107 protein-coding genes and 2 pseudogenes (1 of these 109 only partly in view) are annotated in these 114,048 nt (G+C 71.1%); 55 read left to right on the top strand and 54 right to left on the bottom strand.

Annotated features, from left to right (window positions below; all coding sequences use genetic code 11):
* The 3 genes from nirB to AP234_RS24420 form a co-directional block, all read right to left on the bottom strand.
* Positions 1–2,465, bottom strand: a 2,465-nt coding sequence (gene nirB, locus AP234_RS24410; RefSeq protein ID WP_055482070.1) for a nitrite reductase large subunit NirB, incomplete at its 3' end; no start/stop codon positions are given.
* On the bottom strand, positions 2,462–3,871 hold the full coding sequence (locus AP234_RS24415; protein WP_055482071.1) for an FAD-dependent oxidoreductase: 1,410 nt from the start codon (positions 3,869–3,871) through the stop codon (positions 2,462–2,464). The genes AP234_RS24415 and nirB, both read right to left, overlap by 4 nt.
* Positions 3,868–5,955 carry a molybdopterin oxidoreductase family protein gene (locus tag AP234_RS24420; protein ID WP_055482072.1) on the bottom strand — a complete coding sequence of 696 codons (2,088 nt, stop codon included), beginning with the start codon at positions 5,953–5,955 and terminating at the stop codon, positions 3,868–3,870. The genes AP234_RS24415 and AP234_RS24420 overlap by 4 nt, the downstream gene beginning before the upstream one ends.
* A gap of 192 nt (positions 5,956–6,147) precedes the next feature.
* Here AP234_RS24420 and AP234_RS24425 point away from each other — a divergent pair, with 192 nt between their 5' ends.
* Together AP234_RS24425 and AP234_RS24430 are read left to right on the top strand one after the other, a co-directional pair.
* Positions 6,148–6,627, top strand: coding sequence for a peptide deformylase (locus tag AP234_RS24425; RefSeq protein WP_055482073.1), 480 nt, complete (start codon positions 6,148–6,150; stop codon positions 6,625–6,627).
* A 238-nt stretch (positions 6,628–6,865) separates the two neighbouring features.
* Positions 6,866–7,684 carry a peptidoglycan recognition protein family protein gene (locus tag AP234_RS24430; RefSeq protein WP_235558350.1) on the top strand — a complete coding sequence of 273 codons (819 nt, stop codon included), beginning with the start codon at positions 6,866–6,868 and terminating at the stop codon, positions 7,682–7,684.
* A 63-nt stretch (positions 7,685–7,747) separates the two neighbouring features.
* Here AP234_RS24430 and AP234_RS36575 read toward each other — a convergent pair whose 3' ends face one another.
* Positions 7,748–7,996, bottom strand: a complete 249-nt coding sequence (locus AP234_RS36575) for a hypothetical protein (RefSeq protein ID WP_152990598.1) — start codon at positions 7,994–7,996, stop codon at positions 7,748–7,750.
* A gap of 123 nt (positions 7,997–8,119) precedes the next feature.
* Between AP234_RS36575 and AP234_RS24435 the strand changes: the two genes are divergently transcribed.
* Both AP234_RS24435 and AP234_RS24440 read left to right on the top strand, forming a co-directional pair.
* On the top strand, positions 8,120–8,845 hold the full coding sequence (locus tag AP234_RS24435) for a glycosyltransferase family 2 protein (RefSeq protein WP_235558351.1): 726 nt from the start codon (positions 8,120–8,122) through the stop codon (positions 8,843–8,845).
* 115 nt (positions 8,846–8,960) lie between these two features.
* Positions 8,961–12,461 carry a lipopolysaccharide biosynthesis protein gene (locus tag AP234_RS24440; RefSeq protein WP_055482076.1) on the top strand — a complete coding sequence of 1,167 codons (3,501 nt, stop codon included), beginning with the start codon at positions 8,961–8,963 and terminating at the stop codon, positions 12,459–12,461.
* 33 nt (positions 12,462–12,494) lie between these two features.
* Here AP234_RS24440 and AP234_RS24445 read toward each other — a convergent pair whose 3' ends face one another.
* Positions 12,495–13,928: a xylan 1,4-beta-xylosidase gene (locus AP234_RS24445; protein ID WP_063843079.1), complete on the bottom strand. Its 1,434-nt coding sequence runs from the start codon at positions 13,926–13,928 to the stop codon at positions 12,495–12,497.
* A gap of 68 nt (positions 13,929–13,996) precedes the next feature.
* On the opposite strand from AP234_RS24445, the gene AP234_RS24450 reads away from it, so the two are divergent.
* On the top strand, positions 13,997–15,073 hold the full coding sequence (locus AP234_RS24450) for a GNAT family N-acetyltransferase (RefSeq protein WP_055482198.1): 1,077 nt from the start codon (positions 13,997–13,999) through the stop codon (positions 15,071–15,073).
* On the opposite strand, the gene AP234_RS24455 is transcribed toward AP234_RS24450, so the two are convergent.
* Positions 15,063–16,304: a cytochrome P450 gene (locus tag AP234_RS24455; RefSeq protein WP_055482077.1), complete on the bottom strand. Its 1,242-nt coding sequence runs from the start codon at positions 16,302–16,304 to the stop codon at positions 15,063–15,065. The two genes, AP234_RS24450 and AP234_RS24455, sit on opposite strands and share 11 nt — an antisense overlap.
* A 55-nt stretch (positions 16,305–16,359) precedes the next feature.
* On the opposite strand from AP234_RS24455, the gene AP234_RS24460 reads away from it, so the two are divergent.
* Both AP234_RS24460 and AP234_RS24465 read left to right on the top strand, forming a co-directional pair.
* Positions 16,360–17,463 carry a GNAT family N-acetyltransferase gene (locus AP234_RS24460; RefSeq protein WP_055482078.1) on the top strand — a complete coding sequence of 368 codons (1,104 nt, stop codon included), beginning with the start codon at positions 16,360–16,362 and terminating at the stop codon, positions 17,461–17,463.
* Positions 17,464–17,591: 128 nt separating this feature from the next.
* Positions 17,592–18,386: a polysaccharide deacetylase family protein gene (locus AP234_RS24465; protein WP_063843080.1), complete on the top strand. Its 795-nt coding sequence runs from the start codon at positions 17,592–17,594 to the stop codon at positions 18,384–18,386.
* 20 nt (positions 18,387–18,406) lie between these two features.
* On the opposite strand, the gene AP234_RS24470 is transcribed toward AP234_RS24465, so the two are convergent.
* The 8 genes from AP234_RS24470 to AP234_RS24505 form a co-directional block, all read right to left on the bottom strand.
* The gene (locus AP234_RS24470; protein ID WP_055482079.1) at positions 18,407–19,351 is read right to left on the bottom strand and encodes a glycosyltransferase family 2 protein; all 945 of its coding nucleotides are present in this window, start codon (positions 19,349–19,351) and stop codon (positions 18,407–18,409) included.
* Between the two features lie 27 nt (positions 19,352–19,378).
* A complete protein-coding gene (locus AP234_RS24475; RefSeq protein ID WP_200926689.1) occupies positions 19,379–20,749 on the bottom strand; it encodes a GH39 family glycosyl hydrolase in 1,371 nt (456 codons plus the stop codon).
* Between the two features lie 188 nt (positions 20,750–20,937).
* The gene (gene mshC, locus AP234_RS24480) at positions 20,938–22,149 is read right to left on the bottom strand and encodes a cysteine--1-D-myo-inosityl 2-amino-2-deoxy-alpha-D-glucopyranoside ligase (RefSeq protein ID WP_083502395.1); all 1,212 of its coding nucleotides are present in this window, start codon (positions 22,147–22,149) and stop codon (positions 20,938–20,940) included.
* A gap of 35 nt (positions 22,150–22,184) precedes the next feature.
* Complete coding sequence (locus AP234_RS24485) at positions 22,185–22,910, bottom strand: NRDE family protein (RefSeq protein WP_431999096.1); 726 nt, start codon at positions 22,908–22,910, stop codon at positions 22,185–22,187.
* Between the two features lie 131 nt (positions 22,911–23,041).
* Entirely contained in the window at positions 23,042–23,803 is a 762-nt protein-coding gene (locus tag AP234_RS24490; protein ID WP_055482081.1) for an SCO1664 family protein, read from the bottom strand.
* Positions 23,800–24,393: a DUF3090 domain-containing protein gene (locus AP234_RS24495; protein ID WP_055482082.1), complete on the bottom strand. Its 594-nt coding sequence runs from the start codon at positions 24,391–24,393 to the stop codon at positions 23,800–23,802. The genes AP234_RS24490 and AP234_RS24495 overlap by 4 nt, the downstream gene beginning before the upstream one ends.
* A 9-nt stretch (positions 24,394–24,402) precedes the next feature.
* The gene (locus AP234_RS24500) at positions 24,403–25,104 is read right to left on the bottom strand and encodes a histidine phosphatase family protein (protein ID WP_055482083.1); all 702 of its coding nucleotides are present in this window, start codon (positions 25,102–25,104) and stop codon (positions 24,403–24,405) included.
* Entirely contained in the window at positions 25,101–25,919 is an 819-nt protein-coding gene (locus AP234_RS24505) for an undecaprenyl-diphosphate phosphatase (protein WP_055482084.1), read from the bottom strand. Before AP234_RS24505 ends, AP234_RS24500 begins: the two co-directional genes overlap by 4 nt.
* Before the next feature lie 35 nt (positions 25,920–25,954).
* Here AP234_RS24505 and AP234_RS24510 point away from each other — a divergent pair, with 35 nt between their 5' ends.
* Together AP234_RS24510 and AP234_RS24515 are read left to right on the top strand one after the other, a co-directional pair.
* On the top strand, positions 25,955–26,893 hold the full coding sequence (locus AP234_RS24510; RefSeq protein WP_055482085.1) for an aldo/keto reductase: 939 nt from the start codon (positions 25,955–25,957) through the stop codon (positions 26,891–26,893).
* A 195-nt stretch (positions 26,894–27,088) separates the two neighbouring features.
* Complete coding sequence (locus AP234_RS24515; RefSeq protein ID WP_055482086.1) at positions 27,089–28,105, top strand: hypothetical protein; 1,017 nt, start codon at positions 27,089–27,091, stop codon at positions 28,103–28,105.
* Positions 28,106–28,123: 18 nt separating this feature from the next.
* Here the strand turns inward: AP234_RS24515 and fabI are convergent, their stop codons facing one another.
* The gene (gene fabI / locus AP234_RS24520) at positions 28,124–28,891 is read right to left on the bottom strand and encodes an enoyl-ACP reductase FabI (protein WP_055482087.1); all 768 of its coding nucleotides are present in this window, start codon (positions 28,889–28,891) and stop codon (positions 28,124–28,126) included.
* A gap of 34 nt (positions 28,892–28,925) precedes the next feature.
* On the bottom strand, positions 28,926–29,630 hold the full coding sequence (gene fabG, locus AP234_RS24525) for a 3-oxoacyl-ACP reductase FabG (protein WP_055482088.1): 705 nt from the start codon (positions 29,628–29,630) through the stop codon (positions 28,926–28,928).
* A 77-nt stretch (positions 29,631–29,707) separates the two neighbouring features.
* On the opposite strand from fabG, the gene AP234_RS24530 reads away from it, so the two are divergent.
* Together AP234_RS24530 and AP234_RS24535 are read left to right on the top strand one after the other, a co-directional pair.
* Positions 29,708–31,201 (top strand): TldD/PmbA family protein, encoded by a 1,494-nt coding sequence (locus AP234_RS24530; RefSeq protein ID WP_055482089.1) that lies wholly within the window; start codon positions 29,708–29,710, stop codon positions 31,199–31,201.
* Positions 31,202–31,248: 47 nt separating this feature from the next.
* Positions 31,249–32,580, top strand: coding sequence for a metallopeptidase TldD-related protein (locus AP234_RS24535; RefSeq protein ID WP_055482201.1), 1,332 nt, complete (start codon positions 31,249–31,251; stop codon positions 32,578–32,580).
* 29 nt (positions 32,581–32,609) lie between these two features.
* Here AP234_RS24535 and AP234_RS24540 read toward each other — a convergent pair whose 3' ends face one another.
* On the bottom strand, positions 32,610–32,825 hold the full coding sequence (locus tag AP234_RS24540; protein ID WP_055482090.1) for a dodecin: 216 nt from the start codon (positions 32,823–32,825) through the stop codon (positions 32,610–32,612).
* 85 nt (positions 32,826–32,910) lie between these two features.
* Here AP234_RS24540 and AP234_RS35255 point away from each other — a divergent pair, with 85 nt between their 5' ends.
* On the top strand, positions 32,911–33,234 hold the full coding sequence (locus AP234_RS35255) for a DUF3099 domain-containing protein (RefSeq protein ID WP_162842218.1): 324 nt from the start codon (positions 32,911–32,913) through the stop codon (positions 33,232–33,234).
* 231 nt (positions 33,235–33,465) lie between these two features.
* On the opposite strand, the gene AP234_RS38825 is transcribed toward AP234_RS35255, so the two are convergent.
* The 3 genes from AP234_RS38825 to moaA are packed head-to-tail and all read right to left on the bottom strand — an operon-like array spanning position 33,466 to position 35,392.
* Positions 33,466–33,723, bottom strand: a complete 258-nt coding sequence (locus tag AP234_RS38825; protein WP_055482091.1) for a DUF6457 domain-containing protein — start codon at positions 33,721–33,723, stop codon at positions 33,466–33,468.
* Positions 33,720–34,388, bottom strand: a complete 669-nt coding sequence (gene mobA, locus AP234_RS24550) for a molybdenum cofactor guanylyltransferase (RefSeq protein WP_055482092.1) — start codon at positions 34,386–34,388, stop codon at positions 33,720–33,722. The genes AP234_RS38825 and mobA overlap by 4 nt, the downstream gene beginning before the upstream one ends.
* A 14-nt stretch (positions 34,389–34,402) precedes the next feature.
* Positions 34,403–35,392, bottom strand: coding sequence for a GTP 3',8-cyclase MoaA (gene moaA, locus AP234_RS24555; RefSeq protein ID WP_055482093.1), 990 nt, complete (start codon positions 35,390–35,392; stop codon positions 34,403–34,405).
* A gap of 210 nt (positions 35,393–35,602) precedes the next feature.
* Between moaA and AP234_RS24560 the strand changes: the two genes are divergently transcribed.
* On the top strand, positions 35,603–36,757 hold the full coding sequence (locus tag AP234_RS24560) for an RtcB family protein (RefSeq protein WP_055482094.1): 1,155 nt from the start codon (positions 35,603–35,605) through the stop codon (positions 36,755–36,757).
* 326 nt (positions 36,758–37,083) lie between these two features.
* Here AP234_RS24560 and AP234_RS24565 read toward each other — a convergent pair whose 3' ends face one another.
* From AP234_RS24565 to AP234_RS24575, 3 genes are all read right to left on the bottom strand, one after another.
* The gene (locus AP234_RS24565) at positions 37,084–37,557 is read right to left on the bottom strand and encodes a TIGR00725 family protein (protein ID WP_055482095.1); all 474 of its coding nucleotides are present in this window, start codon (positions 37,555–37,557) and stop codon (positions 37,084–37,086) included.
* 1,444 nt (positions 37,558–39,001) lie between these two features.
* Positions 39,002–39,475, bottom strand: coding sequence for a hypothetical protein (locus AP234_RS24570; RefSeq protein ID WP_055482096.1), 474 nt, complete (start codon positions 39,473–39,475; stop codon positions 39,002–39,004).
* Between the two features lie 141 nt (positions 39,476–39,616).
* On the bottom strand, positions 39,617–40,234 hold the full coding sequence (locus tag AP234_RS24575) for an SAM-dependent methyltransferase (RefSeq protein ID WP_200926690.1): 618 nt from the start codon (positions 40,232–40,234) through the stop codon (positions 39,617–39,619).
* Between the two features lie 237 nt (positions 40,235–40,471).
* Here AP234_RS24575 and AP234_RS37385 point away from each other — a divergent pair, with 237 nt between their 5' ends.
* Positions 40,472–41,641: an SCO family protein gene (locus AP234_RS37385; RefSeq protein WP_063843081.1), complete on the top strand. Its 1,170-nt coding sequence runs from the start codon at positions 40,472–40,474 to the stop codon at positions 41,639–41,641.
* A 5-nt stretch (positions 41,642–41,646) separates the two neighbouring features.
* Positions 41,647–42,891 carry a Dyp-type peroxidase gene (locus AP234_RS24585; RefSeq protein WP_200926691.1) on the top strand — a complete coding sequence of 415 codons (1,245 nt, stop codon included), beginning with the start codon at positions 41,647–41,649 and terminating at the stop codon, positions 42,889–42,891.
* Between the two features lie 25 nt (positions 42,892–42,916).
* Here AP234_RS24585 and AP234_RS24590 read toward each other — a convergent pair whose 3' ends face one another.
* Positions 42,917–44,347, bottom strand: a complete 1,431-nt coding sequence (locus tag AP234_RS24590; RefSeq protein ID WP_235558352.1) for an aldehyde dehydrogenase family protein — start codon at positions 44,345–44,347, stop codon at positions 42,917–42,919.
* Positions 44,348–44,778: 431 nt separating this feature from the next.
* Between AP234_RS24590 and AP234_RS24595 the strand changes: the two genes are divergently transcribed.
* From AP234_RS24595 to murQ, 6 genes are read left to right on the top strand one after another with little or no spacing between them, the layout of a single operon-like run.
* Positions 44,779–46,605: an ABC transporter substrate-binding protein gene (locus AP234_RS24595; protein WP_055482097.1), complete on the top strand. Its 1,827-nt coding sequence runs from the start codon at positions 44,779–44,781 to the stop codon at positions 46,603–46,605.
* Between the two features lie 3 nt (positions 46,606–46,608).
* Positions 46,609–47,637 carry an ABC transporter permease gene (locus AP234_RS24600; protein ID WP_055482098.1) on the top strand — a complete coding sequence of 343 codons (1,029 nt, stop codon included), beginning with the start codon at positions 46,609–46,611 and terminating at the stop codon, positions 47,635–47,637.
* Positions 47,634–48,536, top strand: coding sequence for an ABC transporter permease (locus AP234_RS24605; RefSeq protein WP_055482099.1), 903 nt, complete (start codon positions 47,634–47,636; stop codon positions 48,534–48,536). The genes AP234_RS24600 and AP234_RS24605 overlap by 4 nt, the downstream gene beginning before the upstream one ends.
* 2 nt (positions 48,537–48,538) lie before the next feature.
* Complete coding sequence (locus AP234_RS24610) at positions 48,539–49,648, top strand: ABC transporter ATP-binding protein (RefSeq protein WP_055482205.1); 1,110 nt, start codon at positions 48,539–48,541, stop codon at positions 49,646–49,648.
* On the top strand, positions 49,645–50,670 hold the full coding sequence (locus AP234_RS24615) for an ABC transporter ATP-binding protein (protein WP_055482100.1): 1,026 nt from the start codon (positions 49,645–49,647) through the stop codon (positions 50,668–50,670). The genes AP234_RS24610 and AP234_RS24615 overlap by 4 nt, the downstream gene beginning before the upstream one ends.
* Positions 50,667–51,617, top strand: a complete 951-nt coding sequence (gene murQ, locus AP234_RS24620) for an N-acetylmuramic acid 6-phosphate etherase (protein ID WP_235558353.1) — start codon at positions 50,667–50,669, stop codon at positions 51,615–51,617. Before AP234_RS24615 ends, murQ begins: the two co-directional genes overlap by 4 nt.
* Before the next feature lie 196 nt (positions 51,618–51,813).
* On the opposite strand, the gene AP234_RS24625 is transcribed toward murQ, so the two are convergent.
* Positions 51,814–52,767 carry a MurR/RpiR family transcriptional regulator gene (locus AP234_RS24625; RefSeq protein ID WP_083502399.1) on the bottom strand — a complete coding sequence of 318 codons (954 nt, stop codon included), beginning with the start codon at positions 52,765–52,767 and terminating at the stop codon, positions 51,814–51,816.
* A 336-nt stretch (positions 52,768–53,103) separates the two neighbouring features.
* Here AP234_RS24625 and AP234_RS35265 point away from each other — a divergent pair, with 336 nt between their 5' ends.
* On the top strand, positions 53,104–53,658 hold the full coding sequence (locus AP234_RS35265) for a family 10 glycosylhydrolase (RefSeq protein ID WP_431999105.1): 555 nt from the start codon (positions 53,104–53,106) through the stop codon (positions 53,656–53,658).
* Here AP234_RS35265 and AP234_RS24635 read toward each other — a convergent pair.
* Positions 53,655–54,887, bottom strand: a complete 1,233-nt coding sequence (locus tag AP234_RS24635; RefSeq protein ID WP_055482102.1) for an RNA-guided endonuclease InsQ/TnpB family protein — start codon at positions 54,885–54,887, stop codon at positions 53,655–53,657. The two genes, AP234_RS35265 and AP234_RS24635, sit on opposite strands and share 4 nt — an antisense overlap.
* A 77-nt stretch (positions 54,888–54,964) precedes the next feature.
* On the opposite strand from AP234_RS24635, the pseudogene AP234_RS24640 reads away from it, so the two are divergent.
* Positions 54,965–55,231 (top strand): annotated as a pseudogene (locus tag AP234_RS24640) (family 10 glycosylhydrolase); the annotation flags it as partial.
* Between the two features lie 135 nt (positions 55,232–55,366).
* Here AP234_RS24640 and AP234_RS24645 read toward each other — a convergent pair.
* Complete coding sequence (locus AP234_RS24645; protein WP_083502400.1) at positions 55,367–56,521, bottom strand: cellulose binding domain-containing protein; 1,155 nt, start codon at positions 56,519–56,521, stop codon at positions 55,367–55,369.
* Positions 56,522–57,024: 503 nt separating this feature from the next.
* Here AP234_RS24645 and AP234_RS24650 point away from each other — a divergent pair.
* From AP234_RS24650 to AP234_RS24725, 18 genes are all read left to right on the top strand, one after another.
* Entirely contained in the window at positions 57,025–57,258 is a 234-nt protein-coding gene (locus AP234_RS24650) for a hypothetical protein (RefSeq protein ID WP_055482105.1), read from the top strand.
* 34 nt (positions 57,259–57,292) lie between these two features.
* A complete protein-coding gene (locus tag AP234_RS24655; protein WP_055482106.1) occupies positions 57,293–57,535 on the top strand; it encodes a hypothetical protein in 243 nt (80 codons plus the stop codon).
* A gap of 87 nt (positions 57,536–57,622) precedes the next feature.
* Entirely contained in the window at positions 57,623–59,593 is a 1,971-nt protein-coding gene (locus AP234_RS24660; RefSeq protein ID WP_055482107.1) for an alpha/beta fold hydrolase, read from the top strand.
* Positions 59,590–60,174, top strand: a complete 585-nt coding sequence (locus AP234_RS24665; protein WP_055482108.1) for a hypothetical protein — start codon at positions 59,590–59,592, stop codon at positions 60,172–60,174. The genes AP234_RS24660 and AP234_RS24665 overlap by 4 nt, the downstream gene beginning before the upstream one ends.
* A complete protein-coding gene (locus AP234_RS24670; protein ID WP_055482109.1) occupies positions 60,167–60,934 on the top strand; it encodes a class I SAM-dependent DNA methyltransferase in 768 nt (255 codons plus the stop codon). Before AP234_RS24665 ends, AP234_RS24670 begins: the two co-directional genes overlap by 8 nt.
* Positions 60,931–62,823 (top strand): ABC transporter ATP-binding protein, encoded by a 1,893-nt coding sequence (locus tag AP234_RS24675; RefSeq protein WP_152990600.1) that lies wholly within the window; start codon positions 60,931–60,933, stop codon positions 62,821–62,823. Before AP234_RS24670 ends, AP234_RS24675 begins: the two co-directional genes overlap by 4 nt.
* A gap of 31 nt (positions 62,824–62,854) precedes the next feature.
* Positions 62,855–64,381: a phytoene desaturase family protein gene (locus tag AP234_RS24680; RefSeq protein WP_235558354.1), complete on the top strand. Its 1,527-nt coding sequence runs from the start codon at positions 62,855–62,857 to the stop codon at positions 64,379–64,381.
* 83 nt (positions 64,382–64,464) lie between these two features.
* Positions 64,465–64,905 (top strand): helix-turn-helix domain-containing protein, encoded by a 441-nt coding sequence (locus AP234_RS24685; protein ID WP_055482110.1) that lies wholly within the window; start codon positions 64,465–64,467, stop codon positions 64,903–64,905.
* A complete protein-coding gene (locus AP234_RS24690; protein ID WP_152990601.1) occupies positions 64,898–65,398 on the top strand; it encodes a hypothetical protein in 501 nt (166 codons plus the stop codon). The genes AP234_RS24685 and AP234_RS24690 overlap by 8 nt, the downstream gene beginning before the upstream one ends.
* Positions 65,399–65,401: 3 nt before the next feature.
* Positions 65,402–66,565: an MAB_1171c family putative transporter gene (locus tag AP234_RS24695; RefSeq protein ID WP_055482111.1), complete on the top strand. Its 1,164-nt coding sequence runs from the start codon at positions 65,402–65,404 to the stop codon at positions 66,563–66,565.
* Between the two features lie 110 nt (positions 66,566–66,675).
* Positions 66,676–67,014: a PadR family transcriptional regulator gene (locus tag AP234_RS24700; RefSeq protein ID WP_235558355.1), complete on the top strand. Its 339-nt coding sequence runs from the start codon at positions 66,676–66,678 to the stop codon at positions 67,012–67,014.
* A complete protein-coding gene (locus AP234_RS24705) occupies positions 67,011–68,090 on the top strand; it encodes a hypothetical protein (RefSeq protein WP_055482113.1) in 1,080 nt (359 codons plus the stop codon). Before AP234_RS24700 ends, AP234_RS24705 begins: the two co-directional genes overlap by 4 nt.
* A gap of 223 nt (positions 68,091–68,313) precedes the next feature.
* Entirely contained in the window at positions 68,314–69,123 is an 810-nt protein-coding gene (locus tag AP234_RS24710) for a histidine kinase (RefSeq protein ID WP_152990602.1), read from the top strand.
* Positions 69,124–69,540: 417 nt separating this feature from the next.
* On the top strand, positions 69,541–72,240 hold the full coding sequence (lanKC, locus tag AP234_RS24715; RefSeq protein WP_200926692.1) for a class III lanthionine synthetase LanKC: 2,700 nt from the start codon (positions 69,541–69,543) through the stop codon (positions 72,238–72,240).
* Positions 72,240–72,371, top strand: a complete 132-nt coding sequence (locus AP234_RS36580) for a SapB/AmfS family lanthipeptide (protein ID WP_152990610.1) — start codon at positions 72,240–72,242, stop codon at positions 72,369–72,371. The genes lanKC and AP234_RS36580 overlap by 1 nt, the downstream gene beginning before the upstream one ends.
* A 77-nt stretch (positions 72,372–72,448) precedes the next feature.
* The gene (locus tag AP234_RS36585; RefSeq protein WP_152990603.1) at positions 72,449–72,583 is read left to right on the top strand and encodes a SapB/AmfS family lanthipeptide; all 135 of its coding nucleotides are present in this window, start codon (positions 72,449–72,451) and stop codon (positions 72,581–72,583) included.
* Between the two features lie 152 nt (positions 72,584–72,735).
* Positions 72,736–74,610 carry an ATP-binding cassette domain-containing protein gene (locus AP234_RS24720; protein ID WP_055482115.1) on the top strand — a complete coding sequence of 625 codons (1,875 nt, stop codon included), beginning with the start codon at positions 72,736–72,738 and terminating at the stop codon, positions 74,608–74,610.
* Positions 74,611–74,639: 29 nt separating this feature from the next.
* Entirely contained in the window at positions 74,640–76,457 is a 1,818-nt protein-coding gene (locus tag AP234_RS24725) for an ATP-binding cassette domain-containing protein (protein ID WP_055482116.1), read from the top strand.
* On the opposite strand, the gene AP234_RS24730 is transcribed toward AP234_RS24725, so the two are convergent.
* The 3 genes from AP234_RS24730 to AP234_RS38130 all read right to left on the bottom strand — a co-directional run bounded on the left by AP234_RS24730 (position 76,365) and on the right by AP234_RS38130 (position 79,285).
* The gene (locus AP234_RS24730; protein WP_055482117.1) at positions 76,365–77,015 is read right to left on the bottom strand and encodes a response regulator transcription factor; all 651 of its coding nucleotides are present in this window, start codon (positions 77,013–77,015) and stop codon (positions 76,365–76,367) included. The genes AP234_RS24725 and AP234_RS24730 overlap by 93 nt on opposite strands.
* 211 nt (positions 77,016–77,226) lie before the next feature.
* Positions 77,227–78,192, bottom strand: a complete 966-nt coding sequence (locus AP234_RS24735; RefSeq protein WP_055482118.1) for a hypothetical protein — start codon at positions 78,190–78,192, stop codon at positions 77,227–77,229.
* Positions 78,193–78,349: 157 nt separating this feature from the next.
* Positions 78,350–79,285 carry a hypothetical protein gene (locus tag AP234_RS38130; protein ID WP_200926693.1) on the bottom strand — a complete coding sequence of 312 codons (936 nt, stop codon included), beginning with the start codon at positions 79,283–79,285 and terminating at the stop codon, positions 78,350–78,352.
* 155 nt (positions 79,286–79,440) lie between these two features.
* Between AP234_RS38130 and AP234_RS24745 the strand changes: the two genes are divergently transcribed.
* Positions 79,441–80,907 (top strand): peptide MFS transporter, encoded by a 1,467-nt coding sequence (locus tag AP234_RS24745; RefSeq protein ID WP_055482120.1) that lies wholly within the window; start codon positions 79,441–79,443, stop codon positions 80,905–80,907.
* Positions 80,908–80,967: 60 nt separating this feature from the next.
* Here the strand turns inward: AP234_RS24745 and AP234_RS24750 are convergent, their stop codons facing one another.
* A complete protein-coding gene (locus AP234_RS24750) occupies positions 80,968–82,395 on the bottom strand; it encodes a PLP-dependent aminotransferase family protein (RefSeq protein WP_055482121.1) in 1,428 nt (475 codons plus the stop codon).
* 63 nt (positions 82,396–82,458) lie between these two features.
* Here AP234_RS24750 and AP234_RS24755 point away from each other — a divergent pair, with 63 nt between their 5' ends.
* The 3 genes from AP234_RS24755 to AP234_RS24765 all read left to right on the top strand — a co-directional run bounded on the left by AP234_RS24755 (position 82,459) and on the right by AP234_RS24765 (position 85,413).
* Positions 82,459–83,064 (top strand): YczE/YyaS/YitT family protein, encoded by a 606-nt coding sequence (locus AP234_RS24755; RefSeq protein WP_055482122.1) that lies wholly within the window; start codon positions 82,459–82,461, stop codon positions 83,062–83,064.
* Between the two features lie 12 nt (positions 83,065–83,076).
* Entirely contained in the window at positions 83,077–84,831 is a 1,755-nt protein-coding gene (locus AP234_RS24760; protein WP_055482123.1) for a glycoside hydrolase family 15 protein, read from the top strand.
* 147 nt (positions 84,832–84,978) lie between these two features.
* Complete coding sequence (locus AP234_RS24765; protein WP_055482124.1) at positions 84,979–85,413, top strand: methyltransferase domain-containing protein; 435 nt, start codon at positions 84,979–84,981, stop codon at positions 85,411–85,413.
* 235 nt (positions 85,414–85,648) lie between these two features.
* Here AP234_RS24765 and AP234_RS24770 read toward each other — a convergent pair whose 3' ends face one another.
* Genes AP234_RS24770 through AP234_RS24780 form a run of 3 tightly spaced genes read right to left on the bottom strand, consistent with a single transcriptional unit; the run spans position 85,649 to position 87,105 of the window.
* On the bottom strand, positions 85,649–85,972 hold the full coding sequence (locus AP234_RS24770) for a hypothetical protein (RefSeq protein WP_152990604.1): 324 nt from the start codon (positions 85,970–85,972) through the stop codon (positions 85,649–85,651).
* Positions 85,973–86,008: 36 nt separating this feature from the next.
* Positions 86,009–86,695 carry a cation transporter gene (locus AP234_RS24775; protein ID WP_055482126.1) on the bottom strand — a complete coding sequence of 229 codons (687 nt, stop codon included), beginning with the start codon at positions 86,693–86,695 and terminating at the stop codon, positions 86,009–86,011.
* Entirely contained in the window at positions 86,692–87,105 is a 414-nt protein-coding gene (locus tag AP234_RS24780; protein ID WP_083502401.1) for an ArsR/SmtB family transcription factor, read from the bottom strand. The genes AP234_RS24775 and AP234_RS24780 overlap by 4 nt, the downstream gene beginning before the upstream one ends.
* 123 nt (positions 87,106–87,228) lie before the next feature.
* Between AP234_RS24780 and AP234_RS24785 the strand changes: the two are divergent.
* The 5 genes and pseudogenes from AP234_RS24785 to AP234_RS24805 form a co-directional block, all read left to right on the top strand.
* Positions 87,229–87,999: pseudogene (locus AP234_RS24785) on the top strand (MerR family transcriptional regulator); the annotation flags it as partial.
* Positions 88,000–88,051: 52 nt separating this feature from the next.
* Positions 88,052–88,384: a YnfA family protein gene (locus tag AP234_RS24790; RefSeq protein WP_055482128.1), complete on the top strand. Its 333-nt coding sequence runs from the start codon at positions 88,052–88,054 to the stop codon at positions 88,382–88,384.
* A gap of 206 nt (positions 88,385–88,590) precedes the next feature.
* The gene (locus AP234_RS24795) at positions 88,591–89,586 is read left to right on the top strand and encodes a hypothetical protein (protein ID WP_152990605.1); all 996 of its coding nucleotides are present in this window, start codon (positions 88,591–88,593) and stop codon (positions 89,584–89,586) included.
* Entirely contained in the window at positions 89,583–90,731 is a 1,149-nt protein-coding gene (locus tag AP234_RS24800) for a histidine kinase (RefSeq protein ID WP_152990606.1), read from the top strand. Before AP234_RS24795 ends, AP234_RS24800 begins: the two co-directional genes overlap by 4 nt.
* Complete coding sequence (locus AP234_RS24805) at positions 90,728–91,411, top strand: response regulator (RefSeq protein ID WP_055482131.1); 684 nt, start codon at positions 90,728–90,730, stop codon at positions 91,409–91,411. Before AP234_RS24800 ends, AP234_RS24805 begins: the two co-directional genes overlap by 4 nt.
* A 52-nt stretch (positions 91,412–91,463) precedes the next feature.
* On the opposite strand, the gene AP234_RS24810 is transcribed toward AP234_RS24805, so the two are convergent.
* Together AP234_RS24810 and AP234_RS24815 are read right to left on the bottom strand one after the other, a co-directional pair.
* A complete protein-coding gene (locus AP234_RS24810) occupies positions 91,464–92,375 on the bottom strand; it encodes a hypothetical protein (protein ID WP_235558358.1) in 912 nt (303 codons plus the stop codon).
* Positions 92,376–92,418: 43 nt separating this feature from the next.
* Positions 92,419–93,372 (bottom strand): S66 peptidase family protein, encoded by a 954-nt coding sequence (locus AP234_RS24815; protein WP_235558359.1) that lies wholly within the window; start codon positions 93,370–93,372, stop codon positions 92,419–92,421.
* A gap of 18 nt (positions 93,373–93,390) precedes the next feature.
* Between AP234_RS24815 and AP234_RS24820 the strand changes: the two genes are divergently transcribed.
* Entirely contained in the window at positions 93,391–94,272 is an 882-nt protein-coding gene (locus AP234_RS24820) for a sulfotransferase family protein (RefSeq protein ID WP_431999109.1), read from the top strand.
* On the opposite strand, the gene AP234_RS24825 is transcribed toward AP234_RS24820, so the two are convergent.
* The 7 genes from AP234_RS24825 to AP234_RS24855 form a co-directional block, all read right to left on the bottom strand.
* A complete protein-coding gene (locus tag AP234_RS24825) occupies positions 94,250–96,172 on the bottom strand; it encodes an ABC transporter ATP-binding protein (RefSeq protein ID WP_055482133.1) in 1,923 nt (640 codons plus the stop codon). The genes AP234_RS24820 and AP234_RS24825 overlap by 23 nt on opposite strands.
* Before the next feature lie 55 nt (positions 96,173–96,227).
* Entirely contained in the window at positions 96,228–97,061 is an 834-nt protein-coding gene (locus AP234_RS24830; protein WP_055482134.1) for an enoyl-CoA hydratase/isomerase family protein, read from the bottom strand.
* A gap of 233 nt (positions 97,062–97,294) precedes the next feature.
* Positions 97,295–97,510, bottom strand: a complete 216-nt coding sequence (locus AP234_RS24835; protein WP_055482135.1) for a helix-turn-helix domain-containing protein — start codon at positions 97,508–97,510, stop codon at positions 97,295–97,297.
* Positions 97,511–97,624: 114 nt separating this feature from the next.
* Complete coding sequence (locus AP234_RS24840; RefSeq protein WP_055482136.1) at positions 97,625–99,223, bottom strand: ABC-F family ATP-binding cassette domain-containing protein; 1,599 nt, start codon at positions 99,221–99,223, stop codon at positions 97,625–97,627.
* Between the two features lie 328 nt (positions 99,224–99,551).
* Complete coding sequence (locus AP234_RS24845; RefSeq protein WP_055482137.1) at positions 99,552–100,199, bottom strand: acVLRF1 family peptidyl-tRNA hydrolase; 648 nt, start codon at positions 100,197–100,199, stop codon at positions 99,552–99,554.
* 180 nt (positions 100,200–100,379) lie between these two features.
* Positions 100,380–101,060 (bottom strand): response regulator, encoded by a 681-nt coding sequence (locus AP234_RS24850; RefSeq protein ID WP_055482138.1) that lies wholly within the window; start codon positions 101,058–101,060, stop codon positions 100,380–100,382.
* Positions 101,057–102,076: a HAMP domain-containing sensor histidine kinase gene (locus tag AP234_RS24855; protein WP_055482139.1), complete on the bottom strand. Its 1,020-nt coding sequence runs from the start codon at positions 102,074–102,076 to the stop codon at positions 101,057–101,059. Before AP234_RS24855 ends, AP234_RS24850 begins: the two co-directional genes overlap by 4 nt.
* 278 nt (positions 102,077–102,354) lie before the next feature.
* On the opposite strand from AP234_RS24855, the gene AP234_RS24860 reads away from it, so the two are divergent.
* From AP234_RS24860 to AP234_RS24870, 3 genes are all read left to right on the top strand, one after another.
* Positions 102,355–102,642, top strand: coding sequence for a hypothetical protein (locus AP234_RS24860; protein WP_055482140.1), 288 nt, complete (start codon positions 102,355–102,357; stop codon positions 102,640–102,642).
* The gene (locus AP234_RS24865) at positions 102,639–103,187 is read left to right on the top strand and encodes a CBS domain-containing protein (RefSeq protein WP_235558360.1); all 549 of its coding nucleotides are present in this window, start codon (positions 102,639–102,641) and stop codon (positions 103,185–103,187) included. The genes AP234_RS24860 and AP234_RS24865 overlap by 4 nt, the downstream gene beginning before the upstream one ends.
* 173 nt (positions 103,188–103,360) lie before the next feature.
* Positions 103,361–104,647 carry an SLC13 family permease gene (locus AP234_RS24870; RefSeq protein ID WP_055482141.1) on the top strand — a complete coding sequence of 429 codons (1,287 nt, stop codon included), beginning with the start codon at positions 103,361–103,363 and terminating at the stop codon, positions 104,645–104,647.
* Positions 104,648–104,705: 58 nt separating this feature from the next.
* Here AP234_RS24870 and AP234_RS24875 read toward each other — a convergent pair whose 3' ends face one another.
* The 4 genes from AP234_RS24875 to AP234_RS24890 form a co-directional block, all read right to left on the bottom strand.
* Positions 104,706–106,112 (bottom strand): DEAD/DEAH box helicase, encoded by a 1,407-nt coding sequence (locus AP234_RS24875; protein ID WP_083502413.1) that lies wholly within the window; start codon positions 106,110–106,112, stop codon positions 104,706–104,708.
* 344 nt (positions 106,113–106,456) lie between these two features.
* Complete coding sequence (gene hisG / locus AP234_RS24880) at positions 106,457–107,302, bottom strand: ATP phosphoribosyltransferase (RefSeq protein ID WP_055482142.1); 846 nt, start codon at positions 107,300–107,302, stop codon at positions 106,457–106,459.
* A 79-nt stretch (positions 107,303–107,381) separates the two neighbouring features.
* Entirely contained in the window at positions 107,382–107,645 is a 264-nt protein-coding gene (locus AP234_RS24885; protein ID WP_055482215.1) for a phosphoribosyl-ATP diphosphatase, read from the bottom strand.
* A 48-nt stretch (positions 107,646–107,693) separates the two neighbouring features.
* Entirely contained in the window at positions 107,694–108,665 is a 972-nt protein-coding gene (locus AP234_RS24890; protein ID WP_055482143.1) for an acetylxylan esterase, read from the bottom strand.
* A gap of 118 nt (positions 108,666–108,783) precedes the next feature.
* Here AP234_RS24890 and AP234_RS24895 point away from each other — a divergent pair, with 118 nt between their 5' ends.
* Positions 108,784–109,077: a carbohydrate ABC transporter permease gene (locus AP234_RS24895; RefSeq protein ID WP_152990607.1), complete on the top strand. Its 294-nt coding sequence runs from the start codon at positions 108,784–108,786 to the stop codon at positions 109,075–109,077.
* A 32-nt stretch (positions 109,078–109,109) separates the two neighbouring features.
* On the opposite strand, the gene AP234_RS24900 is transcribed toward AP234_RS24895, so the two are convergent.
* The 7 genes in view from AP234_RS24900 to sufB are tightly spaced (at most 3 nt apart) and all read right to left on the bottom strand, a layout consistent with a single transcriptional unit that may run on beyond the window.
* Positions 109,110–109,493, bottom strand: a complete 384-nt coding sequence (locus tag AP234_RS24900) for a metal-sulfur cluster assembly factor (protein ID WP_083502402.1) — start codon at positions 109,491–109,493, stop codon at positions 109,110–109,112.
* Complete coding sequence (sufU, locus tag AP234_RS24905) at positions 109,490–109,933, bottom strand: Fe-S cluster assembly sulfur transfer protein SufU (RefSeq protein ID WP_055482145.1); 444 nt, start codon at positions 109,931–109,933, stop codon at positions 109,490–109,492. The genes AP234_RS24900 and sufU overlap by 4 nt, the downstream gene beginning before the upstream one ends.
* A 3-nt stretch (positions 109,934–109,936) precedes the next feature.
* A complete protein-coding gene (locus AP234_RS24910; RefSeq protein WP_055482146.1) occupies positions 109,937–111,226 on the bottom strand; it encodes a cysteine desulfurase in 1,290 nt (429 codons plus the stop codon).
* The gene (sufC, locus tag AP234_RS24915) at positions 111,226–111,969 is read right to left on the bottom strand and encodes a Fe-S cluster assembly ATPase SufC (RefSeq protein ID WP_055482147.1); all 744 of its coding nucleotides are present in this window, start codon (positions 111,967–111,969) and stop codon (positions 111,226–111,228) included. The genes AP234_RS24910 and sufC overlap by 1 nt, the downstream gene beginning before the upstream one ends.
* Before the next feature lie 3 nt (positions 111,970–111,972).
* Complete coding sequence (locus tag AP234_RS24920) at positions 111,973–112,293, bottom strand: non-heme iron oxygenase ferredoxin subunit (RefSeq protein WP_055482148.1); 321 nt, start codon at positions 112,291–112,293, stop codon at positions 111,973–111,975.
* Complete coding sequence (sufD, locus tag AP234_RS24925; protein WP_055482149.1) at positions 112,290–113,420, bottom strand: Fe-S cluster assembly protein SufD; 1,131 nt, start codon at positions 113,418–113,420, stop codon at positions 112,290–112,292. The genes AP234_RS24920 and sufD overlap by 4 nt, the downstream gene beginning before the upstream one ends.
* Positions 113,420–114,048, bottom strand: the 3' end of a protein-coding gene (gene sufB / locus AP234_RS24930; RefSeq protein WP_055482150.1) for a Fe-S cluster assembly protein SufB. Its footprint extends 784 nt past the window's final position; only the last 629 of its 1,413 coding nucleotides appear in the window; the start codon falls outside the window, past its right edge — the gene reads right to left on this strand; its stop codon occupies positions 113,420–113,422. The genes sufD and sufB overlap by 1 nt, the downstream gene beginning before the upstream one ends.

A 114,048-nucleotide genomic window follows, 5' to 3' on the forward strand; every position in this document is an offset into this window, starting at 1 on the left:
GGGGTCACCTCCACAGTGACGGGTATCGGTTTGATCTGACCGCGCTCCGTCCGGAACTCGATCGAGGGGTCCGGGGTGCCCGGAGCGTTCACGAAGCTGACGAAGCGCCGGAGCTTGTCCGGATCCTCCAGGGTGGCCCGCCACTCGTCCACGTAGCCGGCCACGTGCCGCTCCATCTGCGCGTCCAGGTCGGCGCAGATCCCCAGGGAGTCTTCCGTGATCACCGCCCTCAGCTGGTCGAGCCCGCCGTCCATCGCCTCCAGCCAGGCCGAGGTCCGCTGGAGCCGGTCGGCGGTGCGGATGTAGAACATCAGGAACCTGTCGACGGTGCGGACCAGCTCGTCGGTGGCCAGGTCGGCGGCGAGCAGGTCCGCGTGCCGCGGCCGGAATCCGCCGTTGCCGCCCACGTAGAGGTTCCAGCCCTGCTCGGTCGCGATGATGCCGAAGTCCTTCGACCTGGCCTCGGCGCACTCGCGGGCGCAACCGGAGACCGCCGCTTTGATCTTGTGTGGCGCGCGCAGCCCCCGGTAGCGCAGCTCCAGGGCGATCGCCAGCCCGACCGAGTCCTGCACGCCGTACCGGCACCAGGTGGCGCCGACGCAGGACTTCACCGTGCGCAGGGCCTTGCCGTACGCGTGGCCGGACTCGAATCCGGCGTCCACCAGCCGCTTCCAGATCAGCGGGAGCTGCTCGACCCGGGCGCCCAGCAGGTCGATGCGCTGGCCTCCGGTGATCTTCGTGTACAACCCGAACTCGCGGGCCACCTCACCGATCACGATCAGCTTCTCGGGGGTGATCTCCCCGCCCGGGATGCGGGGCACCACCGAGTAGGTGCCGTTCTTCTGGATGTTGGCCAGGAACTTGTCGTTGGTGTCCTGCAGCGCGGCCTGCTCCCCGTCGAGGATGTGCCCGTTGCCGAGCGAGGCGAGGATGGAGGCCACCACGGGCTTGCAGACGTCGCAGCCGCGCCCGGTCCCGTGCTCGGCGATGAGCCGGGAGAACGTGGTGATGCCGCGGACCGCGACGATGTCGAACAGCTCGGCCCGGCTGTGGGCGAAGTGCTCGCACAGCGCGGTGCCGACGTCCACGCCGGACTCGACGAGGATCCGCTTCAGCATCGGCACGCAGCTTCCGCAGGTGGTGCCCGCTCGGGTGCAGTCCTTGATCCCCTGCACGTCGGTCAGGCCTTCCGCGACGATGGCCGCGACGATCCGGTCCTTGGTGACGTTGTTGCAGGAGCAGACCTGAGCGTCGCCGGGCAGCTCGGTCTGGGCTCCCGCTCCGGCGAACAGCAGGTCGCTCGGAGACGCCGGCAGCGTCTTGCCCACGAAGGGCCGCAGCGTGCCGTACGGCCCGGCGTCGCCGACGCAGACCCCGCCGAGCAGCGTCTTGGCGTCGTCGCTCACGAACAGCCGCTTGTAGACGCCGGCGACCGGGTCCATGTAGACGACGTCGAGCGCGCCGGCGGCGTCCTCGAATCGGGTCTCGCCGAACTGGGCGACCTCGACTCCGAGCAGTTTGAGCTTGGTGGACAGGTCGGCGCCGCGGAAGGCGGCGGAGCCGCCGAGGATGCGGTCGGCGGCCACCTCCGCCTGGGTGAAGCACGGCCCGACCAGGCCGTGGACCATCCCCGCCGCGAGCGCGCACTCACCGATGGCGTACACCCGCTCGTCGGCGGTGCGCATGCCCTCGTCGACCACGATGCCGCCGCGTTCGCCGACCGGAAGCCCGCAGTCGCGGGCGAGCTCGTCGCGTGGTCTGATCCCCGCGGAGAACACCACGATCTGCGCCTCGATCGCCTCGCCGTCCGGCTTCACCAGCCGGGCGACCCGGCCGTCCTCGCCCGCCTCCACCGCCGCCACCCCCGCGCCGACGTGCACGGTCAGCCCGAGCGACTCGACGTGACGGCGCAGCACCGCCCCGCCGCCCTCGTCGACCTGGCGCGGCATCAGCCGGTCGCCCATCTCGACGACGTGGGTGCGCAGCCCGAGCCGGCGCAGTGCGTCGGCCGCCTCCAGCCCGAGCAGGCCCCCGCCGACCACCACGCCGGCGACCGCGTCCCCGGCCGCCGCCCTGATCGCGTCGAGGTCCTCGATGGTCCGGTAGACGAAGCAGCCGGGCAGGTCGCGGCCGGGCACCGGCGGCACGAACGGCGCCGATCCGGTCGCCAGCACCAGCACGTCGTACGGCTCACGCGTGCCGTCCGCCGCGACGACGACGCGGCGGTCGCGGTCCACCGCCACGACCCCGCACCCCAGCCGGAGCGTGACGCCGCCGGGAACGGGGAAGGTCAGCTCGGCCACGCTCCGCCCGCTCAGATAGGAGGTGAGGGCCACCCGGTCGTACGCGGGGCGCGGCTCCTCCCCGAAGACGACGAGGTCTCCCCGCAGGCCCCGGGCGATGAGGGTCTCGACCAGCCGGTGCGCCGCCGGCCCGAACCCCGCCACCACGATTCGCGAACTCATACGCTCACACCCTCCTGCTCGCACAGCCAGCCGACGATTCCGTCCACCGCTTCGCGGCACCCGCCGCACCCGGTCGTGGCCGCCGTCGCGGCGACGACGGCGGGCAGGTCCCGCGCGCCGGCCTCCCAGCAGGCCCTGATCCGGCCCTTGGTCACGTTGTTGCACCGGCAGACCCGCGCCGAGTCCGGCATCAGCGCCGGGCTCGCCGCCCCGGCGGCGGCCGGATCCGGAGACAGCAGGCCCATCCGGTCGCCGGGCAGCGGACCGCCCCGGTCGAACAGCTGGGTGAGCGAGCCCACGGTGGGCGTCTCCCCCAGCAAGATCGCCCCCACCAGCCGTTCGCCGCGGATGACGAGCTTGCGATAGGTGCCGCTGCGCCGATGGGTGAAGCGGACGATCTCCGCCTGGTCGTCGGTGAGGTGCGTCTCGCCCATCGCCGCCAGTTCGACGCCGGTGGCCTTGAGCCTGGTCACCACGCGGGAGCCGCGGTAGCGCGCGCCGCGGTCGGCTCCGGTGACGATGTCGGCGACCACCGCCGCCTGCTCCCACGCCGGTGCGACGAGTCCGTACACCGTGCCGGCGTGCTGGGCGCACTCCCCGATCGCGAAGATCGATCGATCGTCGGTTCGCAGCCCGTCGTCGACCACCACGCCCCGGTCGACCCGCAGACCGGCCTCACGGGCGAGCCGCACGACGGGCCGCACCCCGCACGCGAACACCACCAGGTCGGCGTCCGTCGCGGCGCCGTCGGTCAGGCGCACGCGTCCGGGGTCGACCGCGCTCACGGTCACCCCGGTGCGCACCGTCACGCCGACCATCGCGAGGGTCTGGCGGAGCACCAGCCCGGCCTCCGTGTCGAGCTGGCGCTCCATCAGGTGACCGGCACGGTGCAGCAGCGTCACCGGCAGGCCCAGGCCGGCCAGGCCCCGGGCCGCTTCGACGCCGAGCAGGCCGCCGCCGACCACCACCGCGTGCCGGGCGGACCCGGCGGCCGCGCGGATCCGGTCGCAGTCGTCCAGCGTCCGGAAGGCCATCGCGCGCTCCGCGCCCGGGATGGGCGGCACCACCGGCTCGCTCCCGGTCGCCAGCACCAGCACGTCGTACGGCTCGCGCGTGCCGTCCTCGGCGACGACCACGCGGGCGGCCCGGTCGATCCCCAGCACCCGGACCCCCAGGTGCGTGCGCACGCCGTTCTCGGCGTACCATCCCGGGTCCAGCAGCCGGACCTGCTCGGGCCCGGCGGTCCCGGCGAGCACGTTCGAGAGCAGAACCCGGTTGTACGGCTGACACGGCTCGGCCTCGAACACGGAGACCTCGACATCGATCCCGGTGTCCCGGCCGCGGCGCCGCACCTCGGTGACGAGCCGGGCCCCGGCCATCCCGTTGCCCACGACGACGAGCCTCATGTGACACGCTCCACGCCGACCGCGCAGACCTTGAACTCCGGCATCCGCGAGATGGGGTCGAGGGCCGCGTTGGTGAGCCGGTTGACCCCCTCCCAGTGGAACGGCATGAAGACCGTGTCGGGCCGGATCGCGGTGCTCACCCTGGCCTCGCCTTCGGCCGTACCACGTCGGCTGCGCACCCGCACCCGGTCGCCCGGCGCCACGTTCAGCCGCCGTGCCAGGTCGGGATGGAGCTCCACGAAGACCCCCGGCTCCGCCTCGTCGAGCGCGGGGATCCGGCGCGTCTGGGCTCCCGACTGGTAGTGCGCGAGCACCCGGCCGGTGGTCAGGTACAGGGGGAACTCGGCGTCGACGTCCTCCGCGGGCGGCCGGTGCTCCACCGGGACAAGGCGGGCGCGTCCGTCCGGAGTGGCGAACCGGCCGGCGAAGGGTCTGGGCGTTCCCGGGTGGTCCTCGGCCGGACAGGGCCAGAAGAGGCCGGTCCCGGCGGCGAGCCGGGCGTGGGTGATGCCGGAGTAGTCGGCGATCCCGCCCCGGGAGGCCTCCCGCAGTTCGTCGAACACCTCGCCGGGATCGGCCGGGAAGGCGTCGCCGCGGCCGAGCCGGTCGGCGAGGCCGCGCAGGATCTCCAGGTCGCTCCACACGCCCGGGGGCGGATCGACGGCCCGGCGGCGCAGCAGGACGCGGCCCTCCAGGTTCGTGATCGTGCCGTGCTCCTCGGCCCACTGGGTGGTGGGGAGCACGACGTCGGCCATGGCGGCGGTCTCGGACAGCACGATGTCGGAGACGACCAGCAGGTCCAGCCCGGCCAGCCGCCGGGCGACGCGGCCGGCGTCCGGCGCGGAGACCACCGGGTTGGACCCGAACAGCAGCAGCGCCCGGGGACCGGGCGGCGTGCCGAGCGCGTCGAGCAGCTCGAACGCGGATCGGCCCGGCCCGGGCAGATCGCCGGGGTCGACTCCCCACACGGCCGCCACGTGCGCCCGCGCCGCCGGGTCGTCGATCCGGCGATAACCGGGCAACTGGTCGGCCTTCTGCCCGTGCTCCCTGCCGCCCTGGCCGTTGCCCTGGCCGGTGACGCATCCGTAGCCGGAGCCCTCCCGTCCGGGCAGGCCGAGGGCGAGGGCCAGGTTGATGAACGCGGTCACGGTCTCGGTGCCCTTGGCGTGCTGCTCGGCGCCCCTGCCGGTCAGGATCATCGCCCGGTCGGCCGCGCCGAGGATCCGTACGGCCTCGCGCATGAGGGCGACCGGCACGCCGGTCACCCGCTCGACCCGCTCGGGCCACCAGGTCGAGACCGACGTGCGGACCTCGTCGAACCCGACCGTGCGCTCGACCAGGTAACCGAGATCCGCCTGGTCACGCGCGATCACGAGATGCAGCAGGCCGAGGGCGAGGGCGAGATCGGTGCCCGGGGTCACCCGCAGGTGCAGGTCGGCGAGCCGGGCCGTGGGCGTGGTCCTGGGGTCGATGACGATCAGCCGGCCGCCGTCCCGCATCCGCGTCAGGTGCCGGACGAACGGCGGCATCGTCTCGGCGACGTTGCATCCGGCGAGCAGGACAGCCCCGGCCCGGGCGATGTCGGTGATGGGGAACGGCAGGCCGCGGTCCATGCCGAAGGCCCTGGTGACGGCGGCGGCCGCCGACGACATGCAGAACCGGCCGTTGTAGTCGATCTGGCCGGTGCGCAGCGCGACCCGGGCGAACTTGCCGAGCTGATAGGCCTTCTCGTTGGTCAGTCCGCCGCCGCCGAACACGGCCACGGCGTCGGGGCCGTGCTCGGCCTGGACGGCCGCGAGGCGTCCCGCGACGAAGTCGAGCGCCTCGTCCCAGCCCACCGGGCGGCCGTGCAGCAGCGGCGTGGTCAGCCGTTCGGGTGAGACCAACAACTCGGCGGCGGTCCAGCCCTTCTGGCACAGACCCCCCTGGTTGGCCGGGACGTCCTCGCGGGCCGTCACGTGGATCCCCCCTCCGACGGAGCGGGCGTCCGTCACGCGCATGCCGCACTGCAGCGCGCAGTAGGGACAATGCGTCGCCGTGCCTGCCGGGGCCGGGGACCGTGCGGATGAAGGTGGGATCGGCATGGGTCCGATGGTGGTCGCCGCCGGTTTCGCCGCTGAGTCCCCCTTGTTACCGATGCGCTAAAAGCCGCCAGGCGTGACCGCGGCTTCCCCTGCTCGCGCCGGCGGCCGGTGCGGTATGGATCTCCGATAGATTGATCTACCTTCGGATTGGGCATCGTCTTGTCGGTGTCGTCGTCGCCGCGGGGAGCGTGCATGGCCGTACGGCAGATCCTGATGTTCGACGATCCCGCTCTGCGGGCCGCGGCGGAACCGGTCACCGCGTTCGACCGCTCGCTGCGTGAGCTCGTCAAGTCGCTCACCGCGACCCTGCGGGCCGGCCAGGGCCGGGCCGGGCTCGCCGCGCCCCAGATCGGGGTCCCGCTCCGGGTGATCGCCTACGCCGTCGACGGCAGGTCGGGCCACCTCGTGAACCCGCGCCTGGAGCTCGCCGCGCGGACCGTGGTGGCCGACGAGGCGTGCCTGTCCGCCCCCGGCGTCTGGTGGCCCAGGGAGCGGTCGTTCTCCGCCGTGGCCCGGGGCAGGGACATGTACGGCAAACCGGTGACGCTGCGGGCGATCGGCATGCTGGCCCGGGTCCTCCAGCACGAGGTCGACCACCTGGACGGCGTGCTCTTCATCGATCACCTGCCCGACGAGGAGCAGCGGCGTTTCCACTCCGCCATTCCCAGGTGATTTTCCCGATATATACGTTTTTTCTCGTACGCGGCTTTTCGCCGTTCCAGAGCCGCTCCAGAGCCGTTACGAAATCGTTCTGGAACGGATCCAGCATCGGACTAGCGCAACCCGGACATTTCGCTAGACATTTCGGTTGACATGTGACCGCTTCACGTCCCGTGGGAATAGCCGGGGCGGGCGTGGGAAATATCGATGCAACCTCCCGACGGACGACGTCTCGTGGGAGGGCGCGCGTTTGCCAGCGATCACACGCCGGGTGTTCTTGTCGGCCGGGAGCGGAATCGCCTGGGCGGTCCTGAGCGGCCCGTGGGCCGAGGCCGACACAGTGGACAAGGACGGCAAGGGGAGCAAGGAGAAAAAGGGAAACAAGGCGAGCAAGGAAAGCAGGGAGAAGAAGGGCGGCAAGGCGGAGAAGACGGACGGCCCGCCGAGTCGTCCCCGCATCCACACCAGGGACGAGTGGGACGCCGCCGCGCCGAAGAGCAAGGCCGTCGTGCTCGACACCCCGCCCGACCGGCTCGTCATCCATCACACCGCGACGGCCAACACGCGCGACGTGAGCCTGGAGGCGGCGTTCCGGCTCTCCCGCGCGATCCAGCGTTACCACATGCGGCGCAACGGCTGGGCGGACATCGGCGAGCAGTTCACGGTCAGCCGGGGCGGTCACATCATGGAGGGCCGCAACCGGACGCTGCCGGCGATCGCCCAGGGCGGGAACGTGGTGGGCGCGCAGGCGGCCGGCCACAACCGGCACACGCTGGGGATCGAGACCGAGGGCACCTACACGACGGAACTCCCTCCATCCGCCCAGCTCGACTCGCTGACGGCGCTGCTGGCCTGGCTGTGCTCGACCTACCGGCTCGACCCCGAAGTGGCGATCATCGGCCACCGCGACCTCAACGCGACCGCCTGCCCCGGCGACCGCCTGTACGAATACCTCCCCGAACTGCGGGCGGGGGTGGCCCGCCGGCTGGGCGACCGCCGGCCTGACGGAGAACGGCCGGACGAGCCGGAGGAACGGGATGATCAGGACAAGTCGCAGGCCGATCGGTGAAGGGCCCAAAACGCGATCGGCACGCCATCGGGCGCCCGCGTTGACAGTTCGGCCTTCGATTGGTCAGATAAGCATAACGATCAGCGGGTGATCCTGATTTCGCCGATCGCCGGCGAGGGGTGGGGACACGGTGGCGATTTCTTCTTTGACGGCCGGTTCGCAGGGCACCGTACACGCGGTGAGGTCGGAACGATAGTCTCGGGTCTCCGCGAGATTCCGGACGGTCTCCCGCCCGATTTCGCGTGCTTTCAACCCCCGACCGCGGCACCCGCCCCCGATGAACCGCGCGACGACGCCGACCAGCACCGCCACGGAGGATCCATACCCATGAACCGCGAGAGCAGCAGCTCCATCCCACACTTAGGGCCGCTCTCCCAGCAAGCCTCCATGGACAGGTTTGTCCGAATTTCCCCCTTAATGGCGATCGCCCCTCGAGTGAGCGTCGTGGTACCGGCGCTCAACGAGGCGGAGAATCTGCCCCACGTTTTCGCGACCCTGCCCCGGTGGATCCACGAGGTGGTGCTCGTCGACGGCAACTCCACCGACGACACGGTCGCGGTGGCCAAACGGCTGCGGCCCGGCCTGCGGGTGGTGCGCCAGCGTGGCAGCGGCAAGGGCGACGCGCTCGCCGAGGGGTTCGCCGCGTGCACGGGCGAGATCATCGTCATGATCGACGCGGACGGCTCGACCGACGGGCGGGAGATCGTCCGCTTCGTCGGCGCGCTCGTCGCGGGCGCCGACTACGCCAAGGGGTCGCGCTTCCTCAACGGCGGCGGCAGCGACGACATCACGGCCGGACGTAGGCTCGGCAACTTCGTGCTGAGCTCACTGGTCAACCTGCTGTTCCGTACGCGCTACACCGACCTGTGCTACGGCTACAACGCTTTCTGGGCCGGCCACCTGGACACGCTGGCACCCGACTGCGCCGGGTTCGAGGTCGAGACGCTGATGAACATCCGCGCCGCCAAGGCCGGGCTGCGCGTCCACGAGATCCCCAGCCACGAGCGCCGCCGCCTGCACGGAACGAGCAACCTGCGAACGTTCCGCGACGGCTGGCGGGTCCTCAGGACCATCGTCCGTGAACGGCTCGGCCGGGCCCTCCCGGTCTCCGGATCGCCGGCCGCCGACCGATCGCCGATCGCCGACCGGGGGGCCGCATGACGGCGGCCGGCGTCAGGACCGGCATCGGCGTCGGCGTCGGGACCGGCGCCGGGACAGAAACCGCGGCCGGCACCGGAGCCGGCGCCGGGGCGAAAGCCAGGGCGGAAACCGCTCCGTGACCGAGACCCTTCCCCGCACGCCGGCGGCGGCCGAGCCCGGGGAGGGCCCCCGGCGGTCGCGCAGGAGGTTCATCCCCGGACTGGACGACCCCCTGTTCAAGAACGCCTACGCGCTCATGTTCAGCGCGGGCGCCTCCGGGGTGCTCGGCCTGATCTACTGGGTGCTGGCCGCCCGCCTGTACGACACGGACGACGGCGGGCGGGCGATGGCCGTCATCGGGGCGATGCGGCTGCTGGCCGCGCTCACCTCGATGGGCTTCGTCGGCACGCTCACCAGGTTCATCGCCGACACGGGCCGCGCCACCGGCAGGTTCGTCCGCGGCGTCTATCTGGCGTCGACCGGCGCGGCGGCCGTCGTCACCGTCGTCTTCCTCCTGACGCTCCGCTATTGGGGCGACAACTACAGCAGCCTCAGCGGGTTCGGCCCCGGCCTGATGTTCGTCGGCGCCGTGCTGTCATGGGTGATCTTCACGCTGCAGGACGTGGCGCTCACCGGCCTGCGCAAGGCGATCTGGGTGCCGGTCGAGAACATCGCGTACGGCGTGGTCAAGATCGTCCTGCTGGTGGTGCTGGCCGGGACGCTCCCCGAGCACGGCATCACGGTGTCATGGGTGGTGCCGGTGGTCATCATGGTGCTGCCGGTCGATCTGCTCATGTTCCGGCGGCTCATCCCCGCGCACGAGAGGGAGACCGCGCACCGCAGCCCGCCGCCGATCAGGACGGTCGGCAGGTTCCTCGCCGGCGACTACCTGGGCTCCATGTTCGTCCTCGCGATCACCTACCTGCTGCCGGTGATCGTGGGCGCCTTCGTCGACGCCACCACGTTCAACTACTTCTACAGCACGGGCATGCTCGGGGCGATCATCGAGATCCTCGCGGTCAACATGGCCGCCTCGCTGACCGTCGAGGGGGCCTTCGACACCGCCAGGCTCGCCGAGAACGGCCGCCGCGCGCTCACCCGCACGCTCCTCATCCTCGGCCCGACGGTCCTCGGCACGGTCGTGCTCGCGCCGTACCTGATGGCGGTGTTCAGCCCGGGACACGCCGAGCACGCCACCACGCTGCTGCGGCTCATCGCGCTCGCCACGCTGCCGCGCGCGCTCATCGAGATCCACCTCGGCGTGCTGCGGGCCAAGAGCCGGTCGAGGACGCTCGCCGTCGTGCAGGGCGGGATGTGCGCCGTCGCGTTCGCCGCCACGTTCTTGCTGCTCCCCCGGTTCGGGATCGACGGGGTGGGGATCGGCCTGCTGGTCGCGCAGCTCGTCACCGCGGTCGCGATCATGCCGGCGCTGCTGCGCTCCCTGGTCGTGCCCGGCTCGGCCCCGGCCGGTGCCGCCGCCCGCGCGCTGCCGTACCGCATGATGGTCCTCGTGACGACGATCAGTGCCCGAGCGGCCGCGGCCTGGCGGCCCGAGCGGGCCGCGAACTGGCTGCTCCCGCTGCTCGCCGCGGAGGGGTTCACGATCTACCTGGTCGCGCTGCTGGCCCCGCGCACCTCGCTGACCGGGGTCGATCCCGACCGGATGAACGGCCTCGGCCTGATCTCGGTGCTGCCCCCGCTGTCGCTGGCCGGACTCGCACTGCTGGTCCTCGCGTTCTTCGTCACGCTCGCCCAGCGCCGCTACCGCCCGGTGCTGCTGCTCGTGCAGTTGCTCGCCATCACGTTCTGCCTGCACGGCGCGTCCGCGCTCGTCTCGGCGGAGCCCCGCTTCCCCACCGCGTGGCTGCACGTCGGGTTCACCGAGTACATCGCGCGGACCGGCGGCACGCTGCCCGGCCTGGACGCCCGGTTCAGCTGGCCGGGGTTCTTCGCGGCGTTCGCCTTCGTCTCCGGCGCGCTGGGCATGGAGGACTTCCGGGAGTTCGTCAACTGGGTGCCGGTCGTCTCGAACATCCTCTACCTGGTCCCCCTGCTGCTGATCCTGCGCCGGATGCGGGCCGACCGCCGGGCCAAGTGGCTGGCGGCCGTGCTGTTCGTCACCCTCCAGTGGATCGGCCAGGACTACTTCTCGCCCCAGGGCACCACGTATCTGTTCTATCTGCTGTTCCTGGCGATCGTGGTGACGTGGTTCGGCCGCCGGGACACCGGACCGGGGTCGGGGAAACGGCCGGAGCCCGGCGAGTTCGTCTCCCGGCCCGCCGACCGCCTCACCCGCCTGGTGCTGTACGTCGTGCTGCTCCTGCTCGGTGCGGCGGCGACCGCGACACACCAGATCACTCCGTTCATGATGGTGGCCGCCGCGCTGGGCCTGGTCCTCGTCCGGCGCTGCGGCCTGGTCACCCTGCCCTGGCTCGTCGGCGGCTTCGCCGTGGCCTGGGTCAGCTATCTGGCCACGCCCTACTGGGGCGGCCACCTGGGCGACATGCTCGGCGGAATCGGTTCTCTGCTGAGCAACCTGTCAGCGAACACCACGGGACGGCTCGCGGCCGCCACCGGCGACCCCCTCCACCCCTACGTGCTCAAGCTGCGCCTCGGTTTCGCGGCCGTGCTCGCCCTGCTGGCCGCCGTCGGGGTGGTGCGCAGGTTCCGCCGCGGGGTCGTCGACCGGGTCGCGCTGGTGCTGACGATCACCCCGGTGTCCGCCATGGCGATGCAGAGCTACGGCGGCGAGATGGGGCTGCGGGTGTACTTCTTCCTGCTGCCGGGGGCGTGCCTCCTCGCGGCCTACGCGTTCTTCCCCGAGCTGCCCGGCAGCCTGCGGGGCATGCGGCAGGTCGTCGGCAGGCCGTCCGTGCTCGAACTGGTCCGTGCCCGGCTGCCGATGACGGCCGCGTTCGTGACCGTGCTGGCGCTGGCCGGCGGCTTCTTCGTCGCGCGGTACGGCAACGAGCAGTTCGAACGCGTCACCACGGGTGAGGCCCGCGCGCTCGAGTACGTCTACGCCCACGACCGGCCGAGCGCCCGCGTCCTGCTGCTCACCCCGACCGAGGCGGCGCCGGGCACGGTGAGCCCGGACATCACCTACAGCGTCGTGCCGTGGCGGGAGCGGGACGTCGAACGGGTCGAGTGGATGGGCACCACGCCGCCCGCGGACCCCACCGATGTCGCGCCCCTCGTCTCCGCGCTGCGCGAGCTCGGTCCCGGCTCGTTCCTGGTGACCCTGCGCAGCCAGGAGACGATGCTGGAGGTGACCGACCCGCTCGCCCAGGGCATCCCGGTCGGCTGGGGAAAGCGGCTGCGCGCCGCCCTCACCGACTCCCCCGACCTGGTCACCCTGTTCACCGACGACGACGCGGCGGTCTACGCGCTGCGCAAGCAGCCGCCGGGATCGGTGCCGCCCGCCGCCGACTACACGCTCGCCCCGCCCGCCGACACGCCGTGGACGCCGCTCGGGCTGATCGCCTTCGCGCTGTACTCCGGCGTGCTCGTCGCCGCCGAGACACTCGGCCTGAGCGGCTCCCGCCGCCGGCGCCGCGGCCTGTTCCTGACCGCCGCCGCGGCCGGCGTGATCGCCGTAGCCGTGGTCGTCGAACGGTTCATCACACTGGGCCTGTGAGCCGAGCCTGTGAGCCGAGCCTACGAACCGGGTCTACGAGGCAGCGCGGTCCATCCAGCGGACCTCGTACGGCTCCAGCGCGACGTCGCCGCCGTCGACCCGTACGTCCTGGCGGTCGCCCGTGGTGTTGACGAGCACGAGACGGTGCTCCTGGGCGAGGGCGCGCACCCGCGGGCTCGACACCGCCACCGGATCGAGCCGGGCGCCGGCCGGGAACCAGCGGGCGAACTCCCCCAGGAGGTCGAGCGTCGGCGACGCGGCGCCATCGGTGTTCGAGACCAGGCACAGCGCGCAGTCGTCCCGCCGGTCGCGTGGCGCGTACGTGTCCCAGTAGAGCACCGTGTCGGCGCCGCTCTCCGCGAACTCGATCAGCGCGGCCGCGGTCACCGCCAGCCGCCGCGACTCGGTCCACTCCAGCGCCGGGCACGAGCCGCCCGGCTCGATCGACGCGCAGGGCAGCGGGTAGAACTCCGCCCACCAGACGGGCAGGCCCGACCGCTCGCGCAGCCACCGCGTCATCGCGCCGAACTTGCCGAGCGCGCCGAACTCGTCGGGCCGCTGGACGCCGTCACGCGGCACGGACCCGCCGTCGACGACGACGAAGTCCGCGCCACGCTTGTGGCGCAGCCAGTAGTCGACGGCCTTCAGCACCCGGCCGTCCACCGACCCCCACGGCCCGCGCACATCCGACGGGCTCGGCGAGTCCCCCGCGTAGCTGTCCACCGGAATGTACGGCCCGCCGACCTGGATGCCGGGATCCACGGCCTTCAGCGCGTCGTAGACGCGGTTGTAGAGGTCGGTGTAGGCGATCGCGTTCCACTCGCCGCGTCCGTTGTCCCACAGTCCCTTGAACTCGTTCCACACGATGAACCGGCGGACGTGGGGGTAGCGGCGGGCGACGGCGGCGGCGAGGGCGGCGAAGTCGTCGAAGTGCCGCTGCCGCGGCGCCACCTCGATCAGACTCCAGTCCGTCTTCCCCGGCCGGCCGCCCTTCATCCAGTCGGGGGCGCAGCACAGCGTGATGACCGGCGCGCCGCCCGTCTCCGCCATCAGCTTCACCCGCGCGTCCAGCGAGGCGAAGTCGAAGGCCCCCGGCCGGGGCTCCGGATTGTCGGCGCCGAAGCCCATGATGTGCTGGTTCTGCACGAGGCTCTGGGCGCCGAGTGCCCGTTCGGCCGGTCCGGCGATCTCCGGAGCGTCCTCCACCGGGGTGTACTGCGTGTGCGTCAGCCCCCAGCGCGGCCAGCGGGCGGGCTCGCCCGTCCGGGTGAGGCCGAGCGGCGCGACCGTGGCGGCCGCGTCGCGGCCGGGCACGGGCGTCTGTCCGGCGCCGCGCCGGAGCGCGACCAGCCACAGCAGCGCCGCCACGGTGCCGACGGCGAGCAGCGCGGACAGCAGGGCGATCGGCCAGCGGGGGCGGGGACGGCCGCCGGGCGGCCTGACATGGCGTCCTCGGCTTGGTGCCACCGGGAAAGCGTAGCCGCTTCCCCGGCAAGCGGCCCCCTCACGGGAGCAGACAGGAGAAGATGGGGCACGTGCAGATATCGGTGATCCGTCCCGGCGAACTCGGCCCATCAGAGCTGGCCCGGTGGCGCGAGTTCCAGGACGCCGACCCCGAGCAGGACAACCCGTTCCTGTCGGCGGAGTTCGTCACAACGGTGGCGGAGCTGCGCCCACAGGTGCGGGTGGCGGTGGTCGAGGACGGGTCCGGCGTCGCCGGCTTCTTCCCGTACGAACGGCACCGGCTCGGCATCGGCAGACCGGTCGCGGCCGGGCTCACCGACCTGCAGGGCATGGTGTACGCCACGGGCCTGGACCTCGACGCGGCGCGGCTGCTGCGCGCGACCGGGCTCGCGGCCTGGGAGTTCGACCATCTGCATGTCGGCCAGCCGATGTTCGCCCGGCATCACTCCGGCCGCCACCCCTCCCCGGTCATCGACCTCGACGAGGGATACGACGCCTACCTGGCCGGGCTGCGCCGCCGCTCGCCGACCACGCACCGGATGACCCGCTACAAGCGCAACCGGCTCGGCCGGGAGATCGGCGAGGTGCGCCACGAGGCCGAGTCGTCCGACACGGCGGCCCTGCGCGAGCTGCTGCGGTGGAAGTCGCTGCAGTATCGGCGCACCGGCCGTACCGACCGGTTCGCCAGCCCGTGGATCGTCGAGCTGGTGGAGCGGCTGCACGCCATCCGCACCGACCGCTTCGCCGGCTGCCTGTCCCTGCTGCGCGCGGGCGACGAGGTGGTCGCCGGCCACTTCGGGGTGCGTACGGCGAGCCAGCTGTGCACCTGGTTCCCCGCCTACGACACACGTTTCGGCAAGTACTCCCCCGGGCTCCTGCAGCATCTCGGGATGGCCGAGGACTTCGCGGCGATGGGCCTGCGGCACATCGACATGGGCCGCGGCGAGAAGGACTACAAGGAGAGCCTGAAGACCCGCGACCTGCAGGTGGCCGAGGGGCGGGTCGCGCGGGCGACCCCGGCGGCCGGGGCGCACTGGGTGTTGCGCGTGCCCGTGCGCGGCCTGCGCAACGCCGTGCTGGCCAGGCCGTACCTCAGAGACCCCGCCGACCGGATGCTCAAGGCGTACGGCAGGCTCGTCAGAAGGTGACCGGCAGCCGCCTGACCGCGTTGTTGAAGGTGGACACCATCGGCTCGGGCGGGCCGGCGAGGCGGAGGCCGGGCAGGCGGGTGTAGAGCTCGCCGAGCAGCACGGTGAGCTCCCGCTTGGCCAGGTGGGCGCCCAGGCAGTAGTGCGCGCCCGGCCCGCCGAAGGCGACGTGGGGGTTGGGCGTGCGGGTGATGTCGAAGACGTCGGGATCGGTGAACACCCGCTCGTCGCGGTTGGCCGAGTTGTAGAAGAGCACGACCTTGTCACCGGGAACGAGCCGCAGGCCGCGCAGCTCGTGCTCGGCCACGACCGTCCGCTGCAGCTGGGTGATCGGTGAGGCGTACCGCACGATCTCGTCGACGGCGCCGCCGATGCGGCCGTCGAAGTCCGACAGCAGCAGCTCGCGCTGCTCCGGGTGCTCGGCGAGCAGGGTGACCGCGTGGGACAGCGCGTGCCCCGGCGTGTCGATGCCGGCGACGACCAGGAGCAGGAAGAACGCGCCGAGCTCCATGCCGGTCAGCCGCTCGCCGTCGACGTCGGCGCCGGCGAGGGCCGAGATGACGTCGTCGCCGGGCCGTCTGCGCCGCTCCCGGCCGAGCCGGACCACGAGGTTGCGCAGGCCGAGCGTCGCCCGGGTGTTCTTGACCGCGTGCCGGAGCATGCCCTTCGGGTCGCTGCGCACGGCCTGGTACTCCACCGTGTCCCTGACCCAGCCCAGCACCCGGGGCCGGTACCGCTCCGGAATGCCGAGCAGGTCGCAGACCACGTGGGTGGTGAACCGCTGCGCGACCAGCTCGACGAAGTCCCCTCCCCCGGCGCGGGCGAGCTCGGACACGGCGTCGGCGGCCCGTCGGCGGATGTCGTCTTCCAGCCTCGCCATCATGCGCGGCGCGAACGCGCGGGACACGATGCGGCGCAGCCGGGTGTGCTCGGGCGCGTCCATGTTCTCCAGCGAGTTGCCGTAGACGTGCTTCACCCAGCCCGGCGGCTCGGGGTTGCTCACGGCCGGGCTGTTGGCGAACACGGCGGCGTTCCTGCTCGCCTCGACGACGTCGGCGTGCCGTACGAGCGCGTAGAAGCCCTTGCCGGACCGGGCCAGGGGCACCTTCGGCTGGGCGAAGAAGACCGGCTGCTCCCGCTCGCGCAGCCGCGCGAACGCGCCGGCGCGTTCGGCCGCCGGCCGCGCCCAGAAATCGATGGCGGCGATGTCGAGATCGGCGATGACGGTCACCTGACCAGAGTGGCACAACCTACGATGGAGGATCTCCGTCTCTGAGAAGGAATACATGCAGATCTCGGTCATACGCCCCGGCGAGCTGGGTCCCGGCGAGATCGCCGAGTGGCGGGCGATGCAGCGGTCCCTGCCGGAGCTGGCCAGCCCGTTCCTCGCCCCCGAGTTCGCGATCGCGGCCGGGGAGGTTCGGCCCGACGCGTTCGTCGCGGTGATCTCCGAGGGCGGCCGCAACGTCGGGTTCTTCCCCTTCGAGCGGCATGCGATGGGCGTGGGCAGGCCGATCGCCGGGTGGGTGTCGTTCGCCCAGGGCGTGGTGCACGCGCCGGGCGCCGAGTTCGACACGGCCGCGCTGCTGAAGGGCGCCGGCCTGGCCGTCTGGGAGTTCGAGTTCCTGGTGGGCGGCCAGCCGTGGTTCGCCCCGCACGCGGCGCTCACCGCCGAGTCCGTGCTCATCGACGTGGCCGACGGCTACGACGCCTACCTGGAGCGGATCAAGGCGCGGTCGCCCCGCACGATCAAGACGGCGATGTCCCGGCTGCGCAAGCTCGGCCGCGAGATCGGGGAGCCGCGGGTGGAGCTGCACTCCCCCAGCGTCGCGGAGCTGCGCCTGCTCATGAAGTGGAAGTCCGCCCAATATCGGCGCATCGGCCGGCCCGACCGCTTCGGGCAGCCGTGGGTCGTCGAGCTGGTCGAGCGGCTGCACGCCGGCCAGGCTCCCGGCTGCTCGGGCGCGCTCACCATGCTGTACGCGGGCGAGGAGCCGATCGCCGGCCACATCGGGCTGCGCTCGCCGTCCCTGCTGGCCGGGTGGTTCCCCGCCTACGACGCCGACTACGGGAAGTACTCCCCCGGCCTGCTCCAGCACCTGCTCATGGCCAGGGCGGCCGCCGAGGCGGGGATCCGGCAGATGGACTGGAGCACCAGCAAGGGCGACGACTACAAGCAGACGCTGCGCACGGGGGGTCACCCGGTGGCCGAGGGCTGCGCCCGCCGCCGCTCCGCCGGGGCCGCGCTGCACTGGGTGCGCAACACACCGGTCCGCCGGGCCCGGCAGTACGTCCTCGACACCCCCCGGCTGCACGGCCTCGCCGACCGGATGCTCCGCGGCTACGGCAGGCTACGCGGCGATTCGGAGAAAACTCCCATCGACCGATAAACCCGCTTTCCGGATGCGAATCGATTGCACGAGTTATCGGCGCACGAGAATGCGTGCGACCCTACGATCGGGTCACGATGGCGTAACGGGCAATCGTGGTGCGGCCCGGCATTTTGTAGAGTCGCGGTGTGCCTGCGATCTGGATGTATCACTCGATCGACCATTACACGTACGATCCTTATACGCTGACGGTGAATCCGAAGAAATTCGAGGCCCAGATCAGGTGGCTTTACAAGCAGGGCAAGCGGGGCGTTTCCACCCGGGAGCTGCTGGCCGCCGACGACCCTCGTGACCTGGTCGCGCTCACGTTCGACGACGGATACGCCGACTTCCTGCCGCACGCGCTGCCCGTGCTGCGACGGTACGGTTTCACGGCCAGCCTTTACATCGTCTCCGGGCTGCTCGGCCAATACAACAGCTGGGATGAGCCGGGACCGCGCAAGCCGCTGCTCACCGCCGACCAGCTCCGGGAGATCGGCGATGAGGGCATGGAGATCGCCTCTCACGGGCTCACCCACACCGCGCTGACCACATTGGACGACGAGGCTCTCGAACACGAGCTGGTCACCAGCCGGGCCGTCCTCCAAGAGATCACCGGCCAGCCCGCCGACGGCATCTGCTATCCGTACGGCTTCGCCGACGAGCGGGTGCTCGGGGCGGTGCGGGCCGCCGGGTACGCCTACGGATGCGTCACCGTCGACCCGTATCCGGAGCCCGCCCCCTACGCCTACACCCGATCCTGTGTCGGGGATCGGTACGGGCCGCTGCGGCTGCGGGTGGCGCCGGCCGAGAAGTGGCTGCGCACCCGGCTCCGCCGGATCAGGCCGGTCCGCGCGGCCGGCCACATCACCGCCGGGCACATGGTGGCCGTGCCGCCCCTCCTGGAGGGCATCGCCCGCCTCGCGGACCACGCCCCCCTCTGAGGCCCCGCACCAGGAAAGCTCTAGCTGGTCGCACCCGCGGCATCGAGGCGGCGCTGGACCCACGGCCTGGGCACCAGACCGAGCGCCAGCGCGGCGACCACGTATGACCTGATCTCCAACGGGCTGGCGAGGAACGACCGGCGGGCCCAGCGCAGCGCGTTCCGCCGCATCCCGAACATGCCCCACGCGATGCCGATCTGCCCGGCGATCCGGGCGAATCCGCGGCGCTCGGTGGAGAACTCCGGGTAGCCGGCGAGCAGCCACTCGCAGGCGGTGGCGATCGTCGCCCAGTGTCCGGTGAAGTGCGAGGTCCGGCCGTGGACCCGCACCCTGACCCCGACCACGGGCACGTACACGATGGGCGAGTGGCGTGCGGCCCGCAGCAGCATCTCGTAGTCCTCGCCGAACCCGCCCGGGATGTCCTCGGCGAACAGGCCCACCGGCCCGAAGAAGGCCTCCCTGCGCACGAGGAACGAGTCCGCGCACGCCTCCTTGATCCGCGAGTGCAGCAGATCCACATGGGCGATCTGCGGTTTGCGCCACAGGCAGGTGACGGTCCGGTCCGTGTAGACGGTCTCCGCTCCGCAGGAGGCGAACAGCGCGCGCGGGCGCTCCCGCAGCGCGGCGACCTGGTGGGTCAGCTTGTCCGGCAGCCACAGGTCGTCGTCGTCGCAGAAGCCCACCAGCTCGGACTCGGTGGCGAGGATCCCGGCGTTGCGGCCGGCCGGCAGCCCGGGAGCACGATCGTTGCGCATGACGCGGACCCGGCGCGCCGGTCCCTCACGTCCGGCCGCCGGCTCGGTCAGGCTCTCGTCGGGCTCGGCCCGGTCGAACACGACCATCACTTCGACAGGACCGGGATAGTCCTGCTCGACGATCGAGGCGATGGCCTCCCGGAGAAACTCCGGGCGGTCACCTCGGGTGCAGATCACGGCCGCGACGGAAGGCGGGACTCGCTCGTTCATGCAAGCAGATCGTAGCGAGACCGCCGGTCAGGTGCGGGAGATCCAGCGCACCTCGTACGGGGTCAGATCGAGTCTCCTGCCGTCCACCTCGGCCCGGACCCGCTCTCCCGAGGTGTTGACGACCAGCATCCGCGCCCGCTGCGCGAGCACCCGCACCGACGACGGCGAGGCGTGGACGTGGACCGTCTTGGCGCCCTTGGGGAACCAGCGGGCGAAATCCTGCAGGAGCGCGAGCATCCGCGTCGGCCGGCCCCCTCCCTTGACGCGGGGGTCGGTCCACAGGCAGCCGACCGGGCACTCCCGGCCCGGCTCCTGACGGTTCCAGTACAGGACGGTCTCGGCTTCGCTCTTGGTGAGCTCCATCAGCGACACCGCGCTCACCGCGAGGCGTTTGGCGTCGGACCAGCCCGAGCGGATCGGCTCCGGATACCACTCGGCCCACCAGATCGGCAGCTTGATGTTGTGGTGCAGCCAGCGCCCGATCGCCGCGAACTTGCGCTGCGCGCCGAAGTCGTCGGGCAGCATGCCCTCCTCGCTCTCGGCCGTCCCGTCCACGACGACGAAGTCGGCCCCGAGCTTGTGCCTGTTCCAGTAGCGCAGCGCGTCGAGCACCCGCTGGTCGACGTTCCCCCAGGACCCGTGCAGCTCGGACGGGGCATCGAAGTCGGCCATCACCGGGTAGGGCCCGCCTACCTTGATCTTCGGATTGACCGCCTTGAGCGCCTTGTACACCTTGTTGTACATGGCGGTGTATCCCTCGTAGTTCCACCGGTGCTTGGACTCGTCGAAGAAGCCCTTCAACTCGTTCCAGACGATGTAGTGGGTCACGTCGGGGTACCGCTGCGCCACCTTGGCGGCGAGGTCGGCGAAGTCCTGGTAGTGCTCGGGCTCCGGCGCCCGTTCGATGTGCCGCCAGTCGGTCTCGCCGGGCTTGCCGCCCTTCATCCAGTCGGGGGCGCAGCACAGCGTGATGATCGGAATGCCGCCGGTCTCCCGGATCAGGTCGATCCTCTCGTCGAGCGAGGCGAATTCGTATCTGCCGGGGCTCGGCTCCGGGTTGAGCGCGCCGAAGCCCATGATGTGCTGGTTCTGCAGCAGCCGTCGCTGCGCCAGCGCCCGGTGCACCGAGGCGATCGCGTCTCGGTCACCGTAGTCCGCCGTGTACTGCGTATGCGTGAAACCGACGACCGGCCAGCCGGAGGAGGAGCCCTTTCCGGCCTCCGCCTCCGGCACCGCCGCCGCTGTCGCCGAACCCGGGCTCGCCGCGGCGGCGGTGCTCGCGGCGGCGTTACCCGGAGCGTCACTCGACGCCCCGCTCACCGTCCCCGAGCAGGCCAGCACGACCAGCCCGGCGATCAGTGCCCCGGCGGCCCTGACGGCCCGTCGGCGAAACCCCACCCGCACCGCTCCCCCTTGCCCGAACAAGCCCGCGCCCGACGTCCGGCCCACACCGGTCCGGCGTCCGGCACGACCGTGCTCGACGCTATAGCAGGCTCAATGCAACCAGCCCATCTTGAGCCGGGGCTGTGGAAAACTTGGTGATCGGCTGAACCTGCGGATGATCGAGGGATCGGTGCGCGACCCGGTCAGAGGGCCAGGCCGAGCAGCGCGTCGGCCAGATCGCGGACCAGGCCGGGGGCCGCGGCGTCGTCCCCCTCGGCCGCCGCCCACGCGTCGATGATCGCGAGCGCCCCCGGTGCGTCCAGGTCACCGGCGATCCGCTCGCGCACCCCGGCGAGCACCGCGGCGCCGTCCGGGCCGGCCGGGCGGGCCACCGCTGCGCGCCACCGGGCCAGCCTGGCCTCGGCCTCGGCGAGCTGCTCCGGCGTCCACTCCCAGTCGTCTCGGTAGTGGCGGGCCAGCAGCGCGAGCCGGATGGCCATGGGGTCGGCCGTCTCCCGCAGGCGGGACACGAACACGAGGTTGCCGCGGGACTTCGACATCTTCTCGCCGTCGAGGCCGACCATCCCGGCGTGCACGTACGCCCGGGCGAACGGCCACTCGCCGGTGGCGACGTGCCCCTCGCAGGCGCCCATCTCGTGGTGGGGGAAGACCAGGTCGGAGCCGCCGCCCGCGACGTCGAAGCCGCTGCCGAGGTTGCCCAGCGCGATGGCGGTGCACTCGATGTGCCAGCCGGGGCGGCCGGGGCCGAACGAGGAGGGCCAGGAGGGCTCGCCGGGACGTTCGCGCCGCCACAGCAGCCAGTCGAGCGGGTGACGCTTGCCCGCACGCCCGGGATCCCCGCCACGCTCGGCGAACAGCTCCAGCATGGTCTCCTCCGGCAGGCCGGAGACGGCTCCGAACTTGGGGGCGGCGGAGACCGGGAAGTAGACGTCACCGTCGAGCTCGTAGGTGGCGTCCCGCTCGGCGAGCCGGCCGATCAGGTCGGCGATCTGGCCGATGACCTCGGTGACGCCCACGTACTCGCGGGGCGGCAGGATGCGCAGCGCCTCCATGTCCGACCGGAACAGCTCGATCTCGCCCTCGGCGAGCTCCCGCCAGTCCCGGCCCGTCGCCTCGGCACGTTCCAGCAGGGGATCGTCCACGTCGGTGGCGTTCTGGGTGTAGTGGACGCCGTGTCCCGCGTCCCGCCAGGCACGATTGATCAGGTCGAAGGCGAGATAGGTGTTCGCGTGCCCGAGATGGGTCGCGTCGTACGGCGTGATGCCGCAGACGTACATCCGGGCCTCCCCGGATGGAGCGGTCTCGCGGATCTCACGGACGGCGGTGTCGTACAGCCGGAGCGGAAGACCTGAACCGGGCAACCTGGGGACATTCGGGACAGACCACGATCGCATGGTCTGAAGCCTATCCGCGCCCCCGCCGATTCCGTTCAGCCGGTGTCCACCTGATGCCAGGAGGACAGGTCGTCGGGCAGCGGGCAGAAATCATAGCGCAGGCCACGCTCGGCGAGGGCGACCAGCGTGACCGACAGGCTCGCGAAGACCCGGCCGTCGGGCAGCGTGCGCCGGACCAGCAGGGCCCGGGGATCGTCGCCGGGCAGGTCGGCCGTCGAGCTCAGGCGCAGCCACTCGCCCCAGAAACGCGCCGGTGAGCAGCCCTCCCGCCACCGCGGCCGCGGCGCGGCGGCCAACCTCGGCAGGAACCACGCGGCCCTGGGGTCGCCGTCGCCGCGTTCCCATCCGGAGTTGACCACCATGTGCAGCCCCGGGGGCAGCTTGTCCTCGGTGAGCCGGTCGCCGTCCCAGCTCCACAGTCGCACTCCGTCGATCCCGCCGATCAGCAGATGGAACGGATCGTAGCGGCGCAGTTCCACGGGCGGGAGCTCACCGGCTTCGGCGGCCAGCAGCGGGAGCTCGCCGCGAGACCTGCGGGCGGCCGGCGGCGCCGCGGCGCCCCGCCCGTTGAGCAGCGCGGCGACCCGCGGCACGGCCGGGTCGGCGGCCAGCCAGGTGCCGCCGGCCTCCAGGTCCCGGCCACCGATCAGTCCGGGATGGGCGGGCCAGTGGCGTGCGGGGGACATCCAGGGGCGGGTGACGAACTCGTCACGCACACCGGCGAGGAGCACCGGCGCCGAGGCCTCCGGTGTGACGCTCACGATGACCGTACACAATGCGCGTTCCCTCCATAACGGTAGAGACTTCTGCAGAGTGCACAATCCCTACGATTTATGCAAGAGTCGCTCGGAATCAGCCGTGTTTCCCCGAGTCGTCCGCCTGGACGTACGTCCTAGACGGGAGGCCAGGGGATGGCCGGCCAGTCCTCCGAGGGGTGGGGGTGGACGCCGCTCTCGATGAGGCGTCTGACCCGGTCCCGGGTGGCCGTGACCTCGGCCGGGATGAGCAGTTCCCGTAGTCTACGGCCAAGCCGGCCTTTGTCGATCTCACGCTCCAGCCGGTTCAGCACGGAGACCGCCTCACGCGAGAGCGGCTTGCCCCGCCACTGCCACAGCACCGTGCGCAGCTTGTCCTGCACGGCGAAGCAGACCCCGTGATCGACCCCGTACACGTGCCCGTCGGGCAGCGGCAGCAGATGACCGCCCTTGCGGTCGGCGTTGTTGACCACCGCGTCGAACACGGCCATGCGGCGCAGCGCCGGATTGCTGCTGCGCATCAGGGCCACCAGATCGGCCTCGGGATCGGTGTCGATCCACAGTTGCACCATGCCGGGCCCGAAAGGGCCGTCACGGTAGACCGTCGGGGGCACGATCCGCCAGCCGGTGACCGCCGCGACCTCGTAGGCGGCGACCTCCCGGGCTGCGAGGGTGCCGTCGGGGAAGTCCCACAGCGGACGCTCCCCCCGCACCGGTTTGTACACGCATGCGGCGCTGTGCCGGCCGTTCCTTATCGTGCAGTAGAGCGTCATGTTGGTGGCCTCGACCAGCCGTCCGGCCACCTCCATCACACCGTCCCGCAGCAGACGCAACGCGGTGGCGTCGTCGAGCGCGGGACCGTCCATCTCTGTGAAGCTCGGCTCGCCTCCGGCGGTCATGCGGGTCCCTGCCCGGACAGCTCACCGGGGTGATGGCCGTTGAGCCGGACGCAGATGTGGCCCTCCGGATCGAGTGGCCTGCCGCACAGCGGGCAGGGCGGGCGGCCGGCCGCGACGATCTCCAGCGCGCGCCGGCTGAACGCACGGGCCTCCGCGGCGCTGATGCGCACGCGCAGCACGGCCGGCTCGGGACGGTCGCCGAGCGAAGCCGCGATCTCCTCATCGTCCTCGATCTCGACCTCGTCGGTCGCCTCCTGCGCCTCGATGATCACCTGGGCGGTCTCCGGGTCCCAGGCGAGCGCCATCGTCCCCACCCGGAACTCCTCGTCGAGCGGCAGGTCGAGCGGGCCTTCGTCGGCCAGTTCCGTCGGCGCCACCGCCGGGACGGGGGCGCGCCCGCCGGTACGGCGCAGCACCTCGTCGAGCAGTTCGTCCAGCCGATCGGCGAGCACGGCGACCTGGAACTTCTCAAGTGCGACCGTCGTGATCCTGCCCTGGCCCCGGGCCTGCAGGAAGAAGGCTCGCGCGCCCGGTTGCCCAACGGCACCAGCCACGAACCTCTCAGGCGGATCGTAGTCGAAGACCGGCATAGCCCGACCTTACGTGGTTCCGGCTCCACCGCCGACGGCGGCGTCGCTTCCGGTGATGTTTTCTCCCCCGCCCGTATCCTCCGGAACCTCACTCCGGGGCGTTAGATTGCCGACCTCGCCGCCGACGTCGTTGGCCCTGAGCAGGAACGGCCGCAGCGGGGTGTATCTGATCACGGTCAGGGACGCCGGGTCGACGGTGATCCGCTGGAACTGGTCCAGGTGCAGGCCGAGCGCGTCCGCCACGATCGCCTTGATCACGTCACCGTGGCTGCACACGAGGTAGGTCGCCTTGTCGCCCAGCCGCTCGTTCCATTCGCGTACCGCGCGCACGGCCCGGCTCTGCACCTCGGCCATGGCCTCGCCGCCGGGGAACACCGCGGCGCTCGGATGGGCCTGCACGACCTGCCACAGCGGCTCCTTGGCGAGATCCCCGAGCGGCCTGCCGGTCCACTCGCCGTAACCGCACTCCTCGAACCGCTCATCGGTCTCCACCGACAGCGCCCGGCCGCGCGCGATGGCCGCCGCCGTCTCCCGGCACCGCTCCAGTGGGCTGGAGACGATCGCGTCGAGTTCGAGGGGCGCCAGTCGCCGCGCCAGGGCGTCGGCCTGCTCGTGGCCGCGCCCGTCGAGGTGCACGCCCGGGGTCCGTCCGGCGAGCACGGGCCCGGTCAGCTCTGTGAGGCCGTGCCGTACGAGAAGAAGCGTCGTCATGACGAGACCACCCCAAGGGCGAGCAGCGTGAGCAGGAACGCGCCGGCGAACACACGGTAGGCCACGAACAGGACCGTCGAATGCTTCGCGACGTAACGCAGCAGCCAGGCGATCGAGGCGTACCCGACGATGAACGAGACCGCCGTGGCGATCACCGTCGGCGTCACGGGCACGCCGCCGCCGTCGCCCACGTGCCGCAGCTCGAACAGCCCCGACAGGACCACGGCCGGGACCGACAGCAGGAACGAGTAGCGCGCCGCCGCCTCACGGGTGTAGCCGAGGAACATCGCGCCGGTCATCGTCGAGCCCGAGCGCGAGGCCCCGGGGATCAGCGGCAGCATCTGCCAGGCGCCGATGATCAGCCCGTCGCGCATGCCCAGGTCGGCGACCTCCTTCTTCTTCCTCCCCCACTGGTCGGCCACCAGCAGGAGCAGCCCGAAGACGATCAGGAACGTCGCGTTCAGCCACAGGTTGCGCGCCGGGCCCTCGATCGCGTCCTTGAAGAGCAGGCCGGCGACGCCGATCGGGATCGTGCCGAGGCCGATGTACCAGCCCATGCGCGCGTCGAGGTGGCCGCGGAGCTCCGGCGTCCAGAGACTGCGCGCCCAGGTCCAGAGGATCCTGACGATGTCGCGCCAGAAGAAGATGACGACCGCCAGCATCGTGCCCAGCTGGATCACCGCGGTGAACGCCGCGCCGGGGTCCGGCCATCCGGCCAGTTTCGGCACGATCAGCAGGTGCGCGGAACTCGAGATGGGCAGGAACTCCGTCAGCCCCTGCACGACGCCGAGCACGATGGCTTGCAGTACGTCCATGGTCCGGACAGCCTATCGGCTAGTCTTACCAGGCAATGGACCAGCGATTAGTCGGGCGCAGCGGTCTTTCGGTGTCCAGGATCGGGCTCGGCACGATGACCTGGGCCCGGGACACCTCGGCGGAGGAGGCGACCGCTCAGCTCACCGCATTCGCCGACGCCGGAGGCACGCTGATCGACACCGCCGACGTGTACGGCGAGGGCGACGCGGAGCGTCTCATCGGCACGCTCATCCGCGACGTGGTGCCCCGATCCGACCTGGTGATCGCCACCAAGGCCGTGCTCACCCCGGGGGGCGACCGCAACGCCTCCCGCCGCCATCTCATCCGGGCCCTCGACGCCTCGCTCGCCCGGCTCGGGATCGACGAGGTGGACCTGTGGCAGCTTCACGCGTTCGATCCCGCCGTCCCCCTGGAGGAGACCCTCGCGGCCGTCGACCTCGCGGTCTCGACCGGACGTACGGCCTATGCCGGAGTGTGCAACTACACGGGGTGGCAGCTCGCCGCCGCCGCCGTGTGGCAGCGCTGCGGCGAGGCGCGGTCCCCGATCGTGTCGGCACAGGTCGAATACTCGCTGCTCGCCCGCGACGCGGAGCTCGAGCTGCTGCCGGCCGCCGCGCACGTCGGCGTCGGCGTGCTCGCCTGGTCGCCGCTCGGGCGTGGCGTGCTGACCGGGAAGTACCGCACCGGCATCCCGGCCGACTCCCGCGCGGCCACCCCGCACTTCGCCGACTTCGTCCGGCCCTACCTCGACGAGCGCTCCCGGCGGATCGTGGAGTCGGTGACGACCGCGGCCGAGGGGCTCGGCGTGTCGCCGCTCGCCGTCGCGCTCTCCTGGATCCGCGACCGGCCGGGCGTCTCCTCGGCCATCGTCGGCGCACGGACCCACGCACAGCTCCTCGGCGTGTTGCAGGCCGAGAAGCTGACCCTCCCCTGGGAGATCCGCGAGGCCCTCGACGACGTCTCCGACTCGTGACGGTCAGAACGAGAAAGCCATTCACGTATCACACATCGATACCGAATCGCAATGTTCTACTGCATAACCCCGGCAGTCTGGCGAAGAGTGACAGAGGCAGCGAGAACGCATCACGGATCGGAGAACCCTGGGGGTCAGGGGAATCGGGGGCCACGGGGGCAGGACGTGACGGGTCAGGGAGAGGGAATTCAATTCATGGGGATCGGACGCAAGACCTCCGCGATCTCCGGGGGGGCGCTCGCGCTCGCCCTGGGCGGAGGACTCCCCGTTCTGAGCGCGGCACCGGCGTACGCGCTGGACTGCAGCGGCGTCGGGATCGTGTCGGGCGTCACCAACACCCTGTGCTCGGTCGTGGGCGGCGTGACCGGCACGGTCAACCAGGTGACCGACACGCTCGACCGCGCGACCGGCGGCGTGACGGCTCCGCTCAGCGAGACGGTGAACAGCACACTGGGCACGGTGGGCGGCGCGGCCGGCAGCACGCTCGACACCGTGGGCCACGCCGTGGACGACACCCTGGGCGGCGCTTTGAGCGGTAAGGCCGGCAGCACGCTGGGCGAGGTCGGAAAGACGGTCGGTGACACCGGCGAGACGGTCGGGAAGGCGGTCGGAGACACCGGCAAGGCCGTCGGAGAGACCGTCGGCGAGACGGGGAAGGCCGTCGGCGAGACGGTCGGCCGGCTGGCCCCGAGCATCGCCCCCACCGCCGAGCGGATCACCGAGGGGCTGACCGATCCCGTACGGGACGCCTGCCTGCCGCTGCTGAACGGAAGCCGGTGCGTCGACCCGGGCGGTTCGGGGAAGACGGAGCGCCCGAAGCACCCGCGCGGGCACACCGTCCGGACGTCCCCCGAGCCGGACCGGGAGGGAACGCTCCCGGTCGAGCCGTATCACCCGCGATACGTTCCGGTGGACCGGCAGACCGAGGCCGAGGGCGAGCAGGTGCACCCCGACACCGACGGCATCCTCCCGCTGCTGTGGCCGGGGCAGCGGATGCCCGAGATGGTCTACCGGAAGCGCGGCAAGACGGTGCTGCCGAGCAGGACGCACGACCCGGCCGGGACGGCGCTGACGGCCGCGCTGCTGCTGTCGGCGCTGACGGCCACACGCGTGGTCTCCGCTCGGCGGGCGCGCGCCGAGCAGCGGGAGTCGATCCCGCTCGAAGGCGGAATCGGGCTGCCGCGCCGGTCGGGCCGGCATCGGCTCGCCTGAGCGGGTCTTCGCCGCCGGTCAGCCGCCCATGGCGTGCACGCCGCCGTCGACGTGGACGATCTCGCCGGTGGTCGCGGGGAACCAGTCCGACAGCAGCGCCACGCACGCCTTGGCGGCCGGGACCGTGTCGCTCAGGTCCCAGCCGAGCGGCGCCCTGGCCGGCCAGCTCTCCTCGAACTCCCGGAATCCCGGGATGCTCTTGGCGGCCATCGTGCGCAGCGGACCGGCCGCGACGAGGTTGACGCGGATGCCGTGCTCGGCGAGGTCGCGGGCGAGATAACGGGAGCAGGACTCCAGCCCCGCCTTGGCCACGCCCATCCAGTCGTAGACCGGCCACGCCTTGGTGGCGTCGAAGTCCAGGCCCACGATCGCCCCGCCGCCCTCCTTCATGAGCGGCAGGCACGCGACGGCCAGCGACTTGAACGAGAAGGTCGACACGTGCACGGCGGTGGCGACGTCCTCCCACGACGTGTTGAGGAAGTTGCCGCCCAGGCAGGACTGCGGGGCGAAGCCGATGGAGTGGACGACGCCGTCGAGACCGTCGATGTGCTCGCCGACCCGATCGGCCAGCGTGTCGAGGTGCTCGGTGTCCTGGACGTCGAGCTCGACGACCGGGGGCGGCTCGGGCAGCCGCTTGGCGATGCGCTCGACCAGGCTCAGGCGGCCGAAGCCGGTCAGCACCACCTGGGCGCCCTCCTCCTGGGCCAGCCTCGCCACGTTGAACGCGATGGAGGACTCGGTGAGGACACCGGTGACCAGCAGTCGCTTGCCTTCGAGCAAACCCATGTACAGCTCCAGTCTCTCGTGGTGCCTCAGTGTGTCAGTGACCCATGCCCAGGCCGCCGTCGACGGGGATGACGGCCCCCGTGATGTACGACGCGTCGTCGCTCGCCAGGAACCGTACGACCCGCGCGACCTCGCCGGGCGTCGCCTGCCGGCCGAGCGGGATGCTCTTGCGGATGTTCTCCTGCTGCGCCTCGTCGAGCACCGCCGTCATGTCGGTCTCCACGAACCCCGGCGCGACCACGTTCACGGTGATGCTGCGCGAGGCCAGCTCGCGTGCCAGGGACCGGCCGAATCCGATCAGACCGGCCTTGGAGGCGGCGTAGTTGGTCTGGCCGGCCGAGCCCGACAGCGCGACCACCGAGGAGATCAGGATGATGCGGCCGCGCCGCAGCCGGAGCATCGGCCGGACCGCCCGCTTGGCCACGCGGTAGGCCCCGGTCAGGTTGGTGTCGACGACGTCGGCGAAGGCCTCCTCTTTCATCATCGGCAGCAGGGTGTCCCGGGTGATGCCCGCGTTGGCGACGACGACCTCGACCGGGCCGTGCTCGGCCTCGGCCTTCTCGAAGGCGGCCTCGACGTCCGCCGTGCTCGTCACGTCGCAGCGGACGCCGAAGAGCCCCTCGGGCGGCTCTCCTGATCGGTAGGTGACGGCGACCGCGTCTCCGGCGGCGGCGAGCTCGCGGGCGATCGCGAGGCCGATGCCGCGATTCCCACCAGTGACGAGAACAGAGCGAACCATGCAAGCGACGGTATCGGCTACCCGGGGGTAGGCCACTTGTCCGCTGAGCACAAGATCACAGGATTAGGATCGTGGACATGCGCCAGATCGACCCCGATTTCCTCGCCCTGCCGCTCAGGCGCCTGGCGGACGCCGCCCTGCAGCGGGCCCGCGATCTCGGAGCGGAACACGCGTCCTTCCGGCTGGAACGGGTGCGCGCCGAGACGCTGCGGCTGTTCGACGCCCGGCTCGAGGGCGCCATGGACGCCGACGACCTCGGCTTCGCCGTACGGGTGGTGAAAGACGGCACGTGGGGGTTCGCCTCGGGGATCGAGCTGACCCCCGAGGCCGCCGTGCGTGCGGCGGAGGAGGCCGTGCGGGTGGCGGCGGTGAGCGCGCCCATCAACAGGGAACCCGTCGAGCTCGCGCCCGAGCCGGTCTACGCCGACGTGACGTGGGTGTCGTCCTACGACATCGACCCGTTCGAGGTGCCGCTCTCGGAGAAGACGGCGCTGCTCGGCGACTGGTCGGCGGGAATGCTCGGCCGGGTGGACCACGTCTCGGCCCACCTGATGCAGGTCAAGGAGCAGAAGTTCTACGCCGACTCGGCCGGCACGGTCACCACCCAGCAGCGGGTCAGGGTCCATCCCGTGCTGACCGCGATGAAGGGCGACGGCGAGCGCTTCGACGACATGCGCACGCTCGCGCCGCCCGTGGGGCGCGGGTACGAGTACCTGACCGGCGTCGGCTGGGACTTCCCCGCCGAGATCGCCGAGATCCCCGAGCTGCTCGCGGAGAAGCTGAAGGCGCCCTCGGTCGAGCCGGGGGCGTACGACCTGGTGATCCATCCGTCCAACCTGTGGCTGACCATCCACGAGTCGATCGGGCACGCGACCGAGCTGGACCGCGCCCTCGGCTACGAGGCGGCCTACGCCGGGACGTCGTTCGCCACGTTCGACAAGCTGGGCAACCTGCACTACGGGTCCCCGGTGATGAACGTCGTCGGCGACCGCACGGCCGAGCACGGCCTGGCCACGATCGGGTGGGACGACGAGGGCGTGGCGGGCCAGTCGTTCGACATCGTCAGCGAGGGAACGCTGGTCGGCTACCAGCTCGACCGGCGAATGGCGTTGCTCAAGGGGCTCGGCCGCTCGAACGGCTGCGCGTTCGCCGACTCCCCCGGGCACGTGCCGATCCAGCGGATGGCCAACGTGTCGCTGCGACCGGCCGAGGGCGGCCCCGCCACCGAGGAGCTGATCTCCCGGGTCGAGCGCGGCGTCTACGTCGTGGGCGACAAGAGCTGGTCGATCGACATGCAGAGATACAACTTCCAGTTCACCGGTCAGAGGTTCTACCTGATCGAGAACGGCCGGCTCTCCGGGCAGCTGCGCGACGTGGCGTATCAGGCGACGACGACGGACTTCTGGCGGTCGATGGAGGCCGTCGGCGGGCCGGAGACGTACGTGCTCGGCGGCGCGTTCAACTGCGGCAAGGGACAGCCGGGCCAGATCGCGCCGGTGAGCCACGGCGCCCCTTCGGCGCTGTTCCGCGGCGTACGGATCCTCAACACCGTCCAGGAGGGTGGCAAGTGAGCGACGTGGTGACCACACCGCAGGAGACGGTGGAGCGCGCGCTCGCGATGAGCGGGGCCGACGACCGCATCGTGATCGCGGACGAGGGTTCGACGGCCAACCTGCGCTTCGCCGGCAACACGCTGACCACGAACGGCGTCGCCCGTTCGTCGCGGCTCACCGTGATCTCGGTCGTCGGGCGTGGTGTGGGCGTGGTGTCCCGTTCCGCCGTACGGGCCGACCAACTCGCCGACGTGGTGGCGGCGGCCGACCGGGCCGCGCGCGAGGCGCAGCCGTCCGAGGACGCGCGGCCGCTCGTCGCCGGTACGGCGTCCGCCGGCTGGGACCGGGCGGTCGAGCCGACGACCATCGAGGTGTTCCGCGACTTCGCGCCCGCGCTCGGCGAGTCGTTCGCCGCCGCCGAGGCGTCCGGCCGGCGGCTGTACGGCTTCGCCGAGCACACGCTGACGTCCACGTTCGTCGGGTCGTCCGCCGGTCTGCGGCTGCGGCACGACCAGCCCACGGGCCGGCTGGAGCTGAACGCGAAATCGGCTGACATGTCGCGTTCCGCGTGGACGGGTGTCGCCACCCGGGACTTCCGTGACGTGGACGTGGCCGCGCTCGACGCCACGCTGGCCCAGCGGCTGGAGTGGGCCAAGCGCCGGATCGCCCTGGAAGCCGGGCGGTACGAGACGATTCTGCCGCCCACCGCGGTCGCCGACCTGATGATCTATACGTACTGGTCGGCCGGCGCCCGTGACGCGGCCGACGGGCGGACGGTCTTCTCCAAGCCGGGCGGCGGCACGCGGGTCGGCGAACGGCTGTCGGAGCTGCCGCTGCGGCTCTACAGCGATCCCGCGCATCCCGGCATCGAGTGCGCGCCCTTCGTGGTCGCGCACGCCTCCAGCCGGGAGGACTCCGTGTTCGACAACGGCCTCGCGCTCGGCGCCACGGACTGGATCTCCGGCGGCACGCTGACCGGTCTCGTGCAGACCCGGCACTCCGCCGAGCTGACCGGGCTGGCCGCCACCCCGCGCATCGACAACCTCGTCATGACGGGGCCGGAGGAAGGCCGCTCACTGGAGGAGATGATCTCCGACACCGAGCGCGGCCTGCTGCTGACCTGCCTGTGGTACATCCGCGAGGTCGATCCGCAGACGCTGCTGCTGACCGGCCTGACCCGGGACGGCGTCTATCTCGTGGAGAACGGCGAGGTCGTCGGGGAGGTCAACAACTTCCGGTTCAACGAGTCTCCGGTCGACCTGCTCGGCCGCCTGACCGAGGTGGGCGCGAGCAGGCAGACGCTGCCCCGGGAGTGGAGCGACTACTTCACCCGCGCCGTCATGCCGTCGGTGCGCGTGCCCGACTTCAACATGTCGACGGTGAGCCAGGCGAGCTGACTCGCCGGGATCGCGGTCAGCGGGCCGGATCAGCCCGCGTCTTCGAGGCGGAAGCCCACTTTCATGCCGACCTGGAAGTGGGCCACCTCGCCGTCGACGATCTGCCCGCGTACCTCGGTCACCTCGAACCAGTCCAGGTGCCGCAGGGTCTGGGCGGCCCGGCGGATGCCGTTGCCGATGGCCTGGTCGACGCTCTCCGTCGAGGTCCCGACTATCTCGGTCACCCGATAGGTGCGATCCGACATCTTCGTCCTCCTATGGAGTGTTTCCGCCTCTGGTGATCGTATCGCCGTATGACCGTCTCCCCCCGGGCGGGTTACCGTGGAGAGCGTGAATCCAAGGCGTGAGTCGCGACGGCATCGGAGCGTCGTTCATCAGGTTACGGACGCCCAACCGTCGCTCACCGATGACATCAGGCGCCGCGAGCGCAGCTATCTGATCAAGATGGGCATCCGGCTGGTCTGCCTCCTCCTCGCGGTGGCCGTACCGGCTCCCTGGCCCATCAAGCTCCTGCTCGTCGCCGGCGCGGTTCTTTTGCCATACGTTGCCGTGATCGGGGCCAATCAACGAGGCAAGGACGTCCCGCCTGCCCAGGACATGACCTCACCTAACCAAAACGAGATACCACGCCATCGACGCGAGATCGGGTCGTGACAAACTCTTGACGCAATCCAAGGGTTAGAGGTGTACAGTTTAGCCAAGCGCTCTGGTCCCCCGTCGGAGCGCTGGTACCGGCGTTCCGGGCCCCCGTCGGAACGCCGATGATGCGGCGCCGGGTGGTTTGCCCCCGTAACCACCCGGCGCCGCCCCCTTTTTGTCGCACTATCTCAGTGCGGTAGTTCTTAGGGGTTTTTCGCCCCGATTTTCGAACAATTTTTTGTATTGTCAAGAATCTTCGAGCGTTTCCGCCGTGGCCTTCTCCCAGTCGGCCGCCATACGGGACAGCCGCTCCAGCGCGTCCGGCGGCGCCGTACCGGCCCCCTGGGCCAGCCCGAGCAGGTACGCCGTCAGCGGTGCCGCCGGCCGGGCGACGCCGTGGGCGACGTCCTTGGTCAGGTCGAGCACCGCGGCCCGGTCCAGCCGGGCGGGGTCGACGCCCAGTTCCCGGCAGACCAGCGCGGTCCACTCCTCCAGCACGTTCACGCCTGATCCTCGCTTCTCTCTCGTTCCCGGACGGTCCCGCCGGCCGTCCTGAGGTCGTCGGCCGTCCTGAGATCGCTCATCGTGTCGCAATCGAACCACGGCGGGCGTCCGCCCCGCCCGGCGGGCAGCCGGACCGGCACGGGCCCCAGCGGGCCGAGCAGGCCGCGCAGCGAACCACCCGTGTAGGCGCGCAGCGCGTCCCTGAGCACCGTCACACGCCAGGCCCCGGTCAGCCACTGCTCCCTGCCGTCGTCGTCGACGAGCACGGCCCCGGCGGCACCAGAGGCGGCGGCCCGCAGCAGCGTCGTCACGTGCGCGGCGTCGAGGAACGGCAGGTCGGCGGCGAGCAGGACCACCCACTCGGCCGTGACCTCGGCGAGGCCCGCGCGCAGCGCCGGGATCGGGCCGGAGCCCGGCGGGTCCTCCCGGGTGAACACCGCACGGGTCAAGACGGCCCGGGTGACGACGGCACCGGCCGCCGACGTCCTCGTGGGGCCGACGACGACCAGTGTGCGGGCGCCGGCCACGGCCGCGGCCACCCACTCGATGAGGGGCACCCCGCCGACGAGGGCGCCCGGCTTGTCGAGGCCGCCGAGCCGGCTCGCCCGTCCGCCGGCCAGGATCACGGCGTCGTAGCCGACGTCGTCCCGGGCGTCGTGGTTCATGGCCGGCTCCGTGGTCAGCCGCCGATGGCCGACATGGGACGGGCCGGCTGGAGGAAGCCGGGGTCGTCGATGCCGTGCCCGGCCTTCTTGCGGGCGACCGCCGCGGTCCACCGCGCGGCCAGATCGTCGTCTGAGGCTCCCGAGCGCAGTGCCGTACGGAGATCGGACTCCTCGGTGGCGAACAGGCAGTTGCGGATCTGACCGTCGGCGGTGAGGCGGACGCGGTCGCAGGTGCCGCAGAACGGGCGGGTGACGGAACCGATCACGCCGACCCGGGCGGGACCACCGTTCACGAGGAACAACTCGGCCGGTGCGCTGCCCCGTGAGGCGGGATCGTCCTCGGTGAGGTCGAAGGCGTCCTTGAGCAGACCGATGATCTCATCGGCGGTGACCATGTCCTCCCGCCGCCAGCCGTGCTGGGCGTCGAGCGGCATCTGCTCGATGAACCGCAGCTCGTATCCCCGCTCCAGGCAGTAGCTCAGCAGCGGGACCGCCTCGGCGTCGTTGATCCCCCGCATCAGCACGGCGTTCACCTTGACCGGGGTGAGCCCGGCCTCGTCGGCCGCCGCCAGGCCGTCGAGCACGTCCCGCAGCCGATCGCGATGCGCGAGCCGTACGAACACCTCGCGGTCGAGCGTGTCGAGGGAGACGTTGACGCGGTCGAGCCCCGCCTCGGCGAGGACGCCGGCCAGGCGGGCGAGGCCGATGCCGTTCGTGGTCAGCGAGAGCTGGGGACGCGGGCGCAGCGCGGCCGCCGCCGCGACGATCTGCGGCAGTTCCCGGCGGAGCAGCGGTTCGCCGCCGGTGAAACGGACCTCGGTGATGCCGAGCCGCTCCACACCGATGCGCACCAGTCGGGTGATCTCCTCGGCGGTCAGCAGATCGGGTTTGGGCAGCCAGTCGAGGCCCTCGGGAGGCATACAGTATGTGCAGCGCAGGTTGCACCGGTCTGTCAGCGACACCCGCAGATCGGTCGCGACCCGGCCGAAGGAGTCGACCAGCAAGATGACCTCCTTGTGCGAGAACCCTCAGCCTACGGCCTGCCGCCGACGGTGCGGCAATCCACCTGTCCGGGCAACCTCCCCCGCCGCGCCGGGATTCCCCATGATCGCCGTGACCGGGGCCGACCGGCCGGCTGACCTGGCCCGGAGAAATAATCGGTGTGAAACCACGGGGAATCTCGGCAGAGTGGATCTCGAAAGAAGGGGATCGACATGCCGAACGAGGTAGCGCACAACCTCCTGTCCTGGGCGAGCGAGATCGACGCGGGCACGATCGAGCAGGCCGCCAGAACCGCCCGCCTGCCGGTCGTGTCGGGTCACGTCGCGCTCATGCCGGACGCGCACATCGGCATCGGGGCGACCGTCGGATCGGTGATCCCCACCGAGGGCGCCGTCATCCCCGCCGCGGTCGGCGTCGACATCGGCTGCGGCATGATCGCGACCGAGACGACGCTCACCGCCGCCGACCTTCCCGACACCCTCGACGCGCTGATGCCGCTGGTGGAGCGGCGCATCCCGGCGGGTGTCGGCAAGGGGCACGCCGACCGCGCCGTGGACCGGGCCCTCGGCGAGCTCGGCCTGCCGCACACCGACCTGACCCCCAAGCAGGAGAAGACGGTGGCGACCCAGTTCTGCACGCTCGGTTCCGGCAACCACTTCGTCGAGGTCTGCCTGGACGAGCGGGACCGGGTCTGGACCGTGCTGCACTCCGGCTCGCGCGGCATCGGCAACCAACTCGCCACCAGGCACATCGTCGAGGCCAAGAAGCTGATGAGGCGGGGTCTCGTCGGGCTGGAGGACCCCGACCTCGCCTACTTCTCACAGGGGACGCCGGAGTTCGAGGCGTACATCGAGGACATGCTGTGGTCTCAGCGGTACGCCATGGCCTCGCGGGCGCGGATGGACCGGGTGCTGGTCGAGGCCCTGTTCCGCGTCGTCGGCAAGGGCGCTCGGGTACGGACGATCAATTGCCACCACAACTTCACCCAGATGGAGACGCATTTCGGCAGGGAGCTGTGGATCACCCGTAAGGGGGCCATCAAGGCCGACCGGGGTGACGAGGGCGTCATTCCCGGGTCGATGGGCACAAGGTCGTACATCGTGCGCGGCCGCGGCAATCCGGCCTCGTACAACTCCTGCTCGCACGGCGCGGGCCGCCGGATGTCGCGGGGGCGGGCCAGGCGGGAGCTGTCGGCCAGGTCGCTGACCGAGGCGATGCACGGGCGGACCTGGAACGCCGACCGGGCCGCCGCCCTCGTGGACGAGCACCCGGAGGCGTACAAGCCGATCGACCAGGTGATGGCCGACCAGAAGGACCTGGTCGAGATCCGGCACACGCTCCGGCAGGTGTTCAACTACAAGGGCTGAGCTGTCGGGGGACGACCTCGTGCGGAATGCGGTGATCGTAACCGGTCGCCCCGGATAGACGGCTCCAAAGGGGCGGTTTCAACGGAACGGCTTCAACGGAACGGCTTGGGAACGGTGGGAAGCGACCCGTCTCTTCGAGCCGTACGGAAGCCCCTGCGGACATCAGGGTGACCGCACCGTGGTTCACGACCGCTGAGCCGCCGCCGTGAACAGGGGCGTCGCGACGAAGAGGCGGCCTGCCCGAGCACGCGCGGCCTGACGTAGGTCCCTCCCGGATAGGGAGACCGTCAGGAACGGCGCCCGTCCGCGAGGCCTGACGGAGGAGGTCAAGGCCACAGGCCCGTGAGTCGCAAAGCCTGCGCGGGTGAGGTGGCGTGCCGTACGCCCGGGACGGGATGACCGTCCTGGTCGAGCAGTCGCCAGCCGCCGAGCTGGACCACGGGGGCACGGCCGTGGCGCATGGCGAGGGCGAGCTCGGACAGGGTGCCCCAGGAGCCGCCGATGACGATCACGGCGTCGCCGGAGTTGACGATGATGTTGTTGCGGGCCTCGCCGACCCCGGTGGGGATCACGATGCTCAGGTCGGGGTTGGCGTGCTCGCGGTCGGGCCGGGACAGGATGCCGACGACGGTCCCGCCGGCCGAGCGTGCCCCGGCCGCGACGGCCGCCATCACGCCGGTGTAACCGCCGCAGATCACCACCGCACCGCGCTCGGCCAGCAACCGGCCGACCTCGCGCGCGTTGCGCTCGTCCTCACCCGTGCAGTCGCGCGGCCCGCAGACCGACACCTGGATCGCCACCCTGCGATCATGTCATCGGATCCGGGTCGGGCGGCCGGGAACCTCCCGAGAGGTCGCCGATCGCAAGACGGCATGACCCAGGGCACCCCGTGTCTCCTGATCGACCAGGCCGCCCGGTGAACCGTGCCTCCTGGTCAGTCGGCGCCGCCCGTCGACCAGTGCCGTCCGGTCGAAGAGCGGAGGAAACACCGGCGTCAGCCGGGATAGGACGGAGCAGAGGTCGTCCTCGCTCTGGGACTTGATCCCCTACGGCGACTTCCTGCACATACCGGCGGTTTCACCTGCCCGGATCACCGGACTCATCCGGCTTGGCCGTACCCGAGTCAGGGCCCACCCCGATACGGCGGGCCCGCCCGGATGGCCGCGCTCGCCGGGTTCGACGCACTCACACGGTGCGGCGGGATCGCCGGGTTCATCGGGCCCGTCGGACTCCGCGCACCTGCCGCGTACACGCCCGTGCTCGCCCGTAGACCGCGCGCGGAGCCGTACCCGCGACCGTGTCCGAGGGTGGCCAGGGGACCGTCTCCGGAGGAGATCGAGCCGGCGGAATCCACGGACCGGTCCGGCCGTGGCCCGGCAGGCGACCCTCCAGGGGAGGACCTCTCCACACGGGCCACCGCACGAGACTCGACAGGAGACTCAGCAGGAGCCGGCGCATCAGCCTCCGCAGGAGACTCGGCTGGGGGATCGGCAGGAGCCGGCGTATCGGCCTCCGCGTGAGTCTCCGTGTGGTCCATCTCCTCCGGCCGTGCGTCCTCCTGCTCGTTCCACAACACGGCCTTCAGGAAAGACGGCATCGGAGAAAGCCGCGCTTCCCGCAACTCCTCGAACATGAGCGGGTCGACCGGCCGCAGCTCCGCCAGCCTCAGCGCCATCACCCTCGGCCGTCCCGGTCGCACCGACCCGTCCCGCTTCATCGGCCCGCTCCCTCCACACCGAACCCAGCAGTTCGAAAACCTGTCTGAATTCTCTCATAGCCCATCGACAATCAGCAATACTTGCCGCCGATGAATTCCAAAGAAAATACGAGAAGTAAATGCCGATTATCACAAATGTTCACAATGTCCGAAAGGCCTTTTTCTCTGGCCTCTTGAGAGAGCTCGTGGCTCCCGTCGATCATTCCGGTGCCGATCGTCGACCTGATCTCCGTGTTGAACGGCCAGCCCCATCCACGCCGAAGACCGGACATTCCGACTCGCTGCGAGCCCGCCCAGAGTGACGACGGCGGCCTTCTGAGCGTCGGCGAACCGGCCCATGGAGGCATGTTCGGCGACCTTAAGAGAGGAGTCCACGATGGCGCCTTCCAGCCCATGCAGGACTACCTCGGCCGCGCACGGCCGGAGAGCGTCAGACAGGTCGTCCGGGTTCGACGAGCAACTGTTGCACGTAGCGGACCATGGATACCGGTCCGTCGTTCGCCGGCCGAGATCGCCCACCACGACCGCTACGATGCCCCGGCCCAGAACTGCAGCTTGAACAGGCCGACTCGATAGATGTCGCTGGGAAATTCGGGATCGGTGTCGTTCATCGGAATCTTCGCGGAGATGCGGGCCGACCAACTCGTGGCCTGCCGACCGAGGTCGAACGGAGTATGGCAATCCGCTTCATCGCCGGCGTAGCTCACTGCGACGATCCGCCCGGAAGCCAGGTAAATCCGTCCTTCCCAGGACCGCTGCCACGAGGGATCGATCGGCGATGGCCGCGTATCCCAGAGTTCGTAACGTACGTAGGCTTTCGCCCCATACTTGACGCTGAAAGTCACCCCGTTGGGTCCGACCTCGATCCATTCGAAAGCGGGCCCGACATCCCAGATAGTGGCCTCTCCCTCGCAGTCGCCTTCCATGGCTCCCATGTCCGCGACTCCGAAGAAATCGGAGATACCCGACGGTTCGGTCAGCACTTTGATCGGCCGAGCCATTCATCAAGCTCCTCGCTCACTTCGCTGAACACGACAAAGAAGGTCCGGCCGGCCGATGCGAGCACCCGGCGATCTCGGAAGGCATCCGTCGACCAGGCTCACCTCCTTCAGCCGCTCCGGCGAAGGATTCGCCGCGACGCCCTACCGCGGGCGGCGGGCGAGGAGGAACGCGTCGAGGGCGGTGCGCCGGCCGGCGTCGGTCTCGACCTCGCGACCGCGGGTCTCGGCCCGTACGACCTCCAGACCGCAGCCGTCGATGTCCGACGCGACGTCGTGGGCCGTATAGAGCACCGCCGGGTCCTGCGGGCCGCCGACGCCGTGCTCCAGGTTGTCGCTGTCGTGCGCGACCACCAGCAGCAGGCCGCCCGGGGCCACCGCGGCGGCGGCCGCGCGCATGACCTGGCGCCGCAGTTCGGCGCCCACCTGGAAGTAGGCGGAGACCACCAGGTCGTACCCGCCAGGTTCCGGGACGTACTCGCTCAGATCGGCCTCGACGAGCTCCAGCCGGTCGACGCGCTCACCGAGCCGGTCGGCGGCCAGCGTGCGCGCCCGGCGCAGCGCCACCGGGGAGAAGTCGACGGCGGTGGCCGTCCAGCCCCGTTCCGCCAGCCACAGGGCGTTGCGCCCCTCCCCCGCCGCGAGGTCCAGCGCGCGGCCGGGCGGCAGCTCGGCGGCGACCTCCTCGACCCATCGGTTCGGGCCCTCGGACCACAGCAGATCCTTGGTCTCGTAACGGCGGTCCCAGTCAGCGCTCTCCACGGTCCCGTCCTCTGCGTCGATACGCCCGGATGCCGGTCTCCGCACCGGGCCGTGTCCCCGTCTCGCCCCAGTGTGCCCACCGGGGCGACAAGGCCGTATTCTACAGAGCGTAGAGCAAGAGCGCCGGGTGTCGATCAGGTCGGTCATGTCCGTTGACGCCACAGCCGGCATCCGGCCGGTCCGCCATGACGGCCGACCGGCCCGGGTTCCCCCTGTCCCGCCGAACCGGATAGAACCATGATGTCTGCACAACTGATCACGAGTGGTGAAGCCAGCGACCCTCACGCGAACCGGCGTCGCGGGATCGTCGTGCTGCGTCTGCTCGCCGCACTGATGCTGCTCACCACGCTCGCCGCATGCGGCGGCTCGACCGGGGCGGCCGACCCGCCCGTACGGCTGATCCGGCCATCGTCGGAGTTCCACGGCACGTGGCTGCAGGAGCCGCTGTCCAAGCCCGACGTGACGTTGACCGACACCGCCGGCAAGCCGTTCAAGCTGCGGGAGCGTACGGCGGGACGCCTCACGCTGCTCTTCTTCGGCTACACCCACTGTCCCGACATCTGCCCGACGACGATGGCCGACCTCGCCTCGGCGCTGCGGGAGCTGCCCGCGGCGGACCGGGACAAGATCTCCGTCGTCTTCACCACCACGGATCCCGACCGGGACACGCCCGAGGTCATCCGGTCGTGGCTGGCGTCGTTCGACTCCTCGTTCGTCGGGCTGACCGGCGACTTCGCGATCATTCAGGCGGCGGCCGAATCGGTGGGCATCGCCCTGGAGCGGCCCACGCCCGGGGCGGGCGACTACGAGGTGACCCACGGCGGGCAGATCATCGCCTTCGACGGCGACCACCAGGGCCGGCTGATCTTCAGCTCGGGCACGTCGTCGGCCGAGTTCACGGCTGATCTGCGCAGGCTGCTGGAACGTATTCCGCTCACGGCTGCGACCCCGCCATCGGCCGCAACCGCACCGTCCACCGCCGCACCGATCACAAAGACGCCGTCGGCCGTAACGTCGTCCTCGGGCTCGGGCGACCTGCGGGTGACGGACGCGTACGTGCCGGAGCCCGCCTCCCCCGACGTCGCCGCCGCCTATTTCACCATCACCAACTCCGGCAGCCGCCCGGCCGTGCTCTCCGGGGTCAGCACCGACGTGTCCGAGATGTCGATGCTGCACGAGACCACGGGCACCGAGATGCGGCATCTCGCCTCGGTCACGGTGCCCCCGCACGGCACGCTGGCCTTCACCCGCGGCCACTACCACGTGATGATCGAGTCGCTCACCCGCAGGCTCAGGGAGGGCGACAACGTGAAGCTCACGCTGCGCTTCGAGGGCGGGGAGGAGATCACCGTGGACGCTCCCGTCATGCCGATCGGCCATCGTCCCCCGTCGCCGTCCCAGGGGTGAGGAGGGTGACGCGTTCGGGGGGCGATCGGTCGCGCGGCCGGATCAGCAGGCGCGGGCTGCTCGCCGCGACGTCCGCCGCCGGGGCCGCCGCCGTGGCGGGTGCGGTGGGCGGCAACGCCGCCTCCGCGGCCCTGGAGGGAGATCGTGCCCGCCGGGTCGGCGAGCGGAGCATCCCCTTCGACGGCGCTCACCAGGCGGGCGTCCTGGCCCCGACCGCCGCGCACGGCTGGCTCGCCGCGTTCGACCTGGTGCCGGGGGCGACGGCCCGCCAGATGGAGACGCTGCTGCGCACCTGGACGCGGGATGCCCGGCTGCTGACCCGCGGTGAACCCGTGCCCGACGACGACGCCATGACCACCGGCTACGGCCCCTCCACGCTGACGATCACGGTGGGATTCGGCTCCTCGCTGCTGCGCAAGCTGGGCGTCCCGGTGCCCGACCCGCTCGCGCCGATCCCGCCCTTCCCCCGGGACGAGTTGGACGAGCGCCGCAGCGGCGGCGACATCGGCGTCCTGCTCACCGCGGGTGACGCGATCGTGGTGGCCCATGCCCTGCGGGCGCTCACTCGTACGGCACGCGGCATCGCGCAGGTGCGCTGGCAGATGGGCGGGTTCAATCCCGTCGACGGGGTGACCGTCGACCAGGGCACGACCCGGCGCAACCTGATGGGGCAGCTCGACGGCACCGGCAACCCGAAGCCGGGCGATCCGGGGTTCGACGCGCACGTCTTCGCCGGTCACGACAGCGATCCGGCGTGGCTGCGCGGCGGGACCTACCTGGTCTTCCGGCGCATCCGGATGCTGCTCGATCCCTGGGACGCCCTGTCCCGGGAGCGTCAGGAACAGATCATCGGCCGGCGCAAGGACACCGGGGCGCCGCTGTCGGGCGGCGACGAGTTCACGCCGATCGATCTGGACGCGCAGCGGCCCGGCGGCGGGCTGGCCATCGGCCCGAGCGCCCACGTGCGGCAGGCGTCCCCCGCCTTCAACTCGGGCGCCGTCATCCTGCGGAAGGGTTTCTCCTACTTCGACGGCTACCGGCCGGACGGCGCGCCCGACGCCGGGCTGCTGTTCCTGGCCTTCCAGAGTGACCCCCGGCAGGGGTTCACCCGAATCCAGCAGCGGCTGGCCATGGCCGACGACCTCAGCCGGTTCATCGTCCACGAGTCGAGCGCGCTGTTCGCCGTGCCGCCCGGAGCCCGCCCGGACGGATACCTCGCGGAAGACCTGGTGAAGGCGCTGCCCGGGTGAGGCCGCCGTACGCCGGCACGGACGGTCAGGGATGCGGCGTCCAGTGGACGACCTTGGCGTGGGTCATCTCGTCGAGCAGCTCTGGGCCGTACCCGAAGCCGTGGCCGCTCGCCCCCACCGGCTGGGCCGCGCCGCCGGGGGCGCCGCCGAAGACCGCGTTGATCTTCACGGTGCCCACCGGTAGCTCCCGCCAGGCCCGCTGCGCGTTGGCCGTCGACGGGGTGAGCACGGTCGCGGCCAGGCCGTACGGCGAGGCGCAGGCGAGGTCGAGCGCCTGGTCGAAGGAGTCCACCACCCGGACGGCCGCGACCGGGCCGAAGGTCTCCGTCCGCATGATCTCCATGTCGTCGGTGCAGCCGCTCAGCACGGTCGCCGGGTAGAAGGCGCCGGGCCCTTCCGGCACCCGGCCTCCCGTCAGCGCGCGGGCGCCCGCCGCCACCGCGGCGCGCACCTGCCGGTCCACGATCTCGCGCTGGGCCCGGTCGACGAGCGGGCCGAGGGTGGTCTCCTCGTCGAGGCCGGGGCCCATCCGCAGTTCCTCCGCCCGCTGCACGAGCGCGGCGAGGAACGAGTCGGCGACGTCGCGGTGGACGTACACCCGCTCGACCGAGGTGCAGATCTGCCCGGCATTGGCGAAGCAGCCGGTCGCGGCCTGCGCCGATGCCCACTTCACGTCGACTCCGGCGTCCACGATCAGCGGGTCCTTGCCGCCGTTCTCGAGCAGCGTCGCCGCGCCGGTGCGTACGGCGGCCGCGGCGATGGCGCGGCCGGTCGCGGTGGAGCCGACGTGGGCCACGAGATCGACACCGGGGTGTGCGGCCAGTGGCTCCCCCGCCCTCCGGTCGCCGGTCAGTACGGTGAGCACGCCCGGGGGCAGCTCCGCCGCGATCAGCTCGGCGAGCAGCGCCCCGGTGTGCGGGGTGCGCTCCGACGGCTTGTGCACCACGCAGTTGCCGGTCGCCACGGCCGCGCCGACGAGCCCGCAGGCGATGGCCACCGGGTCGTTCCACGGGGTGATCACCGCGACGACGCCGCGGGGTTCGCGCACCATGAGGTCGGTCGCCGCCCAGGCGCCCTGCAGGCTGCGGCCCCGGTGCAGCGGGCCCAGCTCGGCGTACTGCCTGAGCGTTCCGATGCCGGCCGCGACGCCGCCACGCGAGTCGCCGATCGGCTTGCCCATCTCCCGGGTGACGAGCTCGGCCAGCTCCCCGGCGTGTGCCTCGACCCGGTCGGCCGCGCGGCGCAGGCATGCGGCCCGGTCGGCCGGGGCCGTACGGGCCCAGCCCCACCGGGCGCGGCGAGCCGCGGCCACGGCGCGTTCGACGTCCTCCGCGCAGCCGGCCGGCGCCGGGCCGATCGGCTCGCCCGTCGCCGGATCGCCGACCGTCAGCCGTTCCGGGCTCGCGCTCGCCGTCCACCCGGCGTCGGTCAGCACCCAGTGATCCCAGTCCCGCACAGCGGCCCCTCCCCGTTCTCTGCGGCCCATACCGGGCCGGCGAGAAACGGGTTCCCCCGGCGCCCGGCGCCAATCCACCCGCCGTGGCCGGATGTCCCAAGGGCCGCGGTGAAGGAAAGTTGCAGAAACCTCACGACTTTTGCAAATTATTGACGGCGGCTTTGCCGTTACATAGGGTCCGGACAAGATCCGCTTATCGAAGCCCCGACCACCCGGAGCGGTCCATGAAACGTCTAGGGAGTGTCCCGTGGATCTTCGCCGTAGCGAGGATCGGCCGGATGGATGCATCTCAAGGCCGACGAGGAGCCCATAGCGAAGCTATGGGCGACGAGGGCCGCGGGCCCCACGGAAGTTCCGAGCCTGCGAGGAACCTCCGCGGGCGCAGCGCGGCGAGGCGCCACCCGGGCGACCGCAGCAGGCCGAGAAGATCCATGGGACGCTCCCTGACAGCGGTCGTGTCGATACTCGGCCTGGCCGCCGTGACCGCCTGCACCGGCGGCGGCGCTGCGGGCGAGAAGTCGGCGGGTGGCGGCGCCGGCGGTGGCGTCTACACCACCATCGACGGCAACAAGCCCGGGCTCGACGTCAACGGGCCCTTCAACCCGTGGAACCCCAAGGGCAACTCGTTCCAGGGCTTCAACGCGATGCGCATCGCATGGTCGAAGAACCACCTGACCGACCCCAACCAGTTCTATCCGGGCATCGCGGCGAGCTGGGACATCGCGCCGGACAACTCGTCGATCACGCTGCACCTGCACCCGGACAACAAGTGGTCCGACGGGCAGCCGGTCACCGCCGAGGACGTGAAGTTCTCCATCGCCCTGGCGTACACACAGGGCAGCACCGCCTTCGCGCTCGACCCGGGCGCGGCCGGCGCCGCCTCCGACGTCGAGGTGGTCGACGACAAGACCGTCAAGATCACCCAGGACATGAAGAACCCGAGCGTCACGTTCGTACGCGGCGTCATGGACTCCTTCGTGGTGCCCGAGCACGCCTGGGAGGGCGTGCTGCCCGCCGACTTCTGGGACAAGCTCGAGACCGCGCGCGGCGAGGGCGCCGAGGCCGAGGCGGCCCGCGGCGAGATCACCGCGCTGTCGGAGAAGGTCCTCGCCTTCGGACCGCCCAAGGACGTCTCGGCCGGGCCGTTCGTCCTGGAGCGGATGAACCCCGGCGAGGCGCTCCTGGTGAAGAACAAGAACTTCTACAACGCCGCGAACGTCGGCCCCGACCAGGTCAAGCTGCTCAACTACACGGGCAACGAGCAGATCTGGAACTACCTCACCGCGGGCAAGCTCGACAACGCGCCGTTCACCGCCGTACCGGCCGACGTGATGAAGCGCATCGTGGCGACCCCGGGCAACCAGGTCGTCAAGGGCTACTCGCCGGTGGCCGTCGGGCTCGCGTTCAACCAGTCGAAGAAGCCGTACGACGACGTGCACGTGCGGCGGGGCCTCGCGCATCTGATCGACCGCGCCGAGGTCGTCAAGATCGCCTCGCCGGAGGGCGGAACGGCGGCGGTGACCACCTCGGGCATCCACGCCAAGGCCGCCAGGGAGTGGCTGGGCGGCGAGCTGGACGCGCTCGAGCCGTACAACGTGGACCCGGCCAAGGCCGAGGAGGAGTTCAAGGCCGCCGGGCTGACCAAGAAGGACGGCAAGTGGGCGCTGGCCGACGGCAAGCCGTGGAAGGTCACGATCCACATCCCGGCGCCGTTCTCCGACTGGGTGTCGGCCGCCAAGGCCATCACCAGCCAGCTGACCACGGCGGGCGTGGACGCCGAGGTCGTCACCACCGCCGACTACCCGCTCTACCTGTCCGAGCTCGCCGAGGGCAAGTACGACCTCGGCTTCTGGCTCATGGCGCTCGGGCCGGCGCCGTACAACATCTACCAGCGCCTGTACGGCGGCTCGAACGGCTGGAACATCCTGGGCGGCAAGGTCGAGCACTCCGCGCCCGGCAAGAACGGCAACTGGATGGGCGGCGCGGAGACCGTCGACGTCGAGGGCGTCGGCGAGGTGAACCCCGGTGAGCTCACCGCCAAGCTCAACTCGGTCAGCGGAGACGAGCAGAAGGCCGTCATCGGTCAGCTCGCCAAGGCCGCCAACCAGGATCTGCCGGTGATCCAGCTCTGGGACTACGTCAACACCCAGTTCGTCAACACCAACCGCTTCACCGGGTTCCCCGCCGACGACAGCGACCTGCTGCGCCAGCCCTCCGGCGTCTGGATCCAGCTCGGCATGCTCAAGAAGAAGCAGTAGCCGATGGCGCTTCACCGCTCCCGCGCACGCGCGGTCGCGTGGCGACTCGCGGGCCATCTGGCCCGCGGGTTCGTCATGATCCTGGTCGTCACCACGATCAGCTTTCTGATCATCAGGAACGTCCCGGGCAATCCCCTGGCCGCCAGGTACGAGAAACTCGTCGAGCAGGGCATGGCGCCCGACGCGGCGGCGCGCGCGGTCGAGGTGCTGTACGGCTTCATGCCGCAGGGCAGCCTGTGGGATCAGTACGTCGGCTACATGAGCGGACTGGCCAGGTTCGACCTCGGCGAGTCGCTGATGGTGCCGGGCAGCCCGGTGTCGGACGTGCTGCTGTCGGCCACCAAGTGGACGGTGCTGCCGGTGCTCGCCGGCACACTGCTGAGCTTCCTCGTCGGCGTCGTCATGGGCGTCTACGCGGCGATCAAGCGCTCGGGTGTGCTCGGCGACATGCTGGCGATCTCCGGCTCGCTGCTGCACGGCGTCCCGCAGTACGTGCTGGCGCTGCTGCTCGGGGCGATCTTCACGACGCTGATCCCGATCCTGCCCGCCGGCGGCACGGCGGACATTCTGTACGAACCCGGCTTCAACGCCGCCTATATCGGCTCGCTGATCGAGCACGCCACGCTGCCCGTCCTCACGTACGCGCTGGCGGGCTACGGCGGGTGGATCCTGGCGATGAAGTCGAGCGTGGTCACCGTCCTCGGCGACGACTTCATCCTCGCCGCCGAGCTGCGCGGCATGAAGCGGTCGATCATCTTCCGCTACGTGGCGCGCAACGCGATCCTGCCGCTGTTCACGATCCTGGCGCTCTCGCTGGGCCTGCTGTTCGGCGGCTCCATCTTCATCGAGCGCATCTTCAACTATCCAGGGCTGGGGCTGATGCTCATCGACAGCATCAACAACCGGGACTACGCGCTGATGGGCGGGGCGTTCCTGCTCATCACCGTGGCGATCATCGTGGCGAACATCGTGGCCGACCTGCTCTACACGGTGATCGACCCCAGGGTGCGCGGCGAGGGGGAGACGGCATGAGCGTGACCGTCGTTCCCGCCGCGGGCGCCTCCGCCACGGTCCGCCGCAACTTCTGGCGTGGCGTGTGGCGGGTCATGCGGCGCAAACCGAGCCGGATGGTCGGTGCGGCGATCGTGGCCGGCTTCGCCCTCATGGGGATCTTCGGGCCGCTGCTCTACCCCGATCCGCTGCCCCGCGACACCCAGGCACTCTACGCCCCGCCGAGCTGGCGACACCCGTTCGGCACCGACTTCGAGGGCACCGACGTGCTCGCCCTGGTCGTCACGGGGGCCCGCTACGTCCTGCTGACCGCCGCGGTCACGGCCGTCATCACGGTCGTGCTCGGCACGGCGATCGGCCTGTTCTCCGGGTTCAAACGCGGCCGCTGGGACAGCGTGCTCATGCGGCTCACCGACATGAAGCTCACGATCCCGGGGCTGCCGCTGCTGCTCGTGCTCTCGACGATATGGAAGTTCACCGGCGCCATCGAGATGGGGCTGGTGCTCGGGCTGCTCGGCTGGGGCGGGGTGGCCCGTGCCGTACGGTCCCAGACCCTCTCGCTGCGCGAGCGCGGCTTCATCGAGGCGGCGCGCGGGCTCGGCCTGTCGACGGGCCACATCGTCGGCCGGGAGCTGCTGCCGAGCATGGCGCCCTACATCGCGATGAACACGCTCATCGCGGTGACCGGCGCGGTATACGCGCAGGTGGGCCTGTTCTTCCTCGGCGTGCTGCCGTTCGAGGCGAACAACTGGGGCGTGATGCTCAACCTCGCCGTCTTCGGCGGCGGCGCGCTGACAACGACGGCGGCGCTGCCGTACCTGCTGGCGCCGCTGCTGGCGATCCTGCTGCTGACGCTGGGCATCGTGCTGGTCGTCGACGCGATGGACGAGATCTTCAACCCCCGGTTGCGGGAGGAGTGACCGTGGCCGCTGAGCAGTCTTCCGAGCAGTCCTCTGATCGGTCTTCCGCGCCGGGCGTACGGATCCGCGGGCTGTCGGTCGTCTACCGCACCGGCGCCGGGGAGCTTCCCGCGGTGTCCGGGATCGACCTCGACCTGCCGCCGGGCACCATCACGGGTGTGGTCGGCGAGTCGGGCTCGGGCAAGTCGACGCTCGCGCTGTCGCTGCTCAACGCCGTGCAGCCGCCCGGCAGGATCGCGGCGGGCAGCGTGGAGATCGACGGGCTGGGCGACGTGGCGGCCCTCCACGGCGACGGCCTGCGCAGGGCACGCGGGCGACATATCGGATATGTCTTCCAGGCGGCGCAGAACTCGCTGAACCCGCTCAAGACGGTCGGCGGACAGCTGCTCGACCTGGGCCGCTCCCACGGAATGGGCCGCTCGCACGGGCCGGACGACCTGCGCGGCCTGGTGCGGGAGGCCAGGGGCCTGCTCGACCGGATGGGGCTGGACGGCGCCCGGGTCCTCGACTCCTACCAGCACGAGTTGTCGGGCGGCATGCGCCAGCGCGTCGGCATCATGCTCGCGCTCGTGCTCAACGCCAGGGTCGTCGTGCTCGACGAGCCGACCACGGCCCTCGACATGATCACGCAGGCGACGATCCTGCGGATCATCCGGGAGGTGCACGAGGAGCGCGGCCTCACCACGCTCGTCATCACCCACGACCTCGGTGTCGTCGCCGAGGTCGCCGACAACCTCGCCGTGATGTACGGCGGGCGCCTGGTGGAGCAGGGCCCCACCGGGGAGGTGCTCGGCGACCCCCGCCACCCCTACACGCGGGGCCTGCTCGCGGCGATCCCGCGCCTGGTCGGCGACATCGGCGAGGCGCGGGCGCTGCCCGGCCGCCCGCCGACGCTCGACAGCGTCCCGGCCGACGGCTGCGTGTTCCGCGAGCGGTGCGCACTGCGCATGGAGGTGTGCGAGACGGGGCGGGTGCCGGTGGTGTCGTGGGGATCGCGGACCGCGGTGTGCCATGCCGTACAGGGCGCACGAAAGGACGTGAAACAGACAGTGACCGCTGGAACGGTGACCGCCGGAACGGCGATCGCTGACATGGGGGAGGAACAGGCGTGATCACCGGTACCGGTATCACCAAGACGTTCAGCAGGCGAGGCGGCGTGCTCGGCGGCCGGGAGGTCCCGGCGCTGCGCGGCGTCGACTTCGCCATCGAGAAGGGAGGCGCCGCCTCGTTCATCGGGGAGTCGGGCTGTGGCAAGACGACGCTCGGCCGGATCCTCGCCGGGCTGGAGAGCCACGACTCCGGCGAGATCACCATCGACGGCGTGCCCATGTCGTCGCTGACGCCGCGGCGGCGGCAGCCGTACTTCCGCCGCGTCCAGCTCGTCCATCAGGATCCGTACTCCGCGCTCAACCCGACGCGTACGATCCATCAGACGCTGAGCGCGCCGCTGAGCCTGCGGGCCCGCCAGATGGAGCGGGCGGGGACGGGCAGACCGAGATCGTGGATCGGCGAGCGGGCCGAGGAGCTGCTGAGCCTGGTCGGGCTCGATCCGGGCTATGTGCTGCCGCGCTATCCGCACCAATTGTCCGGCGGCATGCGCCAGCGCGTCGTGATCGCCCGGGCGCTCACCGTCGACCCCGAGGTGCTGGTCGCCGACGAGGCCGTCTCGATGATCGACGTGTCGCTGCGCCTCGGCATCCTGGCCCTGCTCAAGGACCTGCGTGACCGCCTCGGCGTGAGCGTGCTGTTCATCACCCACGACGTGGCGACCGCCCGCTACATCGGCACGGACGGCGAGCTCTACGTCATCTACCGGGGGCAGGTCGTCGAGCGCGGCCCGGTCGAGACCGTCATCTCCACCCCCGTCCACCCCTACACGCAGGCGCTGCTGTCGGCCATCCCGGTGCTGCACGGCCTGGAGACGCCCGGCGAGCAGCGGGTGGTGCCCACCGAGGCGCTCGACGCGAGCAGGCACGACAGGGGCTGCCTGTTCGCTCCGCGCTGCCCGTTCCGTACGGCACGCTGCGAAAGCGAGCGGCCCGTGCTCGGGCACGACGGCGGCACGCCGCAGGAGCACGCCTGCTTCCACCCCGAGGCCCGCACCGTGGTCGCCGTGCCGGTGAGCCACTCGTGACCGCCGTCGGCGACGGGAACGAGACGATCGATCCGCATGCCGGCCTGTCGACCGAGCAGGCCGATCCGCGCTACCGGGAGATCGACCGGCTCCCGACCGAGCAGATCGCCCGGTTGATGAACGACGCCGACGCCACGGTCCCCGGGGCCGTGGCCGCGGCGATCCCGGAGATCTCCGCCGCCGTCGACGCGATCGTCGGCCGGATGGAGCGGGGCGGCCGGCTGTTCTACGTGGGCGCGGGGACCTCGGGCCGGCTGGCCGTGCTCGACGCGTCCGAGTGCCCGCCGACCTTCGGCACCGATCCCGAGCTCGTGCAGGGCATCATCGCGGGCGGCGAGGCCGCGCTGACCCGTTCGATCGAGGGGGCCGAGGACGACGCCGGCGGCGGGGCGGCCGCGGTCGCGGACCGGGAGGTGGGCCCGCTCGACTCGCTGGTCGGCGTGTCCGCCAGCGGCCGGGCGCCGTTCGTGCTCGGCGCGCTCGCCGAGGCGGGCCGCCGCGGCGCGCTGACCGTGAGCCTGTCCTGCAACGCGGGCTCCCCGCTCTCGACGGCCGCCGGGCACCCGATCGAGGTGATCGTCGGGCCGGAGGTGGTGGCCGGCTCGACCAGGCTCAAGGCCGGGACGGCGCAGAAGCTGGTGCTCAACATGATCTCGACGATCGCGATGATCCGGCTGGGCCGGACGTACGGCAACGCGATGATCGAGGTCTCGGCGGCCAACGCCAAGCTCGCCAACCGGGCGGCGCGGATGGTCGGCGACATCACCGGCGCCGGGCTCGACACCGCGCGGGCGATGCTCGAGGCGGCGGGCTGGAACGTCAAGGCGGCCGTGCTGATGATCGAGCGAGGCCTCGGCGCCGACGAGGCCGCCGCGCTGCTGCGGGCCAACGGCGGGCGGCTCGACGCCGCGCGGCGGGCCGGCGTACGGCGCGGCCTCGGCGCCTGACACCGTGACGACCCGGCACTGCGAGATCACGCACGGCGGAACCGCAGGTGGGACGGCATGCCTGCGAGTTTCTACAAGATCACGGAAGAGGTGCGGGCAGGTCGGCGGCGAGGTCTGCGAGAAATCGCAAGATCACGGGGTGGGGAGGGGGGTCACGGGGTGGGGAGGGGGGTCACGGGGTGGGGAGACAAGGGGGTCAGATCGACCTGATCCTGCGTCTGGCATCGCCGAGGTAGTCGCCGAGCGCGTCGCGGGTCGCGCGCAACGCGGCGTCCGAGGCGTCGAAGGTGCGCTGCGCGACCCCGACGAAGAGGCAGTCGACGATGAGGAGCTGGCTGATCCTGCTGGCCAGCGCGCCCGGGCGGAACGCCGTCTCGCGCCCGGCCGAGATCAGCACGTGGTCGGCCAGCTCGGCCAGCGAGGAGCGCGGGTTGTTGGTGATCGCCACGGTCGCCGCGCCGCCCTTGCGCGCGACCCGCAACGGGCCGAGCACGTCGGGCGTCTCGCCGGTGCAGCTCACGCCGACGGCGACGTCGCCCTCCCGCACCAGCGCCGCGCTGGTGAGGGCGAGATGCGCGTCGGTGAAGCAGTGGGCGGACAGCCCGATCCGCATCAGCTTCTGCGCCATGTCGGCCGCGACCAGGCCGGAGGCGGCGACGCCGTACACGTCCACCCTGCGGGCGCCGGCCACGACGTCCACCACCGCGCCGAGGCGGTCGGGGTCGAGTTGGGCCGCCGTGTCGGCGAGCGCCTGGGACTCCGCGTTCGTGACCTTGGCGATCACGTCGGTGAGCGGGTCGTCCGGGGCCAGGTCGCCGGGGACCAGCCGCTCCGGCGCCTGCCTGGCCACGGCCGCCGCGAGGGCGAACCTGAGCTGGGAGTAGCCGGCGAAGCCGAGGGACCGGGCGGTGCGCACGATCGTCGCCTCGCTGATCCCCGACACCGCGCTGATCTCGGTGATCGTGCTTCGCGCGACCATGGCGGGGTCGTCGAGGATGAGGCGCGCGACGGTCTGGGCGGCGGGGGTGAGCGAGGGAAGCACCGCGCGCACGGTCGCGATGGGGTTCGCCGGTGCCTTGGGGAACTTGGGCGCCGCCGGAGAGCTCGGGGCGATCGGAGAGCTCGGGGCGGCGCCCTGGTTTTCGATCATCACGTACGGCCTCTCTTGGACTGGATCAGCTTATGTGCCGCTGATCGGGTGCATGTGGCAAAGCAGTGAAATGACGTGTTTCGCTAACACATGATGCGGGCCTCGGCGATCATGTCGCCGCCTCCGGACGCGGTGGCGGGACGGCGGCCTTGGGGGTGACGCCCCGCCGCCTCACGCCGTGCGGGCTCTCACCTCCCCGATGAAGACCTCTTACGGAAGATTACACATAGATGACACTTTCTTTTACTACCATTGATCTGAAAGTAATTTTCTGCCAGGGTCGGAATCGCTCAGTGTCAAGATCGCTGCGTCCCCTTCATCCCCCCGGAGGCCCGCATGAGCTCCCCCACCCGGCGATCCGTGCTACGCGGCCTGGCCCTCGCCGCCACGGCCACGGCGATGCCCCTGCCCGCCCTCGCCGCCTCCCCCGCTCCCTCCGGCGGCGAGCCCGCTCCCCCGCTGCGCCAGATGCGCGGCATGTGGATCGCCTCGGTGCTCAACATCAACTGGCCGTCCAGGCCGGGGCTGACCCCCGAGCAGCAGCGGGCCGAATACCTCGCCTGGCTCGACCTGGCCGTGGCACGCAGGCTCAACTCCGTCTTCGTCCAGATCAGACCGACGGCCGACGCGTTCTGGCCCTCGCCGTACGAACCGTGGTCGCAGTATCTGACCGGGGTCCAGGGGCGGGACCCGGGCGCACCCCGATCACCCCGGCCACAGGCATCCGGACCGGATCGTGTCCTACGGCGGCAAGCTCTACTACAACCCCGGCATGCCGGAGGTCCGCGCGTTCGCGCAGGACGCGATGATGGACACCGTCACCCGCTACGACATGACGGCCTGCACTTCGACGACGACTACTTCTATCCGTTGACTTCCTCCCGGCCCTAAAGGACCGGGATTCCCCGTGCCGCTGGCGCGGCAGCGTGCCGCGCTCGTGGCCGGGGTGGTTGACGCTTCACAGACCGCCTGATGGCGAGGTCTCCACGCCCTGAGACCGCCAGCCCGGCGGCCTTGATGTTCTTGGCCGCGTTGACGTCGGCGTGCTCAACATGGCCGCAGGAGGTGCAGGCGAACCGCGCTTGGCTCTCACGCGATCTCGCATCCACCACCCTGCATGCCGAGCACGTCTGAGACGTGTACGCCGCCGGGACCTTGATTACCTTGCTGCCGGTGTACCGGGCTGCGTTGTTCACCGCGAGTTCGAGTCCGTACCAGCCCTTATCCAAGATCGCCTTATTGAGGCCGGACTTCTGAGCGACCCGCGAGCCGGGTTGCTCGATGGTGCCCTTCGCGCTGGCCGTCATGTTCTTCGTGTTGAGGTCTTCCAGCACGACCATGCCGTACCGTCTGGTGAGCGTCGCGGCGAGCTGGGCGTTGAAGTCCGCGCGTCGGGACCGGACCCGTCGCATGACCGTGCCCAGCCTGGCCACCACGCGCTTGCGCCGGTTGCTGCCCTTTCGGGTGCGGGCGAGTTGCCGCTGGAGGCGGCGATACCGCTGCCTCTGGCCATCGGTGATGAACGGCCGCTCATGGAAATCCCCGTCGCTCGTGGTAACGGCGACCACCACTCCCCGGTCGATCCCCACGGCCGGGCCTGGATGCGTCTGGGGAATGGGCCGGCCGTCCTCGATGAGGAACGACACGAACCAGTGCCTGCCGTCGCGAGTGATCGTGGCTGAGCGCAGGATGCCGCCGAGCGGACGCGACCAGCGGAACCGCACCCATTCAAACTTCGGCAGCTTCACCCGGCCCCATCGGCGGCTGATCCGTTCCACGACGATCTGCTTGGCGTCGGGGAACCGGAACGATGGCGACCACTTGCGGTGCGACCGCCACCGGACCTTCCATGTCCCGTGGGTTTTGACCGCCTGGTCCAAGTCCTTGAGCGTCTGCTGGAGCACGTGGGACGGAGCGTCCGCCAGCCAGCCGAAATCCTGTTTGGCGTCGGCAAGCTGCTTACACTGCTCGGCGTACCCGATGAACGCGCCGCGCTTGCGGTAGGCGCGGCGCTGCTCCAGGCCGGTGTTCCACACCGACCGGCAGATGCCGCCGATCTGTTCGGCGAACTCGACCTGTACAGGGGTGAACTCGACCCGATACTTGCGGCCGGACAGCATGAAACACCCCCTCCACAGACACTTAAGAGGCCACCGACCCCCTCTGGTCGGAGACCAGCGGCAGCCAGTCCTACCACAACCTGCACGCCGACACGCGGGGGTGGGTGAAGAAGGGCCTGCTCGACTACATCGCGCCGCAGCTCTACTGGTACATCGGCCAGTCGAACGCCGACTACGCCAAACTGGTCCCCTGGTGGTCCGACGTGGCGGCGGACACCGGCGTGCAACTGTGGATCGGCCAGGAGGCCTACAAGGCGGGCGCCGCGGGGCAGCCACCCGAGTGGTTCCAGCCGGACGAGCTCACCCGGCCCCGGACGGCGCCGCGGGCGGCCACTACTACGTGACCACCGTCGACCGGGCGGGCAGGCAGAGCGACCCGAGTCCCGGCCGCCGGGTGGCCGGTCGTTAGACGCGCGGCCGCGGCCGTACGGACGATCGCCGGAGTCCGGCACGCCGTACGGCCGCGGTGGAGCGCTCTGTCAGCCCGCGATGCAGGGAACGCGGTTGAGCGTGAAGGACGGGGGGACGGGGTTGGCGCCCGTGTGCGTCCCGTTGAAGCCGAGGTCGACGGACGCCCCCGGCTGGATGACGGAGTTCCACGGGAGCGCCTCGGCGTACACGTAGGTCTCCTCCTGGGACCAGGCGGCCGACCATCCGTTGGCGACCTTCTGCCCGGAGTCGGAGAACCTGAAGCGCAGGGTCCAGCCGTCGATCGGGTCGGGACTGATGTTGGTGATCCGCACCTGCGTGCCGAACCCGCTCTCCCAGGACCAGGTGCCGTACGTCACCTTGCAGTTCGGGGGCGGGGTCGGCGTCGGGGTCGGCCACGGGTAGGGATCGTGCGCGAGCGCGGAGATCAGATCCGACGGCCGGCTGAGGTTGCCCGCCGCGTCCCTCGCCACCACGAAGTAGGTGTAGTAACGGCCGGTGACGACGTCCGTCTCATAGAACCACGTGGTCGTACGGCTGCCGGCCTTGACGTAACCGGTCGCGGTCCGCCGGTAGACGTCGTAACCGGAGACGCCGACATCGTCGGTGGAGGCGTTCCAGCAGAAGTTCACCCCGGCGCCGTCGGCGACGCAGTAGTCGCGCAGCCCGGTCGGGCTGGTCGGCGGGGTGATGTCACCGGGTTCCGGGGTGGGAGAGGCGGTCGGCCGTGGTCCGGTCGTCGCGGTGGCGGTGATCAGGGCGGAGGGCTCGCTGATGTTGCCCGCCGCGTCCTTGGCCACGACGTAGAAGGTGTAGGAGCGGCCCAGGACGAAGTCCGCCGACATCATCGCGTTGGTCCCGGTCGGGCTCGCCGTCTTGACGAAGCCGTCGGTGGTCAGCCGGTAGACCTCGTAGCCGACCACGCCGCCGACGCCGCCGCTGGACGCCGCCCAGCACAGCCCGACCATGGCCGGGAAGTCCATCCCCGGAGCCATGGGCGGCGGGCAGGCGTACAGCGACTCGGGCCTGCTGGGAACGTCGCCGCGGGGCGACCCGCTCGGGCTCGGACTCGGACTGATGATCGTCGGGCTCGGCGTCGCTTCCAGCGGGGCGCCGAGAGCGGGGTTCACGGCCGAGCCGAACAGCATGCCGGCGAGGGCCGTGCCCGCCACCCCCATCCACAGCATCGACCTGCGAAGTCTCATGAGAGAGGCTCACCTCGATCACTCGATCGGACCCCGGCTCCGGATGGGGCCGGGTCGACCCCCCGCAGGGATCATCGGGGTCAACCGGCACGGGCGTCAACGGGCAGTCCGCGCTCGCGGAGATTCGCACTGGTGGGGAGGTGAAAATTCCATCCGGATCCGTTCACCACGGCTCCCGACAGGCGTGTGGCGCGGCCGCGGGCCGACCAGAGCCTCGATCGGAAGATTGGAACGAGACAGGACGAATCCCTGTTGATCGGGATCTAGTGCCCCTCCCGCAAACCTTTGCCCCGTCGCGTCGCCCAGGGCAGCACCTCGCCGCGTTGTCGTCGTCGCTCGTAGCTCCGCTACTCAGCTCCTCCTCCGCCTTGCGATGCACCGCCCTGGACACCGCGCCGTCCGGGCAAACCTTGGCAGTCACGGCACTAGCAACCGGCGTTCTTAGCTGATATTAAGAACACTGCCATTCCGCTTCATTTCAGCTAATTTCAAGGAGGTGAATCATGACCAGCCTCGTCGACTACACCAACGCCGTGTCCCCCGAAATGTTCGGTGACCTGAGGGAGACCGCCGAGGGTCACGGCCTGACGGCCGCCAGCCCCGTGCTGGCGACCCCGACGGCCGTCGCCCTCGGCGTCGCCATCGGCGCGGTCGCCTTCCACGCCGGTTACATGTACGGCATCGCCCGCAACATGGCCGAGGGCAAGTACCCGCAGCCGAAGCAGCTGCCCCAATGACATCTCGACGCACCCGAAGCAAGGGAGATGATCCATGCCGCTACTCGCCGAGAAGGTGAACGCAGACCCGGCGCTCGGCGCGATCTCGATCCACAGCACCGAGCCCTGCCACGAGATCGGAGGTGCTCCGGTGCTGGCCACGCCCGCCACGATCGTGGGAGTGGCGGCCGGCGTGGGCCTGGTCGGTTCGGTGGTCGGCCTGTTCGCCGCGGGCTACGCGATGGGCCGCAACTTCGGCGGCACCAGGCCGCCCAAGAGCGAACAGCTCCCGTCCTAACCAAGCCCGTTGCCGGGGGTGCCGCCGCCGACCGCGGCGTCCCGGCAACGGGTCGATCCAGGAACGAGCCAGGAAACGCGACCCCCCATGAAAAGACCAGCCAAGCGCCGCCGCCCCGGGCTGCCGTCCGCCCTGTCCGCCATCGCCGGCGGCATCCGAGCCGCCGCCGGGTCGCCGTCCACGCTGTCCAGATCGCAGGTGCTGACCTGGACGGAACGGCTGAACTCGGTGACCCACCTCCTCGCCAGTCTGGAGTACCTGACCCGCCGCCGGGACCGGGAATGGGGCGGCGCCAACAACTGGGACGTCAACCGCCGCATGTTCCACGACCGGGCCCCCCGCTTCGCGCGCGCCCTCGACCTGGTCGCGGATCCGCGGGTCAGCACCGCCCTGCATGCCGGCCGCGCCGCCGCCGCTGCCGCGCTCTGGCTTCCGCTGTCACCGCGGCAACGTGTCGCCGCCGACGCGGTGCTCGCCGGCAGTCAGGCGGCGCTGCACGCCCAGAACCTCTACGGAAGCGACGGGGCCGACCAGATCTCCTTCCTGGTGCAGGCGCTGACCACCATCGCCAGGGCGGGTCACCGCCGGCCCGCCGTCGCCGACGCCGCCCTGTGGTTCGTCTCGCTGCAGTCGGTGCTGTCCTACACGGTCTCCGGATGGGCCAAGCTCCCCAGCGACACCTGGCGCAGCGGCCGCGCCCTGCCCAACATCATCCGCACCCACACCTACGGCGACCCGCACGCCTGGAAGCTGATGCGCCGTTTCCCCCGGCTGACCCGGCTCGCCGCGCACGGCGTCCTCACCCTCGAATGCGCGTTCCCCGTCGTCTTCGCCGGCCGCGGCCGGCTCGCGCCGTACCTGCTCGGCGCCGCCGGGGCGTTCCACCTCGTCAACGCGCGGGTGATGGGACTCGGCCGGTTCTTCTGGGCCTTCACGGCGACCTATCCCGCGGTGCTCTACACGGCCGGGCCACGGGTGCGCACCGCCCCGGACGGCACGGTCAGCCGTCGCCACGACGCCCTGCCCGCCACCGTGACCGCCGCCGGGCTCGCCCTGCTCGCCGCCGGTCAGGCGGCACGCGCCCGCCGGCGACGGATCGTCGTACGCGGCCGGGGCGACGAGCGCACGCTGACCACCGGCGCGGGCAACACGCTGGCCTACCGCGTTCTGGGCGAGGACGCGGCGGCGAGCGGCCCGGTGGTCATCCTCGAAAGCGGCATGGCCGCCACCACCGAACACTGGGAACGGATCGCGGCCCGGCTGGCGTCGCGCTTCACCACCGTCACCTACCAGCGCGCCGGGTACGGCGTCAGCCGTTACCGGGCCGGGGCCGAGTTCCGTTTCGACACCATGGTGGACGACCTGACCGATGTGGCCAAGCACGTCGCCGGCGGCCGGCCCATCGTGCTGGTCGGGCACTCCCTCGGCGGCTACCTCGCGCTGCTGGCAGCCGAGCGGCTCGGCGCGCAGGTGCGGGGCGTCGCGCTCGTCGACTCGAGCCACCCGGCGGAACTGCAGCGCTCCATCCGGCAGGCCGAGGGCGGCCGCGCGTTGACCGGCGCGCTGGCGCTCATGCCCGCGTCGCTGGAACTCGGGCTCGGCTCGCTGCTGCAACGCCCGGAATGGGTGGACCGGCTTCCGCGGGAGGCGCGCACCACCGCGCTGGCCCAGTACCGCGACGCCAAACTGTGGGCCGCCGCCCGCCGGGAGTGGCGGGTCGTCAAGGAGAGATTCGAGCGGTTCGACGGCGTCCTGCCCCGGATCTCCGCCCCCCTCCTGGTCATCACGGCGGGCCAGACCGCCGCCACCGACGCCGTACAGGTGGACCTGCACGACGAGTTCGCCGCGGCCGCCCCACAGGCGCGGCGGCACCTCGTCCAGGGCGCGGACCACGACGAGATCCTCACCGACGCCGGGCGCGCCGCCGAGGTGAGCGCGATCATCACCGCGTTCCTCGACGACCTGGCGGAGGCGCCCCTCGGCCGCGACGGGCGGGAAGGACGCGACGGCCCACCGGACCGGACGGACCGGAGGCGGAACGGAGGCGAGCGGCGATGAGACCGCGAATCGCGCCGCCGGCGCGCCAGGCCGACTGGGGCGCGCTCACCGCTGTGGTGATCGGCGGCCTGGCCGCCTGGTTCGGGGTGACCGTCCTCAGCCAGCATCCCCAGCAGATCTTCGACCGGTTCCGGCGGTACGACTACACCGGCCTCCTCATCGGCAACTGGCGCTTCTTCGCCCCCGAGCCGGCGCAGCACGACTTCCACGTCCTGCACCGGGTGCTCCTCGCCGACGACGCGCAGACCCCCTGGGTCGAGACCACCCACATTCCGAAACGCATCTGGCGGCAGATGGTCTGGTTTCCGGAGCGGCGGCAGGACAAGGCCGTCTTCGACATCTGCGCCGAACTGATCGTCTCCATGGCCCAGCCCGGCCTCGACCTCACCAGGGTCCCCGCCTACCAGGTGCTCTGCGACCACGTCGAGCTCGTCGTACGGGAGGAACACCGGGCCGGGCCGACGCCGAAGGGCTTCCAGTTCGTGATCGCCCGCAGCACCGGCTACGACGAGTCCAACGATCCCGACTACCTGCTGATCTCCCAGTTCATTCCGCTCCAGGAAGACCACCACCATGAGTGAGATCGCCGACATCGGCTACGGCGCCCAGTTCGCCGACTTCTACGACCGTCTCTTCCCCGGCGGTCCGGCCGTGGCGGCGACCACGGCGTTCCTCGCCGACCTGCACCCCGGCGGGGATCTGCCGACCCTGGAGCTCGGGGTGGGCACCGGCCGGGTCGCGCTTCCCCTGGCCGACCTGGCCGGCCCGATCGTCGGCGTCGACTCCTCGCCCGAGATGCTCGCCGTCCTGCGCGCCGCCCTGGCCGAACGGCCCCGCCCGGTCACCCCCGTGCACGGCGACATCCGCGACTACTCCGACGATCGCCGCTACGGGCTCGTCTACTGCGTCTGCGGCACCCTGTCCATGCTGCTCGACCCCGCCGAGCAGCAGCGGGTGCTCGACGTCGCGGCGGCCCGCCTCGCCCCCGGCGGGTGCCTGGTCGTCGAAACCCACAACCCGAGCTTCGCCCAGGCGCTCAACCAGGGCAGGGTACGCGACTCGTTCTTCGTCCCCTACCCCGCGCCGGACACCGGGCTTCTGTCCTACTCCACCATCGACATCGACAATCGCATCTGGCATCTCGCGCACATCTGGATCGACGACGGCCGTTCCCGGATCGCCTCGGAGGTGAGCCGTCTGACCACACCCGAGGAGGTCGACGAATACGCCCGGCTGGCCGGGCTGACGCCGGCGGGCCGCTACTGCGACTGGCTCGGCACCGAGTTCAGCGGCCAGGAGCCGATGTACGTCTCCGTCTACCGCAAGGACTCCACACGATGACACGGGCGACAGAAGCGCTGCGGGACGAGACACCGCCGAGCGGCCCCGAGTTCCCCGAGCCGGACGACCTCGCGGGGACGGCCCCGGCCGGCCCACCGGCCCCGCCGTCGGAGGACCGGGGGCTCCACTGGATGAGGATGCTGGCCCGGTACGTCCGGCCGCACCGGAGGATCTTCATCACGGCCGCCGTCCTGCTGCTCGCCTCCAGCGTGCTCGGCCTGCTGCAGCCGCTCGCCGTACAGGCACTCATCGACGGGCTGACCGCGGGAACCGAGGCCGGCCAGGCGCTGGCCGTGTTGACGGGGCTCGTGGCGGTCGCCGCCGTCCTGCTCGGAATCGGCAACTATCTCACCCTGCGGACCGCCGAGGCGGTCGTCCTCGACGGGCGCCGCGGCCTGATCCGCCACCTGCTCCGTCTGTCCGTACCGAGCCTGCGCGGCCAGGAACCCGGCGACCTGCTCGCCCGGGTCACCACCGACACCATGCTGCTGCGCCAGATCGCCAGCCAGGCGCTGATCGACCTGCTGACCGGTGGTCTGATGCTGCTGGGGGCGGTGGTCCTGATGGCGGTCGTCGACGTGGTGCTGCTCGGCGTCACCGTCGTCGTGACCCTGCTGCTCGTGCTCATCATGGCGGTGATCATGCCGCGGATCCGGATCGCCGCCCTGCGCGCGCAGGAGTCGGTCGGGCAGATGGGCGCCGCCCTGGAGCGGATCCTCGGGGCCTTCACCACCGTCAAGGCCTCCGGCATGGAAGCGGCGGAGATGGCCCGCGTCGACGTCTCGGCCCGCTCCGCCTTCCAGCAGGGCGTGTCACTGGCCCGCTGGGGGTCGGTGGCGGGCACCGCCGCCGGGCTGGCGATCCAGGTCGCCTTCCTGGTCGTCCTCGGCCTCGGCGGCGCCCGGGTGGCGAGCGGCGCCATGACCGTGTCGGCGCTGGTGGCCTTCCTTCTCTACGTGGCCTACCTGACCCACCCGATCATCCAGCTGATCGGCGCGACCACCTATCTGCAGGCGGGCAGGGCGGCGCTGAGCCGGATAGCCGAGGTGAACGCGCTGCCGGCCGAGCCGCTCGACCTGCCGTTCCCCGCCCAGGATGGTCTCCCGGCCGCGTCGGCGACGGAGCCGCGCCACCCGGGCCGGGTGGTGCCGTCCACCCCGGCCTCCGTGGTCTTCGACCGGGTCACCTTCACCTATCCCGGCCGGACGGAGCCTGCCCTGCGCGACTTCTCCCTGGTCGTGCCCGCCGGCGGGCTGACCGCGCTCGTCGGGCCCTCCGGCTCGGGCAAGACCACCGTGCTCAAACTGCTGGAGCGGTTCTACGACCCCCAGCAGGGCCGCGTGCTCTTCGACGAGCGGAGCCTCCCCGACTGGCCGCTCAACGACCTGCGGGCGGGCATCGGCTACGTCGAGCAGGACGCGGCCGTGCTGGCCGGGACCCTCCGCGAGAACATCGTGTACGCGGCGCCGGACGCCGCCGAGGCCGAGATCCGGGCGGTGCTGCGTACCACGCGGCTCGACCCCCTCCTGCGGCGTCTCGGCGACGACCTCGACGCGGAGATCCAGCACCGGGGGGTGTCCCTGTCCGGCGGCGAACGTCAGCGCGTCGCCATCGCACGGGCCCTGCTGCGCCGGCCCCGTCTGCTTCTGCTCGACGAGGCGACCTCGCAGCTCGACGCGGCCAACGAGGCCGCGCTGCGTGACGTGATCCGGGACATCTCCGGCGACACCACGGTCATCATGGTCGCCCATCGGCTGTCCACGGTGCTCCACGCGGGGCAGATCGTGGTGCTGGCGGACGGAACGGCGCAGTCGTCCGGAACGCACGCGGAGCTGCTGCGGAAATCCCCGCTCTACGCCGAGCTGGCGGCAGAGCAGTCGCTGGCGTGACCCGGTCGCGGAGTCGGAGGAGATCACCGGAGTGAACCTTGCCCGGCTCAACGGCTCCGGTCGGGGCCGCGTCGACGCGGTGGTCGTCGGTTCCGGCCCCAACGGCCTGGCCGGGGCGCTCGTCCTCGCAGCGGCGGGCCTCGAGGTGCTGGTCTACGAGGCCGCCGACACGATCGGCGGCGGCACCCGCACCGAAGAGCTGACCCTGCCCGGTTTCCGGCACGACGTCTGTTCGGCGGTCCATCCGATGGTGCTGGCGTCCCCGTTCTTCCGGGCGTTCGACCTGTCCCGGCACGGCGTACGGCTCCTGCAACCGGAGATTCCGTACGCCCATCCGCTCGACGGCGGCCGCGCCGCGCTGGCCTGGCGCGACCTGGAGCGCACGGCACAGGGGCTGGGGGTGGACGGCCCGGCGTGGCGGTCGCTGCTCGGCCCCCTGGTGGAACGGTGGCGGCCCCTCGTCGACACCGCCCTGTCCGACTTCCGCAGTCCGCCGCGGCATCCCGGTACGGCGCTGCTGATGGCGCTGCGGATTCTGGAGCAGGGCTCGGCGCTGTGGGGGGTCAGGTTCCGAGGTGACGCGGCCCCCGCCCTGCTCACGGGTGTCGGCGCGCACGCCATCGCACCGCCCCGGGCGATCGCCCCCGCCGGAGTGGGCCTGGTTCTCGCCGCCCTCGCCCACGCGGTCGGCTGGCCCGTGCCGCAGGGCGGCAGCCACACCATCACCCGGGCGATGGCCGCCGAGCTGACCCGCCTCGGCGGGCGGATCATCACGGGCCGGCGGATCGACACCTTGGCGGAGCTGCCGCGCGCCCGCGCCGTCCTGCTCGACGTCGCCCCGGCGGGGCTGCTGCGCATCGCCGGCGATCTCCTGCCGGACCGGTACGGCCGCCGGTTGCGCGCCTTCCGCCCCGGTGGCGCCGCCTGCAAGGTCGACTTCGCGCTCTCCGGTCCGGTGCCGTGGGCGTCCCCCGAGTGCGCCCGGGCCGGCACGCTGCATCTGGTCGGTTCCCGGGCCGAGGCGCTCGCCGCGGAGCAGGCGGTCGCCGCCGGCCGGCACGCGCGGCGGCCGTACGTCCTGGCCGTACAGCCCGGTGTCGTGGACTCCGGACGCGCGCCCGCCGGTCACCACGTCCTGTGGACGTACGCGCATGTGCCGAACGGCTCCCCCCGCGACGTCAGCGATCAGGTCATCGCCCAGGTGGAGCGGTTCGCGCCCGGATTCCGAGAGCTGATCCTCGCCGAGCACGTCGTCACCGCCTCGCGGGCGCACCTGCACAATCCCAACTATGTCGGCGGGGACATCTCCGGCGGCGCCGCCGACCTGTGGCAGATGATCATGCGTCCGGTTCCCCGCTTGGACCCGTACCGCACGCCGCTGCCCGGGGTCTACCTCTGCTCCTCGTCCACCCCGCCGGGCCCGGCCGTGCACGGGATGTCGGGGGTCCACGCCGCCGGCCGGGCGCTGCGCCACCGGTTCGGCATCAACGCCGATCCGCTCGATCTCGTCGCGTCCGCCGTGTCCGGGAACGGATCCGCCAGAACGGAGAGCCCCTGAGGCGACACTAGAATGATCGGACCCGGCGGCCACACCAACCGGCACGGCAGGATTCGTCCGTCACGGAAGGGAAGGGTGACCGAATGGCCGAGCCACCCGTCCGATCGACCCTCGCCGAGAAGATCGAGCGGCTCTTCGAGGTCGTCCGGCGCCCGGACCGAGAGCAGTACCGCAACGAGGAGGTCGCCGCCGCCTGCCGGGAGGCGACCGGGGAGAGCTTCTCCGCCACCTATCTGTGGCAGCTGCGCAACGGCCGCAGGACCAATCCGACCAAACGTCACCTGGAGGCGCTCGCCCAGTTCTTCCAGGTGCCACCGGCCTACTTCTTCGACGACGAGCAGAGCGAGCGGATCGCCGAGGAGCTGGAACTGCTCGGCGCGCTGCGGGACAACGCGGTACGGCAGATCGCCCTGCGCGCGGTCACACTGTCGCCCGAGGGGCTCGACACGATCAGCGACATGATCGAGGCGATCAGACGGCGCGAGGCGCGCCGCAGGGGGCTTACGGAGCACGACGGTGATTGATCGAGCTGTCTGGCGCAAGTGCCGGTCGATCGTCGATCGGTTATCGATCCCGGCGCCCTTCGATCCCGACCTGTTCATCTCCGCGCTCGCAGAGCGGCGCGGCCGGGCCGTCGAGCTGGTGCCGATGCCGGGCACCGCCGCGCAATGCGGCGCGCTGGTCGCCACCGACGAGGTCGACTACATCTTCTACGCCACCAGCACCACCCGCCTGCACCGGGAGCACATCCTGCTGCACGAGGTCGGACATCTGCTCTGCGGGCACGTCGGCGACGTCGACCCCGGCCTGCTGCCCGAGCTCCTGTTTCCCCACCTCAGCGGCGACCTGGTCCGGCGGGTGCTCGGGCGGACCGACTACTCGGCGGCGGAGGAGCAGGAGGCAGAGCTGGTCGCCTCGATGATCTCGCAACGGGCCCGTCGCCGACCGGCCGGATCGGTCGCCCCCGAGATCGCCGACGGCCTGGCCCGCGTGGGCTCGATCTTCGACATCCGGTGAACGATGCTGCACTGGCTGAACTACAGCGCCTGTGCGCTCGCCGTCGGGGTCGCCGGATACAAGCTGTTCCGCGTACGCCGTGACCAGCGGGCGCTGGGCCTGCACTACCTGTCGGCGTTCTTCCTCTGTCTGGGGTCGGCCATGGCGATCATGGCGCACCCGACGCTGGACCTCGTCAGCCGCTTCGAGCCGGTGCCCAACACGGCCCGGTTCGTCGGCAATGTTCTGGAGATGACGGCGGCGTACTTCCTCGGCGCGCTCGGGTACACCGTCGCCACCCCCGAGCACACGAGACGATGGCTGCGCCGGTACGGAACCATCCTCGCCGCGGCCGCGGTCCTCATGGCCACGATGCTGGTCGCCGCCGACACCACCTACACGCTCAACTTCGTCAACACGTACTCCACCAACCCGCTGGTGGTGGGGTATCTTGCGGTGTTCTTCCTCTATATAGCGGTTTGCGCGGTGGCCTTCACCCGCGCCGTCGGCCGCTACGCGGCGCACGCGGAGACCACCGCCCTGCGGGTCGGACTGCGGTTCGTCGTCGCCGGAGCCGTCGTGGGGATCGTCTGGGCGGGCTGGTCCGGAGTCCGCCCGATGATCACCCTGCTCACCGGGCGGCCGCTGGCCACCACCGTCCCGATCGGTTCGATGATCGGTTCCATCTGCATCCTGCTCTGGCTCGTCGGGGCGACCCTCACCGCCTGGGGGACATGGCTGGCCGCCCCGCTGCGCTGGGTGCGGGCGTTCATCCGTCATCGGCGGATGGACCCCCTGTGGATGGCACTACGGACGGCCCAACCGCAGATCGCGCTGATGACGACGGCCAACGCGCTGAGCAACGCCGAGTTCGCCCTCTACCGGCGGATCATCGAGATCCGGGACGCGCAGCTCACGCTCCGGCCGTACGCGCACCCGGCCGTACCACAGTGGGCGGGTCCCGCGGTGGATCCGGCCACCCTGGAGGCCGCGGTGATCGCTGCTTCCCTGATCGGCCACGCCGCCGGGCGCCGCTACGACGCCGAGCACCCCTTCCATGACGTCGATCCGTCGCTCGCCTCGGAGAGCGCCTGGCTGGTGCGGGTGAGCCGGGAGTTCACCAGGTCGGCGGTGGTCGCGCGGGTGCGGGAGCGCGCCGCGGAAGCGGCACATCACCCCACGGGCTGATCACGCCGCCGGCGGATCGACCCGTACGTGGAGCGGCGGTGACGACGCCGACACCGTCGCCGGAAACGTTTCGCCCCTAATATCATGTCAAGCAATATATGCTGGGGCGCATGAAGGCACAGGGTATGACGGAGCAGGCGTTCCTCGTCCTCACCGCGCTGGTGGACGAGTCGCGGCACGGCTATGGGATCGCACAGGAGGTCGAGCGGCTCTCCGAGGGGCGGGTGCGGCTCAAGATCGGCACCCTGTACGGAGTGATCGACCGGCTGGCCGCCGACGAGTTGGTCGCACTCGACCGGGAGGAGGCCCACCGGGGACGGCTGCGGCGCTACTACCGGCTCACCGATCGGGGTGCCCGCGCCCTGGAGGCGGAGGCCGTACGGCTCGCCGAGAAGGCCCGCTATGCGACGGAACGGCTGCGCGCCCGGCACGCGGGGGGAACGGCATGAGCCCGCTGGAGGATCGCTACCGGCGGGTGCTGCGACTGCTGCCGCCGAGCTATCGCGCCGAGCGCGAAGAGGAGATGGTCTCGGCCTTCCTGGACGCCTCGGGATCCGCCGTGGACGACGACGATGCATGGCCGCGGTGGTCGGAGATCGCAAGCGTGGCCGCGCTCGCGGTGCGGGTCCGCCTGGGCGGCGCGGGCGCGCCGCCGAGGAGCCTCGCCTGGGGTCGGACCGTACGGCTGACCGCCCTGGCCGGGCTGGGCTTCCAGGCGATGATGGGCTGCGTCTTTCTGGCCCAGGCCCTGGATGTCTACGGCGTGCTCGCCCTGCCGTACGCGAACGGCGAGATGCCGATCGGAGAGCCGGCGTCGGCGGAGCGGGCGTGGCACCTGTCCAGGGACCTCGCGCCCGCCCTGTGGATCGTCGGCTATATCGCGCTGACCCGCGGCCGTCCGCGCGTCGCGAAGGTCGCGGCGGTGCTCGGACTCACCACGTACGTCGCCGATTTCGTCGTGTCCTGGACAAGTGCGCCGGAGATGTCGGTTCTCGCCGATTGGGTGAGCCGGTCCCTCATGCTCGTCGTCCCCACGCTCGCCCTGCTGGCCGGGTTCCACCGGGACGCCCCGGCGCGCCGCCACCCGGTCCGGGTGACCGCGCTCCCCCTGATCGCCGGAGCGGCCCTCTTCCTGGTCACGGCGGTGTCGTCCTGGGCCATGGTCACGGCGAGCCGCTCACCGCAGTGGCCCGGCGTGTGGGCATGGGTGTGGCCGTGGCTGCCGCCCTCCGGCCTGTCCTGCCTGGCGCTGCTGGTGGCGGGTGTCGCATATGTCGTGGCGCACCTGTCCACGCCCCGGTGGCGCTCCCCCGCCGTGCCGCTGGCGCTGGCGATCCTGACCGTGCCCGTGATGCTGTCCCAGCTCTCGTACCTCAACCTGAACTCGGGCGACCAGGTCACCGGGACGTTCAACGCGGTGATCGTCGTGCAACTCCTCGCGCTCCTGGTGAGCGGCCTCACGCTCGCCGTGATCGGCGCCAGGACGTTGCCCTCGGGAGACACGGCCTCCCGGGCGGTCTCGTGAGGACCGACGGCGGCAGATGCCCGCGGGATTTCCCGACCCTGTTTCCGGGCATCCGAATTACCGCCGTTCTCCACGTATTCTTGAATTTTCCAGGGAAGACGCGATAGACCGAAATCCATCGACCGGCAAGCCGCGCTATATCGTCGATTAGTGTGACAAGATTTGAGCTGTGAACCGAAAGGCAAGACCGATCCTCCGGCGCGACTGACTGGAGGATCGACACTTGCCCAGCGCAGATCTGTCCAGCCCTGCCGTGCTGTTCGCGCTCCTCGTGATCGGCGTGCCGCCGTGCGTGCTGCCGGTCCTGCTGATGCGGCGGTTACGGCGGCTGAGCGCCCTGCGGGCCGAGGCCGTACGGCAGGCCGCCGCCGAGGCCAGGGAGCGGCTCGCCCGGGATGTCCACGATCTGCTCGGCGGCCGCCTGTGGCTGGCCTCGCTCAAGAGTGAGCTGGCCTGCCGTCTGGTCGAGGAGGACTCCCCCGCGCGGGCGGCACTGGCGGAGGCGATCGAGTCGATCCGGCAGGCGGCGGCCGAGGTGCGCAACGTGACCAGGTCGTACCAGAAGATCTCCCTGTGGTCGGAGATCGCCGACGCCAGGGCGGTGCTCGCCGCGTACGGCACGAACTGCGAGGTCGAGGCGGCCGAGGTGAAGCTCGCGCCGGAGGTGGACGCGGTGCTCGCGGTGATCGTACGCGAGGCCGTGACGAACGTGCTGCGCCACAGCCGCGCGAGCCTGTGTGTGATCAGGATGACGCCGGTCGAGGTGGACGGGGCGGACGCTTCCGGCGGGGCGACGGGCACGGGCTCCCGGGTGATGGCCTCCGGGGTGCGCCTGAGCATCGCCAACGACGGCGTCGGATCCCCCGTGGCGGCGGGCGCCGGCAGCGGCATACGCAATCTCCGCCGCCGGGCCGCCGAGCTGGGCGGAGTCGTCGGCACGGCCGTCGACCCCGGCGGCTGGTTCCGGCTGACCGCCGAGATCCCGACCCCCCCGACCCCCCCGACCTCCAAGACCTCCCCGACCTCCCCGTGATCTTGCGATTTCTCGCAGCGTCGGCCTCTGACCTGCCCGGATCCATTCCGTGATCTTGCAGTTTCTCGCAGGAATGCCGCCTCACCCGCGCACATGGACTCCGTGATCTTGCAGTCGGTGGCGGAGTGCAAGATCACGGCGGAGGTTTCACCTGGTCACGCCGCAGGTCTGCGAGAAACCACAAGATCACGAAGGCAAAAATCCCTGCTCAGGCCCTTGATCTGCAAGCTTTCGCAAGATCACGGCGGGGGCCGGGGGGGGGAGGTTGCGGCAAGGGTGGGATCACTCATGCGACTCCCATGACGTCACTCATGGGTGGTCACATGACGTTCTCACACATTGCTGTTGACTGGAGTAACTTGGCCAGTCCAGTCATTTCCGGAATTCTTTGTTGCGACCGGCCTAAGGGGACATCTGGTGATTAGTAAGTATGAGATTTATTGCCTCGCTGATCCCTTGTTTTATGACACTCTCGACCGCAACCGTGTGGAGCATCCCGATTTCGAGATAACCCGGCGACCCGTACCCGACGGGTGGCTGCATCGGTCGACGGAGACCTGGATGCATTACGCACCCGCCGGTCTGTCGTTGCCGACACAGGGCTGGAAGATCCACATTTCCTCCTGCGGCGAGCAGGCGGAGCGGGTCCTCGACGCCACGTGGGAGTACTGCACGGCCAACCGGCTGGCCTTCAAGTTCCTCCGCGGCCGGCGGATCATGACGATGCAGAACTCCAAGTACGCCTTACGCGGCTCGAGCGGCAAGCTGGTCACCATCTACCCCGAGGACGAGGACCGCCTCGAACTCGTGCTCAAAGAGCTCGCCGAAAGCCTCGACGGCGTGCGGGGGCCGTACATCCTGAGCGACCTGCGGTACGGCGAGGGCCCGCTGTTCGTCCGGTACGGCGGGTTCGCCGAACGCCACTGCGTGTCGGACTCCGGCGAGCAGGTGCTCGCGATCGAGGACCCCGACGGCCGGCTGGTGCCCGACGTGCGGGGGCCCGCCTTCGCCCTGCCGTCCTGGGTCACGCTGCCCGCCTTCCTCGAACCGCACCTGGCCGCCAGGAACTCGATCACCCTGGAGGGCCTGCCGTACCAGGTGGACGGCGTGCTGCACTTCTCCAACGGCGGCGGAGTTTACCTGGGACACGACACCCGGACGGGTGAGCAGGTGGTGCTGAAGGAGGCGCGGCCGCACGCCGGTCTGGACGCCGCCGGACGCGACGCGGTGACCCGCCTGCGGCACGAGGTCGACATCATGGCGCGGCTCGCCGGCCTGGACGCCGTGCCGGCCCTGCACGACCACTTCGTCCTCGGCGACCATCACTTCCTGGTGCAGGAGCACATCGGCGGGGCCACGCTGAGCCAGCTCATCGCCCAGCGGCACCCGCTGACGAGAGCCGACCGCACCCCGGAAATGATCGCGGACTACGCGGAGTGGGCCACCGGGATGCTCGACCGGATCGGGCAGGCGGTCTCCGCACTGCACGGGCGTGGCGTGGTCTTCGGCGACCTGCACCCCTTCAACATCCTGGTCGACGGCGACCGCGTGGTGCTCATCGACTTCGAGGTCTCCTCACTCGCCGCCGAGCGCAGGCGGCCGACGCTGGCCAATCCGGGCTTCGTCCCGCCTCCCGACCGGGTCGGCACGGCGGCCGACGACTACGCGCTGGCCTGCCTCCAGCTCGCCGTGTTCGCACCGATGGCGACGATGCTGCTCCAGTTGCACCGGCCGAAGGCCGAGGAGATCGGCCGGCTCGTCACCGAGACTTTTCCGGTGCCGCCGGAGCGCGTCGAGGCCGCCGTACGGACCATCCTCGGCCACGAGCCGCCCCACGGGTCCACGGCCCGGAAAGCCGGCGGCGGGAAGGCCCACAGCGGGAAACCCCACGGTCCGGAAACCGAGGGCCGTGCGGCAGGCGATTGGCCGGCCGTACGGGACGCCCTCGCCAGGGCGATCCTCGCGAGCGCGACCCCCGAGCGCGACGACCGCCTGTTCCCCGGCGACATCGTGCAGTTCGAGCCGGGCGGCGGCCTCGGCCTCGCCAACGGAGCGGCGGGCGTGCTCCACGCCCTGGCGGCGACCGGGGCCGGGCGGTTCCCCGAGCACGAGGAGTGGCTGGTCAGACGGGCCAAGGCACCAGCAGAGCGGCGCGACGCGGGCTTCTACAGCGGGCTGCACGGCGTGGCGCACGCCCTGCTGGCCCTCGGCCGCCGCCAGGACGCGCTCGACGTGGCCGAGCTGTGCTCCCCACCCGACGACGGATCCGATCTCAGCCTCTATCGGGGTCTGGCCGGGATGGCGCTGAACCTGCTCCATCTCCACGACGCCACCGGTGAGCCGCGCTTCCGCGAACAGGCCGACCGGCTCGTGGCGGCGGTCGCCGACCGGCTCGGCGGGCCCGACGACGTCCCCGAGATCAGCGGCGGCAAGCACCCGCACGCCGGGCTCATGTACGGCTCGGCCGGCCCGGCGCTGATGTTCCTGCACGTCTACGAGCGCACCGGCGACCGCGCGCTGCTCGACCTGGCGTCGGTGGCGCTGCGGCAGGACCTGCGCCGCTGCGTCACCCGCGACGACGGGCAGCTCCAGGTGGAGCAGGGATGGCGGACCAATCCGTACCTCGACGAGGGATCGGCGGGCATCGGGCTCGTCCTGGACCGCTATCTGACCCACCGGGACGACGAGACGTTCGCCGCGGCGCTGGCGGCCATCAGGCCGGTGGCCGCGCTCCCCTACTACATCCAGCCCGGGCTGTTCGCCGGCCGCGCCGGGATGATCGCCTGTCTCGCCGCCTGGCGGGACACGCCGCGCCCGGAGCGACCCGGGGGGATCGACGGGCGGATCGACGAGCACATCACCGCGCAGATCGCCCGCCTGGCCTGGCACGAGCTTCCGTACGGGGACGGCCTGGCCTTCCCCGGAGCCCAGCTCCTGCGCCTTTCCATGGACTTCGCCACAGGGAGCGCCGGCGTGCTGTTCGCACTCGGCACCGCGCTGCACGACGAGCCGGTGAGCCTCCCGTTCTTCGAGCCCCCCGGCGGTGGTGCGCGGGCCGTCCCACGCACCGTCGCCGGGTCCACGGTCCCGACCAGCACGGAAAGGAGGTGTACGTGATGGCGCTCCTCGACCTGCAGACCCTCGAGGCCCCGGGCGGCGGCCACGGCGGTGGCGGCGGCGGCAGCAACCTCAGCCTGCTCGCCTGCGTTCCGCACGAGAACAGCAGCCTCAGCCTGCTCTGCGGCTGACGGCGAAGCGAGTCCGACGGATCACGGCCTCGGGTCTCATCCGCGGCCGAACCCACCATAAGAAGGAGATGATCGGCATGGCTCTTCTCGACCTGCAGACCCTCGAAGCTCCGGGCGGCGGCCACGGCGGTGGCGGCGGCGGCGGCAGCAACCTCAGCCTGCTCGCCTGCGTTCCGCACGAGAACAGCAGCCTCAGCCTGCTCTGCGGCTGACGGTGACCGCGAGACCTGGGCGGCCCCGCCGCCCAGGTTTCTCACTTTCTCAGCGAAATCGCGCAGCGGACTCTCGCAGCGGAATTTCGCCGCGGACTCTCTCGGCCGATTTTCTTGACGGACTTTCTCACGCGACCCCCGGAGGAGACCCGATGACGTCGCGGGCGGCGGACCGGCTGATCATCGATGCCGTACGGCACGGCGGCGGCCGACCGGCGGTCCTCGCGGCGGCGGCGCTCCTCGGCGCCGCGGCGGACCTGCTCATCCCGATGGCACTCGGCCGTGCCGTGGACACGCTGATCGGGGTCGGGGGCTCCGCCGGTGACCCGGCGGGCCGGGCGGGGTGGACCTGGGCGACGGCGGCTCCCACGCTCGTCGTCGTCGCCCTCGTCGCCCTCGCGATCGCCTGTGACGCGGTCGTCGTGCTCATGTCCGGCGTGACCGGGGCCCGGGCCGCGCGATGGTTGCGCCGCCGCGTCGTCACCCACGTGCCGGCGGTCGGCCCGGCCGTCACCGGGCGGTACCCACCCGGCGACGTGGTCACCCGGGCCGGCGTCAACGTGGAGGAGGCCGCCCGCGCCCCCGAGGCGGCCGTCGTCGCCGCCGCGCTCGTCATCCCGTCGGCGGGCAGCGTCGTGGCGCTGACGCTGATCGATCCCTGGCTCGCGGTCGCCCTCGTCGCCGGGCTCATCGTGATCACGGCCGTGCTCCGGGCGTTCATGCGGCGGACCACCGCCGCTTCCGGCGGTTACCAGCGGGCTCAGGGGGAGATCGCCGCCCGGCTGGTCACCGCCCTCGCCGGAGCACGCACGATCGCCGCTGCCGCGACGGGCGAACGGGAGGCCCGGCGCGTGCTCGCTCCGCTACCGCGCCTGCGCGCCCACGGCCTGGCGCTGTGGCGGCTGCACGCCCGCGCCGGAGTCCAGGCGGCCGTGGTGATCCCCCTCCTGGAGACGGCCGTGCTCGCGGTCGGCGGGCTACGGCTCGCCGGCGGCGGTCTCACGGTGGGCGAGCTGCTCGCCGCCGCACGCTACGTCGCGCTCGGCGCGGGCCTCGGCTCGGCGATCGGCCAGGTGGGGCGGATCGCCCGGGCCCGGTCGGCGGCCGAGCGCGTCGAACGGCTGCTCGCCGAGCCGGCCATGCCGTACGGCTCCCGCCCGCTGCCGGCCGGGCCAGGCGACCTGGAGCTGCGCGAGGTCACGGTGCGGGTGGACGGCACGCCGCTGCTGAGCGACGTCGACGTGGTGATCCCCGGGGGTTCGTGCGTGGCGGTGGTGGGACGCTCGGGATCGGGCAAGTCGTCGCTGGCCGCCGTCGCGGGGCGGCTGGTCGACCCCGATGACGGCGTGGTCCTGCTGGACGGGGTCCCGCTGCCGGAGATCGCCCGCGGGACGCTGCGCCGGGCCGTCGGGTACGCGTTCGAGCGGCCGGCCCTGTTCGGCGGGCCGCCGGGTGAGCGGTCCGGCGCCCCGACGGACGGCCCCACGGCCGACACCATGGAGAAAACGGTGGCAGACACGCCGGTGGGTACGGCGGAGGACGCGATCGCGGGCACGATCGGCGGGGCCATCGGTTTCGGGCTGGGCGGGCCTGACGACGCCGGGCCCGGCCACGACCTCGACGGCGGCCACCACCGGGTGCGGGCCGCCGCGGCCGCGGCCTGCGCCGACGCGTTCATCCGCCGCCTGCCGCTCGGCTACGCCACACCGGTGGCGGACGCCCCGATGTCGGGCGGTGAGCTGCAGCGGATCGGCCTGGCCCGTGCCTTCGCGCAGGCCGGGCGGCTGCTCATCCTCGACGACGCGCTGTCGAGCCTCGACACGGTGACCGAGCGCCAGATCACGCTGGCGCTCACGGCCGGGAGGCTGGCCGGCCACACCCGGCTCGTCGTGGCCCACCGAGCCGCCACCGCCGCCCTCGCCGACCAGGTGATCTGGCTGGACGGGGGCCGGGTCAGGGCCAGCGGGCGGCACGAGGCGCTGTGGGACGACCCGGACTACCGCGCGGTCTTCCAGGCGGCGCCGTGAGAGGCCGGCGAGATCCCGCGAGGAGCCGGGTGAGGGACGCCGTACGGGACCTGCTGCGCCGGGCTCTGCTGCGGGAGCCGTACCGCGTCGTCCGTCTCGCGGGGTGGTCGCTGGCCGAGGCGGTGCCCTCGTTCCTCGGCGGGCAGGCGGTCGCGCGGGCGGTCGACGACGGCTTCGCCGCCGGCCGCCCGGGCACCGGCCTCGCCTGGCTCGCGGTGCTGGCCGTCGCGTGGGTGGTGGCGGCCCTGGGGGCGCGGCGGATCCTGCTGGAGATCGCCGGCATCGTCGAGCCGTTCCGGGACGAGCTGCTGACCCGGGTCGTGACCACCGCCCTCACCACCGAGACCGCCGGCTCCGGCGCCGAGGCGGTGGCCCGGACGAACCACCAGGTCGAGCTGGCCAGGGACGCCTTCGGCGCGATCATCACGGTGATCAGGTCGTTCGCGTTCACGCTGCTGAGCGTGGCGCTGGGGATGGCCACGCTCGCCCCGGAGGTGCTGCCCCTCGTGCTGCCCCCGGTGTTCGCGGGGCTGGGGCTCTTCCTCGCCTCGCTGCCCGCCCTGGCCCGGCGGCAGCGGGAGTTCTTCCTGGCCGACGAGCGGACCACGGCGGCGGTCGCCGCGATGGCCGGCGGGCTGCGGGACGTCACGGCCTGCGGCGGCGAGACCCGGCTGGCCGAGGCCGTCGGCGGGAAGGTCGACCGGCAGGCACGGGCGGCGGAGGCCCTGGCACGGGTCACCGCCGCCAGGACGCTTTCGCTCGCCGTCGGCGGCTGGCTGCCGATCGTCCTCCTGCTCGCGGGGGCGCCGTGGCTGCTGCACCGCGGCATCACCGGCGGGATCATCCTCGGGACCGTCACCTACCTGACCCAGTCGCTGACGCCGGCGCTGTCCGGCCTGGTGCAGGGTCTCGGCGTCAGCGGCGTACGGCTGGCCGTGACGCTGGAACGGATCCTGGGCGGCGGCGGGACGCCGCGCACGCCGGGCGACCGCGAGCCGGACGGCGTGCGGGTGGAGCTGCGCGGCGTCGAGTTCGCGTACGGCCCGGCCGCCGAGCCCGTCATCGCCGGGCTCGACCTGACGGTGCCGGAGGGCGATCACCTGGCCGTGGTCGGCCCGAGCGGCATCGGCAAGTCGACGCTGGCCGCGCTGATCGCCGGCCTGCTGCGGCCGGGGGACGGCGCCGTCATGATCGGCGGAGTTCCGGCCGCCGAGGTCGCGCCCGCCGCGCGGGTGCTGATCCCGCAGGAGGCGTACGTCTTCCACGGCGGCCTCGCCGAGAACCTGACCTATCTCGCGCCCGATCTCGACCTCGACGCCGACTCCGACCGCGCGGCGGTGGCGGAGGCGGTCGCGCTGTTCGGACTGGAGGATCTGGCCCGGCGGTGCGGCGGGATGCACGCCGAGCTCGACCCGGCCGCGCTGTCGGCGGGCGAGCGCCAGCTCATCGCGCTGGCCAGGACCTGGCTCTCCCCGGCACGGCTGATCGTCTTGGACGAGGCGACCTGCCACCTCGACCCGGCCGCGGAGGCGAGGGCCGAGGCGGCGTTCGCGGCGCGCGGCGGCACGCTGATCGTGATCGCGCACCGGATCTCCTCGGCGCTGCGCGCCCGCCGGGTGCTCGTCATGGACGGGGCCCGGGTCATGTCCGGCACGCACGACGAGATGGCGGCCGCCTCACCGCTCTACGCCGACCTGGTCGGCCACTGGAGTTCGGCGCCGGCGCACTCGCCGGGACGCTCGCCGGGGCGGGATTCAGCGGCGGGCGCGGTACCGGACGATGCCGATGTCCCTCGTGGGCCACAGCCAGCCGCACTCCGAGGCGATCTGGATCGCCTCGACGCGTGACCGGGCGCCGACCTTGCCGAGAATTCTCGACAGATAGTTCCGTACGGTCCCGCGGGACAGGCAGAGCCGTTCGGCGATCTCGTCGACGGTCGCGCCCACGGCGGCGGTCTCCAGGACGGCCAGCTCCCGGTCGGTGAGCGGGTTGCCGGCGGTGTCGAGCGCGGCGACGGCGAGCTCGGGGTCGACGACCCGCTCCCCCACCGCCACCCGGCGGATGCAGTCGACCAGGTGGCCGGGCTGGGCGTCCTTCACCACGAAGCCGCGCGCCCCCGCGTCCAGCGCCTTGCGCAGGGCGACCGGCGTGCCGAGGCCGGTCAGTATGACCGTCCGGCAGCTCGGCAGACGCCGGCCGAGCTCGGCGGCCGCGGTCAGCCCGTCCATCCCGGGCATCCCGATGTCGAGGATCGCGACGTCGGGCCGCCGCAGGCAGGCCAGCCGTACGATGTCCTCGCCCGTGTCGGTCTCGGCCACCACCTCGAGGTCGTCCTCGGAGTCGAGCAGAGCGATCAGGGCCTTGCGGATCAGGTGCATGTCCTCGGCGAGCAGCAACCGGATCAACTCTGTTCCCCCAAGCTCTTTTACGGTCGGTCGCGGAGCCGCGCCGGGAGGAGCCCGTCCTCGTGTGCCCCGCTTCGTTCGTCCGCGAAAAATCCGGGACACGTCTACCCAGGATCGCGGCTTTAATCACGTTTCAAGCACCAGACACCGAACGCCCGGTTCCATGAGGAACCGGGCGTTCAATATGGACACCTGAGTGATCCGGTATCGGCTACCAGCGAACGACCTTGACGTAGTCCTGCGCCTCGGAGCCCTTGAGCCCGCGGGCACCGTCGAACTTCACGGCCCAGGTGCCGGACCGGTAGGCCCGGACCTTGCCGTAGAAGCCCCCGTCACGGTTGCTCTTGAGGGTGCCGACGCGCTTCCAAGCGCGCGTGCCGCTCGCCTGGAAGTAGACGTCGATGTCCTGGTGACCCAGCCGGTTCCAGTCGTGCCAGTAGGAGCGGCTGTCATGGCAGTTGCCGCTGCCGCGGTGGACGCTGACGTAGCTGTTCCAGTCGCGGTAGTACCAGTCGGCGTAGCACCTGGCGACCTGGAGCTTGCCCTGGAGGGTGAGCTTGTGGCCCCGGCGCACCGGCTCGGGGGTGGCGTCGAAGCCGACGATCCGGGTCGCCTTCGGACCCTTCGGCGGCTGCGGCCGCCACCTGTCCTGCTTCACCTGGAAGCCACGGTCGGCGGTCAGCCGCTTGCCGTCCAGGCCGATGGCCTCGACGTGAACCTTCCACTGCCCGGTCTTGTGCCCCGAGGTGAAGGTCCAGGACCGCGACGCGGTGTCGTAGCGTGCCCTGCCGTCGTGCCTGTCGTGCTGACCGCTCTGCTGGCCGAACCGGTGCTGCCCGTGATGCCTGCGCCCGGAGGGCTCCCAGACCTCGATGGAGACGCTCCGGACGTCCTTGGTCCGGACCGTGGCGGTGACCTGGACGGAACCCCGCCGCTTGACGACGACCGGGTTGGGGCTGACGTGGACGGACAGAATCCGCGGGTCGGGCACGTAATGCTTCTTGCCGAAGTCCTTCTTGGCCGACTGCTCGGACGGGCTCGGCTGAGTGGACTGACCCGTCGGCTGGCCGGAGGGACTCGGCTGGCCGGATCCGTCGTCCGCGTACGCGGGGGTCGCCGCGAGAGTCGCGGCGCCCAGAGCGGCCGCCACCAGTACGGTGGCCACGCGCTTCGCCATTTCGGTACTTCCTTCCCCGTTGCGGACACGCCCCGGGGTTGGGGCGCGCCTATGTCATAGACGCGCAAAGGAAAGGAAAAGTTGCTCGGTCAAAACCCAGCAGAAGTAACAAATCCGCAACTAGGTGTCCCGTGGCAACCATTTTTGCTCCTGTGACTCATGTGGTTTTACCGGCGCTGGCATCTCGGGCGTAATGCTTGCTCCCGACATATTCCGCCCGCCAGGCTCCGTCGCCCGCGTCGCGCATCCGGCCGCTGAACCAGCCGTCCTTCCTGGTCACGGCGCTGCCCATGTCCTGCCAGTCGTCCGACCCCGACGGGCGGAAGCAGAACACGACCCGCTGCTTCCCGAACGGCCGGTAGTCGACCCGGCCCTGCGGATCGACCCGCAGCAGCGTGCCGGTGATCCGTACGTCGTCTCCGTCGCGGGCCACCTTCACCCCTTCCAGTTCGGTGGCGCGCCTGAGGGAGAAGGTGGTCTGGGCGGTGACGGCGCCGCCGTCCGCGCCGGTGGCGGTGGCGGTCACCGTCCACGGGCCGCTCGGATACCACCGCGACAGCGGCTTCTGCGGCAGGAACCGCCAGACCTCCCACCCGTCCTCCTCGCCGTCTCCGTCTTCGGGCGCGGCGCCGTCCGTTTCGGACGCCGGTGCGGGCTCCCGGTCGCCCGGCAGCACCCATCCGTCCGCCGGAAGGGCGGAGACCAGCACGTCGGTGAGCTGTGACGCGGGGGGAGCCGGGGTCTGGGCCGGAGCCGGAGTCTGGGCCGGCGTCGGGGTCGGAACAGAGGTCGGAGTAGGGGTCGGAGTAGGGGTCGGCGACGGAGTCGCGTCGACCGTGTCGGGCGAGTCCGGATCCGCCGGCCGGTCCGGTTTCCCGCGGCCGGGATTGATCACGACATCGACGTCCTCGGCGCCCCGCGCCACCACGTCGATCACGAGCTTGACGGAGTCGCTCGGCCCGACGACCGGATCATCCGGCCGCACCGTGATGGACCGGATGGCCAGATCCCCGTCGGCGGAGACCAGTCCTCCTGCGGATCCGGGCACGGTCGTGGCGGCAAGGGCCAACGTCACCAGCGAACGTCTCATCATGTCCGATCACGGTACGCAATCCTCTGTCATCACATCGGTCCCAACACACCCCTCACCAGGCAAAACCTCCTTCTGGCCGGCCGTACTCTGGGCGAGGACCTGCCCCCGACCGAGCGGGTAGGAACAGGGGCACCGCGCATTCGGGGGGAGAGCGCATGACGACCCAGCAGCGCGTTCGGGAGAGGACGTTCTTCGGCCATCCACGCGGCCTGGCGACGCTGTTCGGCACCGAGATGTGGGAGCGCTTCAGCTACTACGGCATGCGGGCGATCCTGGTGCTCTTCCTTTCCGCGCCCGAGGTGCGCGGCGGCATGGGGCTCTCGGATACGACGGCGGTCAGCATCTACAGCATCTACATCGCCTCGGTCTACCTCCTCGCGCTGGCCGGCGGATGGGTCGCCGACCGGCTCCTCGGCCCACGCAGGACCGTCCTGGTCGCGGCGGTCACCATCATGTGCGGGCACCTGAGCCTGGCCGTCCCCTTCGGGGGCGCCTTCATCTGGCTCGGCCTTCTGCTCATCGCGCTCGGCAGCGGCCTGCTGAAACCGAACATCGCGACCCTGGTCGGCGAGCTCTACCGGGACGGGGACGACGCCCGGCGCGATTCGGGCTACACGTTGTTCTACATGGGCATCAACCTCGGGGCCTTCGTCGGCATCCTGGCCGTGCCCTGGTTGCAGCGGGGCGACCGCTGGCATCTGGCCTTCGGGGCGGCGGCCGTCGGCATGGCCATCGGCCTGACGCAGTACGTGCTGGGCCGCCGTCACCTCAGGGGGGTGGGCGAGGAGCCCGACCACCGGCTCACGCCGCAGGAGCGGCGCCGCTTCACCACGCTGTTCGGCCTCGGGCTGGCCACCGTGACGATGGTCTTCGCGCTGTGGTCCTGGATCGGCGGTCTCACGGTCGCGCGTTTCGCGCTCGTGCTGGCGGTCGTGACGGCGGCCGTCCCGGTGGCGTACTTCACGTTCCTGTTCGCCGGCTGCCGCGAGGTCACCCCCGAAGAGCGGACCCGGCTGCGCGCGTACGTCTGGCTCTTCCTCGCCGCCTCGATCTTCTGGCTCATCTACGACCACTCGGGCAGCGCGCTGCTGCTGTTCGCCAAGAACCAGACCGACCTGCACATCTTCGGGGTCGACATCCCGCCGGGCTGGGTGTCGAACGTCAACTCGATCGTGATCGTGCTGTTCGCCCCGATGTTCGCCGACTTCTTCCTGAAGGCCGGTGACCGGATCAGCGAACCGTTCAAGTTCGCCGTCGCGCTGGTCATGGTCGGGCTGAGCTTCGTCGTGATGTCGGTGGCCGCGAGCCTGGCGTCGGACGGCGTCCGGGTGTCGGTCATGTGGCTGCTGTCGGTGTACGTCATCCAGACCATCGGCGAGCTGTTCCTCAGCCCGGTCGGGCTCTCCATCACCCAGAAGCTCGCCCCCCGGGCCTTCGAGAACCAGATGATGGGCGTCTGGTTCCTGTCCATCGCGCTCGGCGACGCGGCCCTCGGCCAGGTCTACCGGCTGACCACCGTCGTGCCGATGCCGGCGTACTACCTCGGCCTCGCCCTCGTCGCCATCGTCGCGGGACTGGTCCTCGGCGCGTGCTCCAGGCGGCTTCGCGCGCTCATGAGCTGACCGCCCGCCGATCGCGCCAGGTCACAGCTGACAGTCACAGCCCTCGGTCACAGCTCACGGTCAGAGCGCGTGGATGAGCGGCTCCCGGGGGCGGTAGGTCCCGGCGGGGCCGGTGGCGATGCGCCGCACCGCCTCACGTACGACGTCGGGCGGCTGGGTGAACGGCAGACGCAGGTAGCGCTCCAGCGTCCCGTCCACGCCGAACCACGGTCCGGGCGCGAGCCGTACGCCACGGGAGGCCGCGGCCTCGGCCACCGCGCCGGCCGTCGGCGAGTCGAGCCTGACCCACAGCGAGCCGCCGCCGCGCGGGACGGTGAACGTCCAGGCGGGCAGCTCCTCCCGCAGGGCCTCGACCAGGGCCGATCGGGACGCGCCGAACACGCGGCGGCGCTCGGCGCGTGCCTCCTCGATCCGGTCGAACAGGTACGCGACCACGAGCTGCTCGAACACCGGGCCCGCGATGTCGACCGCCCCGCGCAGCACGGCCAGGCGGCGCAGCACCCCCGGGGCGGCGCGGATCCAGCCCACGCGCAGGCCGCCCCACCACAGTTTGGCCGCCGATCCGATGCAGATGACCCGGTCGTCGGTGTCGAACGCCGCCAGGGGCGCCGCCGTCGCCACCGGGTCGACGGCCAGCTCGGCCCAGCTCTCGTCGGCCAGCAGCGTGGCGCCGTGCCGCCGGGCCGCCGCCACCAGCGCGGCTCGGTCCTCGTCGGGCATCAGATGACCGGTCGGGTTGTGGAAGTCCGGGATGACGTAGCCGAGCCGGGCTGCCGACTGCCGCATCGCGGAGATCGTCAGGTCGACGTGCCGGCCGTCCTCCGGGATCCCCACCGGCACCAGGCGCGCCCCGCGCAGCCGTACGGCGTCGATGGCGTGCGGATAGGTCGGCGACTCCAGCAGCACCGGGTCGCCCGGCCCGGCCAGCATCGTCAGCAGCAGGTGCATCGCGTGCTGGGCGCCGGCGGTGACCATGATCTGGTCGGACCGGGTGGGCAGGCCGCGCTCCCGGTAGCGCCGCGCGATCGCCTCGCGCAGCACGGCCAGGCCGAGCGGCTCGTAGCCCATCCCCAGCGCGTACCGATGGTAGGTCCGGCCCGCCTCCTCGACCGCCTCGCCGAGCAGGGCCGTCGCGGGCGGCGCGGCGACGTGCAGCGGCAGCAGGCCGTCGTCATCGGGGGCGATCCACAGGCTGTCCGTGCCGAGCGCACCGGCGTCGGGCAGGGCCGTCCAGCTCCCCGCGCCCTGGCGGCTCTGCAGGTACCCCTGCTCGCGCAGCCGGTCGTAGGCGGTGGTGACCGTGGTGCGGCTGACCCCCAGCGCGTCGGCGAGCCGCCGCTCGGGCGGGATCCGTACGCGCACCGGCAGCCGCCCGTCCAGGATCAGGTTCCGTACGGCCTCCGCCAGGGCCCGATAGTACGGCCGGGCGTCCGGCGGCACCCGGATCAGCCGCGCGAGCTGTGTCTCACTCACATACCGCTCCGCCATCAGGCCATTTTGTCGAATTGGCTCTTTAACCTCAAGCAACTGGACTGGAAGATGGGGACCGCTATGACTGAACTCTCCGTTCCCCGTCTCCACTCCCTCGCGTCCAGGCTCATCCGTCTCTACGCCGGGCTCGCCGCCTACGGCGTCGGCATCGGGCTGCTGGTCCGGGCCGAGCTCGGCCTCGCCCCCTGGGACGTCTTCCACCAGGGCCTGTCCATCCACACGGGTTGGTCGATAGGGCTGTGCATCAACATCGTCGGCGTCCTCTTGCTGCTGCTGTGGATCCCGCTGCGGGAGCGGCCCGGCCTCGGCACGATCAGCAACGTGCTGCTGATCGGACCCTGCGCCGACCTCTTCCTGTGGCTGGTGCCGGCGCCCTCGGCGTGGCCGGTCAGGGGGGCCTTCCTGCTCGGCGGCGTCGTGGTCATCGCCGCCGCCACCGGCCTCTACATCAACGCCGGTTTCGGGCCGGGGCCGCGTGACGGCCTGATGACCGGCCTCAACCGGCTCGGTCTGTCGATCCGGCTCGGCCGTACGATCGTGGAGATCACCGTGCTCGCCGCCGGATGGCTGCTCGGCGGCACCGTGGGCGTGGGCACGATCCTCTTCGCCGCGGCCATCGGCCCTCTCACGCAGGTCTTCATGAAACTGTGGTCTCCGCGTCGGTAGTAGCGTGGCGGCATGCGGATCGAGGACTATGCCCTGATCGGTGACATGCAGTCGGCGGCGCTCGTCGGCATCGACGGCTCCGTCGACTGGCTGTGCCTGCCCAGGTTCGACTCCCCGTCGTGCTTCACCCGCCTGCTCGGCGACGACACCAACGGCTTCTGGCGGCTCGCCGCCGCCGGCCGGGAGCGTGCCGTACGGCGTGCCTACCTGGAGGACACGCTGATCCTGGAGACGGTGTGGGAGACCGAGACCGGGGCCGCCAGGGTGATCGACTTCATGCCGCCCCGGCACGCCAACCCTGACATGGTCCGCATCGTCGAGGGCCTGTCCGGGACCGTCGACATGACCACGGAGATCCGCATCCGGTTCGACTACGGCCGCATCGTGCCGTGGGTCCGCCGCATCGACGGCCACCTGCACGCGGTCGGCGGCCCCGACTCGGTGTGGATCCACTCCCCCGTGCCGCTGAAGGGCGGCGGATTCCGGCACACCGGCGAGTTCACCGTGTCGGCCGGGGAGCGGCTGCCGTTCGTCTTCACCTGGCATCCCTCGCATCAGCCCCAGCCCGAGATGATCGACCCGATCGAGCAGCTCACCGAGACCCGGCTGCTGTGGGAGGAGTGGGTCACCCGGTGCGGGCACCAGGGCCGCTGGCGGGAGGCCGTGGTCCGCTCGCTGATCACGCTCAAGGCCCTCACCTACAGCCCGACCGGCGGCATCGTGGCCGCGCCGACGACCTCGCTGCCCGAGCACCTCGGCGGCGTACGTAACTGGGACTACCGCTACTGCTGGCTGCGCGACGCCGCGATGACGCTCGACGCGCTCACCGGCTCCGGCTATCTGGAGGAGGCCGACGCCTGGCGCGCCTGGCTGTTGCGCGCCATCGCCGGCCGTCCCGAGGACGTCCAGGTCCTGTACGGCGTGGCCGGCGAACGGCGGCTCCCCGAGCTGACGCTCGACTGGCTGCCGGGCTATGAGGGATCCCGGCCGGTCCGCATCGGCAACGGCGCGGTCGGTCAGCTCCAGCTCGACATCTACGGCGAGGTGATCAACGCGCTGTACGAGGCGCGCAAGGGAGGACTCGCCGCCGACGACCACACCTGGGACCTGGTCGGCAAGCTGATGCGCTACCTGGAGCACAACTGGGACCAGCCCGACGAGGGCCTGTGGGAGGTCCGCGGACCGCGGCGGCACTTCGTCCACTCCAAGGTCCTGGTCTGGGTGGCCTTCGACCGCGTGGTGCGAGCCGTGGAGGATCTCGGCCGCGAAGGCCCGGTCGAGCGCTGGCGCGCCCTGCGCGACCACATCCACGCCGAGATCTGCGACAAGGGCTACGACCCCGCGCGCAACACCTTCACCCAGTCGTACGGCTCACACGAACTGGACGCGGCACTGCTGCTGATCCCGATCCTCGGGTTCCTCCCCCCGGACGACCCCCGTGTGACAGGCACCATCGAGGCCATCGAACGAGAACTACTCGTCGACGGATTCGTCCTGCGCTACCCCGTCGCCGAGGACAACGCGGTGGACGGCCTGCCCGGCAGCGAAGGCGCCTTCCTCGCCTGCAGCTTCTGGCTCGCCGAGGCCAAAGCCATGATCGGCCGCAAGGACGAGGCCGTCGACCTGTTCGAACGCCTCCTGGCCCTACGCAACGACGTCGGCCTGCTCGCCGAAGAGTACGACCCCGGCGCCGGACGCCAACTCGGCAACTTCCCCCAGGCCTTCAGCCACATCCACCTCGTCCGCACCGCCCTCGCCCTCAGCTGAACCACGGGCCCTCGGCTGATCCCGGTCACGACTCGACCACGACGGCGAACCCGATCCGGTGTTCGCCGGGCACGACGGCATGGACCACCGGACCAGACATCCGGCAGACGAGCCCGGACAGGCCGGCCGTCATCTAGTCTTCCGCTCATGCCGACACGTCTGTCACCCCGCCTCGCCGCGGTCGTGAACGCGCTTCCCCTTCAGCCGCACTCGCGTGTCCTCGAAATTGGGTGCGGGCCCGGGGCGGCCGCACGAGCGGTCGCAGCCCGGCTCACCACCGGCCACATCCTGGCCATCGACAGATCCGCCACGGCGATCGCCCAGGCCGAAGCCGCCGCGACAGACGAAATCACGTCCGGCCGCATGAGCGTCCGCCAGGTCGCGGGCGAAGATTTCGTCCTGCAGGATCACGAAGAGCCATACGACATCGTGTTCGCCGTTCGCGTTGGCGCCCTCGACGGGCGACATCCCGAGGTTGGTCAGCGCGTGCTCCAGCGCCTCGCCCTGGCGACCACGGCAGAGGCCCGGCTTTTCATCGACGGTGGCGATCCGCTTCGTGAGCTCCTCATCCCGCGGGCTTAAGCCGACTGGCTCGCTGCATTGGAGCTTCGGATCGAGGCCGGAAGACCGGTGCGGGTGACTCGGGGAAGCCGTGGATGCCTCAACCCCGACCAATTTCGAAGAGCCGGCACGACCACGATGCGGCGGCCCTCGTGGGCCTGCCGCTCACATCCCAGGCAGCTCGCCATCCTTCATGTTCTTGGAACGGCCGTGCGTCCCCAGGATCATGTGAACGTTCAGTGCGCCAAGGCCATGCTTACCAGCTTGAATATTCCGATCCCGAGAAAACACAGAAAGGAATCCAGGCGATCTTCACCTTGCGATAAATCAGAGTCGCGATCATCGCGAAGATCACCCCGAAAACCACTAAGACTTGAACGGCAGCGAACATATCCGAATCGATCGGATCAGAAGTTTCAATATCGCCATCATAGTCACGAACATCGAAGATATGGGCGAAAAACATCGCAAGGATCGCCATGACCCACAGCACGATGCATGAAGCGGCCCTGAACACCTGGGCGAATCCCACCGCCTGATCGCCATCAGCATCCTTCAACACAGATTTTTGATCAGCCACCGCAGAAAACCTTCCACGCAGTGCTCTTTGAATTCTTCAACGGCACTCAACCGCAGAGCATTGGTCATCTGCACAGGTCGAGGCGCCGGGTGCGGCGACCGGGGCGCAGCAGGCGTCTCCCCGCCAGGCCTGGCGGCCTTCCTTGACCGCGACGGCGGCGATGACGAGCGCGGCGACCGGGTCCGCCCACGACCAGCCGAACGCACTGTTGAGCGCGAGCCCGGCCAGCAGCACCGCGGAAAGGTAGGTGCACAGCAGGGTCTGCTTGGAATCGGCGACGACGGAGGCCGAGCCGAGCTCTCGGCCGGCACGGCGCTGGGTGGCCGACAGGACCGGCATGATGAGCAGGGACAGCGCGGCCAGCACCAGACCCGGCGTGGAGTGCTCGGCCTCCCCGCCACCGATCAGCGTGCGTACGGCGTCGATGGCGACGTAGGCGGCCAGCGCGAAGAAGGAGACGGCGATGATCCGGAGGGCCGTCTTCTCCCGTTTCTCGTGCTCGTCGCTGGAGAACTGCCAGGCCACAGCGGCGGCCGAGGCCACCTCGACGATCGAGTCCAGGCCGAAGCCGATCAGCGCCACCGAGGAGGCGACGGTGCCGGCGGTGATGGCGACGGCCGCCTCGACGAGGTTGTAGGTGATGGTCGCCGCCACCAGCAGCCGGATCCGCCGGGCCAGCACGGCGCGCCGGGCCGCTGCCGGGCCGAGGTCGGCCGCGGTCATGGCGTCATCCCCTGCCGAGAGGGCCGCCCGGCCGCCTGTGCCGATCGCTCATCGGCGTCGCGTCCGGGACGCAGAGCGACCACGTGTCCGGTGGCTCCCAGCAGTCGCTCGGCCGAGTCCAGCAGGTCCATCAGCTCCGGCCGGGTCAGGGCGTAGAACGACTGGCGGCCTTCGGCGCGATAGTCGATCAGCCCGCAGTCCCGCAGGCAGGCCAGGTGCTTGGATACGGTGGACTGGGCCAGGCCGAGTTCGCCGGTCAGATCCACCACCCGTGCCTCACCCCGCGCCAGCCGCTGCACGATGCGCAGCCGGGTCTCGTCCGCGAGCGAACGGAACAGCGCCACCGCCGGTGGGATGCCGGCGGCGACGTCGGTGCTCACACACCGTCCACCCTCATCATCAATCGCCATGGTGCGATGATAGCCCCCATTCGGGATTGATCGAAGCAGGCGGAGGGCTTGACCTTCGAGCCGGGGTGAAGGTTTACCTTCGACAGTGTGACGACCATGCGGATCTCCTAGCTCGCCGAACGGACCGGAGTCCCGGCCACCACCCTGCGGTTCTACGAGAGCCTCGGCCTGCTGCCGGCCGGCCGTACCCCGGCGGGCCATCGCGTCTACGGACAGGACGCCATCGAGCGGCTGGCGTTCATCGGCGCCGCCAAGTATCTGGGACTGCCGTTGGAGGAGATCGCCGAGTTGCTCGAGGTGTGGACCTCCGGCGCGTGCGCGGACGTCAAGGCCGAGTTGCGACCGCGGGTGACCACCCGCCTGACGTATGCGGAAGACCGCTTGGCGGAGCTGACCGCGTTCGCCGCCACGCTGAGGCGGGCACTGGCACACCTGGACGCTCTGCCCGACCGACAAAGCCCGTGCGACCCGCGGTGCGGCTTCCCCGGCCCGCGGACAGCGACCGGCCCCGAGAAGCACACCGGCCCGCGGACGCGAACCGGCGGCGTCGGCAGTGTGGTGCGGGTGGAGCCGGCCCCGCGGCCGGATGACGGCGGCGAGCGGTGGCGCGGCATGCCGGTGGCCTGCTCACTCACCGGTGACGGCCCGGCAGAGCGGGCCGGCCAGTGGCGACGGCTGCTCGACGGTGCCGAGCGAGAGGAGATCGCCGACGGCATGCGGCTGACGCTGCCCGCCGACCGCGCCGCCGCGTTGGCCGCGCTCGCCGTCGACGAGCAGCGGTGCTGCCCGTTCTTCGACTTCCGTCTGCACCTGGACGGTTCGGTGGTAAACATGGAGGTTCGCGCGCCCGCCGACGGTGCGGCACTGCTGGCCGACCTGTTCTCCGCGGCCTGACCGCCACCGCCTCCCGATCACTCGCCCGTCCCCGACAGAAAGTCCGCCTGCCGTGTCCGTAGCCCGGTCCGTCGTCTTGTTCGTGCTCGCGGCCCTCCTGGAGATCGGCGGTGCCTGGCTGGTCTGGCAGGGGGTACGCGAACATCGCGGCTGGCTCTGGATCGGCGGCGGTGTGCTGGCCCTGGGCGTCTACGGGTTCGCCGCCACACTCCAGCCCGACGCGCATTTCGGCCGGATTCTCGCGGCCTACGGCGGCGTGTTCGTCGCCGGATCGCTCGGCTGGGGCATGGTCATGGACGGGTTCCGGCCCGACCGCTGGGACGTCCTCGGCGCGCTGATCTGCCTGGCCGGAGTCGCCGTCATAATGTACGCACCCCGGGCCTGACCCCCGCGCACGGACGCACCCCGAGGCGTCCGCCACCGCAACGGTCCGAGGAGCGGATCGGTGGAGATGCCGGAGATCGTCGGGCCGCGTCAGCCGGCCCTCGTTCTTCCGACGGATGGCCTATGCCCTGAGAGATACGGGAACGCCGCTCGTCATCCGACCGCAGGCAGTCGACCGGCGACTCGGCACCTTCTAGCGTCGATCATGTGACATCTCAACGAACAGGCTGGAAACCGATCCTGGCGCTGATGGTCCTGGCGCCGCTGCTGGCGGAGGTCTTCAGCGGATCGATGCCGGTGACCATGTTCCTTCAGCCTGTCATCTTCCTCGCCTTCACGATCTTCGTGTACGGCCTGCCGCTCCTCGTCCTGCGTGAGGTGGCGGTCCGACGCGGGTACGGCCTGACGGGATTGTTCGTCCTCGGCTTCATCTACGGGCTCTACAATGAGGGCCTGTTCTCAGAGACGTTGTACCACCCCCTCGACCCCGCCAACGCGGCGTACGCGGACTATGGCCTGGTCGCCGGACTGCGTGTGCCGTGGGCGTCGTTCATCTTGCCGTGGCACGGCCTCTTCTCCATGGTGACCCCCGTGCTCGTGGTGGAACTGCTGTTTCCCAAACAGGCAGGACGGCCGTGGCTGCCCGCATCGGTGACCGGGATCCTCGGGTTCGTCACCGTGGGGCTGGCCCTGGCCCGGTTCCTCCTGGAGGGCGAAGACCGCAGCGTGCAGGACGGCGGGACACTCGCCGTCCACCTCATGGTCGTGCTCGTGGCGGCCGTGGTCTTGTGGGGGGCGGCCAGGCGGATGCCGCGAACCCCGGCGCTTGAAACGGTGCCCGCCTTCTCGTGGCGAGACGTCGCGGCGGGCGCGGGGACGTACGTCGTGGTGTTCATCGGAATAGAGACGCTCACCTCGGTCGCGCGGGTTCCCTGGCCGCTGACGGTGCTCTACGCCCTGCTCATCGTGTCGGCGGCGGCGTGGGCCGTCGCGCGTCGGCGGACCGTGGCGCGCTCCCGCGCCGTGAGCTTCGTGCTCGGCTGCGGACTCGCGCAGGCGGTCGTGATCGTCTTGGTGGTGGGCGTGCTCACCGGCGACGTGTTCCGCACCCTGTCGGGGGTGATCGCGGCCATGGTCTACCTCGCCGCGCTCATGGGCATCCGGGCGCGGTGCGGGCACGGCACGCGCACGCCGGTGGGATGACCGTCGTGTTCACCCGGGCGGCGGCAGGCGTGATCAACACCATGGCCTCCCGCCATGAACGTGCCCTGGACGTCCTGGTGGTGATCCTGGCCGGCGTGGTCGGCGGGCTCGCGGCCGGTGGGGTGACCCCGCAGTTCGTCGCCCTGCACGCGCCTCTGGTGTGGCGCCGGCATGCGCCTGTGACCGTCTTCTGGGTGGTCTTGGCTTCGGCCGTGCTGACCTGGGCGGTGGCCGCCCCGGGTGTGGCGTACCCGGTGGTCGTCATCCTGATCGCCGTCTACACGCTGGCCAGGCATCGTCCCTGGCGCCACCTGTGGCCCGCGATCGTGGCCGTCGAAAGCGTCTGGACGACCGCGCTGGCCGTCGACGGCGTGACCTGGGACGAGTTCGCCGCGCTCACCGCGTTCTCGGGGGCCGGCGGGCTGCTGGGCGTGACGGTCCGCCTCCGGCAGGCGTACCTGGCCCAGTTGCGCGAACGCGCCTGGCGGCTGGAGCGCGAGCGCGATCAGCGGGCCCGGATCGCGGTGGCGGCCGAGCGCGTCCGCATCGCACGCGAGATGCACGACGTGATCGCCCACAACCTGGCGGTCATGGTCGCGCTGGCCGACGGCGCGGCCCTGGCCGCGCCCACCTCCCCCCGGCAGGCCGCCGAGGCGCTCTCAGCGATCGCCTCCACCGGGCGGCGGTCGCTAGGTGAGATGCAGCGCCTGCTCGGCGTGTTCCGCGACGGCGACGCCGCCGCCGAGCTTTCCCCGCAACCCGGCCTGGACGACCTGAGAGCCCTGATAGAACAGGTACGCGCCGCCGGCCTCCCGGTCACCCTGACCCGCGAGGGCGACGCCCCAGAACCGTGCGAAGGCGCCGGCCTGACCATCTACCGCATCGTGCAGGAGGGACTGACCAACATCCTCAAGCACGCAGGTCCGCACGCCAGCGCACAGGTGCGACTGCGCTTCGGCGCCGGCGACGCGGACATCGAGATCACCGACGACGGCGGCGGCCGGCGGGCCGTCCCCGCCGTTCCCGGCCGGGGACAGGGTCTTTCCGGCATGGCCGAGCGCGTCGCCGTCTACCACGGCCAGGTCGAGTCCGGCCCCCTGGCCGAGGCGGGCTGGAGGATCCGCGTCCGTCTGCGGCTGACATGACGGTCAGGGTGTTGCTGGTCGACGACCAGTCCCTGCTGCGGATGGGCCTGCGCATGGCGCTCGACAGCCAGGCCGATTTCGACGTGGTCGGCGAGGCGGGCGACGGCGCCCAGGCGGTGGCGATGACCCGGGTGTCGCGGCCCGACGTGGTCCTGATGGACATACGCATGCCGGTCATGGACGGCATCGAGGCCACCCGCCAGATCGTCGCGGCGCATTCGCCGGCTCGGGTGCTCCTGCTCACCACCTTCAACCTCGATGAATACGTCTTCGCCGGGCTTCGTGCCGGGGCCAGTGGGTTCCTGCTGAAGAACGTCCCGCCCGCCGACCTGTTCAGCGGCATCCGGGCGGTCGCCGACGGTGACAGCGTGATGTCCCCGGCCGTCGCCCGCAGGCTGCTGGACGCCTTCGCCGCCCACCTGCCCGACCCGGTGACCGGCCGGTCGGCGGCCGACGATCGGCTGGCACGGCTCACCGCCCGTGAACGCGACGTGCTGGGCGAGGTCGCCCGGGGCCACTCCAACGCCGAGATCGCCGCCGTGCTCGGAGTGACCGAGGGCACCGTCAAGATCCACGTCGGACGGATCCTGAGCAAGCTGGGTCTCCGCGATCGTGTGCAGATCGCGATCTTCGCCTACGAGAACGGGATCATCCGGCCGGGCACCAACCGGCACATATGACGCGATGCCGTTCGAATCCCCGGCGTGCGCCCGCCCGAGGTCGTCGCGACGGTCAGGGCCGGCGGGTGATGCGGGCGAGGAGGCGGGCGAAGGCCGGCGGGGGCGTGACGACGAGACGGGTCTGGCCGTCGCGGGCGACCAGGTCGGCCTGGATGCGGGTGAGCCGGTCGCGGTGCCACCAGTAGACGTGCGGGGTGAGGCCGTCGTCCCTGGTGGCGTACTCCCGCTGGGCGAACACGCGCAGCCGCTCGATGGCGCGCACCACCTCGATGCCCGCCACCGGATGGACGGCCATGATCCCCCGGTGCGGCATCGCGACCAGCACGCCGTCCTTCGGCACCAGCACGTGCTCGGCCAGGCGGCGCAGATGCGCGGTGACACTCGGCGCGGACAGCAGGGACACCCCGGTCCCGCCGAGATCGAGCCGCGACACCGCGGGACGCTCGTCGGCCAGCGCGTTGCCGACCGCGACGTCCAGTGCCTCGCCGGGCGGGATCGGCCAGCAGAACGCCTCCTCCGGCCGGACCGGGCGGGTGCCGATGGTGAGCACCTCGATCAGGTCGGCGCTGAGGTGGCGGCCGATGATCCGGGAGGGGTCGGGAATCGCGGGGTCGTCGGCCGCGTGCACCCGGGCGCGCAGCAGCGGCTTTATCGGCGCGAGGTTGCAGGCGTCGAACGGCTCGCCGGACACCGAGTGGGCCAGGTGCTCGGAGACCAGCATCGGCCAGTCCTCGCGCGAGCGCCGGGCCGCCTCGCGGCGCAGGCCGACGAGGTTCACCACCCGGGCCACGATCGGGTCCGCCGAGCGCAGCGTCAGGGACGTCCCGTCAGGGGCGAACGAGCAGGTGAATCCCATGGTCTCGGCGACCAGGGCGAGCAGGGAGTCGAGGTCCACGTCCTCAACGGGCCTCGGGGCGGGGGAATCGGCCCGGGGCCGGCCGAGCAGTCGCCGCAAGAGTCCCAACGCACCATCCCTTCGCCACTGCCCGGACCTTCCGGGCCGGGTTTCAGGGTGCCGCCCTCGGATCGCGGAACATGCTGGTCAAAGAATACGATTCAGTCACAATAGTCCCATCCGCCCCCATCCACACGCACAGCTGTGGTGCACCATGCCCCACCGGGAGCCCGGCGATCACCGGCACGCCCAGCGGGGCGAGCCGTTCCGCGAGCACCGGCAGCGGGTCGCCGCACTCGACCCACGACCCGAGTGCGAAGCCCAGCGCCCCGTCGAGGCACCCGGCCTGCCGGAGCTGGGTCAGCATGCGGTCGATCCGGTACGGCTCCTCGGTCACGTCCTCCAGCAGCACGACGCACCCCTCGGCGCGCAGTTCGTACGGCGTCCCGCACAGCGCGGCGAGCAGGGCCAGGTTGCCCCCGACGACGGGACCGCGGATCACCCCGTCACCGGCGCGTCCGGGCACGAGCAGGCGGTCGCCGACGATCGGCCCGGGCCGTCCGCCCTCGAACAGGACCTCCTTCAGGTGCGCGAACGTGACCTGGTCCGGTCCCCCCGGGCCGCCGAGCAGGGCGGTCGCGGGCATCGGGCCGAACAGCGTCGCTACGCCCAGCCGCCGGCCGAACGCCCGATGCAGCGCGGTGATGTCGCTGGAGCCCAGCAGGATCTTGGGGTCGGCCGCCGCCATGGCGCCCCAGTCGAGCAGGTCCAGCAGCCGCGTGGTGCCGTAGCCGCCGCGTGCGCAGATCACCGCGGCGATCCCCGGATCGCACCAGGCATCCTGGAGGTCGGCCGCGCGACCGGCGTCCGATCCGGCGAGAAACCACTCACGCTCCAGGACGTGGTCGCCGATCACCACCTCGAGGCCGAGCCCGGCGAGCAGGTCACGGCCGCGCGCGAGCCGCTCCGGGTCGACGGGACCGGCGGGCGCCACCAGCGCCACCCTGTCCCCCGGCCGCAGCCGCCGCGGGAACGACGCCGCCCCGCGTGTGATGCGCTCTTCCACTCCCAAAGGGTGTCAGACTTGAGCGTATCTATGCGACCTCCGACGCACATACTCGTGGTCAACGGCGTCAAGGTCCGGCAGCCGGTGTTCGTGATCGCCGCTCCGCACTCCGGCGCGGACCTTCTCGGCCGTGCCCTGAAACGATCTCCCGGCTTCCACGTCACCATGGGCCGCGCCCCGGTGGCCCGGGTCGTGTACGCGTTCGCCCGGCGGCCGTCGATCGCCCGCAGCCGGGGCGCGCACCGGGTGCTGCGCGACGCGCTGGCCGAGGCCTGGCAGGTCGTCCCCGACGCCTGCGCCGAATGCGGCGCCGCCTGCAAGGAGGCGGGCGGCATCGTCGGTTCCGGGCCCTGCGTGACGGCGCGCTCGCTCACCAGGTTCGGCGACGCCGGGCCCGATCTCCTCTACAGCACCCCGGTGCTGCTGCAGGCGTTCCCGGACGCCCGCTTCATCCAGATCATCCGCGACGGCCGCGACGTGGTCGCCGACATGCTGGCCGACCCGGCGTGCCTGGCCTGGTTCAAGCCGCACATGCTGGGGCATGACGCCGAGTTCCCCAGCCCGTTCCTCGGCGTGCGCTCGGCCGAGCACCGGGACCGGTGGAACGCCATGCCGGCGGCGGGCAAGTGCGCGCTGCGGTGGCGCAGTGCCGTACGGCTCAGCGCGACGCTCCGCCGCGAGCTGCCCGCCGAGCAGCTGCTGACCCTGCGGTACGAGGACATGGTGGCCTCCCCCGGCCGGGCGATCGGGGCGGTGTCTGACTTCCTCGGCGCCGAGATCTCCACCATCGCCCTGTACTCCGCGAAGGCGGGCGGCTGGCGTAAGCGGCTGTCGGCCGCCGACGCCGAACTGGCGGAGAAGGTGGCCCGCGAGGAGCTCAGGCGCCTCGGCTACCGGTGACCGCCTCGCCCTTGACCCCATCGCCGGAGACGTCACCGGAGAACTGCGTACGGTAGAGCTCGGCGTAGGCCCCGTCGCGCCGGAGCAGTTCCTCGTGACCGCCGCGCTCGGCCACCCGCCCGTCCTCGATCACCAGGATCGTGTCGGCCTCGCGGATGGTGGACAGGCGGTGGGCGATCACCAGCGAGGTCCGGCCGCGCAGCGCGGTCTTCAGCGCCTTCTGCACCGCCGCCTCGGACTCGGAGTCCAGGTGGGCGGTCGCCTCGTCGAGCACGACGACCCGCGGCGCCTTCAGCAGCAGGCGGGCCAGCGCGATGCGCTGCTTCTCCCCGCCCGACAGCCGGTAGCCCCGATCTCCCACGACCGTCTCCAGCCCCTCGGGCAGGCCCTCGACCAGTTCGGCGATCTGCGCGGCCCGCAGCGCGGCCCAGATCTCTTCGTCGGTGGCCTCCGGGCGGGCGTAGCGCAGGTTGGCGCCGATCGTGTCGTGGAACAGGTGGGCGTCCTGCATGACCACGCCGACCGTGTCCCTGACGCTGTCGAGGGTGGCGTCCCGTACGTCCAGGCCGTTGATCCGGACCGCGCCCTCGTCGACGTCGTACAGACGGGAGACCAGGGAGGTGATCGTCGTCTTGCCCGCCCCCGAGTGGCCGACCAGCGCGACCAGCTCCCCCGGCCGGGCCGTGAACGACACGCCCTTCAGGACCTCCTGCGACGGCCCGGTGTCCGGCCGCGCCACCGACTCGAGGGAGGCGAGCGAGACCTCCGAGGCCGCCGGATAGCGGAACCTGACGTCGTCGAACTCGATCTCCACCGGTCCCTCGGGGACCGGCCGGGCGTCCGGCCGCTCGGCGACCATCGGCTTGAGGTCGAGCACCTCGAACACCCGGTCGAAGCTCACCAGCGCGGTCATCACGTCGACGTGGACGTTCGACAGGCTGGTCAGCGGGCCGTACAGGCGCATGAGCAGGGACGCCAGGGCGACCAGCGTGCCGAGTTCGAGCGTCCCCGACACGGCGAACACGCCGCCGAGGCCGTAGACGAGTGCGGTCGCGAGCGCGGCGACCAGGCCGAGCGCGACCCGGAACACTGTCCCGTACATCGCGACCGTGACCCCGACGTCGCGGACCCGCCCGGCCCGATGCCCGAAGTGGGCCGCCTCGTCGGCGGGCCTGCCGTACAGCTTGGCGACCGTGGCCCCGGCCACGTTGAACCGCTCGGTCATCACCGAGCTCATCTCCGCGTCGAGCTCGAGCTGTTCGCGGGTGAGCGCCGACATGCGCCGGCCGACCCATTTGGCCGGGAAGATGAAGATCGGCAGCAGGACGAGCGCGACCAGCGTGATCTGCCAGGACAGCACGAGCATCGCGCCGAGCACCATGATCAGGCTGACCACGTTGGAGACCACCGACGACAGCGTGCTGGTGAGGGCCCGCTGCGCCCCGATGACGTCGCTGTTCAGCCGGGAGACCAGCGCACCGGTCTGGGCGCGCATGAAGAACGCCACCGGCATGCGCTGCACGTGGTCGAAGACCTCGGTGCGCAGGTTGTAGATCAGGCCCTCGCCGATCCTCGCCGAGTACCATCGCTGGACGAGGGTCAGCCCGGCGTCCACGACGGCCAGGGCGGCGATGGCCACGGCGAGCCAGATCACGAGGTCGGTGCGCCGCGGCCTGATGCCGTCGTCGATGATCGCCTTCATCAGCAGCGGATTGGCCACCGCGATGACCGATCCGATCACGACCAGCGCCAGGAACCCCGTGATCTGCCATTTGAACGGCTGCGCGTACCCCGCTATGCGGCGTACCGTCCCCGGCGCCAGCCGCTGGCTGGTCACCGAGCTGTCGCGCCGCAGGGATCGTAACGCCTCGAAGCCGTAACCGCCGCCCATCATCGCCATATGTCGCCATCCTCCCGGGAGATGCAGCATCGAGGGAAGGCGCCCGATTCCATCATCAGCTTCCAGCGAACAGTGACCTGATGCGGGCCGCCTGTTCGGCTCGCTCCGCGGCGGCCTGCTCCTCCAGCGTCCGCTGCGGCGCGCCCTGCAGCAGGCGCTTGGTGGCGGTCGCCGCCTCCCGGTCGACGGCCAGCAGCGCCGCCGTCAGGTCTCGTACGGCCCGGCCCAGCTCGTCCGGGGGCACCGCCAGCTCCGCCAGGCCGAGCCGCAGCGCCTCGGCCGCGCCGACGACGCGTGCGGTCAGGCAGATCTCGATGGCCCGTGGCACCCCGACGATGTCGACCAGCGGCTTGGTCCCCGTCAGGTCGGGGACCAGCCCGAGCGCGGGCTCCTTCATGCAGAACATGACGTCGTCCGCGACGATCCGCAGGTCGCACGCGAGCGCGAGCTGGAAACCCGCGCCGATGGCGTGGCCCTGCACGGCCGCGATGGACACGATGTCAGGCCGGCGCAGCCAGAGAAAGCCGCGCTGGGCCTCGGCGATCAGCCGACGCAGTTCGGCATCGCCGCGCGCCGCCGCCGCGGCGAACGAATCCGTCCCGGGCACCCGCTCGGTCCCACGATGCTGAGCGGGCTCGGGATGCTGAGCGGGCGGCTCGGGTTCCGGGGCGAACATGCCCAGATCGAGGCCCGACGAGAAGGACGGCCCCTCGCCTCGGACCACGACCACTCGCACCTGCTCCGGAAGGTCTTCTCCTATCCGGGCCAGAGCCGACCAGGTGGCGAACGTCTGTGCGTTCCGCTTCTCCGGCCGGTTCAAGGTGACGGTCGCGATCTCGCCGTCCATCTCGAAGCGCAGTCCGCTCCCCCCAGTTACCGCTTCCGCCATCGCTGCTCGCTCCTGCCTTCGGTGGGCGTTCGCTCGCCTCACACACGGCCGGGTCCGGTGCGGCGTCCCGTCCGTGCGCGCCAGGCCCGTACACATTCCGTACGTGCCGTCGCTCGCGCTCCCCTGTCTCCGCGGTCGCGCCCGAGCCTACCGAATCTCATTCTGGCGGCTCGGACGCGACCACTCCGGCTACTGGAACGAGCGGCTGCGGTCGCGCGTCTTGAGGTGGATCGCTAGCGCTTGGACTTGCCCCGGGTCGCACCGCCGCGCCCGCGCAGAGTCACTCCCGACTCGCTGAGGATGCGGTGGATGAACCCGTACGACCGGCCGGTGGAAGCCGCCAGAGCGCGGATGCTCTCACCCGCGGCATAGCGCTTCTTCAGATCGTTGGCCAGCTTTTCACGGTCGGCCCCGGTCACCCGGGTGCCCTTCTTGAGAGTCTCGGCCACGAGTACCTCCTGTAGTGCCAGACTTCCGCAGCGTTACTCACGCCATGATCAGTCATTTCGGCGAGATCGGCTACCTACTCCGCGGGAAAAGATCCCTACCCGCTCAAATTAAGATCAGGCGAGTGCCACAAGATCGGAAAATTCGTCACTCCACGCGTCTTCGACTCCGTCCGGCAGCAAAATCACCCTATCCGGCCGCAGCGCCTCGACGGCACCCTCATCATGGGTGACCAGCACGATCGCACCGGCGTACGAGCCGAGGGCCGCCAGAACCTGCTCCCGTGACGCCGGATCGAGGTTGTTGGTAGGCTCGTCGAGCAGCAGCACGTTGGCGCTCGACAGCACCAGCGTGGCAAGGGCGAGCCGTGTCTTCTCACCGCCCGACAGCACCCCGGCCGGCTTGTCCACGTCGTCGCCGGAGAACAGGAACGAGCCGAGCACCTTGCGCAGCTCGACCTCGACGAGATCGGGCCCGGCCGAGCGCATGTTCTCCAGGACCGTGCGCTCCGGGTCGAGGGTCTCGTGCTCCTGGGCGTAGTAGCCGATCTTCAGGCCGTGGCCGGGCCGTACCTCGCCGGTGTCGGGCTTCTCGATCCCGGCGAGCAGGCGCAGCAGGGTGGTCTTGCCGGCGCCGTTCAGGCCCAGGATGACGATGCGGGATCCCCGGTCGACGGCCGCGTCGACGTCGGTGAAGACCTCCAGCGAGCCGTACGACTTGGACAGGCCGTGCGCCGTCAGCGGCGTCCTGCCGCACGGAGCGGGCTCGGGGAAGCGCAGCTTGGCGACCCGGTCGGCCCGCCGCTCGCCCTCGACGCCCGACAGCAGGCGGCGGGCCCGGCGCTCCATGTCCTGCGCCGCCTTGGCCTTGGTGGCCTTCGCCCGCATGCGGTCCGCCTGCGACAGCAGCGCCGAGGCCTGCCGCTCGGCGTTGACCCGCTCGCGCTTGCGGCGCTTCTCGTCGGTCTCCCGCTGCGTCAGGTACGCCTTCCAGCCGACGTTGTAGGTGTCGATCACGCAGCGGTTGGCGTCGAGGTGCAGAACCCGGTTTACCGTCGCTTCAAGAAGGTTTACGTCGTGGCTGATGATCACCAAGCCGCCCTGGTGTGAGCGCAAAAAATCCCGAAGCCACCCGATTGAGTCCGCATCGAGGTGGTTTGTGGGCTCGTCAAGCAGGAGAGTCTCGGCTCCGCTGAACAGGATCCGGGCCAGCTCCACCCGCCTGCGCTGCCCGCCCGACAGGGTCTCCAGCGGCTGCCGCAGGACCCGGTCGGGCAGCCCGAGGCTGGAGGCGATCGAGGCGGCCTCCGCCTCGGCCGCGTAGCCGCCGAGCACGTGCAGGCGGTCCTCCAGGCGGCCGTAGGCGCGTACCGCCTTGTCGCGCGTCCGGGTGTCGGCCGAGGCCATGCCGAGCTCGGCCTCGCGCAGCTCGCGCAGCACCTCGTCCAGTCCCCGGGCCGACAGGATGCGGTCGCGGGCGAGCACCGCCAGGTCGCCGGTGCGCGGATCCTGGGGCAGGTAGCCGATGCTGCCGGTGGCGCTCACGGTCCCGGCCGCCGGCAGGCCCTCACCGGCGAGGACCCGGGTGAGCGTGGTCTTGCCGGCCCCGTTGCGGCCGACCAGTCCGATCTTGTCGCCGGGGTTGACCCGGAAGGAGGCGCCCTCGATGAGCAGCCGGGATCCCGCGCGCAGTTCGACGTCAGTAGCGATGATCATGAATGGGGACACTCCCGTGAGGAAATTTCGAAGGGGATCGGCGCATGTGCCGATCAGTCGGGAGCGCGCATGCCCGCCATTGTAGTCGCCGGCCGCCACGAGCCGAACGTGATTATCGGCCCGGCCTGTCGCCGGCGCCGATCACGAACCTCGGCTGAAGCCCGGTCCCTCCACCCACGAAGATTCCTCGCAGGCTCGGAATCTCCGCGGGGCCCGGGATGCGCCAGGGGGAAGCTCCGGTCCACTGTGCAGCCCGCTCCGGCGGGCTTTCGCGTGCGGTCCTCGTTCCCGCCCGCTCCGCTGCCTCGATCCCGATGAACGCCGGCGATCAGGACGGCCCGGAACCGGTCTCGACGACGCGGATGCGCACACCGCGGAACATCGCGGGAGTCCCCTCGAGCACGCCGCGCCTGGGGTCGGGCACGGTCAGGAACGGCTCGGCCTCGAGCGCGAACAGCGGCGCCAGCCGCCGGTCACCGCGCAGTTCGGCGACCGCGCGCCGGTCGCCGCCGAGCACGACCGCGTCGAGCTCCGCGACGTACGGCACGAGCACCCGGAAGGCGGCGTCGGCCGCTGCGCCGAGGGCCTCGGCCGACTGCTTCTCCCTGCGCCGGGCGAAGCGCTGCTGCGACCAGCCGCCGGCCGCGCTGCGCCCGTGCACCGGCCGCGATCCGACCTTCGAGGCGACCAGCCGCGCCCCGGTGAACACCCCGGCCGCGTAGCCGCCGAGCCGTACCAGCAGGACCCCCACCGTCCGCTCCCGGGACGCGTGCCCGACCAGATCTCCCCGCAGCGGCGGGAACGGGACCCGGCACTCGGCCACCGAACCGTCGGCCGCCTCCAGCCGCACCACGTCGTCGGTGACGGTGGTCGCGACGGCCCCGTGGCGTACGGCGAAGCCGTCGATCCACCGGGCGAGCCGCTCGGGGGTCACCGAGACCCACCTGCCCCCACCCGCCGCCGGTCGCGCCGCCATGACAGGTCAGGCTACCCCACCCCCATTGCCGTGATCTTGCGCTTTCTCGCACCCCACCCGCATGACCTGCCTGAACTTTTTCGCTGATCTTGCACTTTCTCGCAGGAATGCGGTCCGACGTGCGCAGACCCGCTTGGTGATCTTGCTCTCAAGATCATGGCCATGAGGGGGTGGGGGCGATCAGGGCTCGATGAGGCCGGCGCGGATGGCGTAGCGGGTCAGCTCCAGCCGGTCGCGCATGCCGAGCTTCTGCAGGATGTTCGCCCGGTGCCGGTCGACGGTCTTGACGCTGATGAACAACGTCTCGGCGATCTGCTTGGCGGAGTTGCCCTCGGCGATCAGCTTGACGATCTCCTCCTCACGCGGCGTCAGGATGCTCTCGGGCATCTGCTCGCCCTGCCGGGCACGGTGCAGATAGTCGCGGATGAGCGCGGTGACCGCCCCCGGATAGAGGAACGGCTCGCCGCGCACGGCAGCCCGGCACGCCTCCAGCAGGTCCTGGTCGGCCACCGACTTCAGCACATAGCCCGAGGCCCCCGCCTTGAGCGCCTCGAAGAAGTACTGCTCGTTGTCGTACATGGACAGGATCAGGATGCGGACGCCGGGCGCCCGCCGGCTGATCTCCCTGGCCGCCTGGATCCCGGTCATCCGGGGCATCGCGATGTCGAGGATGGCCAGATCGATGCCCCCGCCCGAGATCGCCTCGACGGCCGCGGCGCCGTCCGCCGCCTCGGCCACGACCACGAGGTCGGGCTCGGCGTCGAGGATCAGGCGCAGCCCGTGCCGTACCAGGGCGTGGTCGTCCGCCAGCAGGATGCGGGTCTTGGCCGTCTCCGTGCTCGGCTCAGCTGAGGTGTTCACCGCGTTCGGCTCCGTTCGGCCTCGATGGGTATGACCAGACGTACGTCCGTGCCGGCGCCGGGCGGGGACGCGATGGTCAGGCGCGCGCCGATGAGGTGGGCGCGCTCCCGCATGCCGCGGATGCCGGCGCCCTCGTGCCGGGCGCCGCCGCGTCCGTCGTCGGTGACGCGCAGGATCAGGTCGCCGTCGCCCACGGTCAGCGACAGCTCCACATGGTCGGCGTGGGCGTGCCTGGCCACATTGGTCAGGCTCTCCTGCGCGATCCGGTAGATGACCAACTCCACGTCCTCGCTGAGATCGGGCAGGACCGGATCGACCTTCCGCGAGATCGAGACCTGGTTGGCCTGGGAGAACTCGCTGCTCAGCGCGCTCAGCGCGCTCTGCAGCCCGAGGTCTTCGAGCACGCCGGGACGCAGCCTGCGGGCCACCTGGCGCACCTCGTCGAGGCTGGAGCGGACCGTCTCCTGCGCGGCGCGCAGGTCCTCGCGCAGTTCCTCCGGCGCCCGGTCGACGACGCGTTTGAGACTCAGCAGCGCCACGGTGAGGCTCTGCCCGATCTCGTCGTGCAGCTCGCGCGCGATGCGCTGCCGCTCTCCCTCCTGTGCCGCCAGCGCGTGCGCGCTGCTCGCGCTGCGCTCCGATTCGAGCCGGTCGAGCATCGCGTTGAACGTGCCGATCAGGTGGGAGAGGTCTCCGGTGCCGCTGTCGGCGAGCCGATCCCCCGATTCCAGCAGGTCGACGCGCTGCATGAGCGTGGTGAGCGCGTCCAGCGGGGCCAGGCTGGCCCGCAGCAGCAGCGCGTTGGCGGTGATGATCAGTGTCAGCCCGATCGTCAGGACCGGCAGCTCGGCCGGCCGGACCATGGAGGACACCGTGGCGGGCGACAGCGCGAGCACGAGCGTGCCGACCGTGAACACGAACCCGTTGATCGCGAACAGCCGCCAGAACAGCGCCCGCGCGGGCGTCCGCGAACGTCTGGCGGCCTGCCGCGGCCGCCGGTCGTTGGAGTGGCTCATCGGGGTCCTGGCCTCCCCGGCCCGCCCTTCGGGCGGGCGCGCAGGCGCCCTTCCTCCCTTCCGCAGTCCTTCCTAGTCCCGTGAAACCCGGATGTCCATGGGGGTTCTCTCCCATCTCGGCCGGAGATTGCAGGTCAGACCCCCGCCGAAATGGGTGCCAGACCCGATGGCGGACAGCCGCGCCGCCGTCGAAAATGGACTGTGGGGCCGGAACCGTCCGGTATCACCCGCGGTAAGGATCGGCGACCAACGGAAGGTCGGAACGGAGGTATCTCTGCGTGCGCGTCTCCCGCACGGCTGTGCCCGGCACCGGCACCATACATCAGTGTGTCACCCGAGGAGGACAGCGTTTCGGCGTCCTCTCGGACAGGACCGGCCGGTACCGTCTCCTCGTCTACGCGGCCGGGTCGGACGAACCACTGCAGAGCATCGCACTCGAGCAGGACGAGGCCGACCAGCTCGCCGAGATCCTGCACAGCCGGCCCATCGCCGATCGGGTCGCCGTCCTCGAGCGCCGCGTCGCCCAAATCAGCGAAACGGCACAGATCGCCGGAACGACGTCGTGAGCGCGCCGGCGACGACCCCGAACGACCGGGCGACCGGCACCGTCGTCACCGAGCGGAACCCCGCCGCCCCTGAACGGAAAAGCACCGTGCAAGCACGCGATATCGCCATGAAGCCCCCCACGGTCACCATCGACGACCGGGTCACCAAGGCCTTCCAGATCATGGCGCTGAACCGGATGCCCGGCCTGATCGTCGTCGACGAGGCCGGGCGGCCGGGGGCGGTGCTCTCGGGCACGGACGTACTGCGGCTCGCGATCCCCCGGGCGTACCACGAGGATCCCTCTCTCACCCGGATCGTCGACGAGGCCTACGCCGACGCCTTCTCCCAGGACCTCGGCGACCTGTCGGTGGGCGACTGCCTGCCGCGTCCACTGGTCAAACCGGTCACGGTCTCACTCGACGCGACCCTGCTCGAAGTGGCCGCGATGATGATCCAGTTGCGCAACCCGCTCGTGGCCGTCGTCACCCCCGACGGCAGGCTGGCCGGGGCGATCACCCTGGAACGGTTGCTGACCAGTCTGGCGCTGTTCACCCCGGGTACCTGACCCACCGGGCCGCTCCGCCTCGTCCCGCCTCGCCACAACGTGCCCGACGTCAGGAGGCCTGTCATGCCTTGCCGCACCATGCCTGTTTTCGCCATACCCCTACGGTTCGTGTCCGTACAGACCGGTACCGCAGTGACCGGGTCGGCTCCGGCCGCGCCGCCGGGGGGCCGTCGATGAGCGCGATCGCCTCCCTAGCGATCTTCCTGGTCGCCTTCTTCTTCATCGCCACCGAGAAGGCGAACAAAGTCAAGGTGGTGCTGATCGCCGCCGGCCTGATGGCCGTACTGGGGCTGATCCCCGGCAGCGAGGTGTTCTTCTCCGAACATGCCGGCATCGACTGGAACGTTGTATTCCTGCTGCTGGGCATGATGATCATCGTCGGCATCATCAAGCAGACGGGGATCTTCGACTACCTCGCGATCTGGGCGGCGAAGAAGTCGAAAGGGCAGCCGTACCGGCTGATGGTCATGCTGATGACCATCACCGCGATCGCCTCGCCGTTCCTCGACAACGTCACCACGATCATGCTCGTCGCGCCGGTCACGGTGGTGGTCTGCGACCGGCTGCGCATCCCGGCCCAGCCGTACCTCATCGCCGAGGTGCTCGCGTCCAACATCGGCGGAGCGGCGACGCTCATCGGCGACCCGCCCAACATCATCATCGCCAGCCGCGCCGGGCTGACGTTCAACGACTTCCTCGTCCACATGACGCCGATCGTCGTCATCATCTTCGCGACGTTCGTCCTGTTCACCCGGGTGCTGTTCCGCAACGCGTTCCAGTACAACCCCGAGCACGTGGCGTCGGTGATGGCCCTGCAGGAGCGGCGCGCCATCACCGACCGGCGGCTGCTCATCCGATGCATGATCGTGCTCGGCGTGGTCATCCTCGCGTTCTGCCTGCACTCCGTGCTGCCGCTGGAGCCGGCGATCGTCGCTCTGGTGGGCGCCGGGGTGATGATGCTGGTGGCCCGCACGGACGTCTCGGAGGTGCTGCGCGAGGTCGAGTGGCCCACGCTGGTCTTCTTCATGGGCCTGTTCGTGATGGTCGCCGGGCTGGTGCACACCGGTGTCATCGAGACCGTCGGCGGCTGGGTGGTCGGCGTGCTCGGCGGCAACCACTTCCTCACCGCCACGACGCTGCTGTTCGGCTCCGGCGTGCTGGGCGCCTTCTTCGACAACATCCCCTACGCCACCGTCATGGCGCCCATCGTCGAGGGCCTGGTCGCGCAGACCGCCGATCCGCAGATCGGACAGGCGCTGTGGTGGTCCTTCGCGCTGGGGGCCGACTTCGGCGGCAACGGCACCGCGGTGGCGGCCAGCGCCAACATCGTCGCGCTCGGCATCGCCACCCGCACCGGTCACAACATCAGCTTCTGGCAGTTCACCCGGTACGGAATCTTCGTGACCGCGCTGAGCCTGCTGATGGCGTGGGGCTATGTCTGGCTGCGCTATTTCCTCTGACGAGGAGGGTGCGACCAGCGGTCACCGATGGTCACCGCTGGTCGGCAGGGGTCGGCGGTCAGCGGCCGTGCGGGGTCCCTGAGCCGCGGAACCCGCCGGCCTCCCGGCCGCGGTTCTTCCCGCCGTCGGAGCCCCGCCGCCGTGAGAAGGAACGCGGGCGGCGGTCGGTCGACCGGCCCTCACGGCGCGGGTGCGGCGGCCTGCCGGCCTCGGGCTGCCACACGGAGATGGCCTCGCCGCTGGGCCGCCGCGCACCGGTGATCCCGCCGAGGACCTCGTCGCCGGGCCGGACACGGTGCCACGTCGGGGTGATGCCCGCCCGCCGGGTCATCGCGTTGATGGAGCGGCGCTCGTCCGGCATGACGAGCGTCACGACGCTGCCGCGCTCCCCGGCGCGGGCGGTACGGCCGCCACGGTGGAGGTAGCTCTTGTGATCCGCCGGCGGATCCACGTGCAGCACGAGGCTGACGTCGTCGACGTGGATGCCGCGGGCGGCGACGTCCGTACAGACCAGGACGGTCACCTTGCCCTCGCGGAACTCGTCGAGGATGCGGGTCCGCTGGTTCTGCCGCTTGCCGCCGTGCAGTCCGCCGGCGCGGACCCCCACCCTGGCGAGCTGCTTGACGATCCGGTCCACCCCGCGCTGGGTGCGGGCGAACAGGATCGTACGGCCCTCACGGTTGGCGATCTCGGCGGTGACGTCCATCTTGTCGTCCCGATGCACCTGGAAGAGGTGGTGCTCCATGGTCTCGACCGGGGAGGTCACCTCCGCCGGCGAGTGCGTGACCGGGTCGGTGAGGAACCGCCGGACCAGCTTGTCCACATCACCGTCGAGGGTGGCGGAGAAGAGCAGGCGCTGGCCGTCCGCCGGGGTCGCGTCGAGGATGGCGCTCACCACGGGGAAGAAGCCGAGATCGCACATGTGGTCGGCCTCGTCGAGCACGGTGACCTCGACGTCCTCGAGCGAGCACTCGCCCTGCCGCATGAGGTCGGTCAGGCGCCCGGGCGTGGCCACGACGATGTCGACGCCGCGGCGGAGCGCCTCGATCTGCCGTCCCATCGGCATGCCGCCGACGACGATCTTGGTACGGAGCGACAGACCTCGGCCGAGCGGCTCCAGGGTGTCGGCGACCTGCAGGGCCAGCTCGCGCGTGGGCACGAGGACGAGGGCGCGCGGCCGCCGGGGGGCTGCGCGCTCACCCGCGACGCGGGCCATCGTCGGCAGGCCGAAGGCGAGGGTCTTGCCCGAGCCGGTCTGGCCCCGGCCCAGCACGTCGCGGCCGGCGAGCGCGTCGGGAATGGCCGCCTCCTGGATGGGGAACGGCGTGGTGATGCCCTCCCTGGCCAGCGCGGTCACGAGCGGCCGGGGCAGCCCGAGCGCCGCGAACGTGGAGCCGGACGTGGAGTCGGACGTGGAGTCGGAGTCGGAGTCGGAGGCGGAAAGGATATGGCCAGCGTCGAGCATGGTCACGAGGTCGTGCCTTTCATCGAAGCGAACGCGTCGGAACGCGGGGGCACGTCACTTCTGCGAAAGGACGAGCCGGGACATCTGCTGTCTTGCCCTACCGGAATCGGACGCAGGGGTGAACCGGAAATGCGACCTGGCCGGAGGGTGGGGCTACTGCGTCGGACGCAGTGCCACGCGATTCGCCCATGTCTTCACGAGCGACCCTGTCACGAACACCGTCGTTCAAGTCGCTTCGGGCGTAACAAAAGGACACCCTACAACATCGAATGCCATTGACGCCAACGGCGGGCGGTCCCGGCGTGACGCGGCGCGCCCCGCCGGGCCGTCGGGCGGCCGAATGCTCAGAGCCGACAGGCGAATATGGCGGTGACGAGGATGGCCTTGGCGCCGATCTCCGCCAGGCGGTCCATCACCCGCTGGTGCCCCTTGCGCGGGACCATCGCCCGGACCGCGACCCAGCCCTCGCGGTGCAGCGGGGAGACGGTCGGCCCCTCCATGCCGGGGGTGATCGCGATGGCCTCGTCGATGTGCTCGACCCGGATGTCGTAGTCGATCATCACATAGTCCCGGGCCACCAGAACGCCCTGGAGACGGCGGACGAGCTGCCCCAGGCCGTTCTCCTCCGGCACGCCGGCCCGCTTGATCAGCACCGCCTCGGAGTGGGCGATCGGCTCTCCGAACGCCTCCAGCCCCACGTTGCGCAGCGTGGTGCCGGTCTCGACCACATCGGCCACCGCGTCGGCCACGCCCAGCCTTATCGCGGTCTCGACCGCCCCGTCGAGCTTGATCACTCGGGCGTCGACGCCCTCGTCCGCGAGGTACTTGCCGAGCAGTCCCGCGTACGAGGTGGCGATCCGCAGCCCGGCGAGCTCCGACACGCGGGAGAAGGCCCCGGGGGCGGCGGCGAAGCGGAACGTCGACCGCCCGAACCCGAGCGGCATGACCTCCTCGGCGGGGGCGCCGGAGTCGAACAGCATGTCGCGGCCGGTGATGCCGGCGTCGAGCGTGCCCTCGCCGACGTAGACGGCGATGTCCCTGGGACGCAGGAAGAACAGCTCGCAGGAGTTCTCCGGGTCGACGACCACGAGCTCCTTGCTGTCCGAGCGCTGCCGGTAGCCGGCTTCCTTCAGCATCGCCTGGGCGGCCTCGGTGAGCGCGCCCTTGTTCGGTACGGCCAGACGCAGCATGACGTGAGATAACCCTTCAGGAGTCGGATGGAACGAGGTGGGGCCCGCATCGAGCCGCGACGGACCACGGCCGTCGCGGCTAGAGATGCTTGTAGACCTCGTCCAGCCCGATGCCGCGCGCCAGCATGAGGACCTGGATGTGGTAGAGCAGCTGCGAGATCTCCTCGGCGGTCCGCTCCGTGGATTCGTGCTCCGCCGCCATCCAGCTCTCGGCGGCCTCCTCCACGACCTTCTTGCCGATGGCATGAACGCCGGCGTCCAGTGCGGCCACGGTGCCGGATCCCTCCGGCCGGGTGCGCGCCTTTTCAGCCAGTTCGGCGTACAGCTCTTCGAAGGTCTTCATCGTTTCTCTCGGGTCGTCGTACGTGTCCATTCAGGGTAGCGGACCGATTCAGCCGAAGACCTTCCTGGCGATGCCGAGCATCTCCAGCGCCTGGCGGGTCCCGCCGCCCTCGTGCCCGTTGAAGGGCCAGACCGAGATGTCCTTGGGCCCGGCGTAGTGGTTGTATGCGGCGAAGACGGTCGAGGCCGGGGTGACGCCGTCGCGCAGGCCGACGGAGAACTGGGCGGGGGTGCGTGCGCGCACCGCGAAGTTCATCCCGTCGAAGTAGTCGAGCGTGGCGAAGACCTCGTCCACCCGGGCGCGCTGCGTGGCGCAGAACCGGCCGAGCTCGGCGTAGGGCTCCTCGTCGGTGATCTCCGCCGCCCGGCGGATGTGGCACATGAACGGCACGTTGACGAAGGCGTGCGCGATCCCCGGGACGAGCGCGGCGGCGGCCAGGGCCATGCCGCCGCCCTGGCTGCCGCCGGCCACGATGATCCGGTCGGCGTCGACGCCGGGGTGGGATCGGGCCGCCTCGACCGCGCGGACCACGTCGGTGTAGAGCCTGCGGTAATAGTAACCGTCCGGGTCGAAGACGCCCTGGGTGAGCTTGCCCGGAACCTCGGGACCGAGACCGGGCGCCGGGTCGGGGGTGTCGCCGGTCCGCCAGCCGCCGCCCTGACCACGGGTGTCCATGACGAAGGTGGCGTATCCGGCCGAGGGCCACAGCAGCCAGTCGTGCGGCAGGCCGCGGCCTCCGTTGTAGCCGACGAACTCCACGACGCACGGCAGCGCGCCACCGCGGGCCGCCGAGACCGGCCGGAGCAGCCACCCCTTGACGGGATGGCCGCCGAACCCGGAGAAGGTCACGTCGAAAACGTCGATCATGGCGAGGTCGGTGGCGTACGGCCGGAACTCGGCGCCGAGATCGTGCTCACGCGCCTCGGCCAGCGTACGCGACCAGAAGTCGTCGAAGTCCTCTGGCTCTCGCCGCTCGGGCAGGTAGGTCCTGAGCCGGTCGAGTGGCATGTCAACGAACACGGTGGTCTCCCGGGGGGGCCGGAGGGTACGGGGGCCAGGCGATCTTCGACCCGCGGATCAAGGCTACCGAAGCCGTACGGACGACAGGAGTCTGACCCGGTTAAGGCGACGATCTCCGTTGGCACGATCTCCGGATTCCGGCGTGCCGCTGCTGCGCCCCGCCCTCGCCGCCATGTCGATCTTCATCGTGCTCGCGGAGTGGAACGACTTCCTCTGGCCGCTGATCATCGTGCAGAGCGACGAGATGGCGAACATCCCGGTCGCGCCGGCCCGGCTCAACTCCTACTTCCCCGGCGCGCAGAAGCAGGGCGCGATCCTGGCGGGCGGCGTGCTCGCCTTCCTGCCGTCGATCGGCTTCTTCCTGGTCTTCCAGCGCTATTTCACCCCTGGGGCATCGTGCTCAGCGGACTGAAGGGCTGAGCACGCCGGAGCGGCCGGGCGAGATCAGACGTTGAAGCCGAGCATGCGCAGCTGCTCGCGCCCGTCTTCGGTGATCTTGTCCGGCCCCCACGGCGGCAGCCACACCCAGTTGATCACGACGCTCGACGTGAGGTCGGCCAGCGCCGAGTTGGCCTGGTCCTCGATCACGTCGGTCAGCGGACAGGCCGCGCTGGTCAGCGTCATGTCGACCGTCGCGACCGGGAGCTCTCCCTCGCCGGCGGGGTCGAGGTTGACCCCGTAGACGAGGCCGAGGTCGACGACGTTGATCCCCAGTTCGGGGTCGACGACGTCCCGCAGCGCCTCCAGCACCTCCTCGGTGGAGACCTCCCCCTCGTCGGCGGTGGTCTGGGTCGTCAGGGTCGTCGGGGTCTCCGTCGGCTTGCTCACATCGCCTCCTGGCTTCTCAACACCGCGTCCTTGTAGGCCATCCACGCCAGCAGGGCGCACTTGACGCGGGCGGGGAACTTCGCGACCCCGGCGAACGCCACCGCGTCGCCCAGCACGTCCTCGTCGGCCTCGACCTGGCCTCTGCCCTGCATCAGCCGGGTGAACTCGTCGACGACCGCCAGCGACTCCTCCACCGTGGACCCCGTGGCGAGATCGTGCAGCACCGAGGCGGCCGCCTGGCTGATCGAGCAGCCCTGGCCGTCATAGGAGACGTCCTGCACCTTGCCGCCGTCGGCCAGCTTCACCCGCAGCGTGACCTCGTCGCCGCAGGTCGGATTCACGTGGTGCACTTCCGCGTCGTACGGCTCGCGCAGCCCCCGGCCCTGGGGGCGCTTGTAGTGCTCCAGGATCAGTTCCTGGTACATGGATTCAGCGATCATGGCTCAGCCGAACACCTTCTGCACGTGGTGGAGGCCGCGGACCAGAGCGTCGATCTCGTCCGTCGTGTTGTACAGGTAGAACGACGTGCGGGTGGTCGCCGGGATGCCGAAACGCAGATGGAGCGGCCTGGCGCAGTGGTGGCCTACCCGCACCGCGATGCCGTACACGTCGTCGAGGATCTGTCCGACGTCATGGGGGTGGATGCCGTCGAGGACGAACGAGACCGTGCCGCCGCGGGCGACCACGCCGCGCGGGCCGATGATCCTGAGCCCCGGGATCTCCGCCAGCGCGTCCAGCGCGTACGCGGTGAGCGCCCGCTCGTGCCGCTTGACCTGGTCCATGCCGACCGAGGTGAGATAGTCGACGGCCGCGCCCAGGCCGATCGCCTCGACGATGGGCGGCGTGCCCGCCTCGAACTTGTGCGGCACCGGCGCGTAGGTCGAGCGGTCCATCCAGACCGCCTCGATCATCTCGCCGCCGCCGAGGAACGGCGGCATCGCGTCGAGCAGCTCCCGGCGGCCCCACAGCACGCCGATCCCGGACGGACCGACCATCTTGTGCCCGGTGAAGGCCAGGAAGTCGACGCCGAGCTCGCGCACGTCGACGGCCTGGTGCGGCACCGACTGCGACGCGTCGAGCATCATCAGCGCGCCCACCTCGCGGGCCCGGGCCAGGATCGGCGAGACCGAGTTGACCGTGCCCAGCACGTTCGACTGGTGCACGATCGACACGATCCTGGTGCGCTCGTTCACCAGCTCGTCCAGGCCCGTGATGTCGAGGCGGCCCTCGTCGGTCACCGGGAACCAGCGCAGCGTCGCGCCGGTCCGCTGCGCGAGCAGCTGCCACGGCACGATGTTGGAGTGGTGCTCCATCTCGCTGATGACGATCTCGTCGCCGGGGCCGAGGCGGAACCGCTCGTCGGTGTTCGTCGGGTTGCCGAAGGCGTACGCCACCAGGTTGATCGCCTCGGAGGCGTTCTTGGTGAAGATCACCTCTTCCCGCGACGGCGCGCCGACGAAGGCGGCGATCTTGTCGCGGGCCGACTCGTACGCCTCGGTTGACTCGCTGCCCAGCGCGTGCAGGGCCCGGCCGACGTTGCCGTAGTGCGACATCAGATGCTCGCGCATCGTGTCGATCACCTGGACCGGCTTCTGCGAGGAGTTCGCCGAGTCGAGGTAGACCAGCGGGCGGCCGCCGGGCAGCTCGCGGGCGAGGATCGGGAAGTCCTTCCTGATCCTCTCCACGTCGAGGCCGCCCGTGCCGGCCGTCGGCTGAACGTCGGTGCTCGTCATCAGGCCGATGCCTTCGTGTAGGACTCGTACCCCTCGGCCTCCAGCTTCTCCGCGAGCTCGGGGCCGCCCTCCTCGACGATCCGGCCGCCGGCGAAGACGTGGACGAAGTCGGGCTTCACGTACCGCAGGATGCGGGTGTAGTGCGTGATCAGGAGCACGCCGGTGTCGCCGCTGCGGAACCTGTTGATGCCCTCGGACACCACGCGCAGCGCGTCGATGTCGAGGCCGGAGTCGGTCTCGTCGAGGATCGCGATCTTCGGCTTGAGCAGTTCGAGCTGGAGGATCTCGTGGCGCTTCTTCTCACCGCCGGAGAAGCCCTCGTTGGTGTTGCGCTGGGCGAAGGCGGGGTCCATGGACAGCGCGTCCATCCCGGCCTTCAGGTCCTTGGCGAACTGGCGCAGCTTGGGCGCCTCGCCGCGGACCGAGGTGATCGCCGAGCGCAGGAAGTTGGAGACGCTGACGCCGGGCACCTCGACCGGATACTGCATGGCGAGGAACAGACCGGCCCGGGCGCGCTCGTCGACGGACATCTCCAGGACGTCCTCGCCGTCGAGCAGCACGGCGCCCGACGTGATCGTGTACTTGGGGTGACCGGCTACGGCGTAGGCCAGGGTCGACTTGCCGGAGCCGTTCGGCCCCATGATGGCGTGGGTCTCCCCCGCGCCGACGGTCAGGTCGACGCCGCGCAGGATCTCCTTGTCGCCGACGGCGACGTGCAGGTCACGGATCTCAAGGGTGGGCACGTTTTACTCCTTCGAGAGCGAGACGAACACGTCATCGCCTTCGATCTTGACTCGGTAGACGTTCACTGGCTTGGTGGCGGGCGGTCCTGTCGGCTTGCCGCTGCGCAGGTCGAAGCACGAACCGTGCAGCCAGCACTCCAACGTGTGGTCGTACACGTCGCCCTCGCTGAGTTTCACCTCGGCGTGCGAGCAGACGTCGTGCAGGGCGAAGACCTCGTCGCCAACGCGGACGACCGCGACCGGGACCTCACCGACCTCCACGCCGATGACGCCCTCGTCGGGGATGTCGCCGAGCGCGCAGACCTTCTCCCATTCCGCGCTCATCGGGCCAGCTCCGCCTCGACCGCCGAGAGCACCCGCTCCCGGATCTCGGGGACCTCGATCTTCTCGAGCAGCTGGGCGAAGAACCCGTGCACGACCAGGCGGCGGGCCTCGTCCAACGGGATGCCCCGGGCCTGGAGGTAGAAGATGTGCTCGTCGTCGATTCGGCCGGAGGCGGACGCGTGGCCCGCCCCGGCGACCTCGCCGGTGAGGATCTCCAGGTTCGGCACCGAGTCGGCGCGGGCGCCGTCGGTGAGGATCAGGTTCCGGTTCAGCTCGTAGGTGTCGGTGCCCTCGGCCTCGGCCCGGATGATCACGTCGCCGATCCACACCGCGTGCGCGCCGTCGCCCTGCAGCGCGCCCTTGTAGGTCACGTTGCTGCGGCACTTCGGCACGGTGTGGTCGACGAGCAGGCGGTGCTCCAGGTGCTGACGGGCGTCGGCGAAGTACAGCCCGGTCAGGTCGGCGTCGCCGCCGGGCGCCGTGTACGACACCGAGGGCGACAGCCGTACGAGATCACCGCCGAGGGTGACCACGAACGACCGGAACGTGGCGTCCTTGCCGATCCTGGCGTGGTGGTGCGAGACGTGCACCGCGTCGTCGTCCCAGTCCTGCAGGCTGACCACCTTGAGCGTGGCGCCCTCCGCGACGTCGAACTCGACGTTGTCGGCGTAGACCGCGCTGCCGCGGTGGTCCAGCACGACCACGGCCTCGGCCATCGGGCCGACGTCGATCAGGATGTGGCCGTAGGCCGCACCGGCGCCGGCGCCGCCGGTCCCCCGCACGCCGATCACGATCGGCTTGGACGTGACGGCCTCGCGCGGCACCGTGACGACCGTCGCCTTCTCGAACGACGAGTACGCCTGGGCGCTGACCCGGTCGGCCGGCACGTACGCCCGGCCGATCCTGGCGTCCTCGCGGCCGACGGTCTCGACCGTCGCCTCCGGCGCGGCGTCCACCTCGACCACGACGCTGCCGGTCACCTCGGCCGTGCCGTCGTGCAGGCCGCGCAGGCGGGACAGCGGGGTGAACCGCCACTCCTCCTCGCGCCCGGTCGGCACCGGGAAGTCCGCCACGTTGTAGGACGAGATCTCGTGCAGCGTCGACAGCGGCTTCGTGTCCAGGCCCATCAGCCGACAGCTCCTTCCATCTGCAGCTCGATCAGGCGGTTCAGCTCCAGCGCGTACTCCATGGGGAGCTCGCGCGCGATCGGCTCGACGAAGCCGCGCACGATCATCGCCATCGCCTCGTCCTCCGTCAGGCCGCGGCTCATCAGGTAGAAGAGCTGGTCCTCCGACACCTTGGACACCGTGGCCTCGTGGCCCATCGACACGTCGTCCTCGCGGACGTCGACGTAGGGGTAGGTGTCCGAGCGGCTGATCTGGTCCACCAGCAGCGCGTCGCACTTGACCGTGGAGGCCGACCCGGCGGCGCCCTCGTCGATCTGCACGAGGCCGCGGTAGGAGGTCCGGCCGCCGCCGCGCGCGACCGACTTGGACACGATCGTCGAGGAGGTCTTCGGCGCGAGGTGCACCATCTTCGCCCCGGCGTCCTGATGCTGGCCCTCACCGGCGAACGCGACCGACAGGGTCTCGCCCTTGGCGTGCTCGCCCATGAGGTAGACGGCCGGGTACTTCATCGTGATCTTGGAGCCGATGTTGCCGTCGATCCACTCCATGGTCGCGCCCTCGTACGCCACGGCGCGCTTGGTGACCAGGTTGTAGACGTTGTTCGACCAGTTCTGGATCGTCGTGTAGC

Origin of the sequence: Sphaerimonospora mesophila (genome assembly GCF_001417795.1) — a bacterium.
GTDB lineage: Bacteria > Actinomycetota > Actinomycetes > Streptosporangiales > Streptosporangiaceae > Sphaerimonospora > Sphaerimonospora mesophila.

Bases quoted from the DNA above. Each gene is read 5' to 3' on its own strand.
- AP234_RS24415 (WP_055482071.1), bottom strand. From the start codon at position 3,871: ATGAGGCTCGTCGTCGTGGGCAACGGGATGGCCGGGGCCCGGCTCGTC.
- AP234_RS24420 (WP_055482072.1), bottom strand. From the start codon at position 5,955: ATGCCGATCCCACCTTCATCCGCACGGTCCCCGGCCCCGGCAGGCACG.
- AP234_RS24425 (WP_055482073.1), top strand. From the start codon at position 6,148: ATGGCCGTACGGCAGATCCTGATGTTCGACGATCCCGCTCTGCGGGCC.
- AP234_RS24460 (WP_055482078.1), top strand. From the start codon at position 16,360: ATGCAGATCTCGGTCATACGCCCCGGCGAGCTGGGTCCCGGCGAGATC.
- AP234_RS24470 (WP_055482079.1), bottom strand. From the start codon at position 19,351: ATGAACGAGCGAGTCCCGCCTTCCGTCGCGGCCGTGATCTGCACCCGA.
- mshC (WP_083502395.1), bottom strand. From the start codon at position 22,149: ATGCGATCGTGGTCTGTCCCGAATGTCCCCAGGTTGCCCGGTTCAGGT.
- AP234_RS24490 (WP_055482081.1), bottom strand. From the start codon at position 23,803: ATGACCGCCGGAGGCGAGCCGAGCTTCACAGAGATGGACGGTCCCGCG.
- AP234_RS24495 (WP_055482082.1), bottom strand. From the start codon at position 24,393: ATGCCGGTCTTCGACTACGATCCGCCTGAGAGGTTCGTGGCTGGTGCC.
- AP234_RS24500 (WP_055482083.1), bottom strand. From the start codon at position 25,104: ATGACGACGCTTCTTCTCGTACGGCACGGCCTCACAGAGCTGACCGGG.
- AP234_RS24505 (WP_055482084.1), bottom strand. From the start codon at position 25,919: ATGGACGTACTGCAAGCCATCGTGCTCGGCGTCGTGCAGGGGCTGACG.
- AP234_RS24510 (WP_055482085.1), top strand. From the start codon at position 25,955: ATGGACCAGCGATTAGTCGGGCGCAGCGGTCTTTCGGTGTCCAGGATC.
- AP234_RS24515 (WP_055482086.1), top strand. From the start codon at position 27,089: ATGGGGATCGGACGCAAGACCTCCGCGATCTCCGGGGGGGCGCTCGCG.
- fabI (WP_055482087.1), bottom strand. From the start codon at position 28,891: ATGGGTTTGCTCGAAGGCAAGCGACTGCTGGTCACCGGTGTCCTCACC.
- fabG (WP_055482088.1), bottom strand. From the start codon at position 29,630: ATGGTTCGCTCTGTTCTCGTCACTGGTGGGAATCGCGGCATCGGCCTC.
- AP234_RS24530 (WP_055482089.1), top strand. From the start codon at position 29,708: ATGCGCCAGATCGACCCCGATTTCCTCGCCCTGCCGCTCAGGCGCCTG.
- AP234_RS24535 (WP_055482201.1), top strand. From the start codon at position 31,249: ATGAGCGGGGCCGACGACCGCATCGTGATCGCGGACGAGGGTTCGACG.
- AP234_RS24540 (WP_055482090.1), bottom strand. From the start codon at position 32,825: ATGTCGGATCGCACCTATCGGGTGACCGAGATAGTCGGGACCTCGACG.
- mobA (WP_055482092.1), bottom strand. From the start codon at position 34,388: ATGAACCACGACGCCCGGGACGACGTCGGCTACGACGCCGTGATCCTG.
- AP234_RS24560 (WP_055482094.1), top strand. From the start codon at position 35,603: ATGCCGAACGAGGTAGCGCACAACCTCCTGTCCTGGGCGAGCGAGATC.
- AP234_RS24570 (WP_055482096.1), bottom strand. From the start codon at position 39,475: ATGGCTCGGCCGATCAAAGTGCTGACCGAACCGTCGGGTATCTCCGAT.
- AP234_RS37385 (WP_063843081.1), top strand. From the start codon at position 40,472: ATGATGTCTGCACAACTGATCACGAGTGGTGAAGCCAGCGACCCTCAC.
- AP234_RS24595 (WP_055482097.1), top strand. From the start codon at position 44,779: ATGGGACGCTCCCTGACAGCGGTCGTGTCGATACTCGGCCTGGCCGCC.
- AP234_RS24600 (WP_055482098.1), top strand. From the start codon at position 46,609: ATGGCGCTTCACCGCTCCCGCGCACGCGCGGTCGCGTGGCGACTCGCG.
- AP234_RS24605 (WP_055482099.1), top strand. From the start codon at position 47,634: ATGAGCGTGACCGTCGTTCCCGCCGCGGGCGCCTCCGCCACGGTCCGC.
- AP234_RS24625 (WP_083502399.1), bottom strand. From the start codon at position 52,767: ATGATCGAAAACCAGGGCGCCGCCCCGAGCTCTCCGATCGCCCCGAGC.
- AP234_RS35265 (WP_431999105.1), top strand. From the start codon at position 53,104: ATGAGCTCCCCCACCCGGCGATCCGTGCTACGCGGCCTGGCCCTCGCC.
- AP234_RS24635 (WP_055482102.1), bottom strand. From the start codon at position 54,887: ATGCTGTCCGGCCGCAAGTATCGGGTCGAGTTCACCCCTGTACAGGTC.
- AP234_RS24645 (WP_083502400.1), bottom strand. From the start codon at position 56,521: ATGAGACTTCGCAGGTCGATGCTGTGGATGGGGGTGGCGGGCACGGCC.
- AP234_RS24650 (WP_055482105.1), top strand. From the start codon at position 57,025: ATGACCAGCCTCGTCGACTACACCAACGCCGTGTCCCCCGAAATGTTC.
- AP234_RS24655 (WP_055482106.1), top strand. From the start codon at position 57,293: ATGCCGCTACTCGCCGAGAAGGTGAACGCAGACCCGGCGCTCGGCGCG.
- AP234_RS24660 (WP_055482107.1), top strand. From the start codon at position 57,623: ATGAAAAGACCAGCCAAGCGCCGCCGCCCCGGGCTGCCGTCCGCCCTG.
- AP234_RS24665 (WP_055482108.1), top strand. From the start codon at position 59,590: ATGAGACCGCGAATCGCGCCGCCGGCGCGCCAGGCCGACTGGGGCGCG.
- AP234_RS24670 (WP_055482109.1), top strand. From the start codon at position 60,167: ATGAGTGAGATCGCCGACATCGGCTACGGCGCCCAGTTCGCCGACTTC.
- AP234_RS24675 (WP_152990600.1), top strand. From the start codon at position 60,931: ATGACACGGGCGACAGAAGCGCTGCGGGACGAGACACCGCCGAGCGGC.
- AP234_RS24685 (WP_055482110.1), top strand. From the start codon at position 64,465: ATGGCCGAGCCACCCGTCCGATCGACCCTCGCCGAGAAGATCGAGCGG.
- AP234_RS24695 (WP_055482111.1), top strand. From the start codon at position 65,402: ATGCTGCACTGGCTGAACTACAGCGCCTGTGCGCTCGCCGTCGGGGTC.
- AP234_RS24700 (WP_235558355.1), top strand. From the start codon at position 66,676: ATGAAGGCACAGGGTATGACGGAGCAGGCGTTCCTCGTCCTCACCGCG.
- AP234_RS24705 (WP_055482113.1), top strand. From the start codon at position 67,011: ATGAGCCCGCTGGAGGATCGCTACCGGCGGGTGCTGCGACTGCTGCCG.
- AP234_RS36580 (WP_152990610.1), top strand. From the start codon at position 72,240: ATGGCGCTCCTCGACCTGCAGACCCTCGAGGCCCCGGGCGGCGGCCAC.
- AP234_RS36585 (WP_152990603.1), top strand. From the start codon at position 72,449: ATGGCTCTTCTCGACCTGCAGACCCTCGAAGCTCCGGGCGGCGGCCAC.
- AP234_RS24720 (WP_055482115.1), top strand. From the start codon at position 72,736: ATGACGTCGCGGGCGGCGGACCGGCTGATCATCGATGCCGTACGGCAC.
- AP234_RS24735 (WP_055482118.1), bottom strand. From the start codon at position 78,192: ATGGCGAAGCGCGTGGCCACCGTACTGGTGGCGGCCGCTCTGGGCGCC.
- AP234_RS38130 (WP_200926693.1), bottom strand. From the start codon at position 79,285: ATGATGAGACGTTCGCTGGTGACGTTGGCCCTTGCCGCCACGACCGTG.
- AP234_RS24745 (WP_055482120.1), top strand. From the start codon at position 79,441: ATGACGACCCAGCAGCGCGTTCGGGAGAGGACGTTCTTCGGCCATCCA.
- AP234_RS24750 (WP_055482121.1), bottom strand. From the start codon at position 82,395: ATGGCGGAGCGGTATGTGAGTGAGACACAGCTCGCGCGGCTGATCCGG.
- AP234_RS24755 (WP_055482122.1), top strand. From the start codon at position 82,459: ATGACTGAACTCTCCGTTCCCCGTCTCCACTCCCTCGCGTCCAGGCTC.
- AP234_RS24760 (WP_055482123.1), top strand. From the start codon at position 83,077: ATGCGGATCGAGGACTATGCCCTGATCGGTGACATGCAGTCGGCGGCG.
- AP234_RS24765 (WP_055482124.1), top strand. From the start codon at position 84,979: ATGCCGACACGTCTGTCACCCCGCCTCGCCGCGGTCGTGAACGCGCTT.
- AP234_RS24775 (WP_055482126.1), bottom strand. From the start codon at position 86,695: ATGACCGCGGCCGACCTCGGCCCGGCAGCGGCCCGGCGCGCCGTGCTG.
- AP234_RS24780 (WP_083502401.1), bottom strand. From the start codon at position 87,105: ATGGCGATTGATGATGAGGGTGGACGGTGTGTGAGCACCGACGTCGCC.
- AP234_RS24800 (WP_152990606.1), top strand. From the start codon at position 89,583: ATGACCGTCGTGTTCACCCGGGCGGCGGCAGGCGTGATCAACACCATG.
- AP234_RS24805 (WP_055482131.1), top strand. From the start codon at position 90,728: ATGACGGTCAGGGTGTTGCTGGTCGACGACCAGTCCCTGCTGCGGATG.
- AP234_RS24825 (WP_055482133.1), bottom strand. From the start codon at position 96,172: ATGGCGATGATGGGCGGCGGTTACGGCTTCGAGGCGTTACGATCCCTG.
- AP234_RS24830 (WP_055482134.1), bottom strand. From the start codon at position 97,061: ATGGCGGAAGCGGTAACTGGGGGGAGCGGACTGCGCTTCGAGATGGAC.
- AP234_RS24840 (WP_055482136.1), bottom strand. From the start codon at position 99,223: ATGATCATCGCTACTGACGTCGAACTGCGCGCGGGATCCCGGCTGCTC.
- AP234_RS24845 (WP_055482137.1), bottom strand. From the start codon at position 100,199: ATGGCGGCGCGACCGGCGGCGGGTGGGGGCAGGTGGGTCTCGGTGACC.
- AP234_RS24855 (WP_055482139.1), bottom strand. From the start codon at position 102,076: ATGAGCCACTCCAACGACCGGCGGCCGCGGCAGGCCGCCAGACGTTCG.
- AP234_RS24870 (WP_055482141.1), top strand. From the start codon at position 103,361: ATGAGCGCGATCGCCTCCCTAGCGATCTTCCTGGTCGCCTTCTTCTTC.
- AP234_RS24875 (WP_083502413.1), bottom strand. From the start codon at position 106,112: ATGCTCGACGCTGGCCATATCCTTTCCGCCTCCGACTCCGACTCCGAC.
- hisG (WP_055482142.1), bottom strand. From the start codon at position 107,302: ATGCTGCGTCTGGCCGTACCGAACAAGGGCGCGCTCACCGAGGCCGCC.
- AP234_RS24885 (WP_055482215.1), bottom strand. From the start codon at position 107,645: ATGAAGACCTTCGAAGAGCTGTACGCCGAACTGGCTGAAAAGGCGCGC.
- sufU (WP_055482145.1), bottom strand. From the start codon at position 109,933: ATGATCGCTGAATCCATGTACCAGGAACTGATCCTGGAGCACTACAAG.
- AP234_RS24910 (WP_055482146.1), bottom strand. From the start codon at position 111,226: ATGACGAGCACCGACGTTCAGCCGACGGCCGGCACGGGCGGCCTCGAC.
- AP234_RS24920 (WP_055482148.1), bottom strand. From the start codon at position 112,293: ATGAGCGCGGAATGGGAGAAGGTCTGCGCGCTCGGCGACATCCCCGAC.
- sufD (WP_055482149.1), bottom strand. From the start codon at position 113,420: ATGGGCCTGGACACGAAGCCGCTGTCGACGCTGCACGAGATCTCGTCC.